Annotated in this window: 94 protein-coding genes; 53 read left to right on the forward strand and 41 right to left on the reverse strand. The window is 62.6% G+C overall.

Annotated elements, in window-relative coordinates; all coding sequences use genetic code 11:
• Positions 1 to 112 precede the first annotated feature (112 nt).
• Positions 113 to 793 carry a RadC family protein gene (gene radC / locus KY379_RS19135; protein WP_133325445.1) on the reverse strand — a complete coding sequence of 227 codons (681 nt, stop codon included), beginning with the start codon at positions 791 to 793 and terminating at the stop codon, positions 113 to 115.
• Between the two features lie 128 nt (positions 794 to 921).
• Between radC and coaBC the strand changes: the two genes are divergently transcribed.
• From coaBC to KY379_RS19170, 7 genes are all read left to right on the forward strand, one after another.
• Positions 922 to 2,133: a bifunctional phosphopantothenoylcysteine decarboxylase/phosphopantothenate--cysteine ligase CoaBC gene (coaBC, locus tag KY379_RS19140; RefSeq protein ID WP_133325447.1), complete on the forward strand. Its 1,212-nt coding sequence runs from the start codon at positions 922 to 924 to the stop codon at positions 2,131 to 2,133.
• A gap of 4 nt (positions 2,134 to 2,137) precedes the next feature.
• Entirely contained in the window at positions 2,138 to 2,593 is a 456-nt protein-coding gene (gene dut, locus KY379_RS19145) for a dUTP diphosphatase (protein WP_133325449.1), read from the forward strand.
• A 114-nt stretch (positions 2,594 to 2,707) separates the two neighbouring features.
• A complete protein-coding gene (locus KY379_RS19150; RefSeq protein WP_133325451.1) occupies positions 2,708 to 4,105 on the forward strand; it encodes a phosphomannomutase/phosphoglucomutase in 1,398 nt (465 codons plus the stop codon).
• Positions 4,106 to 4,136: 31 nt separating this feature from the next.
• On the forward strand, positions 4,137 to 5,042 hold the full coding sequence (gene argB / locus KY379_RS19155; protein ID WP_133325453.1) for an acetylglutamate kinase: 906 nt from the start codon (positions 4,137 to 4,139) through the stop codon (positions 5,040 to 5,042).
• A 139-nt stretch (positions 5,043 to 5,181) separates the two neighbouring features.
• Entirely contained in the window at positions 5,182 to 5,862 is a 681-nt protein-coding gene (locus KY379_RS19160; protein WP_133325455.1) for a CsgG/HfaB family protein, read from the forward strand.
• Positions 5,863 to 5,887: 25 nt separating this feature from the next.
• Positions 5,888 to 6,256, forward strand: a complete 369-nt coding sequence (locus KY379_RS19165; protein WP_133325457.1) for a DUF4810 domain-containing protein — start codon at positions 5,888 to 5,890, stop codon at positions 6,254 to 6,256.
• Complete coding sequence (locus tag KY379_RS19170; protein WP_133325459.1) at positions 6,253 to 6,912, forward strand: DUF799 domain-containing protein; 660 nt, start codon at positions 6,253 to 6,255, stop codon at positions 6,910 to 6,912. Before KY379_RS19165 ends, KY379_RS19170 begins: the two co-directional genes overlap by 4 nt.
• 142 nt (positions 6,913 to 7,054) lie before the next feature.
• Here KY379_RS19170 and pyrE read toward each other — a convergent pair whose 3' ends face one another.
• On the reverse strand, positions 7,055 to 7,696 hold the full coding sequence (gene pyrE / locus KY379_RS19175) for an orotate phosphoribosyltransferase (protein ID WP_011536401.1): 642 nt from the start codon (positions 7,694 to 7,696) through the stop codon (positions 7,055 to 7,057).
• Positions 7,697 to 7,776: 80 nt separating this feature from the next.
• Between pyrE and KY379_RS19180 the strand changes: the two genes are divergently transcribed.
• Positions 7,777 to 8,556, forward strand: coding sequence for an exodeoxyribonuclease III (locus tag KY379_RS19180; RefSeq protein WP_008091582.1), 780 nt, complete (start codon positions 7,777 to 7,779; stop codon positions 8,554 to 8,556).
• Positions 8,557 to 8,686: 130 nt separating this feature from the next.
• On the opposite strand, the gene KY379_RS19185 is transcribed toward KY379_RS19180, so the two are convergent.
• Positions 8,687 to 9,055, reverse strand: coding sequence for a DUF4870 domain-containing protein (locus tag KY379_RS19185; protein ID WP_133325463.1), 369 nt, complete (start codon positions 9,053 to 9,055; stop codon positions 8,687 to 8,689).
• Positions 9,056 to 9,077: 22 nt separating this feature from the next.
• Positions 9,078 to 9,800 (reverse strand): ribonuclease PH, encoded by a 723-nt coding sequence (rph, locus tag KY379_RS19190; protein ID WP_261239290.1) that lies wholly within the window; start codon positions 9,798 to 9,800, stop codon positions 9,078 to 9,080.
• A 229-nt stretch (positions 9,801 to 10,029) separates the two neighbouring features.
• Between rph and KY379_RS19195 the strand changes: the two genes are divergently transcribed.
• Both KY379_RS19195 and gmk read left to right on the forward strand, forming a co-directional pair.
• Complete coding sequence (locus KY379_RS19195; protein WP_133325896.1) at positions 10,030 to 10,893, forward strand: YicC/YloC family endoribonuclease; 864 nt, start codon at positions 10,030 to 10,032, stop codon at positions 10,891 to 10,893.
• 13 nt (positions 10,894 to 10,906) lie between these two features.
• On the forward strand, positions 10,907 to 11,527 hold the full coding sequence (gene gmk / locus KY379_RS19200) for a guanylate kinase (protein ID WP_133325467.1): 621 nt from the start codon (positions 10,907 to 10,909) through the stop codon (positions 11,525 to 11,527).
• A 135-nt stretch (positions 11,528 to 11,662) separates the two neighbouring features.
• Here the strand turns inward: gmk and KY379_RS19205 are convergent, their stop codons facing one another.
• Genes KY379_RS19205 through KY379_RS19215 form a run of 3 tightly spaced genes read right to left on the reverse strand, consistent with a single transcriptional unit; the run spans position 11,663 to position 15,422 of the window.
• On the reverse strand, positions 11,663 to 13,201 hold the full coding sequence (locus KY379_RS19205) for an APC family permease (protein WP_261239295.1): 1,539 nt from the start codon (positions 13,199 to 13,201) through the stop codon (positions 11,663 to 11,665).
• A gap of 60 nt (positions 13,202 to 13,261) precedes the next feature.
• Positions 13,262 to 14,035 carry a gamma-glutamyl-gamma-aminobutyrate hydrolase family protein gene (locus KY379_RS19210; protein WP_261239296.1) on the reverse strand — a complete coding sequence of 258 codons (774 nt, stop codon included), beginning with the start codon at positions 14,033 to 14,035 and terminating at the stop codon, positions 13,262 to 13,264.
• Between the two features lie 4 nt (positions 14,036 to 14,039).
• Complete coding sequence (locus KY379_RS19215) at positions 14,040 to 15,422, reverse strand: glutamine synthetase family protein (RefSeq protein WP_133325473.1); 1,383 nt, start codon at positions 15,420 to 15,422, stop codon at positions 14,040 to 14,042.
• 207 nt (positions 15,423 to 15,629) lie between these two features.
• Here KY379_RS19215 and KY379_RS19220 point away from each other — a divergent pair, with 207 nt between their 5' ends.
• The 5 genes from KY379_RS19220 to KY379_RS19240 all read left to right on the forward strand — a co-directional run bounded on the left by KY379_RS19220 (position 15,630) and on the right by KY379_RS19240 (position 20,344).
• Complete coding sequence (locus tag KY379_RS19220) at positions 15,630 to 16,502, forward strand: LysR family transcriptional regulator (RefSeq protein WP_133325476.1); 873 nt, start codon at positions 15,630 to 15,632, stop codon at positions 16,500 to 16,502.
• A 220-nt stretch (positions 16,503 to 16,722) separates the two neighbouring features.
• Positions 16,723 to 16,986 carry a DNA-directed RNA polymerase subunit omega gene (gene rpoZ / locus KY379_RS19225; protein ID WP_016394025.1) on the forward strand — a complete coding sequence of 88 codons (264 nt, stop codon included), beginning with the start codon at positions 16,723 to 16,725 and terminating at the stop codon, positions 16,984 to 16,986.
• Between the two features lie 59 nt (positions 16,987 to 17,045).
• Positions 17,046 to 19,154 (forward strand): bifunctional GTP diphosphokinase/guanosine-3',5'-bis pyrophosphate 3'-pyrophosphohydrolase, encoded by a 2,109-nt coding sequence (gene spoT, locus KY379_RS19230; protein WP_133325478.1) that lies wholly within the window; start codon positions 17,046 to 17,048, stop codon positions 19,152 to 19,154.
• A 23-nt stretch (positions 19,155 to 19,177) separates the two neighbouring features.
• Entirely contained in the window at positions 19,178 to 19,558 is a 381-nt protein-coding gene (locus KY379_RS19235) for a RidA family protein (RefSeq protein ID WP_133325480.1), read from the forward strand.
• Positions 19,559 to 19,612: 54 nt separating this feature from the next.
• Positions 19,613 to 20,344, forward strand: a complete 732-nt coding sequence (locus KY379_RS19240) for a hypothetical protein (RefSeq protein ID WP_133325482.1) — start codon at positions 19,613 to 19,615, stop codon at positions 20,342 to 20,344.
• Positions 20,345 to 20,377: 33 nt separating this feature from the next.
• On the opposite strand, the gene KY379_RS19245 is transcribed toward KY379_RS19240, so the two are convergent.
• Positions 20,378 to 21,238 (reverse strand): SDR family oxidoreductase, encoded by an 861-nt coding sequence (locus KY379_RS19245; RefSeq protein ID WP_196171404.1) that lies wholly within the window; start codon positions 21,236 to 21,238, stop codon positions 20,378 to 20,380.
• A gap of 194 nt (positions 21,239 to 21,432) precedes the next feature.
• Between KY379_RS19245 and exbB the strand changes: the two genes are divergently transcribed.
• From exbB to KY379_RS19275, 6 genes are all read left to right on the forward strand, one after another.
• Positions 21,433 to 22,419 carry a tonB-system energizer ExbB gene (gene exbB / locus KY379_RS19250; protein ID WP_196171405.1) on the forward strand — a complete coding sequence of 329 codons (987 nt, stop codon included), beginning with the start codon at positions 21,433 to 21,435 and terminating at the stop codon, positions 22,417 to 22,419.
• Between the two features lie 3 nt (positions 22,420 to 22,422).
• Positions 22,423 to 22,851, forward strand: a complete 429-nt coding sequence (gene exbD, locus KY379_RS19255; protein ID WP_085676491.1) for a TonB system transport protein ExbD — start codon at positions 22,423 to 22,425, stop codon at positions 22,849 to 22,851.
• On the forward strand, positions 22,848 to 23,579 hold the full coding sequence (locus KY379_RS19260) for an energy transducer TonB (protein WP_133325488.1): 732 nt from the start codon (positions 22,848 to 22,850) through the stop codon (positions 23,577 to 23,579). The genes exbD and KY379_RS19260 overlap by 4 nt, the downstream gene beginning before the upstream one ends.
• 94 nt (positions 23,580 to 23,673) lie before the next feature.
• Positions 23,674 to 24,600 (forward strand): hydrogen peroxide-inducible genes activator, encoded by a 927-nt coding sequence (locus KY379_RS19265; RefSeq protein WP_133325490.1) that lies wholly within the window; start codon positions 23,674 to 23,676, stop codon positions 24,598 to 24,600.
• Positions 24,601 to 24,603: 3 nt separating this feature from the next.
• Entirely contained in the window at positions 24,604 to 26,682 is a 2,079-nt protein-coding gene (gene recG, locus KY379_RS19270) for an ATP-dependent DNA helicase RecG (RefSeq protein ID WP_133325493.1), read from the forward strand.
• A gap of 78 nt (positions 26,683 to 26,760) precedes the next feature.
• Positions 26,761 to 28,164, forward strand: a complete 1,404-nt coding sequence (locus KY379_RS19275) for an aminoacyl-tRNA deacylase and HDOD domain-containing protein (RefSeq protein WP_133325494.1) — start codon at positions 26,761 to 26,763, stop codon at positions 28,162 to 28,164.
• Positions 28,165 to 28,197: 33 nt separating this feature from the next.
• Here the strand turns inward: KY379_RS19275 and KY379_RS19280 are convergent, their stop codons facing one another.
• The 3 genes from KY379_RS19280 to KY379_RS19290 form a co-directional block, all read right to left on the reverse strand.
• On the reverse strand, positions 28,198 to 28,572 hold the full coding sequence (locus tag KY379_RS19280; protein ID WP_133325496.1) for a helicase: 375 nt from the start codon (positions 28,570 to 28,572) through the stop codon (positions 28,198 to 28,200).
• 125 nt (positions 28,573 to 28,697) lie between these two features.
• Entirely contained in the window at positions 28,698 to 28,997 is a 300-nt protein-coding gene (locus KY379_RS19285) for an HU family DNA-binding protein (RefSeq protein WP_261239302.1), read from the reverse strand.
• Positions 28,998 to 29,213: 216 nt separating this feature from the next.
• Complete coding sequence (locus tag KY379_RS19290; protein WP_261239303.1) at positions 29,214 to 29,381, reverse strand: rubredoxin; 168 nt, start codon at positions 29,379 to 29,381, stop codon at positions 29,214 to 29,216.
• Between the two features lie 162 nt (positions 29,382 to 29,543).
• Between KY379_RS19290 and KY379_RS19295 the strand changes: the two genes are divergently transcribed.
• Both KY379_RS19295 and ubiA read left to right on the forward strand, forming a co-directional pair.
• Positions 29,544 to 30,101, forward strand: coding sequence for a chorismate--pyruvate lyase family protein (locus KY379_RS19295; RefSeq protein WP_261239304.1), 558 nt, complete (start codon positions 29,544 to 29,546; stop codon positions 30,099 to 30,101).
• Entirely contained in the window at positions 30,101 to 30,991 is an 891-nt protein-coding gene (gene ubiA, locus KY379_RS19300) for a 4-hydroxybenzoate octaprenyltransferase (protein ID WP_196171410.1), read from the forward strand. Before KY379_RS19295 ends, ubiA begins: the two co-directional genes overlap by 1 nt.
• 101 nt (positions 30,992 to 31,092) lie before the next feature.
• Here ubiA and KY379_RS19305 read toward each other — a convergent pair whose 3' ends face one another.
• Positions 31,093 to 31,464, reverse strand: a complete 372-nt coding sequence (locus KY379_RS19305) for a hypothetical protein (protein ID WP_133325504.1) — start codon at positions 31,462 to 31,464, stop codon at positions 31,093 to 31,095.
• A 174-nt stretch (positions 31,465 to 31,638) separates the two neighbouring features.
• On the opposite strand from KY379_RS19305, the gene phoB reads away from it, so the two are divergent.
• The 3 genes from phoB to KY379_RS19320 all read left to right on the forward strand — a co-directional run bounded on the left by phoB (position 31,639) and on the right by KY379_RS19320 (position 35,254).
• On the forward strand, positions 31,639 to 32,328 hold the full coding sequence (gene phoB, locus KY379_RS19310) for a phosphate regulon transcriptional regulator PhoB (protein ID WP_133325506.1): 690 nt from the start codon (positions 31,639 to 31,641) through the stop codon (positions 32,326 to 32,328).
• A gap of 137 nt (positions 32,329 to 32,465) precedes the next feature.
• Positions 32,466 to 33,773 (forward strand): phosphate regulon sensor histidine kinase PhoR, encoded by a 1,308-nt coding sequence (gene phoR, locus KY379_RS19315; protein ID WP_261239305.1) that lies wholly within the window; start codon positions 32,466 to 32,468, stop codon positions 33,771 to 33,773.
• 140 nt (positions 33,774 to 33,913) lie between these two features.
• The gene (locus KY379_RS19320) at positions 33,914 to 35,254 is read left to right on the forward strand and encodes a hemolysin family protein (RefSeq protein WP_133325510.1); all 1,341 of its coding nucleotides are present in this window, start codon (positions 33,914 to 33,916) and stop codon (positions 35,252 to 35,254) included.
• Between the two features lie 6 nt (positions 35,255 to 35,260).
• Here KY379_RS19320 and KY379_RS19325 read toward each other — a convergent pair whose 3' ends face one another.
• From KY379_RS19325 to KY379_RS19360, 8 genes are all read right to left on the reverse strand, one after another.
• The gene (locus KY379_RS19325) at positions 35,261 to 35,896 is read right to left on the reverse strand and encodes a M23 family metallopeptidase (protein WP_196171412.1); all 636 of its coding nucleotides are present in this window, start codon (positions 35,894 to 35,896) and stop codon (positions 35,261 to 35,263) included.
• Positions 35,897 to 35,987: 91 nt separating this feature from the next.
• On the reverse strand, positions 35,988 to 36,884 hold the full coding sequence (locus KY379_RS19330) for a response regulator (RefSeq protein WP_133325514.1): 897 nt from the start codon (positions 36,882 to 36,884) through the stop codon (positions 35,988 to 35,990).
• Positions 36,885 to 37,047: 163 nt separating this feature from the next.
• Positions 37,048 to 37,818, reverse strand: coding sequence for a phosphate signaling complex protein PhoU (gene phoU / locus KY379_RS19335; RefSeq protein ID WP_133325516.1), 771 nt, complete (start codon positions 37,816 to 37,818; stop codon positions 37,048 to 37,050).
• 116 nt (positions 37,819 to 37,934) lie between these two features.
• A complete protein-coding gene (pstB, locus tag KY379_RS19340; protein WP_133325518.1) occupies positions 37,935 to 38,768 on the reverse strand; it encodes a phosphate ABC transporter ATP-binding protein PstB in 834 nt (277 codons plus the stop codon).
• A gap of 102 nt (positions 38,769 to 38,870) precedes the next feature.
• Entirely contained in the window at positions 38,871 to 40,541 is a 1,671-nt protein-coding gene (gene pstA, locus KY379_RS19345; RefSeq protein ID WP_196171413.1) for a phosphate ABC transporter permease PstA, read from the reverse strand.
• A 17-nt stretch (positions 40,542 to 40,558) separates the two neighbouring features.
• On the reverse strand, positions 40,559 to 42,847 hold the full coding sequence (locus KY379_RS19350) for an ABC transporter permease subunit (protein WP_261239306.1): 2,289 nt from the start codon (positions 42,845 to 42,847) through the stop codon (positions 40,559 to 40,561).
• A 137-nt stretch (positions 42,848 to 42,984) separates the two neighbouring features.
• Entirely contained in the window at positions 42,985 to 43,983 is a 999-nt protein-coding gene (locus tag KY379_RS19355) for a phosphate ABC transporter substrate-binding protein PstS (protein WP_133325524.1), read from the reverse strand.
• Between the two features lie 181 nt (positions 43,984 to 44,164).
• Entirely contained in the window at positions 44,165 to 45,454 is a 1,290-nt protein-coding gene (locus tag KY379_RS19360) for an MFS transporter (protein ID WP_261239326.1), read from the reverse strand.
• Positions 45,455 to 45,733: 279 nt separating this feature from the next.
• Between KY379_RS19360 and KY379_RS19365 the strand changes: the two genes are divergently transcribed.
• Positions 45,734 to 46,132, forward strand: a complete 399-nt coding sequence (locus KY379_RS19365) for an acyl-CoA thioesterase (protein WP_133325526.1) — start codon at positions 45,734 to 45,736, stop codon at positions 46,130 to 46,132.
• A 70-nt stretch (positions 46,133 to 46,202) separates the two neighbouring features.
• Positions 46,203 to 47,099, forward strand: a complete 897-nt coding sequence (locus KY379_RS19370; protein ID WP_133325528.1) for a D-hexose-6-phosphate mutarotase — start codon at positions 46,203 to 46,205, stop codon at positions 47,097 to 47,099.
• Between the two features lie 49 nt (positions 47,100 to 47,148).
• Here KY379_RS19370 and KY379_RS19375 read toward each other — a convergent pair whose 3' ends face one another.
• The 5 genes from KY379_RS19375 to KY379_RS19395 form a co-directional block, all read right to left on the reverse strand.
• On the reverse strand, positions 47,149 to 47,682 hold the full coding sequence (locus KY379_RS19375; RefSeq protein WP_261239308.1) for a DUF3299 domain-containing protein: 534 nt from the start codon (positions 47,680 to 47,682) through the stop codon (positions 47,149 to 47,151).
• Between the two features lie 49 nt (positions 47,683 to 47,731).
• The gene (locus tag KY379_RS19380; protein ID WP_003260079.1) at positions 47,732 to 47,977 is read right to left on the reverse strand and encodes a GlsB/YeaQ/YmgE family stress response membrane protein; all 246 of its coding nucleotides are present in this window, start codon (positions 47,975 to 47,977) and stop codon (positions 47,732 to 47,734) included.
• Between the two features lie 98 nt (positions 47,978 to 48,075).
• The gene (locus KY379_RS19385; RefSeq protein ID WP_261239309.1) at positions 48,076 to 49,158 is read right to left on the reverse strand and encodes a 5-(carboxyamino)imidazole ribonucleotide synthase; all 1,083 of its coding nucleotides are present in this window, start codon (positions 49,156 to 49,158) and stop codon (positions 48,076 to 48,078) included.
• An 11-nt stretch (positions 49,159 to 49,169) separates the two neighbouring features.
• Complete coding sequence (gene purE / locus KY379_RS19390; protein WP_038411454.1) at positions 49,170 to 49,661, reverse strand: 5-(carboxyamino)imidazole ribonucleotide mutase; 492 nt, start codon at positions 49,659 to 49,661, stop codon at positions 49,170 to 49,172.
• A 171-nt stretch (positions 49,662 to 49,832) separates the two neighbouring features.
• Complete coding sequence (locus KY379_RS19395; protein WP_261239310.1) at positions 49,833 to 50,765, reverse strand: LysR substrate-binding domain-containing protein; 933 nt, start codon at positions 50,763 to 50,765, stop codon at positions 49,833 to 49,835.
• Positions 50,766 to 50,947: 182 nt separating this feature from the next.
• On the opposite strand from KY379_RS19395, the gene aspA reads away from it, so the two are divergent.
• The 4 genes from aspA (at position 50,948) to KY379_RS19415 (ending at position 55,833) form a co-directional block, all read left to right on the forward strand.
• Positions 50,948 to 52,372 (forward strand): aspartate ammonia-lyase, encoded by a 1,425-nt coding sequence (aspA, locus tag KY379_RS19400; RefSeq protein WP_133325536.1) that lies wholly within the window; start codon positions 50,948 to 50,950, stop codon positions 52,370 to 52,372.
• A gap of 178 nt (positions 52,373 to 52,550) precedes the next feature.
• Positions 52,551 to 53,543, forward strand: coding sequence for an AraC family transcriptional regulator (locus KY379_RS19405; protein WP_133325538.1), 993 nt, complete (start codon positions 52,551 to 52,553; stop codon positions 53,541 to 53,543).
• A 143-nt stretch (positions 53,544 to 53,686) separates the two neighbouring features.
• The gene (locus tag KY379_RS19410) at positions 53,687 to 54,730 is read left to right on the forward strand and encodes a histone deacetylase family protein (RefSeq protein ID WP_133325540.1); all 1,044 of its coding nucleotides are present in this window, start codon (positions 53,687 to 53,689) and stop codon (positions 54,728 to 54,730) included.
• Complete coding sequence (locus tag KY379_RS19415) at positions 54,730 to 55,833, forward strand: polyamine ABC transporter substrate-binding protein (RefSeq protein WP_196171418.1); 1,104 nt, start codon at positions 54,730 to 54,732, stop codon at positions 55,831 to 55,833. The genes KY379_RS19410 and KY379_RS19415 overlap by 1 nt, the downstream gene beginning before the upstream one ends.
• Positions 55,834 to 56,020: 187 nt before the next feature.
• Here KY379_RS19415 and KY379_RS19420 read toward each other — a convergent pair whose 3' ends face one another.
• Complete coding sequence (locus KY379_RS19420) at positions 56,021 to 57,541, reverse strand: PLP-dependent aminotransferase family protein (RefSeq protein ID WP_261239311.1); 1,521 nt, start codon at positions 57,539 to 57,541, stop codon at positions 56,021 to 56,023.
• A gap of 89 nt (positions 57,542 to 57,630) precedes the next feature.
• Here KY379_RS19420 and KY379_RS19425 point away from each other — a divergent pair, with 89 nt between their 5' ends.
• Genes KY379_RS19425 through KY379_RS19435 form a run of 3 tightly spaced genes read left to right on the forward strand, consistent with a single transcriptional unit; the run spans position 57,631 to position 59,397 of the window.
• Entirely contained in the window at positions 57,631 to 58,260 is a 630-nt protein-coding gene (locus KY379_RS19425; protein WP_261239327.1) for an FMN-binding negative transcriptional regulator, read from the forward strand.
• Positions 58,261 to 58,271: 11 nt separating this feature from the next.
• Positions 58,272 to 58,718: a GNAT family N-acetyltransferase gene (locus tag KY379_RS19430; protein ID WP_196171421.1), complete on the forward strand. Its 447-nt coding sequence runs from the start codon at positions 58,272 to 58,274 to the stop codon at positions 58,716 to 58,718.
• 7 nt (positions 58,719 to 58,725) lie between these two features.
• The gene (locus tag KY379_RS19435) at positions 58,726 to 59,397 is read left to right on the forward strand and encodes a GNAT family N-acetyltransferase (protein ID WP_133325550.1); all 672 of its coding nucleotides are present in this window, start codon (positions 58,726 to 58,728) and stop codon (positions 59,395 to 59,397) included.
• 77 nt (positions 59,398 to 59,474) lie between these two features.
• On the opposite strand, the gene oadA is transcribed toward KY379_RS19435, so the two are convergent.
• Entirely contained in the window at positions 59,475 to 61,283 is a 1,809-nt protein-coding gene (gene oadA / locus KY379_RS19440) for a sodium-extruding oxaloacetate decarboxylase subunit alpha (protein WP_133325552.1), read from the reverse strand.
• An 11-nt stretch (positions 61,284 to 61,294) separates the two neighbouring features.
• Positions 61,295 to 62,710, reverse strand: coding sequence for an acetyl-CoA carboxylase biotin carboxylase subunit (locus KY379_RS19445; protein ID WP_133325554.1), 1,416 nt, complete (start codon positions 62,708 to 62,710; stop codon positions 61,295 to 61,297).
• 189 nt (positions 62,711 to 62,899) lie between these two features.
• On the opposite strand from KY379_RS19445, the gene KY379_RS19450 reads away from it, so the two are divergent.
• Positions 62,900 to 63,862 carry a LysR family transcriptional regulator gene (locus KY379_RS19450; RefSeq protein WP_133325556.1) on the forward strand — a complete coding sequence of 321 codons (963 nt, stop codon included), beginning with the start codon at positions 62,900 to 62,902 and terminating at the stop codon, positions 63,860 to 63,862.
• On the opposite strand, the gene KY379_RS19455 is transcribed toward KY379_RS19450, so the two are convergent.
• Both KY379_RS19455 and hexR read right to left on the reverse strand, forming a co-directional pair.
• A complete protein-coding gene (locus KY379_RS19455; protein WP_133325558.1) occupies positions 63,804 to 64,022 on the reverse strand; it encodes a PA3496 family putative envelope integrity protein in 219 nt (72 codons plus the stop codon). The two genes, KY379_RS19450 and KY379_RS19455, sit on opposite strands and share 59 nt — an antisense overlap.
• Positions 64,023 to 64,140: 118 nt before the next feature.
• Positions 64,141 to 65,007 (reverse strand): transcriptional regulator HexR, encoded by an 867-nt coding sequence (gene hexR, locus KY379_RS19460; protein ID WP_003253273.1) that lies wholly within the window; start codon positions 65,005 to 65,007, stop codon positions 64,141 to 64,143.
• A gap of 103 nt (positions 65,008 to 65,110) precedes the next feature.
• On the opposite strand from hexR, the gene zwf reads away from it, so the two are divergent.
• The 4 genes from zwf (at position 65,111) to KY379_RS19480 (ending at position 70,324) form a co-directional block, all read left to right on the forward strand.
• Positions 65,111 to 66,553 carry a glucose-6-phosphate dehydrogenase gene (gene zwf, locus KY379_RS19465; protein ID WP_133325560.1) on the forward strand — a complete coding sequence of 481 codons (1,443 nt, stop codon included), beginning with the start codon at positions 65,111 to 65,113 and terminating at the stop codon, positions 66,551 to 66,553.
• A gap of 97 nt (positions 66,554 to 66,650) precedes the next feature.
• On the forward strand, positions 66,651 to 68,837 hold the full coding sequence (gene uvrD, locus KY379_RS19470) for a DNA helicase II (protein ID WP_261239312.1): 2,187 nt from the start codon (positions 66,651 to 66,653) through the stop codon (positions 68,835 to 68,837).
• Between the two features lie 110 nt (positions 68,838 to 68,947).
• A complete protein-coding gene (locus KY379_RS19475) occupies positions 68,948 to 69,802 on the forward strand; it encodes a Tim44 domain-containing protein (protein ID WP_261239313.1) in 855 nt (284 codons plus the stop codon).
• A gap of 114 nt (positions 69,803 to 69,916) precedes the next feature.
• Positions 69,917 to 70,324: an SMI1/KNR4 family protein gene (locus tag KY379_RS19480; protein WP_133325566.1), complete on the forward strand. Its 408-nt coding sequence runs from the start codon at positions 69,917 to 69,919 to the stop codon at positions 70,322 to 70,324.
• Between the two features lie 46 nt (positions 70,325 to 70,370).
• Here the strand turns inward: KY379_RS19480 and KY379_RS19485 are convergent, their stop codons facing one another.
• Positions 70,371 to 72,131 carry a cation:proton antiporter gene (locus tag KY379_RS19485; RefSeq protein ID WP_133325568.1) on the reverse strand — a complete coding sequence of 587 codons (1,761 nt, stop codon included), beginning with the start codon at positions 72,129 to 72,131 and terminating at the stop codon, positions 70,371 to 70,373.
• Between the two features lie 339 nt (positions 72,132 to 72,470).
• Between KY379_RS19485 and KY379_RS19490 the strand changes: the two genes are divergently transcribed.
• Positions 72,471 to 72,956: an acyl-CoA thioesterase gene (locus tag KY379_RS19490; RefSeq protein ID WP_133325572.1), complete on the forward strand. Its 486-nt coding sequence runs from the start codon at positions 72,471 to 72,473 to the stop codon at positions 72,954 to 72,956.
• On the opposite strand, the gene pdxY is transcribed toward KY379_RS19490, so the two are convergent.
• A complete protein-coding gene (gene pdxY, locus KY379_RS19495) occupies positions 72,953 to 73,825 on the reverse strand; it encodes a pyridoxal kinase PdxY (RefSeq protein ID WP_133325574.1) in 873 nt (290 codons plus the stop codon). The genes KY379_RS19490 and pdxY overlap by 4 nt on opposite strands.
• Positions 73,826 to 73,945: 120 nt before the next feature.
• On the opposite strand from pdxY, the gene KY379_RS19500 reads away from it, so the two are divergent.
• The gene (locus KY379_RS19500; RefSeq protein ID WP_133325576.1) at positions 73,946 to 74,338 is read left to right on the forward strand and encodes a DUF3301 domain-containing protein; all 393 of its coding nucleotides are present in this window, start codon (positions 73,946 to 73,948) and stop codon (positions 74,336 to 74,338) included.
• A 13-nt stretch (positions 74,339 to 74,351) separates the two neighbouring features.
• Here the strand turns inward: KY379_RS19500 and KY379_RS19505 are convergent, their stop codons facing one another.
• The 3 genes from KY379_RS19505 to zigA are packed head-to-tail and all read right to left on the reverse strand — an operon-like array spanning position 74,352 to position 77,194.
• On the reverse strand, positions 74,352 to 75,323 hold the full coding sequence (locus tag KY379_RS19505; RefSeq protein WP_261239314.1) for a CobW family GTP-binding protein: 972 nt from the start codon (positions 75,321 to 75,323) through the stop codon (positions 74,352 to 74,354).
• A 39-nt stretch (positions 75,324 to 75,362) separates the two neighbouring features.
• Entirely contained in the window at positions 75,363 to 75,989 is a 627-nt protein-coding gene (locus KY379_RS19510; protein WP_261239315.1) for a DUF1826 domain-containing protein, read from the reverse strand.
• The gene (gene zigA, locus KY379_RS19515) at positions 75,986 to 77,194 is read right to left on the reverse strand and encodes a zinc metallochaperone GTPase ZigA (RefSeq protein ID WP_133325582.1); all 1,209 of its coding nucleotides are present in this window, start codon (positions 77,192 to 77,194) and stop codon (positions 75,986 to 75,988) included. Before zigA ends, KY379_RS19510 begins: the two co-directional genes overlap by 4 nt.
• Before the next feature lie 107 nt (positions 77,195 to 77,301).
• On the opposite strand from zigA, the gene KY379_RS19520 reads away from it, so the two are divergent.
• Positions 77,302 to 77,688, forward strand: a complete 387-nt coding sequence (locus KY379_RS19520; RefSeq protein ID WP_261239316.1) for a glutamine synthetase — start codon at positions 77,302 to 77,304, stop codon at positions 77,686 to 77,688.
• A gap of 22 nt (positions 77,689 to 77,710) precedes the next feature.
• Positions 77,711 to 78,598 (forward strand): GTP cyclohydrolase FolE2, encoded by an 888-nt coding sequence (gene folE2 / locus KY379_RS19525; protein ID WP_133325586.1) that lies wholly within the window; start codon positions 77,711 to 77,713, stop codon positions 78,596 to 78,598.
• A 6-nt stretch (positions 78,599 to 78,604) separates the two neighbouring features.
• On the opposite strand, the gene KY379_RS19530 is transcribed toward folE2, so the two are convergent.
• Positions 78,605 to 79,144, reverse strand: a complete 540-nt coding sequence (locus KY379_RS19530) for a DUF3617 domain-containing protein (protein WP_133325588.1) — start codon at positions 79,142 to 79,144, stop codon at positions 78,605 to 78,607.
• Positions 79,145 to 79,276: 132 nt separating this feature from the next.
• On the opposite strand from KY379_RS19530, the gene cls reads away from it, so the two are divergent.
• Positions 79,277 to 80,716, forward strand: coding sequence for a cardiolipin synthase (gene cls, locus KY379_RS19535; protein ID WP_196171426.1), 1,440 nt, complete (start codon positions 79,277 to 79,279; stop codon positions 80,714 to 80,716).
• Between the two features lie 32 nt (positions 80,717 to 80,748).
• Here cls and cfaB read toward each other — a convergent pair whose 3' ends face one another.
• Positions 80,749 to 81,933: a C17 cyclopropane fatty acid synthase CfaB gene (cfaB, locus tag KY379_RS19540; protein WP_133325592.1), complete on the reverse strand. Its 1,185-nt coding sequence runs from the start codon at positions 81,931 to 81,933 to the stop codon at positions 80,749 to 80,751.
• A 207-nt stretch (positions 81,934 to 82,140) separates the two neighbouring features.
• Between cfaB and KY379_RS19545 the strand changes: the two genes are divergently transcribed.
• Complete coding sequence (locus KY379_RS19545) at positions 82,141 to 83,049, forward strand: LysR family transcriptional regulator (protein WP_133325594.1); 909 nt, start codon at positions 82,141 to 82,143, stop codon at positions 83,047 to 83,049.
• Here KY379_RS19545 and KY379_RS19550 read toward each other — a convergent pair.
• The 4 genes from KY379_RS19550 to KY379_RS19565 form a co-directional block, all read right to left on the reverse strand.
• Positions 83,035 to 83,793, reverse strand: coding sequence for a substrate-binding domain-containing protein (locus KY379_RS19550; protein ID WP_261239318.1), 759 nt, complete (start codon positions 83,791 to 83,793; stop codon positions 83,035 to 83,037). The genes KY379_RS19545 and KY379_RS19550 overlap by 15 nt on opposite strands.
• Positions 83,794 to 83,801: 8 nt before the next feature.
• Complete coding sequence (locus tag KY379_RS19555) at positions 83,802 to 85,100, reverse strand: MFS transporter (protein ID WP_133325598.1); 1,299 nt, start codon at positions 85,098 to 85,100, stop codon at positions 83,802 to 83,804.
• A 223-nt stretch (positions 85,101 to 85,323) separates the two neighbouring features.
• Positions 85,324 to 86,655 carry an OprD family porin gene (locus tag KY379_RS19560; protein WP_133325600.1) on the reverse strand — a complete coding sequence of 444 codons (1,332 nt, stop codon included), beginning with the start codon at positions 86,653 to 86,655 and terminating at the stop codon, positions 85,324 to 85,326.
• A 288-nt stretch (positions 86,656 to 86,943) separates the two neighbouring features.
• The gene (locus tag KY379_RS19565) at positions 86,944 to 87,867 is read right to left on the reverse strand and encodes a LysR substrate-binding domain-containing protein (protein WP_133325602.1); all 924 of its coding nucleotides are present in this window, start codon (positions 87,865 to 87,867) and stop codon (positions 86,944 to 86,946) included.
• Positions 87,868 to 88,102: 235 nt separating this feature from the next.
• Here KY379_RS19565 and KY379_RS19570 point away from each other — a divergent pair, with 235 nt between their 5' ends.
• The 7 genes from KY379_RS19570 to KY379_RS19600 all read left to right on the forward strand — a co-directional run bounded on the left by KY379_RS19570 (position 88,103) and on the right by KY379_RS19600 (position 94,235).
• Positions 88,103 to 88,948 carry a transporter substrate-binding domain-containing protein gene (locus KY379_RS19570; protein ID WP_261239319.1) on the forward strand — a complete coding sequence of 282 codons (846 nt, stop codon included), beginning with the start codon at positions 88,103 to 88,105 and terminating at the stop codon, positions 88,946 to 88,948.
• 12 nt (positions 88,949 to 88,960) lie between these two features.
• The gene (locus tag KY379_RS19575) at positions 88,961 to 89,623 is read left to right on the forward strand and encodes an amino acid ABC transporter permease (protein ID WP_261239320.1); all 663 of its coding nucleotides are present in this window, start codon (positions 88,961 to 88,963) and stop codon (positions 89,621 to 89,623) included.
• A 7-nt stretch (positions 89,624 to 89,630) separates the two neighbouring features.
• Entirely contained in the window at positions 89,631 to 90,350 is a 720-nt protein-coding gene (locus KY379_RS19580; protein ID WP_133325608.1) for an amino acid ABC transporter permease, read from the forward strand.
• Complete coding sequence (gene argH, locus KY379_RS19585; protein WP_261239321.1) at positions 90,320 to 91,822, forward strand: argininosuccinate lyase; 1,503 nt, start codon at positions 90,320 to 90,322, stop codon at positions 91,820 to 91,822. The genes KY379_RS19580 and argH overlap by 31 nt, the downstream gene beginning before the upstream one ends.
• Positions 91,819 to 92,559 carry an amino acid ABC transporter ATP-binding protein gene (locus KY379_RS19590; RefSeq protein ID WP_133325612.1) on the forward strand — a complete coding sequence of 247 codons (741 nt, stop codon included), beginning with the start codon at positions 91,819 to 91,821 and terminating at the stop codon, positions 92,557 to 92,559. Before argH ends, KY379_RS19590 begins: the two co-directional genes overlap by 4 nt.
• Before the next feature lie 87 nt (positions 92,560 to 92,646).
• Positions 92,647 to 93,420 (forward strand): amino acid ABC transporter ATP-binding protein, encoded by a 774-nt coding sequence (locus KY379_RS19595; protein ID WP_133325614.1) that lies wholly within the window; start codon positions 92,647 to 92,649, stop codon positions 93,418 to 93,420.
• Between the two features lie 548 nt (positions 93,421 to 93,968).
• The gene (locus KY379_RS19600; RefSeq protein WP_261239322.1) at positions 93,969 to 94,235 is read left to right on the forward strand and encodes a hypothetical protein; all 267 of its coding nucleotides are present in this window, start codon (positions 93,969 to 93,971) and stop codon (positions 94,233 to 94,235) included.
• The last annotated feature ends 29 nt before the right edge of the window (positions 94,236 to 94,264 follow it).

Genomic DNA, 94,264 nt, shown 5'->3' on the forward strand with positions numbered 1-94,264 from the left:
GGTCTCCGGCGCGCTTCGGGGGCCCGCGCGCCCCCACGGTCAGCTACCGCGCTTGGGTGTCCGGGTGGGGGGGGCTTGCCCGCGAAGAGGCCGGCTCAGATCGCGTAAGATCCTAGGCCACCACCCACCCTTGCTCGACCATCGACAACGGCTCCCCATCCCCAATGATGATGTGATCGAGCACCCGCACATCGATCAACCCCAACCCCCGTTTCAACGACAGTGTCAGTTGCACGTCATCCTGGCTCGGCTCGCTATTGCCCGAGGGATGGTTGTGACACAGGATCAGTGCCGCCGCGTTATGCAGCAGCGCACGCCGCACCACCTCCCGTGGATAGACGCTGGCCCGGTCTATGGTGCCTCTGAACAGGATTTCGAACGTCAGCGGCCTGTGCTTGGTGTCGAGAAACAGGCAGCCGAATACCTCGCTGGCCTCGTGTCGCAACATCGCCTTCAGATACCGCCGCACGGCCTCGGGGCTGTCCATGACCGACTCGCGCTCGATGGTGGTCGCAAGGTGCCTGCGCCCGATCTCAAGCAATGCCTGCAATTGGCCGTACCTCACCGGCCCCAGGCCAAGCTCGCCGAGAAAGGCTTGCCGATCGGCCTCGAGCAGCTGGCGCAGGCCACCGAACTTCACCAGCAGCCCTCGCGCCAGCTCCACCACATTGCGACCGCGCACTCCTGAGCCAAGAAACACCGCCAACAACTCCGCGTCCGAAAGACTCGCCACCCCACGCTGCAACAACTTCTCCCTCGGCCGCTCTTCAACCGGCCATTCTCTGATATTCATCCCCTGCTCCCTGGTCCTGCTGCGGCACGTTTGAGCCCTGTGTTAATCTATTTCGCCTCGTACATGCGACGTTCTGCCGCAGGCAGTTCTTTCGTCGCCGCCCGCTCTCACTGGAAAAAGGCAAGCCTATGCAGCGGCTGTATCGCAAGCGCATCGTTCTCGGCGTAGGGGGTGGCATTGCCGCCTACAAGAGCGCCGAGCTGATCCGCCGACTCCTGGAGCACGGCGCGCAGGTGCGCGTCGTCATGACCCGCGGTGGTGCCGAGTTCATCACCCCGCTGACCCTGCAGGCGTTGTCCGGTCACCCGGTGCACATGGACCTGCTCGACCCTGCCGCCGAGGCGGCCATGGGTCACATCGAACTGGCCAAGTGGGCCGACCTGGTGCTCATCGCCCCCGCCACCGCCGACCTCATGGCGCGCCTTGCCCAAGGCATGGCCGATGACCTGCTGACCACCCTGGTGCTGGCGACCGACGCCACCGTGGCCATAGCCCCGGCGATGAACCAGGCGATGTGGCGCGACCCGGCCACCCAGGCCAACCTCGATCTGCTGAAAAGCCGTGGTATTGAGGTGTTCGGCCCGGCGTCCGGCAGCCAAGCCTGTGGCGACGTCGGCCTGGGGCGTATGCTCGAAGCCACCGACCTGGCCTGGTGCGCTGCGGAAAGCTTCAAGCGCCAGGCACTCACCGGCAAGCACGTGCTGATCACTGCCGGGCCGACCCAGGAAAACATCGACCCGGTGCGCTACATCACCAATCATAGCTCCGGAAAGATGGGCTTCGCCCTGGCCGAGGCGGCCGCCGAGGCCGGTGCTCGGGTGACCCTGGTCACCGGCCCGGTGCACCTGCCGACACCCGATCGGGTCAACCGTATCGACGTGGTCAGCGCGCGGGACATGCTCGCGGCCTGCGAAGCCGCCATGCCGTGCGACCTGTTCATCGCTTCGGCGGCGGTCGCGGACTACCGACCCGAGGTAGTCGCCCCGCAAAAGCTCAAGAAAGACCCTACGACCGGTGACGGCATGTTGCTGCAGATGGTGCGCAATCCCGATATCCTTGCCACCATTGCCGGCCGTGCCGATCGCCCGTTCAGCGTCGGCTTCGCCGCCGAGACCGAACACTTGCTCGATTACGCTACGCGCAAGCTCAAGGACAAGAACCTCGACCTGATCGTCGCCAACGATGTGGCCAACCCCAGCATCGGCTTCAACAGCGAGGAAAACGCCCTGACCGTGATCGACCGCGAGCAACACCAGACCCTCTTTGCGCAGACCAGCAAGGGCAAGATCGCCCGCCAGCTGGTTGCCTTCATCGCCGAACGGCTCAACCAGGTTCAATAGTTACATGCACGCTCTTCAAGCCAAGATCCTCGACCCGCGCCTGGGTACCGAATTCCCCCTGCCGCAGTACGCCACGCCAGGCTCGGCAGGCCTCGACCTGCGCGCCCTGCTCAAGGAAGACACCGTTCTCGAGCCAGGCCAGACCCTGCTGATCCCCACCGGCCTGTCGATCTACATCGGCGACCCGGGCCTGGCCGCCATGATCCTGCCGCGCTCGGGACTGGGCCACAAGCACGGCATCGTGCTCGGCAACCTGGTCGGCCTGATCGACTCGGACTACCAGGGCGAACTGATGGTGTCGTGCTGGAACCGTGGGACCACGCCGTTCACCATCGCCGTCGGCGAGCGCATCGCCCAACTGGTGCTGGTACCGGTGGTACAAGCGCACTTCGACATCGTCGAGCAGTTCGACGAGAGCCAACGCGGCACCGGCGGCTTCGGTCACTCCGGCAGCCACTGAGCCGATCGAGCGACCGTTCGGGTCATGGATGGCGAACTCTCTGGCGAAACCATCGTCCAAGCGTGCAGTTTGCGCCTGCCCAGACAGCCCTTGACTAATGGAGCTCCCCAAGAGATGAACGACATGGCCCAGCTGGTACCCGCACTGCCTGACAGCATTTTCCGCGCATATGACATCCGCGGCGTGGTCGGCAAGACGCTGCATGGCGAAACCGCCTACTGGATCGGCCGCGCCATCGGCGCGCAAAGCCTGGCCCAGGGTGAGCCTCAGGTGTCTGTAGGCCGAGACGGCCGCCTGTCCGGCCCGATGCTGGTCGAACAACTGATCAAGGGCCTGGCCGATGCCGGTTGCCAGGTCAGCGATGTCGGCCTGGTACCGACTCCCGCGCTGTACTACGCAGCCAACGTGCTGGCCGGCAAGTCCGGGGTGATGCTCACCGGTAGTCACAACCCGTCGGACTACAACGGCTTCAAGATCGTCATCGCCGGCGACACCCTGGCCAACGAGCAGATCCAGGCACTGCTGACCCGGCTCAAGACCAACGACGTGCCGCGTGGCGAAGGCCGCGTGGAAAAGGTCGAGATCCTCGACCGCTACTTCCAGCAGATCGTCGGTGACGTCAAGCTGGCCAGGAAGCTCAAGGTCGTGGTCGACTGCGGCAACGGCGCCGCTGGCGTCATCGCCCCGCAGCTGATCGAGGCCCTGGGTTGCGAAGTCATCCCGCTGTTCTGCGAGGTGGACGGCAACTTCCCCAACCACCACCCGGACCCGGGCAAGCCGGAAAACCTCGAAGACCTGATCGCCAAGGTCAAGGAAACCAGCGCCGATATCGGCCTGGCCTTCGATGGCGACGGTGACCGCGTCGGCGTCGTGACCAACACCGGCAGCATCGTCTACCCCGATCGCCTGCTGATGCTGTTCGCCCAGGACGTGCTGGCTCGCAACCCAGGCGCGGAAATCATCTTCGACGTCAAATGCACCCGTCGCCTCACGCCGCTGATCGAGCAGCATGGCGGCCGCGCGCTGATGTGGAAGACAGGTCACTCGCTGATCAAGAAGAAGATGAAGCAGACCGGCTCGCTGCTGGCCGGCGAGATGAGCGGCCATATCTTCATCAAGGAACGCTGGTACGGTTTCGACGACGGCATCTACAGCGCCGCACGCCTGCTGGAGATCCTCAGCAAGGCCAGCCAGGACGCCGAAAGCCTGTTCGCCGCGTTCCCGAACGACATTTCCACGCCGGAAATCAACATTGATGTGACCGACGAGGGTAAATTCAGCATCATTGATGCACTGCAACGCGACGCCGACTGGGGCGATGCCAACCTGACCACCATCGACGGTGTGCGGGTCGACTATGCCCATGGCTGGGGTCTGGTACGCGCCTCCAACACCACGCCGGTGCTGGTGCTGCGCTTCGAGGCCGACAGCGACGCCGAATTGCAACGTATCCAGGATGTTTTCCGCGCACAGCTGCTGCGGGTCGCCCCTGATCTGCAACTGCCGTTCTGACCGACTATCTGTTCCTTACAGGAGCCCCTGCATGACCCTCGATCGCGATGCCGCCTCCCATGTAGCCGAGGTATTGTCCGAAGCACTGCCTTACATTCGCCGCTTTGTCGGCAAGACCTTGGTGATCAAGTATGGCGGCAACGCGATGGAGAGCGAGGAGCTCAAGACCGGCTTCGCCCGCGACATCGTGCTGATGAAGGCCGTGGGCATCAACCCGGTGGTGGTGCATGGCGGCGGCCCACAGATCGGTGACCTGCTCAACCGTCTGTCGATCGAGAGCCACTTCATCGATGGCATGCGCGTCACCGACGCCGCGACCATGGACGTGGTGGAGATGGTCCTCGGCGGCCAGGTCAACAAGGACATCGTCAACCTGATCAATCGCCACGGCGGCAGCGCCATCGGCCTGACCGGCAAGGACGCCGAGCTGATCCGTGCGCGCAAGCTCACCGTCAGCCGTCAGACCCCGGAGATGACCCAACCGGAAATCATCGATATCGGTCACGTCGGCGAGGTCGTCAGCGTCAACACCGACCTGATCAACATGCTGGTCAAGGGCGACTTCATCCCGGTGATCGCGCCGATTGGCGTGGGTGCCGACGGCGAGTCGTACAACATCAACGCCGACCTGGTAGCGGGCAAGGTGGCCGAGGCACTGAAGGCCGAAAAACTGATGCTGCTGACCAACATCGCCGGCCTGATGGACAAGCAGGGCCAGGTCCTGACCGGCCTGACCACCGAGCAGGTCAACGAGTTGATCGCCGACGGCACCATCTACGGCGGCATGCTGCCGAAGATCAAGTGCGCACTGGAAGCCGTCCAGGGCGGCGTGAACAGCTCGCACATCATCGACGGTCGCGTCCCCAACGCGGTGCTGCTGGAGATCTTCACCGACAGCGGCGTGGGCACTCTGATCACCAACCGCAAGCCGCGCTGACCCCTCGAGCTGACACCATTCCCAATCGCCGGCAAGACGACTCCTACAAACCGGAGTTGGCTTGTCGGCGTTTTTTTTGCTCCAAACATGGCAAAATGCCTGCCCGCAACACCCAGATCTACCTAATTGGAGATATCGCGTGAAATACGCTTCACAAGGACTCGTGCTGGCAGCTGCCGTTGCGTTCGGGTCGATCGCCGGCTGTGCTACCGAAACCTCCACTGCCGTCGCGGTGCAACAGGTCGAAAGCGTCAACCGCCCTTACAGCGGCGTGCGTGCCCCCATCGCCGTGGGCAAGTTCGACAACCGTTCCAGCTACATGCGTGGGATCTTCTCCGATGGCGTCGACCGCCTCGGCGGCCAGGCCAAGACCATCCTGATCACCCACCTGCAGCAGACCAACCGCTTCAACGTGCTCGACCGCGACAACATGAGCGAGATCCAGCAGGAAGCCGCCATCAAAGGTCAGGCTCAACGCCTCAAAGGCGCCGACTTCGTGGTCACCGGCGATGTCACCGAATTCGGTCGCAAGGAAGTCGGCGACCATCAGCTGTTCGGTATCCTCGGCCGCGGCAAGACCCAGATCGCCTATGCCAAGGTGGCACTGAACATCGTCAACATCAGCACCTCCGAGGTCGTCTATTCGAGTCAGGGTGCTGGCGAGTATGCCCTCTCCAACCGCGAGATCATCGGCTTCGGCGGTACCGCCAGCTATGACTCGACCCTCAATGGCAAGGTCCTCGACCTGGCCATGCGCGAGGCGGTGAACAAGCTGGTCGGCGCCGTGGAAAGCGGCCAATGGAAACCGCAACTGCACTAAGTCACCTGTTCAAGGAAGACATCCCATGAGCATTACCCTCCCGGCCAAGCGCGCCTGCGCCGGCCTCCTGCTGGGCAGCCTGCTGCTGGCCGGCTGCAACGCGCCCAAACCCCTGTACCAGTGGGAAAGCTATCAGCCGCAGGTCTATGGCTACCTCAAGGGCGAGTCGAAAGAGGAACAGGTCACAGCGCTGGAGCGCGATCTGGAGAAGATCAAGGCCAAGAATGGCGCCGTACCGCCGGGCTACCACGCACAACTGGGCCTGCTGTATTCCAGCTTGGGCAAGGATGACCAGATGATGCAGCAGTTTCGCACCGAAAAAGCCCTGTTCCCGGAATCGGCGGCGTACATGGACTTTCTGATGAGCAACGCCAGCAAAGGGGCCAAGCAATGATCAAACGCCTCACCCAATTGCTGGTCGGCGCCTGCGTGCTGGCTCTGTTCGCGGGCTGCGCCGAGCGCAAGACCATCGATTATTCGGCCTACAAGCAGGCCCGCCCCAAATCGATCCTGATCCTGCCACCGCTCAACGAGTCGCCGGACGTCAAGGCGACCTACAGCATGCTGTCGCAGGTCACCTACCCACTGGCCGAAGCGGGCTATTACGTGATGCCCGTGGCGCTGGTGGATGAAACCTTCCGCCAGAACGGCATGACCACCCCGGCTGACATCCACCAGCTGCCAACGGCCAAGCTGCGCGAGATCTTCGGTGCCGACGCCGGGCTGTACGTGACGGTATCGGACTATGGCACGCGCTACATGGTGCTGAGCAGCGCCACGATCGTTACTGCCAACGCCAAGCTGATCGACCTCAAGACCGGCACCACCCTGTGGACCGGCAGTGCCACGGCCTCCAGCCAGGAGAACCAGCAGAACCAGGGCGGCATCATCGGCATGCTGATCACTGCGGCGGTGAACCAGATCATCAGCAGCGTGCAGGATGACGCGGGCTACCCGATCGCGGGCGTGACCAGCGCCCGACTGCTGACGCCCCATGCCAACGGCGGGCTGCTGTATGGCCCACGATCGCCGAAGTACGGCACCGACTGAGCAAGACCTCTTCCACAGAGACATCGCCGCACTCAAGGGCAGGGATGACCCTGTGGGAGCGGGCTTGCCCGCGAAGAGGCCAGGACAGACGATACGAAAAAGGCGACCTGCAGAGGTCGCCTTTTTCATTACCGGGCCAGGATCAGATCCCGTACTGCGCCCGATAGGCCTCAACGGCCGGCAGGTGCTGCTTGAGCTGTGGATCGTCGGCGAGGAACTCCAACACCTGGGTCAGCGAGACGATGCTGACCACCGGAATGCCGAAGTCGCGCTCCACTTCCTGGATCGCCGACAGCTCGCCGTTACCGCGTTCCTCGCGGTTCAGCGCGATCAGCACGCCAGCAGCCTTGGCCTGCTGGGCATTGATGATCTGCATGACCTCACGGATGGCGGTGCCAGCGGTGATCACGTCGTCGATGATCAACACGTCACCGGCCAGCGGAGCGCCGACCAGGCTGCCGCCTTCGCCGTGATCCTTGGCTTCCTTGCGGTTGAAGCACCATGGCACGTCGAGCTGATGCTGCTCGGCCAGCGCCACCGCTGTCGCCGCCGCCAGGGGAATGCCCTTGTAGGCGGGGCCGAACAGCACGTCGAACGGGATCTTGCTGTCGACGATGGCTGCCGCGTAGCAACGCCCCAGCTGGGCCAGGGCGGAACCGGTGTTGAACAGGCCGGCATTGAAGAAATACGGGCTGGTACGCCCCGATTTCAGGGTGAATTCACCGAAACGCAGGACCCCGCGATCGATGGCAAAACGGATAAAGTCGCGCTGATACGGCTGCATGGAAAGTCCCGGACACCACGGATTTAGCTAAATGGGTTGAGCTCGGGTATCATACACGCACGAGATTTATGGGGCCATTTATGCGGATCATCAGTGTGAACGTAAATGGCATTCAGGCTGCGGCCGAGCGTGGTTTGCTCAGCTGGTTGCAAGCCCAGAATGCCGACGTCATCTGTCTTCAGGACACCCGCGCCTCGGCCTTTGAACTCGACGACCCAGCTTTCCAGCTCGATGGCTATTTCCTTTATGCCTGCGACGCGGAGGTTCCCGCCCAAGGTGGCGTGGCCCTCTATTCGCGCATGCAGCCCAAGGCAGTCATCACCGGCCTGGGTTTCGAGACAGCCGATCGCTACGGGCGTTATCTGCAAGCAGATTTCGACAAAGTCAGTATTGCCAGCCTGCTGCTGCCTTCGGGCATGAACGGCGACGAAGACTTGAATCAGAAATTCAAGTTGATGGACGACTTCGCCAAGTACCTGGACAAACAGCGTCGCAAGCGTCGCGAATACATCTACTGCGGCTCGTTCTACGTGGCGCAGCAGAAACTCGACATCAAGAACTGGCGTGACAGCCAGCAGTCCCCGGGCTTCCTGCCTCCAGAGCGTGCCTGGATGGATGCGATCACCGGCGACATGGGCTACGTGGATGCCTTGCGCGAAGTCAGCCGCGAGGGCGACCAGTACAGCTGGTGGCCGGACAACGAGCAGGCTGAGATGCTCAACCTGGGCTATCGCTTCGACTACCAGATCCTCACCCCGGGCCTGCGTCGCTTCGTGCGCAACGCCCGTCTGCCGCGTCAGCCGCGCTTCTCGCAGCATGCGCCGCTGATTGTCGACTATGACTGGACGTTGACCATCTAAAACATTGGGGCGCTGCGCAGCCCATTCGCGGGACAAGCCCGCTCCCACAAGATTTGTGCACCTTTCCAGCCATGCATACATCTTGTGGGAGCGGGCTTGTCCCGCGAATGGGCACCCAGCGGCCCCAATGCTATTTGATCGGCCGCCAGATCAGCGGATACCGATATGGCTTGCCTTCATTGACACGCACCGCTGCGATGATGATCAGGACCAGCACCGCCACCATCAGCATGGCGAATAGCACCAGCCCGATGAACACGAACATCAGCAGAAAGCAGACGAACCCGGCGAGGGTCACGCTGATCTGAAAGTTCAGCGCCTCCTTGCCCTGGACATCGATGAAGGGATCTTGCTCACGCTTGAGGTGCCACAGCACCAGCGGGCCCAGCAGGTGCCCGAGGGGTACTACCAGGCCGAGCAGCGCGGCAAGGTGACAGAACATCGCCCATTGCCGCACGTCGGCGTTGGGCGGGGTGATCGACAGGTTCGAATCGCTCATGCCCCGCACCTCCTTGATTGGGTCAGTCGGCGAGTGCCGCCTGTTGCAGCTCGAAGATTTCGTTCATGCCTTTTTGCGCCAAGGCCAGCATGGCGTTGAAGTCTTCCGGCTGGAAAGGCGCACCTTCGGCAGTGCCCTGCACTTCGATGAAACCGCCAGCGCTGGTCATGACCACGTTGAGGTCGGTCTCTGCCGCGGAGTCTTCCAGGTAGTCGAGGTCGAGCACCGCCTCGGCCTGGTATATGCCCACCGACACAGCGGCGATCATGTGCTTGAGCGGGTTGCCGCCCTTCAGGCCGCCGCGCTTCTTGATCACCGCCAGGGCATCGCACAGGGCGACCATGGCGCCGGTGATCGAGGCAGTGCGGGTGCCGCCATCGGCCTGGATCACGTCGCAGTCGACGTACAGGGTGATGTCGCCGAGCTTGCTCATGTCCAACGCGGCGCGCAACGAACGGCCGATCAGACGTTGGATTTCGAGGGTGCGCCCCCCTTGCTTGCCACGGCTGGCTTCACGCTGGTTACGCTCGCCAGTGGAGCGCGGCAGCATGCCGTATTCGGCGGTCAACCAGCCTTGACCCTGACCCTTGAGGAAGCGCGGGACGCCGTTTTCCACACTGACCGTGCAGATGACCTTGGTGTCACCGAACTCGACCAGTACCGACCCTTCGGCGTGCTTGGTGTAGTTGCGGGTGATGCGGATCGAGCGGAGCTGATCGGCGGCGCGACCACTTGGACGTTTCATCTGGGATACCTGTACCGGGATTTCGAATCTGCCGAGCATTATAAAGCCCGTGGCTTCATGAAGACATGCCTATCGTCGTAGCCGGCCACGCCTGTCGACTTTTCCCTACACCTTCGGACGTATCTGTAACATGGGCGGATTGGGCGTGACGCAACCACTGCGCTACAATCCTGCGCCTCGCAGCCTTGCGGCTGCCCCCGTTCACATCATCCAACGCGAGGTACTCCCCATGGTGCACAGCATGACCGCTTTTGCTCGAGTCGAGCGCGCCGGCAGCCAAGGCACCCTGGTCTGGGAGCTGCGTTCGGTCAACCATCGCTACCTCGAACCGCACCTGCGCCTGCACGATGCCCTGCGCGACCTCGAAGGGCCGGTGCGCGAAGGGCTGCGCCAGGGCCTGTCGCGCGGCAAGGTGGAATGCACCCTGCGCCTGCACGAGGACAGCAACGGCAAGCCGCTCAAGGTCGACCGCGAGCGCGCCGCGCAATTGGTGGCCGCTGCCGAGGAAGTCGCTGGCCTGATCAAGCAGCCGGCGCCGCTGAACCCGCTGGAGGTGCTGTCCTGGCCCGGCGTGCTGGTGGCCGACGCCAGCGACCCGCAGGCCCTCAATGCCGAAGCCATGGCGCTGTTCGACGAGGCTCTGGCCGAGCTCAAGGCTGGCCGTCTGCGCGAAGGTCAGGAGCTGGCTCGACTGATCAACGAACGCCTCGACGCCATGGCCACCGAGGTCACCACCCTGCGCGCCCTGGTGCCGCAGATGCTCGCCGCCCATCGGCAGAAGATCCTCGACCGCTTCGGCGACATGCAGGCCGAGCTCGACCCGCAACGCCTGGAGCAGGAGATGGTCCTACTGGCGCAGAAGAGCGATGTGGCCGAGGAACTCGACCGCCTGAGCACCCATGTCACCGAGGTCCGCCGGGTGCTCAAGTCCGGTGGCGCCGCCGGCCGGCGCCTGGACTTCCTGATGCAGGAACTCAACCGCGAAGCCAACACCCTGGGCTCCAAGGCATTCGACCCGCGCAGCACGCAAGCGGCGGTCAACCTCAAGGTGTTGATCGAACAGATGCGTGAACAAGTACAGAACATCGAGTAAGGCCACCCCTACCATGAACCACAGCAGCGGCACCCTCTACATCGTTTCGGCCCCCTCTGGCGCCGGCAAGACCAGCCTGGTGACGGCACTGACCAAGGCCGACCCGCAGATCCGCGTGTCGGTCTCGCACACCACGCGCGCCATGCGCCCAGGCGAACAGCACGGGGTGAATTACCACTTCGTCGTGCACGAGGAATTCAAGAGCCTGATCCAGCAAGGCGATTTCCTCGAGCATGCCGAGGTCTTCGGCAATTTCTACGGCACCTCGCGCAGCGCGATGCAGCAGACCCTCGACCAGGGCTATGACCTGATCCTGGAAATCGACTGGCAAGGCGCCCAGCAGGTGCGCGAGCTGATGCCCGAGGCACTGTCGGTGTTCATCCTGCCGCCGAGCCAGCAGGCCCTGCGCGAGCGCCTGGACAACCGCGGCCAGGACAGTGACGAGATCATTGCCGGGCGCATGAAGGAAGCGGTCAGCGAGATGGTGCACTACGACGAATATGACTACGTCATCGTCAACGACGACTTCGGCACAGCGCTTGAGGAGTTGAAGGCGGTTTTCGTGGCCAATCGGTTGCTGCTGAAGAAGCAGCAGCAGCGCCATGGGGCGCTGCTCAAGGAACTGCTTTCCTGAGGCATCGTATGAGGCCGCGTTGCGGCCCTTCGCGGGACAAGCCCGCTCCCACAGGTACAGCGCTGAATCCGAAACCGGCGCTGTACCTGTGGGAGCGGGCTTGTCCCGCGAAGGGCGGCAACGCAGCCCCAAGCTTCACTCCTGCAACTGCAAGGTCGCCTGCTGGCGCAAGGTAGCCCCGAGGAAATACGCCGGCGCCCGCATCCGCGAAAGCATCATCAGCACGATCCCCAGCGCCGAGATGATCGCCGCGATCACGAACACCAGCCCCACGCCCGCCACGTGCGAACCGCTGCCGAACTCCGGCGAGGCGCTGTCGATCGCCGTACGCACGAAGATCACCGACAGGATCACCCCACCCAGCAGCGGACACAATCCGCGCATGAAGAAATGGCGCACGCTGTCGAAGAGGCTGTGACGGAAATACCAGACGCAGGCGAACGCCGTCAGCGAATAGTAGAAGCAGATCATCATGCCCAATGCGGTGATGGTGTCAGCCAGCACGTTTTCGCTGAGGGTACGCATGGTCACGTAGAACAGGCCTGCTGCCACACCGGCGCAGATCGTCGCGTAGCGTGGCGTCTGCGAGCGCGGGCAAACCTCGGCGAAACGCTGAGGCACGGCGCCGTAGTAACCCATCGCCAGCAGGGTACGGGCCGGCGAGACGAAGGTCGACTGCAGCGAGGCTGCGGTGCTGGCCAGCACCGCGATGGACATCAGGATCGCCAACGGCCCCATGACCGGGCCGGCCAGATGGGCAAAGACGTTTTCCTGGATACGTGGGTTGTTCAAGCCCAGGCCGTCCTCGCTGATACCTGCGAATTGCAAGGTGGCAATAGCGGTCACCAGGTACAGGCCGAGGATCAGCAGCACCGTCCAGGTGGCTGCCTTGCCTGGTACCTCGTCGCTACCGATCGACTCTTCGCTGACCGTCAGGCACACATCCCAACCCCAGAAAATGAAGATCGACAAGGACAGTCCAGCAGCGAAGGCCGAGAACGACTCGACGCCAAATGGGTTGAACCAGGCCAGGTCGAAGGCCAACGGCGGCGGCGCGGTGGTTTCGCTGAAAGCGGCAAAGGAGAAGCCGATCAGCACCAGCAACTGCAAGGCGACCAGACCATATTGCACGGTCATGGTGGTGGCCATGCCGCGGCAACAGATCCACACCGCCATGGCGATGAACACGCAACAGGTGATGATGTTGATCAACAGGTTATCGGCCAGCGCCGCCAGTTCGTGTTGCCCCGTGATCTGGGCAATGAAGAGGTAGAAGAAGTCGACGGCGACGCCCGCCAAATTGGATAGCACGATGGTGGTGGCGACCACCAAACCCCAGCCGCCGATCCAGCCGATCATTGGGCCAAAGGCCCGCGCCGACCACGTGAAGGAGGTGCCGCTGTCAGGCTCCGCCGCGTTCAGCTCGCGGTAGCCGAGGGCGACCAACAGCATGGGCAGGAAGCCGACGATGAATACCGCCGGCAGGTGCGCTCCGACCTCGCGCACGGTGGGGCCAAGGGCGCCGGTCAGGGTATAGGCCGGGGCAATCGTGGAAATGCCCAGCACCACGCTGGCCAGCAGGCCGAGACGTCCTTTGGCCAGGCCTTTGCTGCGCGAGACAGTGCCCGAGTCGGCCGCATCGGGTGGGCGGCCGGCTTCTGTGTAATCGCTCATGAGTAAACCGTAACTATTAGAATTGTTTTCACGGACCTCGACGAGGAGACCCGTTTCCACTCATTGATGGCTCGCTGCCCGGTCGACCCGCGCAGCATGGGCAATGCAGGCCTCGCGAAACGCCTGGAACAGGCGCAACGAGACCGGGTTGTCGGCAAAACGCCATTCCGGGTGCCACTGCACGCCGAGCACCAGGCCCGGCGCATCCGGCATCGACACCGCTTCGATCAGGCCATCCGGGGCCCTCGCCTCGACGCGCAGGCCTGGGGCCAAACGGTCGATGCCCTGGCTGTGCAGCGAGTTGACCTCGAACCGCTCAGACAGGCCAAGGCTCTCGAACAGGCCGCCAGCTTCGACGCTGACGGCATGACGAGGGCCATATTGCACCTCCAGGGGTGCATCCTCAGGTTCGCGATGGTCCAAGAAGTCCGGTAGCGCCTGCACGCGTTGGTGCAAACTGCCGCCAAGGGCCACATTGAGTTCCTGGAAACCACGGCAGATACACATCACCGGCACGCCGGCGGCAATGGCGGCACGCAGCAGCGGCAGGGTCAGCAGGTCACGCGCCTGATCGTGCCGGGTGCCGTGCGCGCTAGGGGCGCCATTGTAGTGATGCGGTTCGACATTGGAAGGCGAACCGGTGAAAAGAATGCCATCGAGCCGCGCCAGCAACGCCTGGGTATCGCTGCCGCCATCGCGGGCCGGCAGGATCACCGGCAATCCGGCGAACGCCGCCGCTTCCACATACTTGTCGCCCACCGTGTGCGACGGGTTCTTGCCCACCTGCTGACGGCAGGCGCTGACACCGATCAAGGGGACCGCAATTGCGCTCATGGGCTTACACCGTGTGCAGGTACCAGTTGTACTCGAGGTCGGAGATAGACACTTCGAACTCGGCCAGCTCACTCTCCTTGCAGGCCACGAAGATGTCGATGTAGTCCGGGCTGATGTATTGGTTGAGCACTTCGCTGTCGTCCAATGCACGCAGGGCGTCGCGCAGGTTGTTCGGCAGGCTCTGCTCCAATTGCTCGTAGGAATTGCCTTCGATCGGCGCACCCGGTTCGATCTTGCTGGTAAGACCGTGATGGATACCGGCGAGGATCGAGGCGAGCATCAGGTACGGGTTGGCGTCGGCACCGGCCACGCGGTGCTCGATGCGCACGTTGTCGCTGCTGTCGGTCGGCACACGTACGGCCACGGTGCGGTTGTCCAGGCCCCAGCTCGGCGCATTGGGGACATAGAACTGCGCGCCAAAACGGCGGTAAGAATTGATGTTCGGGCAGAGGAACGCCATCGACGCCGGCATGGTTTCCAGCACGCCGCCGATAGCGTGGCGCAGTGCATCGCTCTGCAGCGGGTCGGCACTGGCGAAGATGTTCTTGCCGGTTTTCTTGTCGAGCAGCGAGATGTGCACGTGCAGGCCGTTGCCAGCTTGGCCCGGATAGGGTTTGGCCATGAAGGTGGTGTCCATCTCATGGTCGTAGGCGACGTTCTTGATCAGCCGCTTGAGCAGGATCGCGTAGTCGCAGGCCTTCAGCGGGTCGGCCACGTGATGAAGGTTCACTTCGAACTGCGCCGGGGCGCTTTCCTTGACGATGGCGTCGGCTGGCAGGCCTTGCTCCTTGGCCGCTTCGAGCATGTCCTGAAGGCAGTCGGCATATTCGTCGAGATCGTCGATCAGGTAGACCTGGGTCGACTGCGGGCGCTTGCCGGAAATCGGCGAGCGCGGCGGCTGCGGACGCCCGTTGAGGTTGTCCTGGTCGATCAGATAGAACTCCAGCTCGAACGCCGCGCAGATGTCCAGGCCCAGGTCGTCGAACTTGCTCACCACCTGGCGCAGCACTTCGCGCGGATCGGCGAAGAACGGTGCGCCGTCCAGTTCGTGCATGGTCATCAGCAACTGGGCGGTGGGGCGCTTCTGCCAGGGTTCGTCCGACAACGTGCCAGGGATCGGGAAGCAGATGCGATCGGCATCGCCGATGTCCAGGCCCAGGCCAGTGCTTTCCACGGTCGAGCCGTTGATATCCAGGGCGAACAACGACGCCGGCAGGTTGATGCCTTTCTCGAACACCTTGTGCAGACTGGCCCGCTCGATGCGCTTGCCACGTACCACGCCGTTCATGTCGGAGATCAGCAGATCGACATACTGGGTATCCGGATGGGCCTGGAGGAAGTCATTCATCTCGCTGGAAGAACTGGCGCACGGGGTGACCGACGTCATGATGTACATCCTTTGATGTGCTGCGGCGATGTGGGGGGATACGGCTGGCGCCTCACGGGCGACGATGGTTGCAGCTGTTGTTGTTTTCACTTTCCCATCGTGGGGATTGATCGCCCGACCGAGCGCATTGATTCCCGGGGGCCGTTCCACTATAAAATGGCCCTAACGCAACAGACATTGGCAATTCGGCAAGCAGAGCGTGCACCAATGCAATATCAGATCACCCATGCCGACCTCTCCCTGGTCCTGGCCCTGGAGCGCGGTCGGTCACTGGCCAAGGCCGCCGAACTGCTCAAGGTCGACGTCTCGACGGTGTTCCGCTCGATCCGCCGCCTCGAATCGGCGCTCGGCACCGCGTTGTTCGTCAAGAGCCGCAAAGGCTACCTGCCGACCGACACCGCCCAGGCCCTGGCCGAGCAGGCCGAGCGCGCCGAACAGGCGCTGGAAGCCGCGCGCATCGCCATGAGCAGCGGCGAGCAGGTGGTCAGCGGCACGGTGCGCCTGACCTGTACCGAAGCGGTAATGCATAGTCTGCTGCTGCCGGCGCTGGCGGACTTCATGCCCAACTATCCGGCGCTGTCGCTGGAAATGGGTACCTCCAACACCTTCGCCAACCTCAGCCGCCGCGATGCCGACATCGCGCTGCGCCTGACCAACACCCCTCCCGAGCATTTGGTGGGCCGTTGCCTGGGCTCAACGTCCTATGTGATCTGCGGCCAACCCCAGTGGCGAGAGCGCCTGGCCGAAAGCGCCGCCAATGTGCCGTGGATCGCGCCGGACGACTCGATGCAGGACCACCCCACGGTAGTCTGGCGTAACCAACAGTACCCAGGGCTCAGCCCGCGCTACCAGTGCAGCGGCATGTCGACCATCGCCCAACTGGTCAGTACCGGCCTGGGGGTGGCGGCCTTGCCCGACTACATGGTCGACGCCCTGCCCGGGGTGGATGCGCTCAGCGGCCCGTTGCCCGGCTGCGACACCCAGCTGTGGCTACTGACCCGCCCCGATTGCCGGGCGTTGCGTTCGGTGCAGACGCTGTTCGAGGAGCTGACCCCACGGTTGCGTGGCGCGATGCTCTGAGGGTGTTGTGTTTCAGGGGCTGCTGGCGTTATCGTCGGAACCAGGCGTTCAGGGTGTCTGCTACGGCCCTTTCGCGGGTGAACCCGCTCCCACAGCAGGGCATCGTGTCTGATCACTCGACAAAACAGCGCTTCCCTATTGGCTGGTGATTTTTTAAACTATCGAGTCCGCCTGCCCATATTGGGTTGCACGCCTACCGCATTTGCTACTGAGGAAGACCATGGCCCGCGTAACTGTTGAAGACTGCCTGGAACACGTGGATAACCGCTTTGAGCTGGTCATGCTCTCGACCAAGCGCGCCCGCCAGCTGGCTACCGGCGGCAAGGAGCCACGCGTAGCGTGGGAAAACGACAAGCCGACCGTCGTCGCCCTGCGCGAGATCGCCGAAGGCATCGTTACCCCTGAGTTCATCGCCGCCGAAGAGATCGTCACCGAGGATCCGGTCTTCGCCGCGTTCGAGGATGAGTCCAACGAGGCAGTCTGATTGATGCCTGGTCGACGTCGCGCGGCACAAGGCCCTCTTCCTCGGCAAGAGGTGAAATCATGCCGGGCATAGAAGCCTTAGCCGAACGGCTGTCGACCTACCTGGGCCCCGAACAGGTCAACCTGGTTCGCCGGGCCTATTTCTACGCCGAACAGGCGCACGATGGGCAACGCCGCCGCAGTGGCGAGCCCTACGTGACCCATCCGCTGGCCGTGGCCAGCATCCTCGCCGACATGCACATGGACCATCAGAGCCTGATGGCCGCCATGCTGCACGACGTGATCGAAGACACCGGCATCGCCAAAGAAGCCCTCTGCCAGCAATTCGGCGAGACCGTGGCCGAACTGGTCGATGGGGTCAGCAAGCTGACCCAGATGAACTTCGAAACCAAGGCCGAGGCCCAGGCCGAGAACTTCCAGAAGATGGCCATGGCCATGGCGCGCGATATCCGCGTGATCCTGGTCAAGCTCGCCGACCGTCTGCACAACATGCGCACCCTGGAAGTGCTGTCCGGCGAGAAACGCCGGCGCATCGCCAAGGAAACCCTCGAGATTTACGCCCCCATCGCCAACCGCCTGGGCATGCACACCGTGCGTGTGGAGTTCGAGGACCTCGGCTTCAAGGCCATGCACCCGATGCGCTCGGCGCTGATCCATCGTGCGGTGAAGAGCGCACGCGGCAACCGCAAGGAAATCGTCGCCAAGATCGAGCAGTCGCTGGCCAACTGCCTGGCCGCCGACGGTATCGAGGGCGAGGTCAGCGGCCGGCAGAAACACCTCTATGGCATCTACAAGAAGATGCGCGGCAAGCGTCGTGCCTTCAACGAGATCATGGACGTGTACGCCTTCCGCATCATCGTCGACAAGGTCGACACCTGCTACCGCGTGCTCGGCGCCGTGCACAACCTGTACAAGCCGCTACCCGGTCGCTTCAAGGACTACATCGCGATTCCCAAGGCCAACGGCTACCAGTCGTTGCACACCACGCTGTTCGGCATGCATGGCGTGCCCATCGAGATCCAGATCCGCACCCGCGAAATGGAAGAGATGGCCAACAACGGCATCGCCGCGCACTGGCTGTACAAGTCCAACGATGACGAACAACCCAAGGGCAACCATGCCCGTGCTCGCCAGTGGGTCAAAGGCATCCTCGAGCTGCAGCAGCGCGCCGGCAACTCGCTGGAATTCATCGAGAGCGTGAAGATCGACCTGTTCCCGGACGAGGTCTACGTATTCACGCCCAAAGGCCGGATCATGGAGCTGCCCAAAGGCTCCACCGCCGTCGACTTCGCCTATGCGGTCCACACCGATGTCGGGAACAGCTGCATCGCCTGCCGCATCAACCGCCGCCTGGCGCCCCTGTCCGAACCGCTGCAAAGCGGTTCCACGGTGGAAATCGTCAGCGCCCCGGGGGCAAGGCCAAACCCGGCGTGGCTCAACTTCGTGGTCACTGGCAAGGCGCGCACGCACATTCGCCATGCCCTCAAGCAGCAGCGCCGTTCCGAATCGATCAGCCTCGGCGAACGCCTGCTGAACAAGGTACTCACCGGCTTCGACAGCAGCCTGGAGAAAATCCCGCAGGAGCGCATCCAGGCCGTACTCGCCGAATACCGCGTCGAGCTGATCGAAGACCTGCTCGAGGACATCGGCCTGGGTAACCGCATGGCCTACGTGGTGGCGCGGCGCCTGCTGTCGGCCGAGGGCGAGCAACTGCCGGCCCCGGAAGGCCCACTGGCCATCCGCGGCACCGAAGGTCTGGTACTGAGCTACGCCAAGTGCTGCACGCCGATCCCGGGCGACCCGATCGTCGGCCATCTGTCGGCAGGCAAAGGCATGGTCGTGCACCTGGAAAACTGCCGCAACATCAGTGAAATCCGCCATAACCCGGAGAAGTGCGTGCAGCTGTCCTGGGCCAAGGACATCACCGGCGAGTTCAACGTCGAACTGCGCGTCGAACTCGAACACCAGCGCGGCCTGATCGCCCTGCTCGCCAGCAGCGTGAACGCCGCCGACGGCAACATCGAGAAGATCAGCATGGACGAACGCGACGGCCGTATCAGCGTGGTCCAGCTGGTGGTCAGCGTGCATGACCGCGTGCACCTGGCTCGTGTGATCAAGAAACTGCGCACGCTGACCGGCGTGGTCCGTATCACCCGGATGCGTGCGTAGTCCGCCAACCGCAAGGAGTCATCATGAGCAAGACCGTCATCAACAGCGACAAGGCCCCTGCCGCCATCGGTACCTACTCCCAGGCGATCAAGGCCGGCAACACCGTGTACATGTCCGGACAGATTCCACTGGATCCGAAAACCATGGAACTGGTCGAAGGCTTCGAAGCCCAGACCGTGCAGGTGTTCGAGAACCTCAAGGCCGTCGCCGAGGCCGCCGGCGGCTCGTTCAAGGACATCGTCAAGCTGAACATCTTCCTCACTGACCTGAGCCACTTCGCCAAGGTCAACGAAATCATGGGCCGTTACTTCGAACAGCCCTACCCTGCTCGCGCCGCCATTGGCGTTGCCGCACTGCCCAAGGGCGCCCAGGTCGAAATGGACGCCATCCTGGTCATCGAATGATGCCCCTGGTGACGGGCGCTCTGCCCGTCACCTCCTCAGCAAGGTTATCCCGTCATGCGTCAAGCACTGCCCCTCGCGCTGGCAGCCCTGTTCCTGAGCGGTTGCGCCAGCCACAAACCCGAAGACTACAACGGCACCTGGATCAACCAGGACGCCATCACTGCAGCCGTCAAAGGTGAAAGCCTGCGCCAGGCGTTGGACGAAAACGGCCCGGTGTTCGAATGGCAACTCAACGTGGCCGACCAACGCGCCAGCTACAGCAACGGCTTCGAAGCCGCCGACGGCCAACTGACCGCGAACCAGAAGCAATGGCAAGCCAGCTTCGATGGCGGTCAGACCGAGCAGTTGGCACTCGATGGCGATGAACTGATCGCGACCGATCCTGCCGGAGCCAAACGGACCTTCGTCCGCGTCAAGCAACAGCCCGCGGCCAATGCCCCGCTGGGCAGCAGCTTCGAGAAAGCGCTGTACCAGGCGTACCTGGGCGGTGATTGGAAGATCGTCGAAGGCCAAGGCAAAGGGGGCGTGGTGCGTTTCGCCGACAATGGCGGCGTGACCGGCCTGCCGGGTCCGGACCGTTATGCCCTGTGCCTGGCAGGCGACTGCGCCAGCATGGGCGGCAGCAACGACAGCCTTTGGCTGGAGCGCAACCAACGCGGCGCACCCTTCATCTTCAAGCGCGATGGCGACACGCTGGAGATCTACCGGGCCGTCAATACCGCGCAGGCCAACGACATTCCGCAGCTGGTCGCGGGTGCCAAGCAGTGGGTGCTGGAGCGGGATTGATCGGCTGAGCGGTGGTTCTGCGGCGAGCGCATGTCAGCTCTGAGCGCCCGCCAGAATCGCCGCATACCCTTCTTTGTAACTCGGATACACCGGCGCCCAACCCAACTTGCGCGCCCGGGCATTGCTGCAGCGCTTGCTGCCGGTGCGCCGCACGCGTTGCTCATCGGACCACTGGCTGACGCCCATGTAGCCTCGCAGCCAGGCGACCACGTCGGCCAGCGGCGCCGGGTCGTCATCCACTCCGATGTAGCAGTCCTCCAGCGCCACCCCATCGACATCGGCCTGCAGCAGGAAGGCCAACAGGCTCGCCGCATCCTCGGCGTGGATTCGGTTGCCATATAAAGGCGGCTCTTCGGCCACTCGGTAGCCTTGGCGCACCTGGCTCAACAGCCACTCGCGCCCCGGCCCGTAGATACCGGTCAGACGCACCACGCTGGCAGGGATACCGCTGGCCAGCGCCAGCTTTTCAGCTTCGAGCATCACCCGGCCGGAGTAACCCTCCGGCTCGGTAGCCGCCGTTTCGTCGATCCACTCGCCGTTCTTTTGCGCGAACACGCTACTGCTGGACACGAACAGCAAGCGACGCGGGCGCTGACCACGCTCGGCCAACCAACTCAGCACATGCCGCAGGCCCTCGACGTAGGCCGCCTGATAACCAGCCTCGTCGTGCTGGCTGGCCGCCACGCAATACACCAGATAGTCCGGCGCACGCTGCGGCCAGGCCGCGGGAATCTGCGCCTGGCCCAAGTCGGCCGCCACCGGGTCGACGCCTTCGGGCAGATGCGAGACGGAGCGTCGCAGGCCACTCACCTGCCAGCCCCGCGCCAGTAATTGCTGAGCCAGACGGCCACCCACATCACCACAACCTACGATCATTGCCGAAAGGTCTGACATCACAAAACTCCCTAGACCAAAGGTTCAGGCTAGCCGGATTAGACGATGGGCGGCTAGGACCAGATTGAAAAAAGCAACATCATTACTTTTGTTAACAAGAATTACTTGCAATAATGGCACCCCTATCTGTTCTCGGCCTGAATCGAGGCCTTGAAGAACGCCACTTTCTTACTTCTTCATCAGGTCCGGCCAGCATGACACGTACTCAACCTTCCGCTTCGCCAACCACGTCGCGCGCCTGGCGCGCCATTGCCGCGCTGACGCTCAGCCTGGTACTGGCCCCGGTCGCCCTGGCGGATGAACCAAACGCCAATACCGCCACCCCGTCCGCTGCCACCGCCCCAGCAGCACCTGCCGATGCGACCGCACCAGGCGCCGGTGCACCGGCAGCGGGCAACGATGCTCAGGCCACTGCCGAGGGTCCAGCGCCAGCCGCCGCCGACGACACCCAGGCTCTGGTCGAGGATACCTCCCTGGGCATGGCCCACGATCTGTCCCCTTGGGGCATGTACAAGAACGCCGACGTGGTAGTGAAGGCAGTGATGATCGGCCTGGCGATTGCCTCGATCATCACCTGGACCATCTGGATCGCCAAGGGCTTCGAGCTGATGGGCGCCAAGCGCCGCCTGCGCAGTGAAATCGCGCTCCTCAAGAAGTCCGCCACCCTCAAGGACGCCAGCGACGCGTCCAACAAGGAAGGCACCCTGGCCCACACCCTGGTCCATGACGCCTTGGAAGAAATGCGCCTGTCGGCCAATGCCCGTGAGAAAGAAGGCATCAAGGAGCGTGTCAGCTTCCGTCTGGAGCGCCTGGTGGCTGCCAGCGGCCGCACCATGAGCAGCGGTACCGGCGTCCTGGCCACCATCGGTTCCACCGCGCCGTTCGTCGGCCTGTTCGGGACCGTGTGGGGCATCATGAACAGCTTCATCGGCATCGCCAAGACCCAGACCACCAACCTCGCAGTGGTTGCGCCGGGCATCGCCGAGGCCCTGCTGGCCACTGCCCTGGGCCTGGTCGCGGCAATCCCGGCCGTGGTCATCTACAACGTCTTCGCCCGCTCCATCGCCGGCTACAAGGCTCAGGTCTCCGACGCTTCGGCGCAGGTACTGCTGCTGGTCAGCCGTGACCTCGACCACCAGGGCAGCGAGCGCGCCGCCCCGCACATGGTGAAAGTGGGGTAAACCATGGGCCTGCATCTCAACGAAGGTGGCGACGACCTCGCCGAGAACCACGAAATCAACGTCACGCCGTTCATCGACGTGATGCTCGTGCTGCTGATCATCTTCATGGTCGCCGCGCCACTGGCCACGGTCGACATCAAGGTCGACCTGCCGGCATCGACCGCCAAGCCGGCGCCGAGGCCCGAGAAACCGGTGTTCGTCAGCGTCAAGGCCGACCAGAAGCTGTACGTCGGCGACGATCAGGTAGCGACTCCCGAACAGCTTGGCCCGATGCTCGACGCCAAGACCAAGGGCGACAAGGAAACCACCATCTTCTTCCAGGCCGACAAGGGCGTGGATTACGGTGACCTGATGGAAGTGATGAACAACATGCGCGCGGCCGGCTACCTCAAAGTCGGTCTGGTAGGTCTCGAGACGGCAGCCAAGAAATGACGAAGACGCGGCACAATCTGGCGCGTTACAGCGGCAGCCTGGCACTCGTGCTGGGTGTCCATGCCGTCGCTGTGCTGCTGACGCTCAACTGGTCGGTGCCCCAGGCCATCGAGCTGCCTCCGGCAGCCATGATGGTCGAGCTGGCACCACTGCCGGAGCCGGCGCCACCGCCCCCCCCGAAAGCAGCCCCCAAGCCACCGGCCCCGGTCGAGGAGCCTCCGCTGCCCAAAGTGGCGGAGGCACCGAAACCCAAGATCGCCATCCCCAAGCCGCCCAAGCCGAAGGCCAAGCCCCAGCCGCCCAAGCCTGAGAAAAAGCCTGAGCCGCCCAAGGAAGCGCCGCCGACCGAACAGGTTGTGGACACACCGCCGAGTAACGAACCACCGCAGAAATCGGCAGCGCCGGCACCCAGCATCGCAGCCAATAGCAAGGCCCTTCCGACCTGGCAGAGCGACCTGCTGCGCCACCTCGGGAAGTACAAGCGCTACCCGGAAGACGCCCGCCGCCGTGGCCTGCAAGGCATCAACCGGTTGCGTTTCGTGGTCGATGCCGAGGGGAAGGTCTTGTCTTACTCGATGGCTGGCGGGTCCGGCAGCGCCTCGCTGGATCGCGCCACCATGGAGATGATTCGCCGAGCGGGCAAGGTGCCCAAGCCGCCGCCCGAGCTGTTGACCAATGGCACGATCGAGGTGGTCGCGCCGTTCGTCTACTCACTGGACCGCCGCTGAGGCTTTTGCTTCTGTAACACAACGGCAAGTCTGATAACGTGCGTCTATCGATTGCAGCCGCTATGCTGGGGCCGCAACTTCATGGACGCACGTTATGACCCTCACAGAATTACGCTACATCGTCACACTCGCCCAGGAGCAGCATTTCGGCCACGCCGCCGAGCGTTGCCATGTCAGCCAGCCCACCTTGTCGGTCGGTGTGAAGAAGCTCGAGGACGAGCTTGGCGTGCTGATCTTCGAGCGCAGCAAGAGCGCCGTGCGCCTGACCCCTGTCGGTGAAAGCATCGTCGCCCAGGCCCAGAAGGTCCTGGAGCAGGCGCAGGGCATTCGCGAACTGGCCCAGGCTGGCAAGAACCAGCTCACCGCACCGCTCAAGGTCGGTGCCATCTACACCGTCGGCCCCTATCTGTTCCCGCACCTGATCCCGCAGCTGCACCGGGTGGCGCCACAGATGCCGCTGTACATCGAAGAGAACTTCACCCACGTGCTGCGCGAAAAACTGCGCAACGGCGAACTGGATGCGGTGATCATCGCCCTGCCGTTCAACGAGGCCGACGTACTCACCCTGCCGCTGTACGATGAGCCCTTCTGCGCGCTGATGCCCGCCGACCACCCATGGACCGCGAAGAAGACCATCGACACCGCCATGCTCAACGACAAGAGCCTGCTGTTGCTGGGCGAGGGTCACTGCTTCCGCGACCAGGTGCTCGAGGCCTGCCCGACGCTGAACAAGGGCGGCGAAGGCGCCAAGCACACCACGGTGGAGTCCAGCTCGCTGGAAACCATCCGCCACATGGTCGCCTCCGGCCTGGGCGTATCGATCCTGCCACTGTCGGCGGTGCACAGCCATCACTATGCTCCCGGGGTGATCGAAGTGCGTCCGCTCACCGCGCCCGCGCCCTTCCGCACCGTGGCCATCGCCTGGCGCGCCAGCTTCCCGCGGCCGAAGGCCATCGAGATCCTCGCCGACTCGATCCGCCTCTGCTCGGTGGCCAAAACGCCCGTGGAACAATCGGCCTGACCCATGAGTGAGCTGTCGAAGGTCTCGGTAACGGCCCTCAAGGGTGTTGGCGACGCCATGGCCGAGAAACTCGCCAAGGTCGGCCTGGAAAACCTGCAGGACATGTTGTTCCACCTGCCGCTACGCTACCAGGACCGCACCCGCGTGGTGCCGATCGGCGCGCTGCGTCCCGGGCAGGATGCTGTGATCGAAGGCGTGGTCAGCGGCGCCGACGTGACCATGGGCAAGCGCCGTAGCCTGGTGGTGCGCCTGGGTGATGGCACCGGCACGCTGAGCCTGCGCTTCTACCACTTCAGCAATGCGCAGAAGGAAGGCCTCAAGCGCGGCACCCACCTGCGCTGCTATGGCGAGGCACGCCCGGGTGCCTCGGGCCTGGAAATCTACCACCCTGAATACCGTGCTCTGAATGGCGACGAACCCGCGCCACCGGTCGAGCAGACCCTGACGCCGATCTACCCGACCACCGAAGGGCTCACTCAGCAGCGTCTGCGCATGTTGTGCCAGCAGAGCCTGAGCATGCTCGGCCCGCGCAGCCTGCCGGATTGGCTGCCCGACCAATTGGCCCGCGACTATCAGCTGGCGCCGCTGGACGATGCCATTCGTTACCTACACAACCCACCGGCCGACGCCGACCTCGACGAACTCGCCGAAGGCCATCATTGGGCCCAGCATCGCCTGGCCTTCGAAGAGTTGCTGACCCACCAGCTGTCGCAGCAACGTTTGCGTGAAAGCCTGCGCAGCCTGCGTGCCCCCGTGCTGCCCAAGGGCAACCGCCTGCAGGCGCAGTACCTGGCCAATCTGGGCTTCAAGCCCACCGGCGCGCAGCAGCGGGTAGCCAGCGAGATCGCCTACGACCTGAGCCAGGCCGAGCCGATGATGCGCCTGGTGCAGGGCGATGTCGGCGCCGGCAAGACCGTGGTCGCCGCCCTTGCCGCATTGCAGGCACTGGAAGCCGGCTATCAGGTGGCGCTGATGGCCCCCACCGAGATCCTCGCCGAACAGCACTACATCACCTTCAAGCGCTGGCTGGAGCCGCTGGGCCTGGAAGTCGCCTGGCTGGCCGGCAAGCTCAAGGGCAAGGCCCGCGCCAGCGCCCTGGAACAGATCGCCGGCGGCGCACCGATGGTGGTGGGTACCCACGCCTTGTTCCAGGAAGAGGTGCAGTTCAAGCACCTGGCGCTGGCGATCATCGACGAACAGCACCGATTCGGCGTCCAGCAACGCCTGGCATTGCGCAAGAAAGGCGTAGCCGGCCAGCTGTGCCCGCACCAGCTGATCATGACCGCCACACCGATTCCACGGACCCTGGCCATGAGCGCCTACGCCGACCTCGACACCTCGGTGCTCGATGAACTGCCGCCCGGGCGCACACCGGTCAACACCGTGCTGGTCGCCGACAGCCGCCGCTTCGAAGTGGTCGAGCGGGTGCGCGCCGCCTGCGCCGAAGGACGCCAAGCCTATTGGGTGTGCACCCTGATCGAGGAATCCGAAGAACTCACCTGCCAGGCCGCCGAAAGCACCTATGAGGAGCTGGGCAGCGCCTTGGGCGAACTGCGGGTGGGCCTGATACACGGGCGTATGAAGCCGGCAGAAAAGGCTGCGGTCATGGCCGAATTCAAGCAAGGTGACCTGCAACTGCTGGTCGCCACCACGGTAATCGAAGTCGGCGTGGACGTGCCCAACGCCAGCTTGATGATCATCGAGAACCCCGAGCGCCTGGGCCTGGCTCAGTTGCACCAGCTGCGCGGTCGGGTAGGACGGGGCAGCGCGGTCAGCCACTGCGTGCTGCTCTATCATCCTCCGCTGTCACAGATCGGCCGCGAGCGCCTGGGAATCATGCGGGAAACCAACGACGGTTTCGTCATTGCCGAGAAAGACCTCGAACTGCGCGGTCCGGGCGAGATGCTCGGTACCCGCCAGACCGGTCTGCTGCAATTCAAGGTCGCCGACCTGATGCGCGATGCCGACTTGCTGCCCGCCGTGCGCGATGCCGCCCAGGCGTTGCTGGCCCACTGGCCCGACCACGTCAGCCCGTTGCTCGACCGCTGGCTGCGCCACGGACAGCAATATGGCCAAGTGTGAGGATGGTCGCATATTGGATCCAGCTTGCCGGACGGGCTGGTTATACTTCGCGTTTGAAAAGATCAATGGATACAGACCATGACTGAAGTTGCCCTGGAAACCGCAACCCCACACGCCCCGTCTGTCATCCGCTTGTTGCTCGACAAGCTCAAGGTCGCCTATCGCGAGGTACCTGAGCAGCCGGGCTTGCCGGCGGCGTCGCGGGTCCAGGCCGTCCTGCTCGACGACGAGGTCGGCGCCCTGTTGGTGCTGTTCCCGCGCAGCAAGCTGCTCGACCTGCAGCGACTGGAGGAACTGACCGGGCGCAAACTCACGGCGGTGCCGCTGGCGCGTCTGAAGCAGATGCTGGACAAACACCACCTCAAAGCCCTGCCGGCCATTCCAGCACTGACCAGTTCCCCATGCCTGTACGAAGCCCGGCTGCTCGACGAAGAGACGCTATTGATCGACTCGGGCGAAACCGGCCTGTTGCTCGAGATCGAACGTGGCGCCTTCCAGCGGATGCTCAGCAAGGCCAGCGCCGGCAGCTTCGGCCAATCGATCCGCGATATCCGCCCCAACCTCGACCGCCCCAACGACGACCCACGCGAGATCACCCAGGCCGTGCAGGCATTCACCGCCCGACGCATACAGAAGCGCCTGGAAGAAACCATCGAGATCCCGCCGCTGGCCGATACTGCGCAAAAGATCATCAAGCTGCGCGTCGACCCCAATGCCAGCATCGACGACATCACCGGTGTGGTCGAGACAGACCCGGCGCTGGCTGCCCAGGTAGTCAGCTGGGCAGCCTCGCCCTACTACGCCTCGCCCGGCAAGATCCGTTCGGTGGAGGACGCCATCGTACGTGTGCTGGGTTTCGACCTGGTGATCAACCTGGCGCTCGGCCTGGCCCTGGACAAGACCCTGGCGCTGCCCAAGGATCACCCGCAACAGACGACGCCGTACTGGCAACAGTCGATCTACACCGCCGCGGTGATCGAAGGCCTGACCCGTGCCATGCCACGTGCTGAGCGCCCGGAAGCCGGCCTGACCTACCTTGCCGGGTTGCTGCACAACTTCGGCTATTTGCTGTTGGCTCACGTGTTTCCGCCGCACTTTTCGCTGATCTGCCGCCATCTGGAGGTCAATCCGCACCTGTGCCACACATTCGTCGAGCAACATCTGCTAGGCATCAGCCGCGAACAGATCGGCGCCTGGCTGATGAACCTCTGGGACATGCCCGAGGAGCTCGGCAAGGCGCTGCGCTTTCAGCATGATCCGAGCTACGACGGCGAATATGCGGCGTTCCCCAACCTGGTGTGCCTGGCCACCCGATTGCTGCGCGCCCGGGGCATCGGTTCCGGCCCGCAGGCGACGATTCCGGACGAGCTGCTCGATCGCCTGGGAATCACCCGGGACAAAGCCGAGGAAGTGGTGAGCAAGGTCCTGGAAGCCGAAGCGCTGCTGCGCGAACTGGCATCGCAGTTCAACACGCCTCAGTGAAGCCATGGGGGCCGCCACGCGGCCCCAGCGATCTCAACGGTTCTTTTTCGGTTTCAGGTACTTCATCAGGCCTTGGAACCACATCACCAGCGCCGGATTGCCCTTGATCTGGATGTGCTTGTCCTGAATGCCCTGCATGAATGCCAGCTGCTTGTTGCTGGCCTGCATCGTGGCGAAACCGTAGGCAGCGTCCTTGAAGGCAATGGCGAAAGCTGGCTGCGGGTGAGAGCCACCCTTGCTGCTGATGCGCTCGCCACTGACGATGAAATGCCGTGCGACCTTGCCGTCCAGCGTCTGCATCTGGAACACCAGATCCTTGTCCTTGAGCTGCTGCTGGAATGCAGGGTTGTTACGACTGGCCCTGGCCATCAACAGCCCCATGGCCCAGAGCAGAAAACGAAACTTCATCAACACGCCTCGGTTGAAAAATGACTGAATCGCGCAGTTTAGCCTTTTTTCGAACGAACTAGCTGCAATAAGCTGCAACAGGCGCCAGGAGGCGCCCGTCCGCTTGAGGATGGCCGGCTAGGCGATCACTTGCCTTTCTTGGTCGGCTTGACGGGGGCGTTGACGCTGTCGCGCAGGTTCTTGCCCGGTTTGAAGGCGACGGTGTTGCTGGCCTTGATCTTCACCGGCTGGCCCGTTTGCGGATTCTTGCCAGTGCGGGCACCACGATGACGTTTTTCGAAGGTGCCGAAGCCGACCAGGGTCACGGTGTCCTTGTCCAGCGCACCGGTGATGCTGTCGAGAATCGCGTTCAGGACCTGGTTGGCCTTCTCCTTGGTCAGATCGGCCTTTTCGGCGATGACGGCGGCGAGTTCTGGTTTACGCATAGTGAAGCCTCTTTGACGGAAATTCTTGTTGTTATTGCCGTGCTACCCCAGGGGCAGCGTTCAAGGCGCCGCAGGCTCTAAACTGCGGCAGACGCGAGTGAGAATGGCACGCCATCGGGGGTCGCGCCAGTATCTGGGCGGCCATTGTGCAGGCAATATCAGGACATTTCCGACAGAAAGCCCGCTGTTTAGGCCATCAGGGGCGCATTCCCTCTATCAGCCGATGGCGATCATTTCGAAGTCGATCTTGCCTACGCCGCAATCGGGGCATAGCCAGTCTTCAGGGACATCTTCCCAGCGGGTGCCAGGGGCGATGCCGTCGTCAGGCCAGCCTTCTGCTTCGTCGTAGACCAGGCCGCATACGATGCACTGCCATTTTTTCATGGGGTTATCCTCGGAACCGGCTTTGTGTCGTCGCTTATAGCCCTGCAACGAGGGCACCGCGCAATCTGTGTGGGCTTTGTAACGGCCCCACGTCCAGTATGCAAGCGAACGGGGCAATCATGCTAAGCTCGGCGCCTCTCTGGCTGTCACAAGCATACCGACGTGTCGTACGAAACCCCGCAAGCAGCCGCTGTCGCGTGGCTGGCGTATTCACAGCTGGCGGCCGAACTGGACCCGCCCACCCTGGACTGGCTGTTCGACGAGGGCTCGCTGACACGGCGCCTCACCCGCCTCTCCCATGATCACTTCAGCGTCACGCCCCTGTCCGAAGGCTGGCAGCCCTTGCGCGAGGACGAATGCCAGGCCCTGGGCATCAGTCCGGGAGCCGAAGGCTGGATGCGCGAGGTATTCTTGCGTGGCCATGGTCAGCCCTGGGTTTTCGCCCGCAGCGTGGCCAGTCGCCAGGCCTTGGAACGCGGCGGTCTCGATCTGGAAACGCTGGGCAACCGCTCGCTCGGCGAGTTGCTGTTTTGCGACCAGGCTTTCGTTCGCCATCCCATCGAAGTATGCAGTTATCCACAGGCCTGGCTCCCTGCCGAAACCGCCTATGCTGACCTTTGGGCACGGCGCTCGCGCTTCGAACGTGCAGGTCTGGAACTGCTGGTGGCCGAAGTGTTCCTGCCCACGATGTGGCAAGCGGCCAAGGAGGAGTCCCGCTGATGTACATGCAATTGCTCAAGTCGTTCAACCGCTTGCATCCACGCGCCTGGGACTTCATCCAACTCAGCCGCATGGATCGACCGATCGGCATCTACCTGCTGCTCTGGCCGACCCTGACGGCGGTCTGGATCGCCGGGCAGGGCTCGCCGACCCTGGCCAATGTGCTGATCTTCGGACTTGGCGTGGTGCTGATGCGGGCCGCCGGCTGCTGCATCAACGATTTTGCCGACCGCAAGGTCGATGGCCACGTCAAACGCACCGCCGACCGCCCCCTGGCCAGCGGCCGGGTGCGACCACGCGAGGCCTTGGCGCTGTTCGCGCTTCTGGTTGGCGTGAGCTTCCTGCTGGTGCTCTGCACCAACAGCCGTACCGTGTGGCTTTCCTTCGGCGCGGTGGCTCTGGCGGCCTGCTACCCGTTCATGAAGCGTTACACCTATTACCCACAGGTGGTATTGGGCGCGGCGTACTCGTGGGGCATCCCCATGGCCTTCACCGCCGCCGGCGGCGAGCTGCCCGCCAGCGCCTGGTTGTTGTACATCGCCAACCTGCTGTGGACAGTGGGTTATGACACCTACTACGCCATGGTCGACCGTGATGACGACCTCAAGATCGGCGTGAAGTCCACCGCGATTCTGTTCGGCGAGGCCGACCGGGTGATCATCCTGACCCTGCAGATGCTGTCGTTGGGTTGCCTGCTGCTGGCCGGGAGCCGCTTCGAGCTGGGTGGCTGGTTCCACCTCGGGGTGCTGGGGGCAGCGCTGTGCTTTGCCTGGGAGTTCTGGTCGACACGCAAGCTGGACCGCGAGTCGTGCTTCAAGGCGTTCCTGCATAACCACTGGGCAGGTCTGCTGGTGTTCATCGGGGTGGTGCTGGATTACGCCCTGCGCTGAATTTTGCTTCGTCCATGTAGGATCGGGTTTACCCGCGAAGCGGTGGTGAACATACCGACGCTTTCGCGGGTGAACCCGCTCCAGGAGTCATAGGGTGTGCTTCAGGGCTTGGCGACGTGCCAGACATCCTTCACGCCGTCACCGGTGGTATCGCCGGGTTTCTTGTCCTTGACGAAGGTATATAGCGGTTTACCGTCATACGCCCATTGCTTGGAGCCATCGTCGCGCATCACCGTCGTCCACTTGTCCTTCGGCGCTTCGTCGTCGGCCTTGACCATCAGCGGCGGCCAGTTCTTGGCACAATCGCCGTTACACATCGACTTGCCCCCTGAGTCCTTGTCGAAGGTATAAAGCGTCATGCCCATGTGATCGACCCACATGCCGTCCTTTTCCATGGCATGGTGGGCCGAAGCCACCCCCGGTAGCGCGAATGCAGCGAGAAGGGCCATCCAGCTCAGCGTGTGTCGTGTCATTGGAATCACCGTGAAGTCGGGGGTATTAGGGTTCTGCTCACCACGATGGTGGCTTTTGGAAGCCTAGTTCAGTCACGGAATGTCGCCAAATTGGCCAAGACCCTGTCACACAGCTGCAATAATTCCGTTATCTAATGCGGGCCAAGACACGATATCCCAGGAGAGGTTTTGAGCATGGTTGGCAGAAACATTCTGATCGTCGACGACGAAGCGCCTATTCGCGAGATGATCGCCGTTGCGTTGGAAATGGCCGGCTATGACTGCCTGGAGGCCGAGAATTCACAGCAGGCCCATGCGATCATCGTAGACCGCAAGCCCGACCTGATCCTGCTCGACTGGATGCTCCCGGGCACCTCGGGCATCGAATTGGCCCGTCGCCTCAAGCGCGACGAACTGACCGGCGATATCCCGATCATCATGCTCACCGCCAAGGGCGAAGAGGACAACAAGATCCAGGGCCTGGAGGTCGGTGCCGACGACTACATCACCAAGCCATTCTCGCCACGCGAGTTGGTGGCGCGCCTGAAGGCCGTGCTGCGCCGCACCGGCCCGAACGACAGCGAAGCGCCGATCGAGGTCGGCGGCCTGCTGCTCGACCCGATCAGCCACCGCGTGACCATCGACGGCAAGCCCGCCGAGATGGGCCCTACCGAATATCGCCTCTTGCAGTTCTTCATGACTCACCAGGAGCGCGCCTACACCCGCGGCCAACTGCTCGACCAGGTGTGGGGAGGTAACGTGTACGTCGAGGAGCGCACGGTCGATGTGCACATCCGTCGCCTGCGCAAGGCGTTGGGAGAGGTCTACGAAAATCTGGTACAAACCGTCCGGGGCACCGGCTACCGCTTCTCGACCAAGAGCTAGCTGCAAGCGACAAGCTTCAAGCTGCAAGTAAAAGCGGGCAGCGTGAAGGCTAGTAAAGGACTATCAGCATCACCGATCCACTTCTTCTTGCAGCTTGAAGCTTGCAACTTGCAGCTGGATCCGAAGGATCCCGTCAATTGAACCAGAACTGGCACGCGACATTGATTCGCCACCTGCTGCTGCTGATCACCGTCTGCCTGATCGGCGGCCTGGTCAGTGGCTATTACGGCTGGAGCCTGGCCATCGGCCTGGCGCTTTACCTGGGCTGGACCCTAAAGCAGTTGCTGCGCCTTCACCACTGGCTGCGCAACCATCAACCCGACGAAGCGCCTCCGGATGGTTACGGCCTGTGGGGCGAGGTGTTCGACAGCATCTACCACTTGCAACGCCGGGACCAGCGCGTGCGCGGTCGCCTGCAGGCGGTGATCGACCGCGTACAGGAGTCCACCGCGGCGCTGCGTGACGCGGTGATCATGCTCGACAGCGACGGCAACCTGGAGTGGTGGAACCGCGCGGCGGAAACCCTGCTCGGCTTCAAGACCCCACAGGACGGCGGCCAGCCGGTCACCAACCTGGTACGCCACCCACGCTTCAAGGAATACTTCGAGGCCGGGAACTATGCCGAGCCGTTGGAAATCCCCTCGCCGATCAACGACCGCCTGCGCGTACAGCTGCACATCACCCGCTACGGCAACAGCGAGCACCTGATGCTGGTGCGCGATGTCACCCGCATCCACCAGCTCGAACAGATGCGCAAGGACTTCGTCGCCAACGTGCCCCATGAGCTGCGTACGCCACTGACGGTGATCACCGGCTACCTGGAAACCCTGCTGGACAACGTCGAGGAAGTGAACCCGCGCTGGGTCCGTGCCTTGCAGCAGATGAGCCAGCAAGGCTCGCGCATGCAGACACTGCTCAACGACTTGCTGTTGCTGGCCAAGCTGGAGGCTACCGACTACCCCTCGGACAACCAGCCCGTAGCGGTCGATGCCCTGTTGCAGTCGATCAGGGGCGATGCCCAGGCGCTGTCCGGTGCACGCAACCAGCGCATCACCCTGGAAGTCGCGCCGGGCGTGCGCCTCAAAGGAAGCGAAGCAGAGCTGCGCAGCGCGTTTTCCAACCTGGTGTTCAACGCCGTCAAGTACACCCCTGACGAAGGCAGTATCCGTATCCGCTGGTGGCAGGACGCACAGGGTGCGCACCTGAGCGTGCAGGATTCGGGAATCGGCATCGATGCCAAGCACCTGCCGCGTCTCACCGAGCGCTTCTACCGGGTCGACTCCAGCCGTGCGTCGAATACTGGCGGCACCGGGCTGGGCTTGGCGATCGTCAAGCATGTGCTACTGCGCCACCGGGGAAGCCTGGAGATCAGCAGCGTGCCAGGCCAGGGCAGCACCTTCACCTGCCACTTCGCAGCGGCTCAGGTTGTGAGCGGCCAGGTCTGAACCGAGGCCTTGCGCTGAGGGATCATGCGCGCTGCTCTTTGCATTTGCGATCCCAGCCGCTACATTGAGTCCCCTGTGCCAGCAAAAGCTGGCACTTTTTTTCTCCCTTTATCGAAGACGGACGCCGTAAAAACTCCATCATGGACCCTTCCCCTGGTATTAGCCTCACCTCTCTGTTCGCCGATTTCGGCATGATCCTGTTTGCCTTGTTCCTGGTGCTGCTCAACGGCTTCTTCGTTGCCGCCGAGTTCGCCATGGTCAAGCTGCGCGCCACCCGCGTCGAGTCCATCGCCGAACTGCATGGCTGGCGTGGCAGCATCCTGCGCAAGGTGCACAACCAGCTCGACGCCTACCTCTCCGCCTGCCAGCTCGGCATCACCCTGGCTTCCCTGGGCCTGGGCTGGGTGGGCGAGCCAGCCTTCGCCCACCTGCTCGAGCCGCTGCTGGCCTACCTGGGCGTGGACACGCCCGAGCTGATCAAGGCGGTGTCGTTCTTCGTCGCCTTCTTCGTCATCTCCTACCTGCACATCGTGGTCGGCGAGCTGGCGCCCAAGTCGTGGGCGATCCGCAAACCCGAGTTGCTGTCGCTGTGGACGGCGGTGCCGCTGTACCTGTTCTACTGGCTGATGTACCCGGCCATCTACCTGCTCAACGCCAGCGCCAATGCCATCCTGCGCATCGCCGGCCAGGGTGAGCCCGGCCCGCACCATGAGCACCACTACAGCCGCGAAGAGCTCAAGCTGATCCTGCACTCCAGCCGTGGCCAAGACCCGAGCGATCAGGGTATGCGCGTGCTGGCTTCGGCGGTGGAGATGGGCGAGCTCGAGGTGGTCGACTGGGCCAACTCCCGCGAAGACATGGTCACCCTCGACGCCCATGCCCCGCTCAAGGAAATCCTTGCCCTGGTACGCCGCCACAAATTCAGCCGCTACCCGGTCTATGACGCCGAACGCGAGGAGTTCACCGGTCTGCTGCACATCAAGGACCTGCTGCTGGAGCTGGCCGAACTCGAACACCTGCCCGAAACCATCGACCTCGAAGACCTGGCCCGCCCCATGGAACGCGTGTCCCGACACATGCCACTGGCGCAGCTGCTGGAGCAGTTCCGCAAGGGTGGTGCGCACTTCGTGCTGGTCGAGGAAGCTGACGGCAAGGTCATTGGCTACCTGACCATGGAAGACGTGCTGGAAGTCCTGGTCGGCGATATCCAGGACGAACACCGCAAGACCGAACGCGGCATCCTCGCCTATCAGCCCGGCAAACTGCTGGTACGAGGCGATACGCCGCTGTTCAAGGTCGAGCGCCTGCTGGGCATCGACCTCGATCACATCGAGGCGGAGACACTGGCCGGGCTGGTCTATGAGACCCTCAAGCGAGTCCCCGAGGAAGAGGAAGTGCTGGAGGTCGAAGGCTTGCGCATCATCATCAAGAAGATGAAAGGGCCGAAGATCGTCCTGGCCAAGGTGCTCAAGCTCGATTGAGCGACATCACGGATTGCCGGCAGTGAAGTCCGGCAAGCCTCCCAGCGGCCGGTCGAACTGATAGGGGATGGACACATAGTCCTCCCCCGCGCTGCGCTGAACCACGAAATGCAGATGCGGCCCGCTGCTGTTGCCGGTATTGCCCGATCTCGCCAGCGGCTGGCCACGCGCCACGCGCTGGCCTTTGCGTACCAGTACCGAGCCTCGCTGCAGGTGCATGTAACCGCCAAAGGTGCCGTCCGGGTGGCGTATGCGCACGAAATTGCCTGCCGGGCCGCCCCGCCTGCCCCACTGCCGGTTTTCCACATCCACCACCACACCCTCGCGCGCCGCGACGATCGGCGTGCCTTCGGGCATGGCGATGTCCATCGCATAGCGGCCCTTGGGCCCGGTGTGACTGAAGCGACCGTTAGGACCCTGGGTCAGGCGAAACGGCCCACCGCGCCAGGGGAACGGGTAACGGTAGGCCTGGTTGAACGGCGCGAGTTCCGGATCCGCCAACACCGCAGCCCTGGCGCCGGGGCTGGGCCGGTAGGAATAGGACATCACGCCGAAGGTGTCGGTCGTGGTGTACACGGTCATGCCCAGGCTCGACGCCGAGGCCATGAGCAAGGCACAGAACAGCAACGGGCGTACGGGCATGATAGTGGCTTTTTGACAGTTATTATCTGTCGAAGCCTAGCAGCGGGTGTCTGGCGTAGCCCGTACCATCCATCGCGTCGCGGGTCGGCCTTCAGGCGCCGGGGGTGAAATGCTTCTGCGAAGTGCCCCGGGCGATCAGGCGCGACAAGTAGTCGAGCTTCTGCGCGTCCTGGTCGACGAACTTGAACGTCAGCTGCAACCAGTCGCTTTCCGGCTTTGGCTCGAGGGCGGCGATCGCATGCAAATAGCCGTTCAAGCGCGCCACTTCAGCATTCTCGCCTTGCTCCAGGTCCAGCACCGCGCTTTCAAGCACTTGCGGCAACGCTGCGCTACGGCGCACTACCAGCAAGGCTTCCTTGAGGCTCAGGGCCTTGATCACGCACGGCTGCGTGCCACTGGCCAGACGCAATTGACCCTGGCCACGGCCGGCCTGGGCCTGGGCCGCAGCGGTCTTGGGTGTCGGTGCGTTGATCAACGGCTTGGCGGCGGCGACGGGTGCGGCGACCTTGGCCGCTTCCGGTTTGCCGCCCGTCAGGGCGCTCAGCGAATCATTGGCGAAAGCCGAGTTGACCCGTGCCGGGGCACCGGCAATCAGGCCCTCCAGCTTGCCGATCTTGGTCAGGGCCTTCTTCACCTTGGTCAGCAGCTGCTCGTTGGTGAAGGGCTTGCCGACGAAGTCGGAGACGCCGGCCTGAATGGCCTGAATCACGTTTTCCTTGTCGCCGCGGCTGGTCACCATGATGAACTGCATGGTCTTCATTTCTTCCTGCTGGCGGCACCAGCTGAGCAGCTCGAGGCCGGACATCTCCGGCATCTCCCAGTCGCACAGGACCAGGTCGAAGCGCTCCTTGTTCAGCAGCGTCATGGCCTTGCGGCCATTGACCGCATCTTCGATCACGATGCCTGGGAAGGCATTGCGCAGGCACTTGCGGACCAAGTCGCGGATGAACGGGGCATCATCCACAACCAGTACATTCACTTTACTCATCGATACTCCTCTTGATCCCGACTAGCATACCGCCGACTGATGGCCATTTGCCAAACCCCTGGTCAGGCCGGGACCTCTTTGATCGTTCGCGGGTGCCTGCTCAGTGCTCGACCGCAAACGAAAACGCCCGGCCAAAGCCGGGCGTTGATGCTCGGGAGCAACCTTATTTATCGTCAGCTTGGCCCGGAACATTAGCGCTTTCGCCTGCCTGGCCAGTAGTGCCTTCGACCTCGGCCTTCATGCGCTTGAGGCCCATGTGGCGAACGTCGGTGCCCCGCACCAGATAGATCACCAGCTCCGAGATGTTGCGCGCGTGGTCGCCGATGCGCTCCAGCGAACGCAGCACCCAGATCACGCTGAGCACCCGCGATATCGAGCGTGGGTCCTCCATCATGTAGGTCACCAGCTCGCGCAGGGCGGTCTTGTATTCGCGGTCGATGGTCTTGTCGTACTGGGCCACCGAAAGCGCCAGGTCGGCGTCGAAGCGGGCGAAGGCATCCAGTGCGTCACGCACCATGTTGCGTACCTGATCACCGATGTGGCGCACCTCGACGTAACCGCGTGGCGACTCGCCTTCCTCGCACAGTTGGATGGCGCGGCGAGCGATCTTGGTCGACTCGTCGCCGATGCGCTCGAGGTCGATGACCGACTTGGAAATGCTGATGATCAGGCGCAGGTCGGAAGCGGCCGGCTGGCGACGCGCCAGAATGCGCAGGCATTCCTCGTCGATGTTGCGTTCCATCTGGTTGATCTGCTCGTCGACCTCGCGCACCTGCTGAGCCAGACCCGAGTCGGCTTCGATCAGTGCGGTGACCGCATCGTTGACCTGCTTCTCGACCAGGCCGCCCATGGCCAGGAGGTGACTGCGCACTTCCTCGAGCTCGGCGTTGAACTGCTGGGAAATGTGGTGCGTAAGGCTTTCTTTGTTGATCATGCTGTCGCTCCGCGAAGTTGCTAGCTTCAAGCTGCAAGCTTCAAGTGGTTCGTGTCGTTCCCTGGCTCCGCGCTAACCGCTTTATCTTGCAGCTTGCAGCTGCGCCAAAGGCGCTCTTAGCCGTAACGACCGGTGATGTAGTCTTCGGTCTGCTTCTTCGCCGGGTTGGTGAACAGAGTGTCGGTGTCACCGAATTCGACCAGTTTGCCCATGTACATGAACGCGGTGTAGTCCGATACGCGGGCCGCCTGTTGCATGTTGTGGGTGACGATGACGATGGTGAACTTGGATTTCAGTTCGTAGATCAGCTCCTCGACCTTCAGCGTCGAAATCGGGTCCAGGGCCGAGCAGGGTTCATCGAGCAACAACACTTCGGGCTCGACGGCAATGGTACGGGCGATCACCAGGCGCTGCTGCTGGCCGCCGGACAGACCCAGGGCCGACTCGTGCAGGCGATCCTTGACCTCATCCCACAGGGCCGCGCCCTTGAGCGCCCACTCCACCGCCTCATCCAGCACTCGCTTCTTGTTGATGCCCTGGATGCGCAAGCCGTACACCACGTTCTCGTAGATGGTCTTGGGGAACGGGTTGGGCTTCTGGAACACCATGCCGACCCGACGGCGCAGCTCGGCCACGTCCTCGCCCTTGCGGTAGATGTTGTTGCCATACAGGTTGATGGCGCCTTCCACGCGGCAACCATCGACCAGGTCGTTCATGCGGTTGAAGGTACGCAGCAGGGTCGACTTGCCACATCCCGACGGGCCGATGAACGCGGTCACACGTTGCTTGGGGATGTTCATCTGCACGTCGAACAACGCTTGCTTGTCGCCGTAGTACAAGGACAGGCCAGGTACTTCGATGGCCACGGCTTCCTCGGCCAGACGCAGGCCCTGCTTGTCGCGACCCAGGGCAGACATGTCGATGCCGCGGGTGTGGGAATCTTGCTGCATGGTCTTACTCCGTTTGTAGCTGCGAGCTTGAAGCTGCAAGCTGCAAGTTAGGGCAAAGCGGCAATCTGCTTGAAGCTTGCCGCTTGTGGCTTGAAGCTTCAATCAGCTGTCGAGGGCCTTGTACTTCTCGCGCAGGTGGTTACGGATCCACACCGCCGAGAGGTTGAGGGTAGCGATCACCAGCACCAGCAACAGCGCGGTGGCGTAGACCAATGGACGCGCGGCCTCGACGTTGGGGCTCTGGAAGCCGACATCGTAGATGTGGAAGCCCAGGTGCATGATCTTCTGGTCCAGGTGCAGGTACGGGTAGTTGCCATCGAGCGGCAACGACGGCGCCAGCTTCACCACGCCCACCAGCATCAGCGGCGCCACTTCACCCGCGGCGCGGGCCACGGCGAGGATCATGCCGGTCATCATCGCCGGACTGGCCATCGGCAGGACGACTTTCCACAAGGTCTCGGCCTTGGTTGCGCCCAGTGCCAGGGAGCCTTCCCGGAGCGTGCGCGGGATACGCGCCAGGCCTTCCTCGGTGGCCACGATCACCACCGGCACGGCCAGCAGCGCCAGGGTCAGCGATGCCCACAGCAGGCCCGGGGTGCCCAGGGTCGGCGCCGGGAGCGCCTCAGGGAAGAACAGCCGGTCGATCGAGCCGCCCAGTACGTAGACGAAAAAGCCCAGGCCGAACACGCCATAGACGATCGCCGGAACGCCCGCCAGGTTGTTCACCGCAATACGGATCAGGCGGGTCACCGTACCTTGCCTTGCGTACTCGCGCAGGTAGACCGCCGCCAGCACACCGAACGGCGTGACGATCACGGCCATGATCAGGGTCATCATCACGGTGCCGAAAATGGCCGGGAAGATCCCACCCTCGGTGTTGGCTTCACGGGGGTCGTCGCTGAGGAATTCCCAGACCTTGGCGAAGTAGGTACCCAACTTGGCGAACACCGTCATGCCGTTGGGCTGAATGGCGTGCACCACTTTGCTCAGATTGATCTCCACTTCGCGGCCATTGGCGTCACGGGCTACCAGGCTGTCGCGGGCGAAATCCTTATGCAGGCCGAGAAGGCGGTCTTCCACAGCCTGGTAGCGGCTGTTCAGCTCAGCGCGATCGGCGTCCATGTCGGCCTGGGCGGCAGCGTCCAGCTTGCCGTCCAGCTCCAGCTTGCGGGCATGCAGGCGCAAGCGCTCGAGGCCATGGTTGATGGCGCCGATGTCCTTTTTCTCCAGCCGCTGCAGTTGATCGTTGAGCTGGCTGGCACGCTTGAGACGGGCTTGCAGTTCAGTCCAGGCCGCGGCGCCTTCGGCGACCACCTTGCCGTTTTCCTTGACGCTGACCAGGTAGCCATAGAAATTGCCCCACTCGCGGCGCTCCAGGGCCATCAGCTCGACCGGGTGCTGCTCATCGACCAGCCAGTCGCCGACCACCCAGGTAAAGTCGCTGCCGTTGAGGTCGCGGTTGCCGACCTTGATCAGCTCGCGGGTCATGAACTCCGGGCCTTCGTCAGGCACAGGCAGCCCCGCGCCCTTGAGGCGGGCACGCGGGACTTCTTCCTTCTGCACCACTTCACCGATGATCACGTGGTCGCTCTGGCCCGGCACCTTGTAGGTGGCCTGGACCAGATCTGCAGGCCAGAAGTGCGCCAGGCCACGTACGGCGATCACGGCAAGCAGGCCCACGGTCATGATGACCGCCATGGCCACCGCGCCACCGCTGACCCAGACGCCTGGGGCGCCGCTCTTGAACCAGCCTCTGAGGGAAACCTTTTTCACGGATCGCTACCTTTCTATCAAAGCGACGAGTATTTCTTGCGCAGACGCTGGCGAATCAGCTCGGCCAAGGTGTTCATGACGAAGGTGAACATCAGCAGCACGAGGGCGGCGAGGAACAGCACGCGGTAGTGGCTGCCGCCGACTTCAGACTCGGGCATTTCCACCGCCACGTTGGCGGCCAGGGTGCGCATGCCCTCGAACAGGTTCATTTCCATCACCGGGGTGTTGCCGGTGGCCATCAGCACGATCATGGTCTCGCCCACGGCGCGACCCATACCGATCATCAATGCCGAGAAGATACCTGGGCTGGCAGTGAGGATGACCACGCGGGTCAGCGTCTGCCAGGGTGTGGCACCCAGGGCCAGGGATCCCAAGGTCAGACTGCGTGGCACGCTGAACACGGCGTCTTCGGCGATGGAGTAGATGTTCGGGATGACCGCGAAGCCCATGGCGATACCGACCACCAGGGCGTTGCGCTGGTCGTAGGTGATGCCCAGGTCGTTGGTGATCCACAGGCGCATGTCGCCGCCGAAGAACCAGTTTTCCATGTGCGGGCTGAGGGTCAGCGCCAACCAACCCGTGAACAGGATCACCGGAATGAGGATCGCGGCCTCCCAGCCGTCCGGTACGCGCAGGCGGATCGACTCCGGCAGACGGCTCCAGACAAAGCCGGCCAGGAGGATGCCCAGCGGCAGCAGCACGAACAGGCTGAATACACCCGGCAGATGGCCTTCGAGGTACGGCGCCAGGAACAGGCCGGCGAAGAAGCCGAGGATCACCGTCGGCATCGCCTCCATCAGTTCGATCACCGGCTTGACCTTGCGGCGCATGCCCGGAGCCATGAAATAAGCGGTGTAGATAGCTGCAGCGATGGCCAGCGGGGCCGCCAGGATCATCGCGTAGAACGCTGCCTTGAGGGTACCGAAGGTCAGCGGCGACAGGCTCAGCTTGGGTTCGAAGTCGGTGTTCGAAGCGGTCGACTGCCAGACGTACTTGGGCTCGTCATAGTTCTCGTACCAGACCTTGCCCCACAGCGCGCTGAAGGAGATCTCCGGGTGCGGATTGCGCAGGCTCAGCGGCAGCAGCTTGCCGCCCTGCTCGATGACGATGCGGTTGGCGCGTGGCGACAACGCCAGCACGCCGGCGCCTTCGGCGACCGGCTCGACCAGTAGGGTACGATGCGCGGTGCTGTGGAACACGCCCAGCTCGCCAGCGCTGTCGAGTGCGACGAAGCCCTTGCGACGCTCTTCAGCGTCGATCTGCACGATCGGCGCCTTGCCCAACTGGAAGGTGCGGATCTGCTTGAAGCGCGATTCGCCATCCGGGTCGCGGGCCATGAACCACTGGGCCAATCCACCCTTGGAGTCACCCATGATCAACGAGATTCCGCCTACCAGCTGGCCAGTGGCAGTGATCTCGGTATCGGCGCTGTCGGCAAGCTTGTAACGGCCATTGAGGCTCTTGTCGCGCAAGCTGAACACGTCGGCAGTGGCGCGCCCGTTGATCACATACAACCAATGCTGGCGTGGATCGATGAAGATGTTCTTCACCGTCTCGGTCATCTGCGGCAGTTCGATGCGGTTCTGCTCGGTGCTGACCTCGCCGGTCAGCATGTTCTCGCTGCTCGTCAGTTCCAGGACCTGCAACTGGGCACCGGTGGAACCAGCGAGCACCAGCGTCTCGCCATTGAGGTTGACGCTGACATGGTCGAGCGCCCGGCCCTGTGCGTCGAGGGCGAATGGTTGCTGGCCATACGGGTAGTCGATGTCCGGCGTGATGGTCTTCTTGTTGTCCGGGTAGGTGATCTTGTAGCTGTGGTGGAATACCAGCGCCTGGCCATTGCTCAGGCCCAGGACCACCAGCGAACTGCCCGGCTGGTCGGTGCCGATCGAATTGACCTGCGCCCCTGCTGGCAGCGGCAGATCGACGCGCTTGAGTTCGGCACCGCTCTTGGTATCGAAGAACAACGCCTGGCCCTTGTCCGAGATCCGCATGCCGACCAGATTCTGCTCTTCGAGCGAGATCAGCAGCGGCTTGCCTGCCTCCTGCTTAAGCCAGGTCGGCTCGAGGGCCGCCTTGCGGGTCAGCTCAGCGCCCTGGAACAGCGGCAATACCACATAGGCCAGGTAGAAGAAGATCAGGGTGATCGCAGCCAGCACGGCCAGCCCGCCCACCAGGACATACCAGCGGGTCAGGCGATCCTTGAGGGCACGCATGCGGCGCTTGCGTTGCAGCTCTGGGGTGTTGAAATCGATCCGCTCGGGCGGTGAACTTTGGGTCATTGTTGAATTGGCCAGATCATTCATGCGCACACCCTAGCGGTCCCGTATGACAGAAACATGACAATGCAGTGACGCGACAAAGCCCGACGCGCAGGAAGCCTGGCCTCGGGCCGGAAAATACCGGGAGAAGGCTGGCAGTGCCGGCCTTCTCCTTCAATTACTTACTTCTTTGCAACGTTACCAGCGTGGGACAGGCCCAGGTCAGCCAGGGTCTTGTCGACCACCTTGGCCGGCAGCGGGATGTAGCCATCCTTCACCACCACCTGCTGACCAGCCTGGGACAGCACCAGCTTGACGAACTCGGCTTCCAGCGGGGCCAGAGGCTTGTTCGGCGCCTTGTTGACATAGACGTACAGGAAGCGCGACAGCGGGTAGGTCCCGTTCAGGGCGTTGGTTTCGTTGTCTTCGACGAACTCGCCGCCCTCTTTCTTGGCCAGGGCCACGGTCTTGACGCTGGCGGTCTTGTAGCCGATGCCTGAGTAGCCGATGCCGTTCAGCGAGGAGCTGATCGACTGCACCACCGATGCCGAGCCAGGCTGCTCGTTGACGTTGGCCTTGAAGTCGCCTTTGCACAAGGCTTCTTCCTTGAAGTAGCCGTAGGTGCCCGATACCGAGTTACGACCGAACAACTGCACCGGCTTGTTGGCCAGGTCACCGGTCACGCCCAGGTCGCCCCAGGTCTTGACTTCGGCCTTGGCGCCGCACAGACGGGTCGAGGAGAAGATGGCATCGACCTGGGCCATGGTCAGCCCCTTGATCGGGTTGTCCTTGTGCACGAACACGGCCAGGGCGTCGACAGCGACCGGAATGGCGGTCGGCTTGTAGCCGTACTTCTGCTCGAAGGCCTGCAGCTCGACGTCCTTCATCTTGCGGCTCATCGGGCCGAGGTTAGCGGTGCCTTCGGTCAGCGCGGGTGGCGCGGTGGAAGAGCCGGCCGCCTGGATCTGGATGTTTACGTTCGGATATTCCTTCTTGTAGGCCTCGGCCCACAAGGTCATCAGGTTCGCGAGCGTGTCGGAACCGACGCTGGAGAGGTTGCCCGATACACCGGTGGTCTTGGTGTAGGTCGGGATCGCAGGGTCGACGGCGGCTACCGCGTTGGCGGTCGCAACGCCCACGGCGGCAAAGGTGAGGGCCGCCATCAAACGCTTCAGTTTCATGCCTTGCTCCTAGCAGGAATATTGGGGTTGGATGGAACGGGGCCCAGTATCTGCAGGCCGCATGAATACGATATGTCGGCAATGTGACAATTGGATGAAAGGCCATCATCGGGAGACGAAGATGGCCTTGCAGGGCGGCGATCGCGTTCAGCGCGGCGTCCTCTGCGCTGAAACCGACCGATCAGCGCTTGTTGGCCAGCAGGTACAGCCCCACGAACAGACCAAGCACGCACAACCCAGCGACGTAGTACGCAGGCGCCATCGGGCTGAACTTGAGCAGCGCGGTCACCACCATCGGCGTCAGACCGCCGAAGATCGCGTAGGCCACGTTGTAGGAGAACGACAGTCCGCTGAAGCGCACCACCGGCGGGAACGCCTTGACCATCACATAGGGCACCGCGCCGATCACACCCACGCACAGGCCGGTCACCGCGTACAGCGGGAACAACAGTTGGGGGTGGCTCGCCAGGCTGTGGTAGAACGCCCAGGATGTGGCCAGCAACGCCAGGCTACCGATGATGAACACCCGGCCGGCGCCGAACCGGTCGGCCAGACGGCCCGAGACGATGCAACCCACGCTGAGCAGTACGATCGCCAGGCTGTTGGCCTTGAGCGAGTCGGTCGGGCTGATGTGATAAACGCTCTGCAGCAGCGCCGGGGTCATGAGGATGACCACCACGATACCCGCCGACAGCATCCAGGTCAGCAGCATCGACAGGATGATCGCACCGCGGTGGTCACGCAGCACCGCACGCAGCGGCAGCTCTTCGGCCAGGGCCTTGCGCTGCTGCATCTCGGCGAACACCGGGGTCTCGTGCAGCCAGCGCCGCAGGTACACCGAGAACAGACCGAACACCCCGCCCAGCAGGAACGGGATTCGCCAGGCGTAGTCAGCGACCTCGTCGGCGCTATAGACGCTGTTGATCAGCGTGGCCACCAACGAACCGAGCAGGATGCCGGCGGTCAGCCCCGAGGTCAGCGTGCCACAGGCATAGCCAGTGTTGCGCGCCGGTACGTGCTCGGAAACGAACACCCAGGCCCCCGGCACCTCGCCACCGATCGCCGCCCCCTGGATGACGCGCATCAGCAACAGCAACAGCGGCGCCCACAAGCCAATCTGCGCGTAGGTCGGCAGCAGGCCCATGATCAGCGTCGGCAGCGCCATCATGAAGATGCTCAGGGTGAACATCTTCTTGCGCCCGAGCAGGTCGCCGAAATGCGCCATGATGATGCCGCCCAGCGGCCGCGCCAGGTAGCCGGCGGCGAAGATGCCGAAGGTCTGCATCAGGCGCAGCCATTCGGGCATGTCGGCGGGGAAGAACAATTTGCCGACCACCGTGGCGAAGAACACGAAGATGATGAAGTCGTAGAATTCCAGTGCACCGCCCAAGGCAGACAAAGAAAGGGTCTTGTAGTCACTGCGGGTCAGTGGCCGCGACGGCTGGTCGATACTGCTGGGCACGGAAGACATGCTGTTGTTCTCTTTGTAGGTCATGCAGGCCGCTTGGCGTGCGGCTTCTGAATTGCGGAGAGCGGCGAAGATAGCAAATAGCCGATATCTGACGATAGCGGTACAAAATCCCTACAGATATTCATTAATGTACGGTCGTCGCTGGCGGTTGGCCTCTATATACTGCCCAATCGTAGGAAAAGGTTGCTCTAGATATGGGATGTTGTGCGAAAACGCCGGTCTCTATCGTCAGGCGGTTTCGCAGAGTTTCCCCACGTCACGGGTCAGAGGCCCCATCGCATGATTGAGCTCGAACAAGAAGATCCTATCCCGCAGGGTGACCTGGCCTTGCAGATCACCGCGCTGCCCCGTGAAACCAACGGGTTCGGCGATATCTTTGGCGGCTGGCTGGTGGCCCAGATGGACCTCGCCGGCACCGCCATGGCCAGCCGTGTCGCCGGTGGCCGGGTGGCCACGGTCGCCATCGACCGCATGACCTTCCTGGTGCCGGTCGCCGTGGGCGCGCAGTTGTCGTTCTATACCCAGACCCTGGATGTCGGCCGTAGCTCGATCAAGATGATGGTCGAGGTATGGAGCGACGATCCGCTATCCAGCGAATGGCGCAAGGTCACCGAGGCGGTCTTCGTGTTCGTCGCCATCGATGGCAGTGGCCGTACCCGTTCGGTGCCTCGCCGCTGAGCCTGCCCGGCGGTAAACTCATTGACGGTGAGCGGGTCCAAGGCCCACAGCAATCAATGAGACCACTGCAATGGCTACCTTTCAGGTCATAACCGAGCAACACGGCGAACTCAACTGCTGGCGTATCAGCAGCGAATGCGTCGACCTCCTGATCGCCCAACAGGGTGCCCAGATCCTCAGCTACCAGCGCATCGGCGAACCGCCGTTGCTGTGGCTGAGCGATCAGGCCATCTTCCGCCAGGGCAAGTCGGTGCGTGCGGGTGTGCCGGTGTGCTGGCCGTGGTTCGGCAATCTGCAGCGCAATCCGGCAAGCGTCCAAGCCATGTACCAGGGCGAACAGGCGCCAGCCCATGGTCTGGCGCGCACCCGCGACTGGCAGTTGCTGAGCATCGAGGAAGCGGGTGCCACGCTGCGCATCGAGTTCGAGCTGCCCGACGCTCAAGGCGCACTGCCGGGATGGCCTAACAGTGTCGAATTGAAGCTGCTGATGGTAGTAGGCGACGACCTCGAACTGACCCTGACCAGCCGCAACCTGGGTGATGCCCCGGTCACCATCAGCCAGGCGCTGCACAGCTATTTTGCGGTGAGCGATGTTCGCCAGGCACATGTCGAAGGTGTCGAGGGGCTTGGCTATATCGAGACCCTGGCCGAATGGGAGTTGCGCCGACAGCAGGGCCCGCTGGAGTTCGCTGGAGAGACCGACCGCATCTATCTGGCCACGCCTGCGACGTTGAGCATCGTCGACCCGCAATGGGGCCGGCGTATCAACCTGACTGCTTCGGGTTCGCGCTCGGCGGTGATCTGGAACCCGTGGACCGAGCGGGCCCGGGAGCTGGCGGACATGGCCGACGATGGCTGGCAGCGGATGCTGTGCATCGAGACGGCCAATGTCTGGGACGATGTGGTGACGATCGCGCCGGGAGCGAGCAGTGCCCTGGCGGTCAGGGTTGCGAGCGAAAGGATCTGAATCTTGTGCTGGTTTACCCGCGAAGAGGCCAGTGATGACAACAGAATCTTCAGAGATCAGCCTCTTCCACCACCCTCACCTGCCCGGCATCCAGCGCATAGGCTGCGTCGGCCAGGTCATTGCTGACCTTCTCCACCTTCAAGGTGCCACTGACCCACAGCGGTGTGTAGATGTCGTCGATCTTCAGGCCCTTCGGATAGCGCACCAGCACCAACTGGTTCGGTGGTGGCGGCGGCACGTGGATGCAGGCGCCCGGATATGGCACCAGGAAGAACAGGGTGCTATTGCCCTTGGCGTCGCTTTCCAGCGGTACCGGATAACCGCCGAGGCGAATGTCCTTGCCGTTCATGGCCGCAACGGTCTTGGTCGAATACATCACCGCCGGCAGACCCTTGCTCTGTTTCAAGCCACCCTTGGCCGTGAAGGTGCCCTGTGCCTCGGGGGAGTTGTGGTCGATTTCGGGCATTTGCTCCAAGGCTTTCTGGTCCGACTTGGGCATCAATTCCAACCAGTCGGTTTCGGGCAGCTCGGCATGGGCCAGGGCACTGGCAAGGAGCAGGGGAAAAATGAAAAACGCACGCATGGCAATGCTCGGCAACTCGGAATGAATTGCCGGGCATTCTAACCAGTAATCAGCGTTTCTTGATGAATCCGTAGATCACCAGCAGGATCACCGCACCCACCAGAGCCCCCAGGAACCCAGCAGCCTGACCAGCCTGGTAGATACCCAGAGCCTGGCCGCCGTAGGTGGCGAGCAGGGAGCCGGCGATGCCCAGCAGAATGGTCATGATCCAGCCCATGCTGTCGTCGCCCGGTTTGATGAAGCGGGCCAGCAGGCCGACGATGAGGCCGATGAAGATGGTTCCGATGATACCCATGTGCAGTCCCTCTGCAGTGGAAGATGGAACAAGCCAAAGCCTAGTCAGCGCTTTGGCTTGTTGCCATTTCAGAGGGCAAACGGCGGGTAGAAGTTCGATCAGTTGGCGATCAGGGCTTCAACTTCGGCGATCTTGCTGCGGAGCGTAGGCATATCCTTGCACCGCAGGGTGGCATGGCCGACCTTGCGGCCAGTCTTGAACGCCTTGCCGTAGTGGTGCAGGTGGCAATCGTCGATGGCCACGACCTTGTCCACGGCCGGGACTTCGCCGATGAAGTTGAGCATGGCACTCTCGCCGACCTTGGCGGTCGAGCCCAGCGGCAGACCTGCCACCGCACGCAGGTGGTTCTCGAACTGGCTGCACTCGGCGCCCTCGATGGTCCAGTGCCCGGAGTTATGCACGCGCGGTGCGATCTCGTTGGCCTTCAGGCCGCCATCGACTTCGAAGAACTCGAACGCCATCACGCCAACATAGTCCAGCTGCTTGAGCACACGGCCGACGTAGTCTTCGGCCAGGGCCTGCAGCGGGTGCGCGTCGCTGGCTACCGACAGGCGCAGGATGCCGCTTTCGTGGGTGTTGTGCACCAGTGGGTAGAAGCGTGTCTCGCCATCACGAGCGCGCACCGCCACCAGCGATACTTCACCGGTGAACGGTACGAAACCTTCCAGCAGGCAGGGCACGCTGCCCAGCTCGGCGAAGGTGTCGACCACGTCCTCGGGGGTGCGCAGGACCTTCTGGCCCTTGCCGTCGTAGCCCAGGGTACGGGTCTTGAGCACCGCCGGCAGACCGATGCTGGCCACTGCCGCTTCCAGGTCCGCCTGGGACAGGATGTCGGCGAAGGCCGGGGTCGGAATCCCCAGGTCGCGGAACATGCTCTTTTCGAAGAGGCGATCGCGGGCGATGCGCAGGGCCTCCGCGCTGGGATACACCGGCACGAACTGCGAGAGGAAGGCAACGGTCTCGGCCGGGACGCTTTCGAACTCGAAGGTCACCAGGTCGACTTCGTCGGCCAACTGGCGCAGGTGGTCCTGGTCGCCGTAGTCGGCCCGCAGGTGCTCGCCCAGAGGCGCGGCGCAGGCGTCCGGCGCCGGATCGAGGAAGGCGAAGTTCATGCCCAGCGGGGTGCCCGCCAGAGCCAGCATGCGGCCCAGTTGGCCGCCACCGATTACACCGATCTTCATGGTCGTCAGCCTCAGGCCTGGCGTGGATCAGGATTGTCCAGCACGGTGTCGGTCTGCTCCGTGCGGAACTGCTTGAGCGCGGCGTGGAACTGCGGGTGCTTGGCGCCCAGGATGCTGGCCGACAGCAGTGCGGCGTTGACCGCGCCGGCACGGCCGATGGCCAAGGTCGCAACCGGCACGCCGGCGGGCATCTGCACGATCGACAGCAGCGAATCGACGCCCGACAGCATCGACGACTGCACCGGCACGCCCAGCACCGGCAGATGGGTCTTGGCGGCGCACATGCCCGGCAGGTGGGCTGCGCCACCGGCACCGGCGATGATCACCTCGATGCCACGACCCTCGGCCTCCTCGGCATACTGGAACAGCAGATCCGGGGTACGGTGGGCGGAAACCACCTTCACCTCGTAGGGAATGCCGAGTTTTTCCAGCATATCGGCGGTGTGGCTAAGGGTGGACCAATCGGACTTGGAGCCCATGATCACGCCAACCAGTGCACTCATCGTCGAGCCTCTTCGCTTGTGCGCCCGCGGGCGCGTCAAAAAACAACAAGCCACGCGGGACGACCGGCGTGGCTTGTTTGCTGATCAGGACCGGACGCATCCGGTCGAAAGGCCGCGCAGTATACCGTAAGGCGGTGCGTTTAAGGCACCCCGGCGACCAACTGTCGCCCCTTATTTTTCGGGGCTTTGACTGACTTTTGGGTCAACCGTCGTCGCGCCCTCGAGCTTGCGCCACAACAGCCGTACGTTGGCCTTGCGTACCAGGGCGCAGCGGTACAGGCGGATTTCCAGCGGCACGTGCCATTGGCTGCCGCCACAGATCACCAACTCGCCGCGCTCCAGCTCGCCGCGCATGGACAAGCGCGGCACCCAAGCGATGCCCATGCCCTCCAGTGCCATGCTCTTGAGACTGTCGGCCATGGCGGTTTCGTACACCGTGGTGTAGCGCAGGTTGCGCTGACGCAGCAGCAGGCTCACCGATCGACCGAGGAAGGCCCCGGCACTGTAGGCCAGCAACGGCACGCTGGCCTCGCTCTCAAGGTCGAACATCGGCTTGCCATCGCTGTCCACGGCGCATACCGGGAGCATCTCGGTGGTGCCCATGTGCAACGACGGAAAGATCTCGGCGTCCATCTGCAGAGCCGCGTCGGGATCGTAGAACGCCAGCATCAAGTCACAGCCCCCCTCGCGCAATGCGTGCACGGCATCCCCTACGTTAGTCGCAACCAGGCGGGTGGCGATGTTCAAGCCATCGTTGCGCAACTGGGCCACCCAACGCGGGAAAAACCCCGAAGCCAGGGAGTGCGCGGCGGCCACCTGGATCACCTCGCCCTGCCCGCCCTCAAGGTGATGCAAATGGCGGAGAACTTCGCTCAACTGGTCGACAACTGTACGCGCCGTCACGAGAAACAGTTGACCTGCCTCAGTCAGTTCGATCGGCGTGCGCGAGCGGTTCACCAACTGCAGGCCGAGAGCCGCCTCAAGGCTGCGAATACGCCGGCTGAAGGCGGGTTGGGTGACGAAACGGCGCTCAGCGGCCTGGGAAAAACTGCGCGTGGCGGCGAGGGCGCTGAAATCTTCGAGCCACTTGCTTTCGAGGTTCATGAAGCGGGTCTCCCGGCATGCACCAAAATGGGACACGCTCGATTATCAATTGACGTCACATCGATCATTATGCCGGTTACGCATAGGTTAGCGTGCAACAGCATTGGCCGCAAAATCCTGAAAAGGCCTAGGATTGGCGCCATTCCGGCATGTGCCGGGTCAAAATCGAGATGATATCCATCATGTCCTCCGCTGCATCGTTCCGCGTCGAAAAAGATCTCCTTGGTACCCTTGAAGTTCCTGCCGATGCCTACTACGGCATCCAGACCCTGCGCGCTGCCAACAACTTCCATCTCTCCGGTGTCCCGCTGTCGCACTACCCCAAGCTGGTCGTGGCCCTGGCCATGGTCAAGCAGGCCGCTGCCGACGCCAACCGTGAGCTGGGTCACCTGAGCGATGCCAAGCACGCCGCCATCAGCGAAGCTTGCGCTCGTCTGATCAAGGGTGACTTCCACGATCAGTTCGTGGTGGACATGATCCAGGGCGGTGCTGGTACTTCTACCAACATGAACGCCAACGAAGTCATTGCCAACGTCGCGCTGGAGGTCATGGGCCACCAGAAGGGTGAGTACCAGTACCTGCACCCGAACAACGACGTGAACATGGCGCAGTCGACCAACGATGCTTATCCGACCGCTATTCGCCTGGGCCTGCTGCTCGGCCATGACGCCCTGCTGGCCAGCCTCGACAGCCTGATCCAAGCCTTCGCCGCCAAGGGCAAGGAATTCGACCACGTCCTGAAGATGGGCCGTACCCAGCTGCAAGACGCCGTGCCGATGACCCTGGGGCAAGAATTCCGCGCCTTCGCCACCACCATGACCGAAGACCTGCAGCGCCTGCGCTCGCTGGCTCCGGAACTGCTGACCGAAATCAACCTGGGCGGCACCGCCATCGGCACCGGGATCAACGCCGACCCGGGCTATCAGGCCCTGGCCGTACAACGCCTGGCCACCATCAGCGGCCAGCCGCTGGTACCGGCCGCCGACCTGATCGAAGCCACGTCCGACATGGGTGCCTTCGTGCTGTTCTCCGGCATGCTCAAGCGCACCGCGGTCAAGCTGTCGAAGATCTGCAACGACCTGCGCCTGCTGTCCAGCGGCCCACGCACCGGCATCAACGAGATCAACCTGCCAGCACGCCAGCCGGGCAGCTCGATCATGCCAGGCAAGGTCAACCCGGTGATTCCGGAGGCCGTCAACCAGGTGGCTTTCGCCATCATGGGCAACGACCTGGCCCTGACCGTCGCTGCCGAAGGCGGCCAGCTGCAGCTGAACGTGATGGAGCCGCTGATCGCCTACAAGATCTTCGACTCGATCCGCCTGCTCCAGCGCGCCATGGACATGCTGCGCGAGCACTGCATCGTCGGCATCACCGCCAACGAACAGCGCTGCCGTGAACTGGTCGAACACTCGATCGGCCTGGTCACTGCCCTGAACCCGTACATCGGCTACGAAAACGCCACCCGTATCGCCCGCGTCGCTCTGGAAACAGGCCGTGGCGTGCTGGAACTGGTGCGCGAAGAAGGCCTGCTGGACGAAGCGATGCTCAACGACATCCTGCGTCCGGAAAACATGATCGCTCCACGTCTGGTTCCGCTGAAGGCGTAACCCAGACCGCTGCAACCGTCTCACCAGGTCGAGGGACTAGACACCTCTCAACCTTTCCAAGGCCCGCGCCGAAGCGCCGGGCCTTTTTTTTGCCTGACAGACCAGCACGAGCTGCGCCCCGCAGCTATCGGCACACAACTTGCTCCATAATGTTCCCAGCCCAACGGGACGATCGAGCATGCTGCACAGCCACCTGACCACCCTCAACGCGGTTTCATTGATTCTCAACGTATTCCGCGAGGAAGGCTGCGAGGCTTCGACGCTGCTCGCCGGCAGCGGCATAGGCCCAGCGGACCTCGACCATGCCGATGCGCGGATCACTACCCAGCAGGAACTGCAGGTCTGCGCCAACGCCGTGGCCCGGCGTGAGGACATTGGCCTGGAACTGGGCCGGCGCATGCACGTGTCCTGCTATGGCATGCTCGGTTACGCGCTGCTCTCCAGTGCCACTTTGGGTGACGCCCTGCGCCTGGCATTGCGCTACCCGGCACTGCTGGGAACAGTCTTCCGCTTGCGCCTGGTCGAAGAAGGCCAGCGGGTCTGGCTGAGCGCCAGCGACTCGCACGAAGCCCCGGCGCTGGCCGCCTTCAACGCCGAGTTCTGCCTGGTCTCGCTCAAGGTCATCTGCGACGACCTGCTGGGCCGCACCCTGCCGTTGCTCGGCGCACGCTTCGAGCACTCGCGGCCCGCTTACCACGCGCTGTACCCAGAAACCTTCCAGTGCCCGCTGCGCTTCGCCGCCGAAGACAATGCCTTCGCCTTCGAGCGACGCTGGCTGGACATGCCACTGCCGCTGGCCGACCCCATCACCCACCAGGCCATGAGCGAACGCTGCCGGCGCCTGAATCTGGAGTTCACAGGGCGGCAGGCGTGGCTGGAGCGAATTCGTCAATTGTTGCTGCAACAGCTGGATTCAGCCCCGGGTCTCGAAGGGCTGGCGCGGCAGATGAACTGCTCGTCGCGCACCTTGCGAAGGCATCTACAGGCGCTGGGCAGCAGTTATCAACAGCTGCTCGATGAACTGCGCTTCGAGCGGGCCAAGCAATTGCTGGCCGATGAACAGATGCCGATCTACCGGATCGCCGAGACGCTGGGATTCAGCGAGACGGCCAGTTTTCGGCATGCGTTTCAGCGTTGGAGTGGTGTCGCACCGAGTCATTTTCGAGGCTGATCAGTACTGGCCCGCGAAGAGGCCGGTACTGTCCGGCCACCGATCTTGGCCACATCGATCCCCTTTTGGCCGTTCGCGTCGTTCTCCGTCCCCGCCCCACCCGTGAAAATGGCCCTACGCCAGTCCCACCGGAGAACAACAAAATGCTGACGATCTATTCCGATGATCATCGCCTGCACCACGGTCGCTGTGAGCTGATCGACGGCAAGCTGATGCCCTGTTTCGAGATGCCGTCGCGCGCCGACCATGTGCTCGAGCGGGTCAAGAAGCGCGACCTTGGCCCGGTTCAAGGCCCGACCGACTTCGGTCGCGCGCCGCTGCAGCGCATCCACAGCGCTGACTACCTGGACTTCTTCGAAGGCGCCTGGGCGCGTTGGGCTGCCATGGGCCAGGAAGGCGACCTGCTGCCCTTCACCTGGCCGGCGCGCACCCTGCGCCAGGTCAAACCGACCGGCCTGCACGGCGAGCTGGGCTACTACAGCTTCGATGCCGGTGCTCCGATCACCGCCGGCACCTGGCAGGCCGCCTACAGCGCCGCGCAAGTCGCCCTCACCGCCCAGGCCGCGATCCAGCAAGGCGCCCACTCGGCCTTCGCGCTATGCCGACCACCAGGGCATCACGCCGCCGCCGAGGTCATGGGCGGTTACTGCTACCTGAACAACGCCGCCATCGCCGCCCAGGCCTTCCTCGACCAGGGTCGGGCAAAGGTCGCCATCCTCGATGTCGACTACCACCACGGCAACGGCACCCAGGATATCTTCTACCGCCGCAACGACGTGTTCTTCGCCTCCATCCACGGCGATCCCCAGGCAGAATTCCCGTTCTTCCTCGGCTACGCCGATGAAACCGGCGAAGGCGCGGGCGAAGGCTGCAACGTCAACTATCCACTGCCCGCCGGTAGCGACTGGCACGCCTGGAGCGCCGCCCTGGAGGACGCCTGCCAACGCATCGCCGACTACGATGCCGAGGTGCTGGTGATCTCGCTGGGCGTGGACACCTTCAAGGACGACCCGATTTCGCAGTTCAAGCTGGACAGCCCTGACTACCTGGAGATGGGCAAGCGCATCGGCCAGCTCGGCAAGCCGACCCTGTTCGTGATGGAAGGCGGCTACGCTGTCGAGGAAATCGGCATCAATGCAGTCAATGTGCTGGAAGGTTTCCAACTCGCCCAACCAGGAGCCCGGTAATGGTCCGACTCAAGCGCCTGCTCGCCCCGCTCATCGCCACTGCCCTGGTCGCAGGCGCCCTGCCTGCCCAGGCCGAACAGCGTACCTTGCGGGTCTATAACTGGTTCGACTACATCACCCCGCAGACCCTGACCGGCTTCCAGGCCGACAGCGGGGTGAAGCTGATCTACGACATCTTCGACACCAACGAGGCGCTCGAAGCCAAGTTGCTGACCGGCAATTCCGGCTATGACGTGGTGGTGCCGTCCAACGTCTTCCTCGCCAAGCAGATCGAGGCCGGGGTGTTCCAGCCACTGGACCGCAGCAAGCTGCCTAACTGGCAGCACCTGGATCCGGCCCTGATGAAGCTGATCGAGGCCAACGACCCCGGCAACAAGTTCGCCGTGCCCTACATGTATGGCACCGTGCTGATAGGCTTCAACCCAGACAAGGTCAAGGCGGCACTGGGTGACCAAGCGCCGGTGGACAGCTGGGATCTGATCTTCAAGGAAGAGAACATCGCCAAGCTCAAGCAATGCGGCGTGGCGCTGCTCGACTCGCCATCGGAGATCCTGCCGCTGGCCTTGCAGTACCTAGGCCTGCCGCCGAACAGCGACAAGCCGGCTGACTACAAGAAGGCCGAGCAGTTGATGCTCAAGATCCGCCCCTACATCACCTACTTCCATTCCTCGAAGTACATGGCCGACATCGCCAACGGCGACATCTGCGTGGCAGTGGGCTACAGCGGCAGCTTCTCGCAGGCCGCCAACCGCGCACGGGATGCCAAGAATGGCGTGGTGGTGGACATGCGTCTGCCCAAGGAAGGTGCACCGATCTGGTTCGACATGTTGGCGATCCCGAAGAACGCCGCCAACCCCGAGGATGCCCATGCATTCATCAACTATCTGCTGCGACCGGAGGTGATCGCGCCGATCAGCGACTTCGTCGGTTACCCCAACCCGAACAAGGACGCCACCGACAAGGTCAGCCCGGCGATTCGCAACAACCCGAACCTGTACCCGACAGCAGAGGCGATGACCAAGCTGTATACCCTCAAGCCGTTACCGCGTGACGCGGAGCGGGCACGCACGCGAGCCTGGACGCGGATCAAGTCCGGAACCTGAGTCGCGCCCTTCGCGGCGGTTCGGCGCCCCGACTTGTCCCGCGAATGGGGCGACGCGGTGGATGGCACCGGCTTCGCCGGTGTTCGCGGGACAAGCCCGCTCCCACAGATCTCCGCTAAATCAATGAGTTATGTTTTGTTCTATGAGAGCGGGTTTGTCGGGGCGCCGAACCGCCGGGAAGCGCCCCTCATCGCCGCCAAGCCTTGCGCAAGCGCATCAACGCCTCGGCGATCTCCCCTTCAGGCACCGCTGCAAACCCCAGCACCAATCCAGCACGCTTATCCACAGGCACCTCGCTGTCCGGCAACCAGTACCCACTCAATGGCGAAATCTCGACGCCCACCTCAGCTGCCCTGGCCAGCAGTTCCTGCTCTCGCGCAAGGTTATCCACATCCACCTTCACATGCAGTCCGGCCGCTACCTCCGGCATGGGTCCCAACCCTGCGACATCCTCCGGCCAACCCGCTTTGAGCACGTTGCGCCGGCTCAACGCCGCCTTGCGCATACGACGGATATGCCGCTGGAAGTGCCCCTGGGCCATGAACTCGGCCATCACGCACTGGCTGCCGACCTCCGAATGTCGCACCGCCAGTGCCCTGCCCTGGCTGAACGCCTCCACCAGCCGCGGCGGCAGCACCAGGTAGCCCAGGCGCAGTGCCGGAAAGGCGATCTTGCCGAAGGTACCGACGTACAACACCCGCCCTCCCCGGTCCAACGCCGCCAGGGGTGACAGCGGCGCACCGCTATAGCGGTACTCGCCATCGTAGTCGTCCTCGATGATCCAGCCATCGCCGCGCTCGGCCCAGGCCAGCAACTCCAGGCGCCGCGCCAGGCTCATGGTCACCCCGGTAGGGTATTGGTGCGCCGGCGTGACATAGGCCAGCCGACAGTCGGCCACCTGCGCCAGGCGGCTGCAATCCATGCCGTCGTGGTCTACCGCTACGCCCACCACCTTAGCCCCGGCCACCGCGAAGGCGTGGCCGGCGGCTCGGTAACCTGGGTTTTCCACAGCCACCGCGTCACCAGGCTGCAACAGCAACTGTGCACAAAGACTGATTGCCTGCTGCGCGCCACTGGTGATCACAATTTGTTCAGCCACGCACGACAAGCCCCGCGAACGACGCAAGTAAGCGGCGATCAGTTCACGCAATACCGCCTCACCCGCCGGATCGCCGTAACCGAGTTGCGCAGGATCGGGATTGCGCCAGAAACCCGCCTGCAGCTTGGCCCACACGTCGAACGGGAACAAATCGAACGCGGGAATTCCGACACGAAAAGCGCGTGGGGCCCCGCTTTTCGGAGGCGCCAAATGGTGTTTTTTCAGCCGCAGCAGCGGCTCGCTAGTACGCGCGCCGCTGGACAAATCACCAGTATTCTCTTGCTCAAATGTGGATAAACCTGTTGATAACCCCAGGGATAACCCTGTGGACAGTTGTGTGGATAGTTTTGTCACGTAGGTGCCATCCCCGACCCGGCTTTCAATGTAACCCTCGGCATACAACTGGTCGTAGGCGCGTACCACGCTGTTGCGCGATAACGCCAGCATGCTCGCCAGATCACGGGTGGCCGGCAGCCGCGTGCCGCTGCTCAAGCGCCCATCCAGCACCCGCGCGCGCAAAGCCTGATACAGCTGCTGGCTGAGACCGCGTCGGCGGTCGAGGACGATCCCCGCAGGGTCGAATGGCAATACGAGGGGGCGCTCGCTCATGGAATTGGACCTATCAAAACAGTCAGTAATGGCTCTTAACCTAGACCAATAGGCTGCCTACGATGACGCTATTCGACAAGGAACTGCGCATGTACAACAGCAAACCCCATCAGGAGCACGACCTCGAGCGGTTGCACCAGCACATGCAGGGCACCCGCCTGGCCATGCTGGTCAGCCACGGCGAACACGGCCTGCTGGCCACGCACTTGCCCGTGTTGGTGGACACCCACGAGGGCGAGTTCGGGACCGTCTACGCCCACCTGGCCAAGGCCAATCGCCAATGGCAGGACCTCGAGCGAGGCGCCGAAGCGCTGCTGGTGTTCCCAGGCGCCGACGCCTATGTCAGTCCCAGTTACTACCCAAGCAAGGCCGACAATCCCAAGGTAGTACCCACCTGGAACTATCTGGCGGTACACGCCTATGGCTCAGCGGAAGTTATCCACAGCCCGGAGTCGCTGCTGGAGATCGTCAGCCGCTTGACCGATCGCCATGAACGGGCTCGCCAGACGCCGTGGAAGGTTTCCGACGCGCCCCGCGACTACCTGGACGGCATGCTTCGCGCCATCGTCGGCATTCGCCTGCCGATAGCCCGCTTGCAAGGGGCGCGCAAACTCAGCCAGAACCGCTCGGCCGAGGACATCGCTGGCGTGCGCGAAGGGCTGGAGGCCAGCTCCGATCACCTGGATAACCAACTTGCGGCGCAAATGCGCCAACTCTGAAGGAAAAGCCCATGCCCAGCGTTACCCTGCGCCCCGTCTCCGCCCAAGACCACGCCGCCTGGTTCGGCCTTTGGCAGGACTACCTGCGTTTCTACGAAACCGAACTGGCCGATGAGGTCAGCGCCAGCACTTGGCAACGCCTGCTGGACCCGAACGAGCCCACCCATTCGGCCTTGGCCTGGGTGGATGGCAAGGCGGTCGGCATGGTCAACTGGATCTATCATCGTTCCAACTGGAGCATCGAGAACGCCTGCTACCTGCAGGACTTGTACGTGGACAGCAGCCAACGCGGCCTGGGCATCGGTCGCCAGCTGATCGAGCATGTCTACGCCACGGCCAAGGCAGCCGGGTGCATCAAGGTGCACTGGCTGACCCACGAAACCAACGCCACCGCCATCAGCCTGTACCAGCAGGTTGCCGAGCGCCCTGGCTTCATCCAATTCCGCAAAGGGTTGTAGGCAGATCATGACTGACGCATTGCACTGGAAGCCCGCCACGCCACCACTGGCGGAAACCCTCGAAGGCCGTTTCATACGCCTGGAAAAACTCGACCCTACAGGCCATGGCGATGACCTCTGGCAGGTACTTCAGGGCCCAGGTAGCGACCCGCGCCTGTGGGACTACCTGCCTTACGGCCCGTTTGCCGAGCGCAGTACGTTCGACCGTTGGCTGGAAGGTAACGCCGCCAGCCGCGATCCGCTGTTCTACACCGTCATCGATCGCGGCAACGGCCAGGCCCAGGGCATCCTCAGCCTGTTGTCGATCGTGCCTGAGCATGGTCGCATCGAAATCGGCCATATCGCCTTCGGCGCCATCATGCAGCGCACCCCCAAGGGCACTGAAGCCATCTACCTGCTCGGCAAGCTGGGCTTCGCACTGGGCAACCGGCGCCTGGAATGGAAGTGCAACAACGACAACGCCCGCTCCAAGCGCGCGGCCGAGCGCTTCGGCTTCGTCTACGAAGGGGTGTTTCGCAAGCACATGGTGGTCAAGGACCATAACCGCGATACGGCGTGGTACTCGATTACCGATGAGGAGTGGCCACAGGTGGCGGCGGGGTTCGAGCGGTGGTTGAGTGAGGAGAACCAGCGGCCTGGGGGGCAAGTGGAGACGCTGGAGACATGCCGCCAGGGTTGAGTGGCCAGTTAATCCACCACAAAAAAAGGGGAGCATCCGCTCCCCCGAGGTAAACCGCTTGTAGATGAGGGTTTCGATCAGCCCTCGATCTCGATCAGGATCTCACCCGGCGTCACGCGATCGCCCTTGGCCACGTGGATGGCCACGACCTTGCCGGCGATGGCCGCCTGGACTTCGGTCTCCATCTTCATGGCTTCGGTGATCAGTACAGCCTGACCGGCCTTGACCATGTCGCCTTCCTTGACCAGCACATCGACGATGTTGCCTGGCATGGTGGTGCTGACGTGGCCTGGGGCGCTGGCCTGCTTACGCTTGCTGCCGCCACCGCCGACGAACTCGTTGAGCGGCTCGAACACCACTTCTTCCGGCATGCCGTCGATCGACAGGTAGAAGTGACGCTTGCCTTCGGCTTTCACACCCACGCCGGTGATATCGACGCGGTAGGTTTCGCCGTGCACGTCGATGACGAACTCGGTCGGTACGCCTTCGCCGCCTGGGGCGGCAACAGCGCCGGCTTCCGGGATCGGCAGCAGGGCTTCGGGGGTCAGGGTGCCGGCCTCACGCTCTTCGAGGAACTTGCGCCCGATGTCCGGGAACATCGCGAAGGTCAACACGTCTTCTTCGCAACGGGCCAGGGCACCGATGTCAGCACGCAGCTTGGTCATCTCCGGCTTGAGCAGGTCGGCTGGACGCACGTCGATCACATCTTCGCTGCCGATCGCCTGACGGCGCAGTTGCTCGTTGACCACGCCTGGAGCCTTGCCGTAACCGCCTTGCAGGTACAGCTTCACCTCGTTGGTGATGGTCTTGTAGCGCTCGCCGGCCAGCACGTTGAAGAACGCCTGGGTACCGACGATCTGCGAAGTCGGGGTCACCAGCGGCGGGAAGCCGAGGTCTTCACGCACCCGCGGGATCTCCGCCAGCACTTCGTTCATGCGGTTGAGGGCACCTTGCTCCTTGAGCTGGTTGGCCAGGTTGGAAATCATCCCGCCCGGCACCTGGTTGACCTGCACGCGGGTATCCACGGCGGTGAACTCGCTCTCGAACTGGTGGTATTTCTTGCGCACGGCGTAGAAGTACAGACCGATTTCCTGCAGCAGTTCCAGGTCCAGGCCGGTGTCGAACTCGCTGCCCTTGAGCGCTGCGACCATCGACTCGGTGCCCGGATGGCTGGTGCCCCAGGCAAAGCTGGAGATCGCGGTGTCGATATGATCGGCGCCGTTTTCCACAGCCTTGAGCTGGCACATCGCGGCCAGGCCGGCGGTGTCGTGGGAGTGGATGAACACCGGCAGCGACTGCTCGGCCTTCAGCGCCTTGACCAGCTCACCGGTGGCATACGGGGTGAGCAGGCCGGCCATGTCCTTGATCGCCACCGAATCGCAACCCATGGCTTCCATCTGCTTGGCCTGGTTGACGAAGGCTTCGATGGTGTGGACCGGGCTGGTGGTGTAGGCGATGGTGCCCTGGGCGTGCTTGCCGGCGGCCTTCACCGCCTCGATGGCCACGCGCAGGTTACGCACATCGTTCATGGCATCGAAGATGCGGAACACGTCGATGCCGTTGACCGCAGCCTTGGCGACGAACGCCTTGACCACGTCGTCGCTGTAGTGGCGGTAGCCCAGCAGGTTCTGGCCGCGCAGGAGCATCTGCAGGCGGGTGTTGGGCAGTGCCGCGCGCAGCTTGCGCAGGCGCTCCCACGGGTCTTCCTTGAGGAAGCGCACACAGGCATCGAAGGTCGCGCCACCCCAGACTTCCAGCGACCAGTAGCCGACCTTGTCGAGCTTGTCGCAGATCGGCAGCATGTCTTCGGTGCGCATGCGGGTAGCCAGCAGGGACTGGTGGGCGTCGCGCAGGATCGTGTCGGTTACGTGAATTTTCTTGGACATTATAGGGTTCCTCACAGGCCTGCGTGGGCGGCGATGGCGGCGGCGATGGCCAGGGCCAGCTCTTCGGGTTTGCGCTTGATCGAGTAGTTGGTCAGTTCAGGGTGGCTTTCGACGAAGCTGGTATTGAACTGGCCGCTACGGAATTCCGGGTTGCGCAGGATTTCCTGGTAATAAGCGGCGGTGGTCTTCACCCCTTGCACGCGCATGTCGTCCAGAGCCCGCAGGCCGCGGTCCATGGCTTCTTCCCAGGTCAACGCCCAGACCACCAGTTTCAGGCACATGGAGTCGTAGAACGGCGGAATGGTGTAGCCGGTGTAGATCGCCGTGTCGGTACGCACGCCCGGGCCGCCGGGGGCGTAGTAACGGGTGATCTTGCCGAAGCTGGGCAGGAAGTTGTTCTTCGGGTCTTCGGCGTTGATACGGAACTGCAACGCATAGCCGCGGTGCTGGATGTCTTCCTGCTTGACCGAAAGCGGCAGCCCCGAAGCGATGCGGATCTGCTCGCGGACGATGTCGATGCCGGTGATTTCCTCGGTGATGGTGTGTTCCACCTGCACCCGGGTGTTCATCTCCATGAAGTACACCTCGCCATCGGCGAGCAGGAACTCCACGGTACCGGCGTTTTCGTAATTCACCGCCTTGGCCGCACGCACCGCCAGGTCGCCGATGTAGGCACGCTGTTCGGGGGTGAGCTGTGGGCTCGGGGCGATTTCGATGAGTTTCTGGTTACGGCGCTGGATCGAGCAGTCGCGTTCGAACAGGTGTACGACGTTGCCAAAGCTGTCGCCAAGGATCTGCGCCTCGATGTGCTTGGGGTTGACGATGCACTTCTCGAGGAACACTTCCGCCGAGCCGAAGGCCTTGGTAGCTTCGGAGATCACGCGAGGGAAGTTCTGTTCCAGCTCTTCACGGCTATTGCAGCGGCGAATGCCACGGCCGCCGCCACCGGAGGTGGCCTTGAGCATCACCGGGTAACCGATGCGGTCGCCTTCGCTCAGGGCTTCATGAATGTCGGCCACGTTGCCTTCGGTGCCTGGGGTCACCGGCACGCCGGCCTGGATCATGGTGCGGCGAGCTTCGGTCTTGTCGCCCATGCGGCGAATGACGTCGGCGGCCGGGCCGATGAACTTGATCCCGCGCTCGGCGCAGATTTCCGCCAGTTCGGCGTTTTCCGACAGGAAACCGTAGCCTGGGTGCAAGGCATCACAGCCGGTTTCCACAGCGAGGTTCACCAGCTTGCGCGGGTTCAGGTAGCCGGCCAGGGGCTCGGCACCGATGCTGTAGGCCTCGTCGGCACGCTTGACGTGCAAGGCGTGACGGTCGGCGTCGGAGTGGATCGCGACAGAGCGAATGCCCATCTCGGCGCAAGCACGCACGATCCGAACTGCGATTTCACCCCGGTTGGCGATCAGGATTTTTTTTATCACTGGAGTCTTCCCAAAGCCGTAGGAACAGACGAGCCGGTTCTACCGGTCGGCGCGTGACCAGACGTTGTCGGCCAGTCGCCCATTCAAGCTAGCGCCGATGGATGATAAACAAAAATCAATATTTGTTAGGGGCTGTATTAGCAAAAGCTTATAGTCTGGTTACAAGCTGTTGCCGGAGGGCGGGATAAAATGCGTAAGTCCTTGATGCGTATGACTTTACGTCAGTTGCAGATCTTCAACGAGGTGTGCGATCTGCGCTCGTACAGCCGTGCAGCGGAGGAAATGTCGCTCACGCAACCCGCCGTAAGTCTACAGATTCGCCAGCTCGAAGAGCTGATTGGTCAGCCACTGTTCGAGTACGTGGGCAAGAAGCTCTATCTGACCGAGGCCGCCGAGGCCCTGCAGAGAGCCAGCCGCGACATCTTCGGGCGCCTGGAAAGCCTGGACATGCAGTTGTCGGATATGCAGGGCTCACTGCAGGGCCAGTTGAAACTGGCGGTCGAGTCCAGTGCCAAGTACTTCGTGCCACACCTGTTCGCCGCCTTCAAGCAACGTCACCCGGAGGTCAACCTCACCTTGACGGTGGTCAACCGCGCCCAGGCCATCCGCCGCCTCTCCGACAACCGCGATGACCTCATCATCATGTCCATGGTGCCCCAGGACATGGGCCTGGAGTTCTTGCCGTTCCTCAACAACCCGATCGTCGCGGTGGCCCCGCCCGATCATCCGCTGAGCAAGCTCGAACACCTGCGCTTGCAGGACCTGGAGCCTCATACGCTACTCGTGCGCGAACAGGGCTCGGGAACCCGCAAGGCCTGCGAGGAATACTTCAAGGACAAGCGCGTGCACTTCACCCAGACCTTGGAAGTGGCCTCGGCCGATGCCCAGCGTGAATGTGTGATCGCGGGGCTGGGCATCGCCCTGCTGACGCGCCATGCGCTGAACCTTGAGCTGGCCACCGGGGTGCTCAAGGAGCTGCCGGTGGAGGAGCTGCCCCTGTATCGCAGTTGGTGCGTGGTGCAATCCAAGGCCAAGCGGCAGTCGCCGGTGGCCTTGGCGTTTCTTGCGTTCATCCGCAGCGAACGTGCGATGATCAGTGGGCTTGTTGAGCGTTTCTCTGGGAAACTGCCGACGCTGCCCGCCACGCTGTGAGCTCCTGCAGCTCTGGGTAGTCGGCGAGATCGCGAAGCAGCTGGCGCTGGTCGCAATAGCATTCGATCGCGCGGCGATATTCCATGCGACGCTGGTCTTTTTCCTGTTGCTTGCGAGCCTTGGCGCTGGGTTGGTACGAACCGTCGAAGTCACGAGCCATTGCCTGTCTCCCAGAGAGGATGCGGGGAATTTCAGGCTGGCGCCGTGGGGTTACGATTTGGCTGTGAAAGGGTGACAAATCGATGAATTTGCGCTGCTAACTCCGGCCCAGACGCAAATCAGTCGTCTGTAGCCTTGATCGACTTGGGCGACAAACGCAGGCTGCGCAAGCTGCGCTTGACGCTCTTGAGGTGGTTGACCAGGCTCGGCCCGCGGGCCATGGCCACCCCCATTGCCAGCACGTCGATCACCACCAGGTGGGCGATACGCGAGGTCAGTGGGGTATAGATCTCGGTGTCCTCGTGCACATCGATCGCCAGGTTGACGGTCGACAGCTCGGCCAGTGGGGTCTGGCTCGGGCACAGGGTGATCAGGTTGGCACCGCTTTCGCGCACCAGGTTGGCGGTGATCAGCAGGTCCTTGGAGCGCCCCGACTGAGAAATGCACACGGCCACGTCGCCAGGCTTCAGGGTGACAGCCGACATCGCCTGCATGTGCGGATCGGAATACGCCGCCGCGCTGAGCAGCAGGCGGAAGAACTTGTGCTGGGCGTCAGCGGCCACCGCGCCAGAGGCACCGAACCCATAGAACTCCACGCGCTGGGCCTGGGCCATTGCGCTGACCGCCTGCTGCAACGCCTGGGGGTCGAGATGCTCGCGCACCTCCATCAGCGTATGCAGCGTGGTGTCGAAGATCTTCAGGCTGTAGTCGGCGACCGAGTCGTCCTCGTGGATCGCGAACTGTCCAAAACTGGCACCGGCCGCCAGGCTCTGCGCCAGTTTGAGCTTGAGGTCCTGGAACCCCGAGCAACCGATCGCACGGCAGAAGCGCACGATGGTAGGTTCACTGATGCCCACGCTGTGCGCCAGATCGGCCATCGAACTGTGCATGACCGCAGCCGGGTCCAGCAGCACGTGGTCGGCGACTTTCAGTTCCGATTTGCGCAGCAGGTGGCGCGATTGAGCGATATGTTGCAACAGATTCACGGTCTGGACTCGGTTATGATCGGCTAGCCGGGATGTAGCTTTCTTGTAGTTATACTACATGGACGCCAACCCGCCCAGTTAAACGAACGTGGAGAGTGGTGGTTTGACTATTCCTTGCGACATTGTGGTCTTCGGCGGCACGGGCACCCTGGCCCTGCACAAGCTTCTGCCGGCGCTCTATCACCTGTATCGCGAGGCGCGCCTGAACACTGCCGTACGCATCATCGCTCTGGCCCGGCGCAACCTTTCGCGTGACGACTACCTCAAGCTCGCCGAACGTCATTGCCGGGCACAGATCGCCCGCAACGACTTCGAAGAAGACGTCTGGCGGCGCTTCTGTGCACGGCTCGACTACTTCCCCATGGACGCCACGCAAAGCGCGGACTTCGGTCGTCTGGCGCGCTACCTCGGCGAGCCCGGCGGGCTGACCCGCATCTACTACCTGGCCACCGCGCCCAAGCTCTTCGTGCCCATCGCCAATCACCTGCGCATCGCCGGGCTGGCCGATCACGAAGCGCGCATCGTGCTGGAGAAACCGATCGGCCATTCGCTGGAATCGGCAACCGCCATCAACGAAGCGATCGGCCTGGCGTTCGACGAACCCCAGGTGTTCCGCATCGACCATTACCTGGGCAAGGAAACCGTGCAGAACCTGATGGCCCTGCGCTTCGCCAATGCCCTGCTCGAACCGGTGTGGCGCAACGGCCAAGTCGACCACGTGCAGATCAGCGTCTGCGAAACCCTCGGCGTGGAAAACCGCGGTGGCTATTACGATCGAGCCGGTGCTACCCGTGACATGCTGCAGAACCACCTGCTGCAGTTGCTGTGCCTGGTGGCCATGGAGCCGCCCGCACAGTTCGAGGCCGAAGCGGTGCGCGATGAAAAGGTCAAGGTGCTGCGCGCGCTCAAGCCGATCAGCGGCCAGGACGTGCAGGACAAGACTGTCCGCGGTCAGTACGGTGCCGGCCACATCGGCGGCCAGGAAGTCCCGGCTTACTACTTCGAGAAGGACGTGGACAACGACAGCGACACCGAGACCTTCGTCGCGGTACACGCTCACATCGACAATTGGCGCTGGGCCGGCGTGCCGTTCTTCCTGCGCACCGGCAAGCGTATGGCGCGACGCTCGTCGCAAATCGTCATCCAGTTCAAGCCCGTGCCGCACGAGCTGTTCAGCGGCGGCCAGGTCAACCAGCTGCTCATCCAACTGCAGCCGGACGAGCGCATCAGCCTGCGTATGATGACCAAGAGCCCCGGCAAGGGTATGCGCCTGGAGCCGGTCGACCTGGACCTGAACCTGGCCCAGGTGTTCAGCCAGACGCGCCGCTGGGATGCCTACGAGCGCCTGCTGCTCGACGTGCTGGCCGGCGATTCGACGCTGTTCATGCGCCGCGACGAAGTGGAAGCGGCCTGGGCCTGGATCGATCCGATCATCCGCGGCTGGGAAGAACACTTCCAGCCACCGCGCCCCTATGCCGCCGGCAGCAACGGCCCGGAACAGGCCAATGGCCTGCTGACCCGCGACGGTCGCCACTGGCACAGCTGACCCGCGGTAGGCGTCCAGGCGACGGAAGGCAGCGATGGGGTGAACATTTATACAGTGGATGTTTGCCCCTTCACCCGCCTCGCCCTAGAATGGCGCGATGCACACAGATGACCTCTCCCTCCTGCTGAACTCCCTAAACGATGCCCAACGCCAGGCCGTCGCGGCCTCGCTCGGGCGTCAGCTGGTGCTTGCTGGCGCCGGTTCCGGTAAAACCCGCGTGCTGGTGCACCGCATCGCCTGGCTGATCCAGGTGGAGCAGGCCTCGCCGCACTCGATCCTGTCGGTGACGTTCACCAACAAGGCGGCGGCCGAAATGCGCCACCGTATCGAGCAACTGCTGGGGATCAACCCCGCAGGCATGTGGGTCGGCACCTTCCACGGCCTGGCGCACCGCCTGTTGCGGGCGCACTGGCAGGAGGCGCGGCTCAACCAGAACTTCCAGATCCTCGACAGCGACGACCAGCAGCGCCTGGTCAAGCGGGTAATCCGCGAACTCGGCCTCGACGAGCAGCGCTGGCCAGCACGCCAGGCCCAGTGGTTCATCAACGGGCAGAAGGACGAAGGCCTGCGTCCGCAGCATATCCAGGCCGGCGGCGACCTGTTCCTGGCCACCATGCGCAGCATCTACGAAGCCTACGAGCAAGCGTGCGAGCGCGCCGGGGTCATCGACTTCTCCGAACTGCTGCTGCGCGCCCTCGATCTCTGGCGCGACCACCCCGGCCTGCTCGAACACTACCAGCGGCGTTTCCGCCACCTGCTGGTCGACGAATTCCAGGATACCAACGCGGTGCAGTACGCCTGGCTGCGCCTGCTGGCCGGCCGAGATGGCGGCAGCCTGATGGCTGTGGGCGACGACGACCAGTCGATCTACGGCTGGCGCGGCGCCAAGATCGAGAATATCCATCAGTACACCGCTGACTTCCCCGATGCCGAAATGATTCGCCTGGAGCAGAACTACCGCTCCACCGGCGGTATCCTCAAGGCCGCCAACGCCCTGATCGCCAACAACAGCGGGCGCTTGGGCAAGGAACTGTGGACCGACCTGGGTGAAGGCGAGCCGTTGACCCTGTACGCGGCCTACAACGAGCACGACGAAGCACGCTACGTGGTCGAGACCATCGAGAGCCTGATCAAGAAAGGTGAATCGCGTAGCGACATCGCCATCCTTTATCGCTCCAACGCCCAGTCGCGGGTGCTCGAGGAAGCCCTGCTGCGCGAACGCATCCCCTACCGCATCTATGGCGGCCAGCGCTTCTTCGAACGCGCCGAGATCAAGAACGCCATGGCTTACCTGCGCCTGCTCGAAGGCCGTGGCAACGACGCGGCCCTGGAACGAGTGATCAACGTGCCGCCGCGCGGTATCGGCGAGAAAACCGTCGAGACCATTCGTGAACATGCACGCCACAGCCAGGTGTCGATGTGGGAGGCGATGTGCCAGCTGCTCGCTGCCAAGGCCCTCAAGGGCCGCGCTGCCAGCGCGCTAGGCGCGTTCATCGAGCTGATCGAGGGGTTGGCTGCCAAGGTCGCCGACATGCCGCTGCACACCATGACCCAGACCACCATCGAGCAGTCCGGGCTGATCATCTATCACCAGGAAGAAAAGGGTGAGAAGGGCCAGGCACGGGTAGAAAACCTCGAGGAACTGGTCAGCGCGGCACGCAACTTCGAGACCACCGAGGAAGACGCCGAGCTCTCGCCGCTTTCGGCATTCCTCGGCCACGCCTCGTTGGAAGCGGGCGATGCCCAGGCCGACGAGCACGAAGACAGCATCCAGCTCATGACGCTGCACAGCGCCAAGGGCCTGGAGTTCCCGTATGTGTTCCTGGTGGGCATGGAAGAAGGCCTGTTCCCGCACAAGATGAGCCTGGAGGAGCCCGGCCGTCTGGAAGAGGAACGCCGCCTGGCCTACGTGGGCATCACCCGCGCCATGCGCCAGCTGGTGATGACCTACGCCGAAACCCGTCGCCTGTATGGCAGCGAAACCTACAACAAAGTGTCTCGTTTCGTACGCGAGATTCCGGCTGGTCTGGTGCAGGAAGTACGTCTTTCCAACAGTGTCAGTCGACCTTTCGGCGGTGCCAAGGCCACCACGAGCAACCTGTTCGCCAACGCCAGTATTCCGCAGACCCAGTTCAACCTGGGTCAACGGGTGCAGCATGCGGTATTCGGCGAGGGCGTGATCCTCAATTTCGAGGGTTCTGGCGCCCAGGCACGGGTCCAGGTGAACTTCGCCGAAGGCAGCAAGTGGCTGATGCTCGGGTACGCCAAGCTCGAGGCCATCTGAACCCTCTGTAACATTCAGGCAAAAGCTCGAAACACTATGTCGCTGGTCATGTGCCCAAGAACCTGGGCAACATGACGCGCGTGCAATCCACAACAGGGGAAATCCCATTTATGCAACGTTTTCTTAGCATCGCACTGGCGCTCTGCGTCGGCCTGACGCTGAGCCTGGACGCCAACGCCAAGCGTTTCGGCGGCGGCAAGAGCTCGGGCTCCGCGCCTATCCACCAGACCCGCCAGGCTTCGCCAACCACGCCGGCTGCCGCGCCAACCGCGCCAGGCCGTGCCCCGGCCGCCGCCAGCGGTGCTTCGCGCTGGCTGGGCCCACTGGCCGGCCTCGCCGCCGGTGGCCTACTGGCCTCCATGTTCATGGGTGACGGCTTCCAAGGCCTGCAGATCATGGACTTCCTGATCGTCGGCCTGATCGCCTTCCTGGTGTTCCGCTTCATCGCCGCGCGCCGCCGCCAGCAACAGCCGCAAATGGCCGCTCCGGGCCACGCACCGTTCCAGCGTGAAGCGCACGGTCAGCCTGCTCAGCCGTCGATCTTCGGTGGCGCGGCCGCATCTGCCGCCAGCGCTGCCCCGGTCATCAACGCGCCGGCCTGGTTCAACGAGCAGAGCTTCCTTGCCGCTGCCCGCAGCCACTTCCAGTCGCTGCAGCAGCACTGGGATGCCAACGAGATGGATAAGATCGCCGAGTTCGTCACCCCGCAGATGCTCGAGTTCCTCAAGCGCGAGCGTGCCGACCTGGGTGACGGCTTCCAGTCCACCTACATCGACAACCTCGAAGTGCAGCTGGACGGCGTCGAAGATCGTCCGGACCGTACCGACGCCACCCTGACGTTCCGTGGCGTGTCGAAGACCTCGCGCTTCGACCAGGGTGAAGTGTTCAGCGAAAGCTGGCACATGGTTCGCGCCCAGGGCGAGAACCAGCCTTGGCTGGTCGCCGGTATCCGACAGAACGGCTAACCGTCGCACGTTGTCGAACGAACCCCGGGCTTGTCCCGGGGTTTTTGCTTTTGCCAGAGCGCGCTACTAGGGTATAACGCGCAGCGTTGTCATCAAGGTCAGAGGATGTGAACCGTGGAAGAAGTGATCGAACAACTCCGGGAAGCCAACGAACCGGTGCCGGTGCCGCTGGAGCTGCCCGACGAAGACTTGCTGGTCGAGATCGAAGAACAGCTGTTCATCAACATTCCGTTCGTATTCAAAGAGTTTCTACTGACGGTGAGTGACGTCGTGTACGGTTCGCTGGAGCCGGTAACCGTCACCGACCCGCAGTCGCATACCTATCTGCCCGAGGTCGCCGCCAATGCCTGGGATGCCGGTGTGCCCCGTGAGCTGATTCCGCTGTGTCAGGACGGCGACAACTACTACTGCGTCGAGGAAGATGGCACCGTGGTGCTGTGGGACGCCGACGACGAAATCGTCGGCGAGGACAGCTGGGAATCGGTGTGGCACTGGGCACGGGATGTGTGGCTGGAGAGCTGATGGTCTGCCTGCAGCGGCCCCCTGGCAACAGGGGGACCGCCGTGGATCAATGCGAATGATCGCGGTTGTTTTCCAGCGTCTCGAGCAAAGCGATCTGCATGCGTGAGTGCACGCGGATGAACCAGCGCCACAGCAACGCCACCACCACAGCCGCGACCACGGCGATCACCAGCAGCAGCTCGCTGGTGGGCAGGATGCTGGCCGACAGCGCCGACAACAGCAGGAAAATCACCAGCAGCGACAGCAAGGGAATCACCTCTGCGACCACCCGCCGTACCCGCTGGGTATGACGCCCCGCCATCTCCGGCTTGACGCCCATTTCCGCCAGCAGCATCGACAGCGCCTTGAGCTTGCGGTACGCGGCGATCAGGAACGGCAGCGACAGCAACAGCGCCGCCCCCCAGATCAGCGCTTTCTGCTGGCTGGTATCACTGACCCAGTCACTGAGCCAGATGCCGATACGCCCGGCGAAATACCCACCAGCGAAGAAGATGGCGATCACCAGCGCCAGATTGACCCCTACCTGCAGCAAGATTCGTCGGATCATCGCCGCCAGCATCGCGCCCTCGCCTTGCGGCTGGATGCTGCGCAACCATTCGCCGTACAGCGACAGCACTCGCGCCAGGCGACCCGGCACCACTTTGCCAAGCTTGATCGACAGCGGATCGGCGGCACGGATGAGGTATGGCGTCAACAACGTGGTGATGGCCGACACGGCCACCGCGACCGGGTAGAGGAAGTCGCTGGTCACCTGCAAGGTCATGCCCAGTGCAGCGATGATGAAGGAAAACTCGCCAATCTGTGAAAGCCCCATGCCCACGCGCAGTGAGGTTCGGCCATCGTTTCCGGCAATGAAGGCACCCATGCCGCAGGACAACATCTTGCCCAGCACCACTGCCAGGGTGATGACCAGGATCGGCCAGGCATAGTCGAGCAGCACCTGAGGGTCGATCATCAAACCGATGGCGACGAAGAAAATGGCGCTGAAGAGGTCACGCACCGGCTCGATCAGGCGTTCGATTTTCAACAGCTGACGCGACTCGGCCATGATCGCACCGATCAGGAAGGCGCCCAGGACCATGCTGTATTCGAGCTTGACCACCAGCAGGCAGAAACCGAAGCACAGGCCCAGGACGGTGATCAGCAGCATCTCGTTGCTTTCGAACTTCGCCACGTAGGCCAACAGCCGCGGGACCAGCAGGATGCCGATGACCAGCGCGACGATCATGAACAGCGAAAGCTTGCCCACGGTCGAGAACACTTCGCCGGAACTGACCGTACCGCTGACCGCGATGCCCGATAGCAGAGCGATGATGCCGATGCCGAGTATGTCCTCGACGATCAGCACACCAAAGATGAGCTGGGCGAAACGCTCGTTTTTCATCTTCAGGTCGTTGAGCGCCTTGACGATGATGGTGGTCGAGGAAATTGCCAGGATCGCACCGAGGAACAGCGAGTCCATGGTGGTCCATCCGAACCAGCGGCCTATTTCGAAGCCCAACCAGATCATCAGGACGATTTCCAGAAACGCCGCAATGAACGCGGTAGCGCCAACCCTGAAGAGCTTGCGTAAGCTGAACTCCAGACCCAGGCAGAACATCAGGAAGATCACCCCCAGTTCGGCAAGGATCTTGATGGTGTCTTCGTCATGGATGAGGCCAAACGGCGGGGTGTGCGGGCCGATGATGAAGCCTGCCACGATGTAACCAAGGACGACTGGCTGCTTGAGCCTGTGGAAAAGCACCGTCACCACCCCTGCAACCAGCATGATCACGGCCAGATCCTGAATGAAGCTGATGGCATGCATGGCGCGATACTCCTTGTGTCGAGGCCCTGGGCAGTCCGCTGCTCTGCCGAGCGATCCCGAACGAGCAGCTAGTACTTGGTGTATTGAGTGCAGCGAAGCCCATGTTGCATGGGCGTACTCAGGGTAACATCGCACCTCGCCGGCGAAAGGTGATGCAATATGTAGAAACAGATCGGCAGGAAAACGGCCAAGCGAGGCGACGTTTTTATCCTGCAGCGAAGCGTGACGATGGAGCGTCAGCCAACGTCCCGTACCAGGAAGGCAAAGATTTCGAGAGGGGAAACAGAAGTGTCCGAAGATACCCGCCCCGATTCAGCGCAACCTCACCGTGAGCACACTATGGAACCTGGAAACGCCCAGCTGACCATGACCGTCCTGATGACCCCGGACATGGCCAACTTCTCTGGAAACGTGCATGGCGGCACGTTGCTCAAGTATCTCGATGAAGTGGCCTACGCCTGTGCCAGCCGATATGCCGGCAGCTACGTAGTCACCCTCTCGGTCGACCAGGTGATCTTCCGCGAGCCCGTGCATGTCGGCGAGCTGGTGACCTTCCTGGCGTCGGTCAACTACACCGGCAACACCTCCATGGAGGTGGGCATCAAGGTGGTGACCGAAAACATCCGCGAACGCTCTGTGCGCCATTCCAACAGCTGTTTCTTCACCATGGTTGCGGTCGACGACAACCGCCGTCCGGTTGCGGTGCCGCCGCGTCAGCCACAAACCAGCGAAGAAAAGCGCCGCTTCCTGCAAGGTCAACAGCGCCGCCAGATCCGTCAGGAGCTGGAACAGCGCTACCAGAACCTCAAGACCGACGCGATCTAGACCGCCAGGCGCTGTGCTTCGAAACGCACCCGCGGATGGGCGATTCGGTCGTGAGCCCTGACCAGCTGCAATTCGTAGCTGGCGCAGGCCTGGGTCTCCAGCAGCACTTCGTGCACCGCGGCCGCCGTGAACTCGAACGCCTGCTGCCAGCTGTCGCCCAGCAGCACACGGCCAAGGAACAACCCAGAGGTCAGGTCACCCACACCGACCGGCTGGCGCGGGAACGCCAGCAACGGTCGACGCAGGTGCCAACTGGCCTCGCGGGTCACCAGCAGCATCTCGAACTGGTCCTCGCCACGCCCCGGATAGGCAAGGTGCTTGACCAGCACCACCTGCGGCCCGCGCTCGAGCAGCGAGCGGGCCATGTCCACGCAATCCTCCAGCGACTGCGGCTCACGGCCACAGAAGCTGTCCAGCTCCAGCTGGTTGGGGCAGAGGATGTCCGCCTTGGCCAGGGCCTCGTGGAGCAGGAAGTCACTGACCTCCTGTGGCACGATGCATCCCTTCTGCGCATGCCCCATGACCGGGTCGCACAGGTACAGGGCCTTGGGGTTGACCGCCTTGATGCGCTCGACACCTGCCAGGATCGCCCGTCCTTGTTCGGCGCTGCCCAGGTAGCCGGACAGCACCGCATCGCAATGACCCAGCTCGCCGATGTTGGCAATGCCTTCCACCAACGCAGGAATTTGCGCCGGAGCGAGCACTTCGCCAGCCCACTGGCCATACTGAGTGTGGTTGGAGAACTGTACGGTGTTGAGCGGCCACACGTTCACCCCGATCCGCTGCATGGGGAACACCGCGGCGCTGTTTCCGGCGTGGCCAAACACCACGTGGGACTGAATCGCGAGCAGGTGAGGGGTACGTTTCATGTGGGAAGATTCCAAAGCTGTTTCAAGAGTTGTGCGCGGTGCAGTATGAACGCGATCGCCACCTGTACGACAGGCCAGGGACGCAGTTAAGCTGGATCAACCTGTTTGGAGCATATGCAAATGTTGACCCTGGAAAACCTCTTCGTCCTGATGCTGGTGGCCACGGCGGGTGCATGGTTATGGCATAACCACGGGCTGCGCGAAAAGGCCCTGGAGCGGGTCAAGCAGCATTGCGCCAAGCTCGACCTCGAGCTGCTCGACGATGCCGTGGCCCTCAAGCGCATCGCTTTCGTGCGTGATGCCAAAGGCCGCAAGCGTCTGGCGCGCATCTATGCCTTCGAGTTCACCGTCACCGGTGAGCAGCGTCATCCAGGGACGGTGACTCAGTTCGGTGCCCATAGCGTGCAGATAGAGCTGGCGCCCTACCCGTTCGAGATCAAGACTCCGCCCCGTGCCGGCAATGTGATCGAAATGCAGCAGTGGCGGCAAGAGCACAACCGCTGGCATAACTGAGAAGTTCGCACACCTAGTCGATCACGCAGCGTTGGACCGCGTCGTGGAGGGTCTGGCGGACCTGAGGCTGGTCGAAAATCAACTCGATCCGCGAATCCCTGCGCCAGTCGCTGGGCGCCACAGGCGGCAGCGACCCGTCCAGACCATTGAAGGACAGCCACCCGGTGGGACTGTGGATAACCCCTTTGGCGCGCTTCCAAGGCAGGGCTTGCAGCACTGCCTGCAGCAGCTGTGGATCGAATTGCCGGCTCGGGTGCCAGCGCCAGCCGATACTCCAGCCTCCTTCACCGGCTTCGGCCAGGCATATCGGCATACGCGGATCTGTCCACAGGGCAGCTGCCGGTGCAGCGACACTGTCCACAGGCCACGCGGGTTCCTCGGACACTTCCAGCCTGCCTGTGGGTAAAATCGGAAGCCGAGCGAGACCTATTCGTCCCTGCTCGGTCCAGAGCGCTGGAATCTCGCCTAGCTGCTGCTTTATCAACAGCCTGGACGATTCATCCACAGCCTCGCTCTTGTTCACAACGACCAGCCCGGCCGCGGCCAGCGCCTGCGATTGGGCCTCCGGCAGCGGATCGCCACGGCTCATCGCTTTGGCATCGAGCACCACCACCAAAGGCTGCACGCTCAACACGCCCAGCCAAGGAGCCGCGCCCAGCTGCCGCAGCAACTGCAGAGGATGCCCCAGTCCGGATGGCTCGATGAACAAGCGATCCGGGCGAGCCTTACGCAGCAGGCGCCCCAACCCGACCTGAAATGGCATGCCATTGACGCAGCACAGGCAACCCCCCGCCACTTCACCGATGGCGATACCGTCCTCGTCGCGACTGAGCAGGGCCGCATCGAGTCCGACCTGGCCGAACTCATTGACCAGCACAGCCCAACGCTCGCCCTGCGGGCGCTGGGTCATCAGGTGCCGGATCAGGCTGGTCTTGCCGGCACCGAGTGGCCCAGCGATCATGTGGGTAGGAATGTTCTGCAGCATGGGGTCATTTCGCTGGGGATGGATCCCCACTATGCCCCGTCATGCCAGCCAGTCAAGGCTGAGCAGCAGGCGTCCCTGCTGACTGGCCGGCGAACGGTGGATAAGTCCCGCGCCCTCGTTACCCAGCCATTTCTCGCCCTTGAGCAGTGCCACATCACCGGTGCGCAAGCGCTGAATGTTATCCACAGGCGCGGGCGCTAGGTGCAGGCCGGACCGCTCTACCACGCCTTCTTCCAGCCAATCGCTGCCAGGGCCGACATAGGTCGTCAGCAATCGCACAGGAACGTTATCCACATGAAAGCGCGGGCACATGGCGCTGTGCAAAACTCGCAGGCGTAAGCCCACCCGCCGCGCACCCAGCAGGCAGGTGTAGGCCGACAGCAGCCAGGTCACGTCAGCGACGAACGCCTCGTATCCTTGTAAATCCGCGGCTTCGCGCAGTAAACCAACGAGTTGCGGAGTTTCGTTCTCGTTCACCTCCACCACCCGTTGATCGGCCAGAGGCTGTCCGAGGCTGATGACCAAGGCCGCGAAATCCTCCAACTGCGCGGGCAAGCGTCGCTGCCACACGGCCAAATTGACGCCATCCTGGAAGATTTCCGCCAGCACCTTAGGAGATTCGCCCTGCACTTGGCAGATATCCACAGCGCGATGGGCCAGACTCATGCTGCCTCCTCGGCCAGCCATGGACCGAAGGGGTCTTCCAGGCGCAGCCAGGCCATCGGGCCAAGCGCCATCTCTTCATCGCTCAACAGGCAGGCATCCAGCTCTGTGGATAACCGTGCGAAATCGATGTTCTGGCCGATGAACACCAGTTCCTGGCGGCAATCGCCGGTTTCGGCGCTCCAGTGCTTGAGAATCTCGGCAGTGCCTTGCTCATCCTGGGGCCAGTGTTCACGCGGTACGAAACGCCACCAGCGACCGGCCAGACCGTGACGCATCATGCCACCGGCCTGGGACCAGCTCCCGGCCTCCTGGAACTTGCTGGCCAGCCAGAAAAAACCCTTGGAGCGCAGCAGGCGACCATTGCTCCAGTCCTTGTGGATAAAATCGAAGAAGCGCTGCGGATGCAAAGGACGTCGAGCTACCCAGGTGCTCGCCGCAATCCCGTACTCTTCGGTTTCCGGTACATGCTCGCCGCGCATCTCGCGCAGCCAGCCCGGCGATTGCGCGGCTTGGTCGAAGTCGAACAGGCCAGTATCGAGGATCCGCGCCAGCGGCACCTGGCCCATCACCATCGGCACGATCTGCGCCCGGGCGTTGAGGCTGCGCAAGATGGCTATGAGCTCTTCGCGCTCATGCTGTCCGATCAGGTCGATCTTGCTCAGCAACAGCACATCGGCGAACTCTACTTGCTCGATGAGCAGGTCGCTGATCGAGCGCTCGTCGTCCTCACCCAGGGTTTCTCCTCGGCTGGCCAAAGCATCAGCAGCCTGGTAATCGCGCAGGAAGTTAAGGCCGTCGACGACGGTGACCATGGTGTCGAGGCGCGCCATGTCGGAGAGACTGCGCCCTTGTTCGTCGCGGAAGGTGAAGGTTTCGGCCACCGGCAGTGGCTCGGAGATGCCCGTGGACTCAATCAGCAGGTAATCGAACCGCCCTTCGCGCGCCAGGCGCGCCACCTCTTCGAGCAGGTCTTCTCGCAGGGTGCAGCAGATGCAACCGTTGCTCATCTCCACCAGCTTTTCTTCGGCACGGTTCAAGGTGACGTCGCGCTGCACCTCGCTGGCGTCGATGTTGATTTCACTCATGTCGTTGACGATCACGGCGACCCGCAGGTCTTCACGGTTACGCAGGACATGGTTGAGCAAGGTGCTTTTGCCGGCTCCCAGGAAGCCGGACAAGACGGTGACAGGAAGGCGATTGGACATGGACAAGACCTCGTCAGGCAGACGCATTCGAAACGATGCATTGCACAATGTTATAAAGTAACAATACAATTTCGCCAAGCCACTTTCGTCGCGAGTGTCGTTCGCCCATGAAAACCAAACTGCCCATCGCCCTGTTGGTGCTGATGCTCGGGTGCCCTTTACAGGCACTGGCAATCGCGCCTGCAAACGGTCTGGCGCTATGCACCCGAAGCGCAACGCTGCTGGCGTGTCAGGGCGCTAATGGCAGCTATTACAGCGTGCGTACCGAAGGCAGCCACTTTTACCTGCGGGGTTTCGACAGCGAGACACGCCGGCTGTGGTCGCAGACCAACAGCCGCTACGGCACGTTCACGTTGTTCACGGGGCTAGCCAGCGATGGCGAAGCCTGGTTCGGATACAGCCGGCGTATTGGCTGGACCACGCTGAATCGGGTCTCCAGTTCCAGTGGCCAACGCTTCAATTTGCACTGCAGCCTGGTTGGCGGATGCCGCTGACCCTTCACTCCCGGTACTTCAGATGACCAGTCTCACGCTTCCCGACGTCGCCATCCAATCACGCGATCACGCCACTCCTCTGGCATGGGTCGGCATGTGCGGTATCACGTTGCCGATCCAGGTTGAAGGACGCAGCGTTCTGGCCAAAGCCGACGCTGGCGTCAGCTTGGTGGACGGCACTTCGCGAGGCATTCACATGTCGCGGCTGTACCTTGCCCTTGAATACCTGGAGCAACAGACGCTGACGCCCTTGAGCCTTCGTCAGTTGTTGGCGGAATTCGTTGCCAGTCATGACGACCTCTCCGATGCCGCCTATGTGCGCTTGACGTTCGAGTTGCCACTGAAACGACCTGCACTCATCAGCCCACTGGCAGGCTGGAAGAGCTACGCGATAGCGGTCGATGCAAGGATAGAAAATGAAATGTTCCACGTGGAACTATCGGTGGACGTCTCTTACTCATCGACGTGTCCCTGCTCCGCGGCGCTCGCCCGACAACTGATCCAGCAACAATTCCAAACCGACTTCGCAGGGGAGCAACCAGACCACGAACGGGTGATGGCTTGGCTGGGTAGCAGCCAAGGCATCGTAGCGACCCCTCATAGCCAGCGCAGTCTGGCCCGGATCCAGGTCCGGCTGCGCAACCATCAGGCCTCACTACCGCTGACCGAGTTGATCGATCAGGTCGAAGCCAGCCTGGGCACCGCCGTGCAGACCGCAGTGAAGCGCGCCGACGAGCAAGCTTTCGCCTTGGCCAACGGACAGAACTTGATGTTCTGCGAGGATGCGGCGCGACGAATACATGACACCTTGCGCCAGCAAGCCTGGGCGACCGCATTCACCGTGCGCGTGGAACACGCAGAGAGCCTGCATGCCCACGACGCAGTAGCGGTCAGCCGCTGGCAGTGGTGAGATCAATCAGGTCCGTGGCTTGACCGTGCCACAGTCGTTGCCCAACCAAACGGCCCGGGTGTTCATGCTGCCTTGTTGCTGGACGCCCGAGGCATTGAAGGTGCCGCTCACCTGAGTGGTGAACTCCTTGTCGCTGAGGAAGGTCGCTTGCCCAGTACCCTGCGCCTTGGGGCAGCTGAACTGAAACTTCCAGACATTGCCGGTGCGGTCGGTGATTTTCTGGGTGCAACCAGATTGCGGATCCTGTAGGGGAATATCGTTGGTAGCGACCTGCTCAGGGGTCAGGCAAGAGCGCACGCCTTTGCCGCCAATGCTGACCCCCTGCTTGGCCAGTGTGCCCTCCAACATTGCGCGCTGCTCGGGCGGCAGATTCTTCAACTGGCCCAGCATGAATTCCATGTCCGGTAGTGGTTTTCCGTCGACCTGCATGTTGCTGGTGGTCAGTTCCCACAAGCCAGGTTGCAGCATCTGCGCTTGCACCAATGGGCTGCCAAGGCCCAGGGCCGAGGCCAACAGTGACGCCAACAGTGGCAGACGATTCTTCATGGATGAACGCTCCTCGAAATGAACCGGCCAGCCGGCCGGGCTGAGTCTTAGACGCCAATACTGCAGGTGGGTTGCAAGCCTCGAGTGGAACGTGTTCTGTTATCCACAGTGTATTCGCCAGGCAGGATGCGTATGGATTATCACAGCCCGTATTTCTTCGGTTACGTACTCGGCCTGATTCACCTACTGGGTATCGCCGCTGCCCTGCACGCGTTATTCACCGTGCGCACCGCTCAAGGTGCCATCGCTTGGGCGATGTCATTGTTCTTCATACCGTACTTCACTCTCGTTCCCTACCTGGTCTTCGGTGCCCGTTCGTTCTATGCCTACATCCAGGCGCGACGTCAGGCCAACCAGGAGATGCACGTGGCCATGGCCAACCTCAACTGGCGGCCCTGGGTCGAAGAGGCACTGACCGCCCGCGAATCCGCCAGCTATGCCGCCCTTCGCGCAATGCCCAAACTAGGACGGATGCCGTGCCTGGCCAACAACCAGGTCAAGCTGCTGATCAACGGCGAGGCGACTTTCGACGCCATTTTCAGCGCTATCGCCGATGCCCGCGAAGTGGTGCTGGTGCAGTTCTTCATCATCCATGACGACGCCCTGGGACAATCGCTGCAGCAGTTACTGCTACGCAAGGCAGCCGAGGGCGTAAAGGTGTACGTGCTGTATGACCGGGTCGGCAGTCATGCCTTGCCGGCGCGTTACAGCCAACAGCTGCGTGAAGGTGGCGTGCGGATCCATGCGTTCGCCACCCGCCGTGGCTGGTTCAACCGCTTCCAGGTCAACTTCCGTAACCACCGCAAGATCGTCGTGGTCGATGGCATGGTCGGCTTCCTGGGAGGGCTGAACGTCGGCGACGAGTACCTGGGCGGTAATCCACGGCTGTCGCCCTGGCGCGATACCCATGTCGAGATCAGCGGCCCGGTACTGGCCTGCCTGCAGGAGTCCTTTGCCGAAGACTGGTACTGGGCGGCCCGGGAGTTGCCACCGCTGATCCTGCCCGATAGCTACCCGGATGACGGCGTGCTCTGCCAGGCGCTCGCCAGCGGGCCGGCCGACCCACAGGAGACCTGCTCGCTGTTCTTCCTCGAAGCGATCCACTCCGCCACTCAGAGGGTATGGATCACCAGCCCCTATTTCATTCCCGATGAGGCCGTTTTCGCTGCCCTGCGCCTGGCAGTGCTGCGCGGGGTCGATGTACGGGTGCTGATACCGGCCAGGCCGGACCACAAGATCGTCTATGCGGCATCCAGCCTGTTCGCCTTCGAAGCCGTGCGCGCAGGCGTGCGCATGTTCCGCTATCAGCCGGGCTTCATGCACCAGAAGGTAGTATTGGTGGATGACGAGGTGAGCGCGATCGGCAGTGCCAATCTGGACAACCGTTCATTCCGGCTCAATTTCGAGATGACTTTGCTCACCGTGGACCGAGCGTTCGCCGATCAGGTGGAGGCCATGCTGCTCGAGGATTTCGATCAGGCTCGGGAAATCACCGCCGAGGATAGCCAGGATACCCACCGCATCCAACAACTGGGCATGCGCATTGCCCGATTGATTTCACCCATCCTGTAAATAAGAAGGGGCTGCACTGCAGCCCCTTTCATTCACCGGTACAGGTCTTCGCGCGTCCAGGGCAAGTCATGGTGCCCGTCTGCAAAGGGTTTGACCGCGAGGATCTGGTGCAGGTTGATCCATCCCTTTTCGAAGGCATAAGCACAGCCGGCCAGGTACAGGCGCCAGATCCGCAAGGTCTTCTCAGGCACCAGCGCCGCAGCGCGGTGAAGTTGGTTCTCGAGGTTCTCGCTCCAGTGGTGCAGGGTCTTGGCGTAGTGCAGGCGCAGACTTTCCACGTCTACCACCTCGAGCCCGGCTTCACAGATGCTGGCGCTGATCATGGACAAATGCGGCAGCTCGCCATGGGGGAATACATAGCGGTCGATGAAGTCACCGGCGCCCCGGCCGACCGGCCGACCATCGACATGCTTGGCCGTGATGCCATGGTTCATGACCAAGCCACCTTCGCGCACGGCACCGAACAGCTTTTGACAATACAGCGCCAGGTTGGCGTGGCCAACGTGCTCGAACATGCCGACGCTGACCACCTTGTCGAAGCGGCCATCCTGCGGCAGGTCACGGTAGTCGAGGATCTGCAGATCGACCTTGTCGGCCAGCCCTTCGGCCTGCACGCGCTGGCGGCCGAGCTTGAGTTGCTCTTTGCTCAGGGTGATGCCGAACACCTTGGCGCCATACTCACGCGCTGCGAAGCGGGACAAGCCGCCCCAGCCGCAGCCGACATCCAGCAAGTAGTCACCGGCCTGCAGCCGAAGCTTGCGGCAGAGATGGTCGAATTTATCTTGCTGGGCTTGGTCCAGGGTATTGTCCGGCTCTCGGAAATAGGCGCAGGAATAGGCCATGTCCTGATCGAGCCAGAGTTGGTAGAACTCATTGGACACATCGTAATGGTACGAGATGGCTTCGGCGTCGGTGTCCTTGTCGTGGGCCATGCGCGTCGGTACAGCATCCTCCTCATCGGTCAGCAGGGCTTCGCTGAGCTCATCGCACACCCGAATGGCTTCACCTATGTCACCTTCCAGCTCGATCTTGCCTTCGACGAAGGCGGTACCGAGTTCGTCCATGCTGGGATGGGTCAGCTGGGAGATCAGCTGAGGCTCCTTGATCAGGATGGTCACCTGCGGGCTCGGCCCCAGGTCGAAATGGTTACCGTCCCACAGTTTGAGGCGCAGCGGCAGATGCAGGCTCTGCAACGCAGGTGGAAGTTGCGCAAGCATGAATGACCCTCCTTTCCATTTACGGGGCACGACGCACTACATTTCGAACACCACCGAAATAGGGTAGTTCATTCGTACGGACTTTCCTGCGGACCAGACCTTGGTCTAGAGCGGTCGACGGATGATGGGGTCTTTCACTGCTGGCTACACCGGTGTTTTACCCCTACCATTCGTGCGCGCCTTCGATCAATCCAGCGGAGCCCTTGGGTGAGCATCAATTTCGACCTGAACGACCTCAAAGCCTTCCGCGCCGTGGTCGAGCAAGGCAGCTTCCGCCGCGCTGCCGACACCATTCGCATTACCCAGTCGGCTCTGAGCCGGCGCATTGAGAAGCTCGAATCGGCATTGGGGGTCAAACTGCTGGAGCGCACCACGCGCAAGGTCTCGCTGACCAACGTCGGACGCGCCTTCCTTCCCCAGGTCGAACGCCTGCTGGATGATCTGGACCTGGCGCTGCTCAGTGTCGGTGACGGCGGCGCGCTGCGCACCGGCACCCTGACCATCGCCTGCGTCCCCTCGGCGGCCTACTACTTCATGCCCAACGCCATCCGCGCCTTTCACCGACAGTACCCGAAAGTGCGCATCAATCTGATCGATGCCTCGGCCAACGAGGTCAGTGCCGCGGTGGCTTCGGGCGAAGCGGATTTCGGCCTCAGTTTCACCGGCAACCTCGCCCCTGAAATCGAATTCAGCACCTTGCTCGAGGAGCACTACGTCATCGCCTGCCGCCAGGATCATCCGCTGGCACAACGTGAGTCGGTGAGCTGGACCGAGGCCTACCAGCATGACTACATCACGCTGGGCAAATCGTCTGGCAACCGTCTGGTGCTGGATCGCGCCCTCGCCGGGATGCAAGTGGCCCGGGAAAGCGTGTGCGAAGCCCGGCATGTGACCACTTTGCTGGGCTTGATCGAAGCGGGGGTGGGCATTGCTGCAGTCCCGTCGATCGCTCTGCCCCTATCGCCACACCCTGTGCTCGCCAGCGTTGCACTGGTCGAGCCGGAGGTTATCCGCAAAATGGGTCTGATCAAACGCCGCGGGCGTACGCTGACGCCCGCGGCACTTGAGATGGTGCGCCTGATCCGTGAACTGCCGGGTGTTCTACCGGGCGACTGAGTCCAGGCCGGTGGCACGCACGGTCGGCTGTACCGCGGGCGAGGCCAGATAGTCGAGCAGGTGTCGCGCTTGCGCCGGATGTTCGGCCGTCTTGGGAATACCCGCCGCGAAGCGGGTCACCGACTGCAGGCTCTCCGGTATTTTGCCCACATAGGTCACCCCGGCCACCGGCAACAGTTCGGCCACCTGCTGGAAGCCGATCTGGTAGGTGCCTTTGGCGACTTGCGAGGCAACCGGAATGCGCTCGACCATGGTGCTCTTGCCCGCGAGCTGGTCGGCGATACCCAGCTTCTTGAACAGCTGTTTCTCGACGTACACACCGCTGGCACTGTCCGAATAGGCCACCGACTTGGCCGCCAACAAGGTCTGCTTCAACTCGTCGGGGGTGCCGATGGCGGGCTTGGGCTGCCCTGCCCTGACCACCATGCCGATGCGCGAATCGGCCAGCTCCACACGGGAAGCCGGGTCGACCTTGCCTTGGCGGATCAGCTCGTCCAGGGCATAGCCGACCATGATCACCACATCGGCGTGCTCGCCACGCGCCAGACGGTTGGGTATCGCCTCGGGAGCCTTGCCCATCGACGGCCCATACACGCTGACCAGCGTATCGCCGCTCTGCTCGGCGTAGCGCGGACCGAGCTGCTGGTAGGCGGCAGTGAAGCCGCCGGAAGTCATCACGGTCAATTCGGCAGCGTGGGCCAAGCCACAACCGGCAACCAGGCTGGCGGCCAGCAATCCTTTCATCGCGCGGATCATGCGGCCACCACTGCGCGGTGGGCGAGTCGACGATACAGCATCCAGGTGGCGACGAACGCACAAAGCGCGGCAAACATCATCCAATAGGCTGGCGCAGCCTTGTCGCCCGTAGCGTGGATCATCCAGGTGGAAATGGCCGGGGTGAAACCGCCGAAAATCGCTGTGGCCAGGCTGTAGGCCAGCGAGAAGCCGGCAACCCGCACTTCCACTGGCATGATTTCGGTCAGCGCTGGAATCATGGCGCCGTTGTACAGCCCATACAGGAACGAGAACCATAGCAACACTTCGAGCATGTGGCCGAAGGTCGGCGCCTGGGCCAGGAACGACAGGGCCGGATAGGCACTGAGCAGGGTCAGCAGGGACATGGCGCTGAGCAGCGGCTTGCGGCCGAACCGATCGCTCAGGGCGCCGCCGATCGGCAGCCAGATGAAATTGGACACCCCCACCAGCAGGGTCACGATCAGAGCATCGCTGGTGCTCAGTTGCAGCACGGTCTTACCGAAGGTCGGCGCATACACAGTGATCATGTAGAACGCAGTGGTGGTCATGGCCACCATCAGCATGCCCAGCAACACCACGCTGGCATTGGCGAACAGGGTGGCCAGCACGGCCTTCATGCTCGGGCGGTGCTTGCGCGCGGTGAACTCTTCGGTTTCCTGCAGATTGCGACGCAGGATGAAAATCATCGGGATGATCATGCAGCCGACGCCGAACGGCACGCGCCAGCCCCATGCGCCGATTTCGCTGGTCGACAGCCACTGATTGAGGCCAAAGCCCAAGCCGGCGGCGACGACGATCGCCACTTGCTGGCTAGCCGATTGCCAACTGGCGTAGAAGCCCTTGCGTCCAGGCGTGGCCATTTCTGCCAGATACACTGAGACGCCACCGAGCTCGGCACCCGCCGAGAAGCCCTGCAGCAGGCGTCCTAGCAGCACCAGGACCGGCGCCCACAGGCCGATGCTGGCGTAGCTCGGCACCAGCACGATCAACAAGGTGCCGCTGGCCATGATTGCAAGCGTGACGATGAGCCCTTTGCGCCGGCCGACATCGTCGATGTAGGCACCCAGGATCACTGCACCGAGCGGACGCATGAGGAAGCCTGCGCCGAACACGGCAAAGGTCATCATCAAAGACGCGAATTCGTTGGACGCGGGGAAGAACGCCGCGGCGATATAGGTGGCGTAGAAGCCGAACAGGAAGAAGTCGAATTGTTCGAGGAAATTCCCGGACGTGACCCGGAACACCATCCCGGCTTTTGAGGTGCCCTTGGGCGCCGGATGTGACGGCAGACTCATGGTGGATCTCCAGCTTTTTTTAAGATTTGTAAGAGCTTGTTGCTGGAATGATCGGCGAAACTGCGGCTGAGGATAATCGCTGAATTCTCATCGATTGATGCAAGAAAGCGATCAATGAATAGCGACTAGCGGGGAGAAACGACACAGGCACTCTCCAGGGACGGGCTGGAGAGTGCCTTGTGCTCAAGGGGTTACGCCCCCACGAAAGCGGGTCGTACGGCGATCAGAAGATGCTCCAGGGATACTCGACGATCAGACGAATCTGGTCCGCAGAGGCATCCGAAGCGCCGTTACCGATCCGATGGGTGGCTTGGCGCAAGCGAACGGACAGGTCTTTGGCAGGCCCGCCTTGTACGACGTATTTGACATCGATGTCACGCTCCCAATGCTCCTCACTGCTCTGCGAGCCATAGAAGTTATAGGGGCTGTCAGCATCCATCTTGCTGCCATCGACATCGCGGCCCACGATGTAGCGAGCACCGAACGACAACCCGGGCACACCATACGTGGTCATGTCGAGGTTGTAGAACACGCCCCAGGATTTCTCATTGGGGCCGTTGAAGTCGACCAACTGCGAGGAGTTGGCCAGGTAGATGGAGTCATGGAACGTACCGGGCCCCATCCCCAGGTAGTCGAACGGCTGATCGCCGTGAATCTTCTGGTAGGTCAGCTTGAAGGTGTGCGCCCCGACCGTATACGCCGCGGCCAGAGAGTACGCCGTGGTGTTGATGTCCCCCGCCAGGGCACTGCCTTCGTCCACGGTGCGATACAGATTGGCATCGAAGTTCAGGCTCTGGGTGTCGCTCAACGGATAGGTATAGTTGACGTTCCCATAGTACTGACGCCAGATATCTTCATACTCAGCGCCATAGAGACCGAGGCTCAACTGGTCGGTCACCGAATAGGTACCGCCGACGAAATCGACCGTGCTGGAACCTACCCCGGCGTATGCGGCGTAGAAGTCGTCCGACATGTTGGTGCTGTTGAAATCCTTGGCGGCCGTCAGGTGCCCCGCTTCTGCGGCCAGCCCTTCGATCTCGCCGCTGGTCAACCAGAACCCTTGGGCCGTTCCAGGGGTCAAGCGGGCATCGGCAGGTGCGAACACCGGGTTGTATGGGCGCAGATTGTTACCGTACTTGAGCTCGGTCTCCGAAACCCGCAGCTTGACGTTGGCACCGGCCGAAGAGGCTTCGCGCGCAGTGCTATTGCCGTCCGGAACCAGAACGTTGGCTTGCCCCGAATGCCCTGCCCCGCCATCGAGCTTGATGACCGTGTAGGCACTCGCATCCACGCCGAATCCGACCGTGCCCTGGGTGAAGCCTGAGGTGTAATCGAGCCGGAAGGTCTGGCCCCATTCGCGCCGGTCACGGTCTGCAGTGCTATCGGCGTTGTTATGCCCGCTGTGGTAATCATGATTCCAGTAAAGGTTGCGGGTCATGAAGTCGAGGTGGCTGTCCTCGATGAATCCTTTACTGTCGGACTGACCTGCAATCGCCACGTTTCCCGCCATCGACGTGATGGCCAGCGCCAGCAGGCTCCTGTTTCTAAGCCGCATTGTCTTACTCCCCATGGTTTTTTTATCGAAAGGGCAGTGAAAATGGAGCGTTCCACCTGCTCTTTTTATGGGCCATGGCAAGGTGGAGGTGTGAGGTGAACCTGATCAGCACATGGCTGAAAAATGGCCAGGTGCCACCACCCTACTGACAACAGTGCCAAGGCGAAGCTCAAGATGCGACCTTCACAGACCTGAATCCGACCCTCTCATGGGGCATCCACAGACGCGACGGCCATGGCTTTGCCGTGGAACGCCCCCACTTTGTTGGCTGCGCGGCTCGTTCAGCGCTCAACCACCCACTGCGCCGCCGGGTTGCAAGGTCGTCTGAGCGGCCCCTCTAAGCATCTCCCCTGCCAGTACCCGGAACCTCTGGGTGAGCAGATTTTCGGGGCGATCGGATGAAAGCAGCAGGTAGGTATAGAAGCGCAGCTGCGGGGTAAACGGACGCATATCGATACCGGTATGCAAATACTCGCAGGCCACAAGCGGGCTGACGATGCTGACGCCAAGGCCCAGGCCGACCAACGAGCAGACGGTGGCGGCGTGGGTGGCATCCAGATTGAGCACGCGCGGGTCCTCTTCGGCGAAGAGGCGGTCGAGGCGCGTGCGCGAGCCATCGGTGTGCGACAACGAGATGAATTCCTCGCCCTTGAGGTCAGCCGGGGTCACTGTCTCGAGACTGCCAAGACGATGTCCCTTGGGGAAAATGCACACGCCGGGCACATCGCAGATGATCTCCGACTGCACGCCGGCCATGTCTTCCGCGACGTAGGACACCAGGCACACGTCGCAGAAACGCGTAGCGGCCCAGTGTGCAACGTTCGGCGAGTCATTGGTGTGTATGGAGATATGAACGTGCGGATTCTGCTGGCGGAAGCGCTGGATGATCGCCGGCAGCAAGCCATGGGTCAGCGATGGCACGGCTCCGATGCGCAACCGGCTGGTACCGCCACGCTTGAGGTTCTGGGCGGAGCTTTCCAGGCTTTGCAGCCCGATGAAGGCACGCTCCACATCGGCGAAGAACTGTGCGCCCTCATCGGTAGGCACCAATCGCCCGCCCATCCGCTCGAACAATTTGAAGCCATTGGACCGTTCGAGCTGCGCGATCAGGCGGCTGACGTTCGGCTGCGAGGTATGCAGCGCTTGCGCAGCCGCCGTCATTGAGCCGCTGAGCATCACCGCCCGGAAGGTTTCGATCTGCTTGAAGTTCATAGCCATATCATTTCTGCATGACGGGTTGATGTATTGTCATTTGATTGCATGACACGGAGATCTTATAACTAGACCCACATCGACGTCTGCACCGATGCAACGCGATGCCAATCGAGCACATGCCGGCAGAACCAGAATAAAACCGGTGCTCCCCCACACTTTTCAGCCCTGCTCTTGTACTCATCGTTTCGTCGCACGCCAGTGTGGCGATGCAGCCAGGTAATCAGGAGGCATCATGTCGTTCTCGTATAAAAAACTAAGCGCTGCGCTGGCTTTGTCGTGCATGTCGTTGGCTGCGGTATCCACCGCTCGGGCCTCTGACTTGCCGGCGGTTCCGGCAGCTATCAAAGAGGCAGGCCAACTGCGTGTTGGTGTGCGGTGCGACCAGCCGCCCTATGGCTACCAAGACGAAAAGGGGGAATTTGCCGGCGTCGAAGTGGAAATGGCGAAACAAGTGTCGTTTTGGGCCCTGGGCTCCAAGGACAAGGTCAGCTTCACCTGTGTGACCGCCGAAAACCGAGTGCCGCAACTACTTGGTCGCAAGGTGGACTTCCTCATCGCCACGCTCGGTGTCACGCCGGAGCGTCAACGCGTGATCGACTTCACCACGCCCTACCGCTGGGGCGCGAGTGACGTGGTGGTCAAGAAAGACAGCCCTGTGCAGAAGATCTCCGACCTCAAGGGCAAGACGCTCGCAACGCTCAAAGGCTCAGTGCAGGCCAAGTGGTTCGAAGATCACATGCCCGACGTGAAAACGCTGCGCATGAACAGCGCCGCCGACGCCTTGCAGGCTTTCCGCCAGGGCCGTGCCGACGCTTACACCCACGACGCCGCAACGCTGGTGGTGGTTGCCGACAATGACAAGGACGCCCGTCTGATCGGCGAACCTTTTCAGATCTCCGATGCTGCCATCGGCGTGCGCAAGAACGACGAAGAGTGGCGCGACTACCTGAGCGCAGCGGTACTGCGTATGCGTGAAGAACACCTGTTCCGTGGCTGGGTCGCGCAGTTCGTTCCCACGAACATCCAAAGCTATTACATCAGTGTCTTCGAGCAGGCCAAACCTGCCGAATCGCTCTGATCGGCCGCCATCATGAATTTCGATATCCATTACCTGATGGCGCAGTGGCCGGCGTTACTCGACGGCGTGCTGATGACGCTGAAGATAACGGCGCTCGCCATCGTCTTCTCGCTGTTGATCGGTGTGCTGGGCGGCGCGGTGAGGGTCATGAAGGTACCCGTCCTCTCGCAGGTCGTAGCGTTCTATGTGGAGTTGATCCGCAATACGCCGATCCTGGTGCAACTGTTCTTCATCTTCTACGGCTTGCCAGCCGTGGGGCTGGGACTGTCGCTGTTCTGGTCAGGGGTGTTTTGCCTGTCGCTCTGGGCAGGGGCTTACCAGATCGAGAACATCCGTGGCGGCCTGGCCACCGTGGAGCACGGTATGCGTGAGGCCAGCTTGGCGCTCAGCCTCAAGCCGGTGCAGTACTTCGCGCTGGTGGCCCTGCCGATCGCTTTTCGCACGAGCCTGCCGGCGATGCTCAATACCGCGATCTCGCTGCTTAAGAACTCCTCGTACTTGCAGGCCATCGGCTTGGCAGAGTTGACCTTCGTGGCGGTGGACCGCATTGCCACGGATTTCCGCGCCATCGAGATGTTCACTGCCATCTGCGTCATGTACCTGGTGCTGGTGGGCGTGCTCGCACTGTTGACCGGGCGGCTGTCGGCCCACCTGCATCGACCTTTCAGGCAGTGAGGCAACCATGAACTTCATTCTCGAAAACTGGAGCTTCGTTTCCAAAGGGTTGTTGATGACCCTGCGCCTGGCGCTGGTGGTGCTGCTGTTCACCACGCTGATCTCGGCAGTGCTCGGTGTGCTGGCCACGGTCAAGAACCGCGCGCTGGGGTGGACGATTCATGCCTATGTGGAGCTGTTCCGCTCGATTCCACTGATCGTCAACGTGTTCTTCATCTTCTTCGGGGCGCCGATGTTCGGTGTGGATCTGAGCCCGTTCGCCGCCGTCACCGTGGGCCTGACCCTGTGGGGCAGCGCCAACGGTATCGAGATCGTCCGAGGCGGTCTGGAGTCGGTATCCCGACATCAGTGGAAAAGCGCCTGGGCCTTGGGCCTGCGCCCTTGGCAGATCTACCTGCACGTGGTCGTGCCACAGTCGATGAAAGCCATTCTGCCGGCCTACACCGGGTTGCTGACGATCCTGGTGCAAGCCACTTCCCTGGGCGCGCTGGTAGGTGTGGGCGAATTCCTCAAGGTCGGGCAGATCATCATCGAACGCGAAACCGTCATGACCGGCGTCAGCCCGGCATTCGAGGTCTACGGCGTGGTGTTGCTCGTGTACTTCGTCATCTGCTCGGCACTGACCTGGCTCAGTCGCTATCTCGAACGTCGTCTGGGTCGCCCGGCGGTACGTACTTCTATTGGAGAGGTTCCAAAATGCAAGAATCCAAAGTCAGTCGGCGCCTGAAGGAAAGCACTGCGCCGGAAGTCAACGAGTACATCTATCGCCCACGCCTGGAAGGCTTCGCCAGTGGTTTCGCCAACCTGGGCAACGTCAACAAGGCGCACATCCTGATGCTCGCCGAACAGGGCCTGATTCGTGGCGAACACGCCAGTGCGCTGGCCAAAGGCGTGCTGGACATGGAGCATGCCGGGCCGGATGCGGTCGAGCTGGATCCGTCGCGCGAAGATGCCTACTTCAACTATGAAGCGCACCTGATCGAACAGATCGGCGCCGACATCGGCGGGCGCCTGCACACCGGTCGCAGCCGCAACGACATTCTTGCCACGCTCGATCGCCTGCGGTGTCGCGACCTGTTGATGGACCTGATCGACGAGCTGATGAACGTGCGAGCAACGGCCATTCGCTGTGCCGAGATGTTCGCTGAAGTGGTGATGCCCGGTTACACCCACCTGCAACCTGCACAACCGATCACCTATGGGTACTACCTCAGCGCGGTGGAGCAGGCACTGGAACGCGACAGCAAACGCCTGATCCAGACCCTGGATTCCATGAACCAGTGCCCACTTGGCGCAGCGGCGTTCGCCGGTACGCCGTTCGCCATCGACCGCTCGCGCACCGCCGAGTTGCTAGGCTTCGACGGTTATCTGGACAACGCGCTGGATGCCATCGGCTCGCGGGACTTCCTGCTCGAAAGCCTGTCGCACCTGAGCAACCTGGCGGTGCTCTGGAGCCGCATTGCGCAGGATTACTTCGTGTGGAGCACCAATGAGTTCAACCTCATCGACTTCCCTGACAGTGTCGCGGCGACGTCCAGCATCATGCCGCAAAAGAAGAACCCGACCGTGCTGGAGTATCTCAAGGGCCGCAGCGGACACATCGTCGGCTTGCTGATGGGGGCAAGCGTCACCATCAAAGGCACCAACTTCTCGCACACCGGCGATGGCAACCGCGAAGGAACCCGTGGTTTCTGGGAAGCCGCCGAAGAAAGCCTACGCTGCCTGAAACTGCTGGACCTGGTGCTGCGCACCGCGACCCCGAACATCGATCTGGCGGTGCGCCGTGCCGGTGAAGACTTCTCCACGGCAACGGGCCTGGCCGACCTGATGGTGCGCGAGGTGGATCTGTCGTTCCGCGAAGCCCACCACGTGGTCGGCGCCGTGGTGCGCATGGCGATGGATCAAGGCCTGTTGGCGAATCAGATCACCACCCAGATGATCGATGCCTGCGCCATCGAACAACTGGGCCACGCGCTGAACCTGTCCGAGCAAAAGGTGCGCGAATGCCTGGACCCGGTCAGCAACGTGCAAGGGCGTACCTCCGCAGGCGGCCCGTCGCTGGGTTCGCTGAAGCCCAGCCTGGCCCGTGCCAGGGAGCGACTGGCGGCTGAACGCGCCGCCAATCAACAGCGCCGCGAGCGACTGAGCGCGGCTCACCTCAACCTGCAAGCCCTGACCCGGGCACAGGCGGGCCTATGAGCACAATCCTGACGGTTCGCGACCTGCATAAAAGCTTTGGGCAACACGAGGTGGTCAAGGGGGTGGACATGGACGTTCGCCAAGGTGAAGTGGTGGTCATCATCGGTCCCAGCGGCTCGGGCAAGTCCACCTTCATTCGCTGCCTGAACAGCTTGGAGGAGCCGTCGCAGGGCACCGTGGTGATCGGCAATGGCGACTCTGCCAACGCCGGTGACCGCAAGGCGCTGGCGAAGCTTCGTGAGGAAGTGGGCATGGTGTTCCAGGACTACACGCTGTTCCCCCACATGACCGTGATGGCAAACATGATCCTCGCGCCGGTAAAGCTCAAGCGCGCGACCAAGCAGCAAGCACAGGCCCATGCCTTGGCGTTGCTGGACCGGGTCGGACTGCGCCACAAGGCCGAGCATTATCCGGCAGAGTTGTCCGGCGGCCAGCAACAACGCGTGGCGATCGTTCGCGCGTTGGCGATGAGACCCAAGTTGATGCTGTTCGACGAGCCCACCTCCGCGCTGGACCCGGAGACCGTCGGCGACGTGCTGAACGTGATGAAGGGCTTGGCTGCCGAAGGCATGACCATGATCGTGGTGACCCACGAAATGGGTTTCGCCCGTGAAGTGGCCGATCGCGTGGTGTTCTTCGACGGCGGCAAGATCATCGAAACCGGGCCGCCGTCCGAGGTGTTCAGCGTACCCAAGGAACCGCGCACCCGGCAGTTCCTGGAAAGCGTCCTGCACTGATCCAAAGGCACCTTCGCACCCTTTCCCCTATCTGGCGTGCCCGCCTCCATCGGGACGGCGCGCCTGTGCTCCGGCAAGGAGTTTCAAATGAGTGAAGCGATCCGCAATCCCCAGGCTTCAATGGCCAGGCAAGCCATGATCCAGATGGAGAACATCAACAAGTGGTACGGTACTTTCCAGGTACTGAAGAACATCAACCTGACCGTGCATCAGGGCGAGCGTATCGTGCTCTGCGGCCCGTCGGGATCGGGCAAATCGACCACTATTCGCTGCCTGAACCGCCTCGAAGAACACCAGGAAGGCCGGATTGTGGTCCAAGGCACCGAACTGACCAGCGACGTCAGGCAGATCGAGGCCATCCGCCGCGAAGTCGGCATGGTGTTCCAGCATTTCAACCTGTTCCCGCACCTGACCATTCTGCAGAACTGCACACTCGCACCGATCTGGGCAGGCAAGGTGTCACGTCGCCACGCTGAAGAAGTGGCGATGCATTATCTGGAACGCGTGCGCATTCCCGAGCAGGCCCACAAATTCCCCGGGCAGCTGTCCGGTGGCCAGCAGCAGCGGGTCGCGATCGCCCGGGCATTGTGCATGAAGCCCAAGATCATGCTGTTCGATGAACCGACCTCGGCGCTGGACCCGGAAATGGTCAAGGAAGTGCTCGACACCATGGTCAGCCTTGCCGAAGACGGCATGACCATGCTGTGCGTGACCCATGAAATGGGTTTCGCCCGTACCGTGGCGCACCGGGTGGTGTTCATGGACCAGGGTGAAATTGTCGAGCAGGCCACGCCGGAGGCGTTCTTCGACAACCCGCAAAGTGAGCGCAGTCGATTGTTCTTGAGCCAGGTATTGCACTGAGTGATGTGCACTCTGTGAGGGCCCTTTCGCGGCGGTTCGGCGCCCCGACAAGCCCGCACAGGTACCCCTTCGCATTCGCAAGCGATGATGATCCTGTGGGAGCGGGCTTGCCCGCGAAGAGGCCGGCCCAGACAACCCAAACACTCGAAGGGAGATCTCAACGGTCTGGTCACAGCGCTGTTCGGCGATAGGGTCCCGATGTGGCCCACATACTGTGAAAACCACTGCGCATTAAACAAAAAACATCAGTTCTGTTTCAGACTAATTCTATTTTTTGTAGGGCATTTCCGATTCATACTCTTGCGCCTGCCAAACCATTGCTACTGCTGGAATGGGGGCCTAGTCTCGGGAAGTCGCTGCCAAATCAGCGTCCGGCTTTGACAGGCCGATCCTTCTCTCCGAGCACGTACACGCTTTATGGCGGCAGTACGTGGGGCACCTCGTGTGCGCCGAGTCTCCGGAGTCCTCGGTCTGTCAACCCGCGTACCGCTGCCACCTTCTTGTTTGACAGCTCGTTGGTTGCAGCCCAATCGACTCCGGAGTTGTACATGCGCAAAATAGTCCCCGATCCACCCGCTTCCTCCCTCGAATCGTCCATCGCCTTGCAAGACACCCTCGTGCAGGCCTCCGAGCACATCCTCTGCGCCTTATCCGTCGCCAGCCAATCCGTGCTGCTCAACCCTGTCAGTCCAACCTCGAAGATCATGCAGGCCGTGATTCATGAGATGGCGACTGTGCAGGCCTTGTTGGAGTCGGCGGAAGAGCACGCGCAGATGCGGGCGCATCTGCCGGTCGAGCCGCGAACGCTGCATTAAGTGACGTGTTGTCTCGGCGGGCCTCTTCG

It is taken from the genome of Pseudomonas sp. HD6422, from assembly GCF_025377065.1.
GTDB classification, from domain to species: domain Bacteria; phylum Pseudomonadota; class Gammaproteobacteria; order Pseudomonadales; family Pseudomonadaceae; genus Aquipseudomonas; species Aquipseudomonas putida_U.

Excerpts from the sequence above, each read along its gene's own strand:
- radC (WP_133325445.1), bottom strand. The coding sequence starts at position 793 with ATGAATATCAGAGAATGGCCGGTTGAAGAGCGGCCGAGGGAGAAGTTG.
- coaBC (WP_133325447.1), top strand. The coding sequence starts at position 922 with ATGCAGCGGCTGTATCGCAAGCGCATCGTTCTCGGCGTAGGGGGTGGC.
- dut (WP_133325449.1), top strand. The coding sequence starts at position 2,138 with ATGCACGCTCTTCAAGCCAAGATCCTCGACCCGCGCCTGGGTACCGAA.
- KY379_RS19150 (WP_133325451.1), top strand. The coding sequence starts at position 2,708 with ATGAACGACATGGCCCAGCTGGTACCCGCACTGCCTGACAGCATTTTC.
- argB (WP_133325453.1), top strand. The coding sequence starts at position 4,137 with ATGACCCTCGATCGCGATGCCGCCTCCCATGTAGCCGAGGTATTGTCC.
- KY379_RS19165 (WP_133325457.1), top strand. The coding sequence starts at position 5,888 with ATGAGCATTACCCTCCCGGCCAAGCGCGCCTGCGCCGGCCTCCTGCTG.
- KY379_RS19170 (WP_133325459.1), top strand. The coding sequence starts at position 6,253 with ATGATCAAACGCCTCACCCAATTGCTGGTCGGCGCCTGCGTGCTGGCT.
- pyrE (WP_011536401.1), bottom strand. The coding sequence starts at position 7,696 with ATGCAGCCGTATCAGCGCGACTTTATCCGTTTTGCCATCGATCGCGGG.
- KY379_RS19180 (WP_008091582.1), top strand. The coding sequence starts at position 7,777 with ATGCGGATCATCAGTGTGAACGTAAATGGCATTCAGGCTGCGGCCGAG.
- KY379_RS19185 (WP_133325463.1), bottom strand. The coding sequence starts at position 9,055 with ATGAGCGATTCGAACCTGTCGATCACCCCGCCCAACGCCGACGTGCGG.
- rph (WP_261239290.1), bottom strand. The coding sequence starts at position 9,800 with ATGAAACGTCCAAGTGGTCGCGCCGCCGATCAGCTCCGCTCGATCCGC.
- KY379_RS19195 (WP_133325896.1), top strand. The coding sequence starts at position 10,030 with ATGGTGCACAGCATGACCGCTTTTGCTCGAGTCGAGCGCGCCGGCAGC.
- gmk (WP_133325467.1), top strand. The coding sequence starts at position 10,907 with ATGAACCACAGCAGCGGCACCCTCTACATCGTTTCGGCCCCCTCTGGC.
- KY379_RS19205 (WP_261239295.1), bottom strand. The coding sequence starts at position 13,201 with ATGAGCGATTACACAGAAGCCGGCCGCCCACCCGATGCGGCCGACTCG.
- KY379_RS19210 (WP_261239296.1), bottom strand. The coding sequence starts at position 14,035 with ATGAGCGCAATTGCGGTCCCCTTGATCGGTGTCAGCGCCTGCCGTCAG.
- KY379_RS19215 (WP_133325473.1), bottom strand. The coding sequence starts at position 15,422 with ATGACGTCGGTCACCCCGTGCGCCAGTTCTTCCAGCGAGATGAATGAC.
- KY379_RS19220 (WP_133325476.1), top strand. The coding sequence starts at position 15,630 with ATGCAATATCAGATCACCCATGCCGACCTCTCCCTGGTCCTGGCCCTG.
- rpoZ (WP_016394025.1), top strand. The coding sequence starts at position 16,723 with ATGGCCCGCGTAACTGTTGAAGACTGCCTGGAACACGTGGATAACCGC.
- spoT (WP_133325478.1), top strand. The coding sequence starts at position 17,046 with ATGCCGGGCATAGAAGCCTTAGCCGAACGGCTGTCGACCTACCTGGGC.
- KY379_RS19235 (WP_133325480.1), top strand. The coding sequence starts at position 19,178 with ATGAGCAAGACCGTCATCAACAGCGACAAGGCCCCTGCCGCCATCGGT.
- KY379_RS19240 (WP_133325482.1), top strand. The coding sequence starts at position 19,613 with ATGCGTCAAGCACTGCCCCTCGCGCTGGCAGCCCTGTTCCTGAGCGGT.
- KY379_RS19245 (WP_196171404.1), bottom strand. The coding sequence starts at position 21,238 with ATGTCAGACCTTTCGGCAATGATCGTAGGTTGTGGTGATGTGGGTGGC.
- exbB (WP_196171405.1), top strand. The coding sequence starts at position 21,433 with ATGACACGTACTCAACCTTCCGCTTCGCCAACCACGTCGCGCGCCTGG.
- exbD (WP_085676491.1), top strand. The coding sequence starts at position 22,423 with ATGGGCCTGCATCTCAACGAAGGTGGCGACGACCTCGCCGAGAACCAC.
- KY379_RS19260 (WP_133325488.1), top strand. The coding sequence starts at position 22,848 with ATGACGAAGACGCGGCACAATCTGGCGCGTTACAGCGGCAGCCTGGCA.
- KY379_RS19265 (WP_133325490.1), top strand. The coding sequence starts at position 23,674 with ATGACCCTCACAGAATTACGCTACATCGTCACACTCGCCCAGGAGCAG.
- recG (WP_133325493.1), top strand. The coding sequence starts at position 24,604 with ATGAGTGAGCTGTCGAAGGTCTCGGTAACGGCCCTCAAGGGTGTTGGC.
- KY379_RS19275 (WP_133325494.1), top strand. The coding sequence starts at position 26,761 with ATGACTGAAGTTGCCCTGGAAACCGCAACCCCACACGCCCCGTCTGTC.
- KY379_RS19280 (WP_133325496.1), bottom strand. The coding sequence starts at position 28,572 with ATGAAGTTTCGTTTTCTGCTCTGGGCCATGGGGCTGTTGATGGCCAGG.
- KY379_RS19285 (WP_261239302.1), bottom strand. The coding sequence starts at position 28,997 with ATGCGTAAACCAGAACTCGCCGCCGTCATCGCCGAAAAGGCCGATCTG.
- KY379_RS19290 (WP_261239303.1), bottom strand. The coding sequence starts at position 29,381 with ATGAAAAAATGGCAGTGCATCGTATGCGGCCTGGTCTACGACGAAGCA.
- ubiA (WP_196171410.1), top strand. The coding sequence starts at position 30,101 with ATGTACATGCAATTGCTCAAGTCGTTCAACCGCTTGCATCCACGCGCC.
- KY379_RS19305 (WP_133325504.1), bottom strand. The coding sequence starts at position 31,464 with ATGACACGACACACGCTGAGCTGGATGGCCCTTCTCGCTGCATTCGCG.
- phoB (WP_133325506.1), top strand. The coding sequence starts at position 31,639 with ATGGTTGGCAGAAACATTCTGATCGTCGACGACGAAGCGCCTATTCGC.
- KY379_RS19320 (WP_133325510.1), top strand. The coding sequence starts at position 33,914 with ATGGACCCTTCCCCTGGTATTAGCCTCACCTCTCTGTTCGCCGATTTC.
- KY379_RS19325 (WP_196171412.1), bottom strand. The coding sequence starts at position 35,896 with ATGCCCGTACGCCCGTTGCTGTTCTGTGCCTTGCTCATGGCCTCGGCG.
- KY379_RS19330 (WP_133325514.1), bottom strand. The coding sequence starts at position 36,884 with ATGAGTAAAGTGAATGTACTGGTTGTGGATGATGCCCCGTTCATCCGC.
- phoU (WP_133325516.1), bottom strand. The coding sequence starts at position 37,818 with ATGATCAACAAAGAAAGCCTTACGCACCACATTTCCCAGCAGTTCAAC.
- pstB (WP_133325518.1), bottom strand. The coding sequence starts at position 38,768 with ATGCAGCAAGATTCCCACACCCGCGGCATCGACATGTCTGCCCTGGGT.
- KY379_RS19350 (WP_261239306.1), bottom strand. The coding sequence starts at position 42,847 with ATGAATGATCTGGCCAATTCAACAATGACCCAAAGTTCACCGCCCGAG.
- KY379_RS19355 (WP_133325524.1), bottom strand. The coding sequence starts at position 43,983 with ATGAAACTGAAGCGTTTGATGGCGGCCCTCACCTTTGCCGCCGTGGGC.
- KY379_RS19360 (WP_261239326.1), bottom strand. The coding sequence starts at position 45,454 with ATGTCTTCCGTGCCCAGCAGTATCGACCAGCCGTCGCGGCCACTGACC.
- KY379_RS19365 (WP_133325526.1), top strand. The coding sequence starts at position 45,734 with ATGATTGAGCTCGAACAAGAAGATCCTATCCCGCAGGGTGACCTGGCC.
- KY379_RS19370 (WP_133325528.1), top strand. The coding sequence starts at position 46,203 with ATGGCTACCTTTCAGGTCATAACCGAGCAACACGGCGAACTCAACTGC.
- KY379_RS19375 (WP_261239308.1), bottom strand. The coding sequence starts at position 47,682 with ATGCGTGCGTTTTTCATTTTTCCCCTGCTCCTTGCCAGTGCCCTGGCC.
- KY379_RS19380 (WP_003260079.1), bottom strand. The coding sequence starts at position 47,977 with ATGGGTATCATCGGAACCATCTTCATCGGCCTCATCGTCGGCCTGCTG.
- KY379_RS19385 (WP_261239309.1), bottom strand. The coding sequence starts at position 49,158 with ATGAAGATCGGTGTAATCGGTGGCGGCCAACTGGGCCGCATGCTGGCT.
- purE (WP_038411454.1), bottom strand. The coding sequence starts at position 49,661 with ATGAGTGCACTGGTTGGCGTGATCATGGGCTCCAAGTCCGATTGGTCC.
- KY379_RS19395 (WP_261239310.1), bottom strand. The coding sequence starts at position 50,765 with ATGAACCTCGAAAGCAAGTGGCTCGAAGATTTCAGCGCCCTCGCCGCC.
- aspA (WP_133325536.1), top strand. The coding sequence starts at position 50,948 with ATGTCCTCCGCTGCATCGTTCCGCGTCGAAAAAGATCTCCTTGGTACC.
- KY379_RS19405 (WP_133325538.1), top strand. The coding sequence starts at position 52,551 with ATGCTGCACAGCCACCTGACCACCCTCAACGCGGTTTCATTGATTCTC.
- KY379_RS19410 (WP_133325540.1), top strand. The coding sequence starts at position 53,687 with ATGCTGACGATCTATTCCGATGATCATCGCCTGCACCACGGTCGCTGT.
- KY379_RS19415 (WP_196171418.1), top strand. The coding sequence starts at position 54,730 with ATGGTCCGACTCAAGCGCCTGCTCGCCCCGCTCATCGCCACTGCCCTG.
- KY379_RS19420 (WP_261239311.1), bottom strand. The coding sequence starts at position 57,541 with ATGAGCGAGCGCCCCCTCGTATTGCCATTCGACCCTGCGGGGATCGTC.
- KY379_RS19425 (WP_261239327.1), top strand. The coding sequence starts at position 57,631 with ATGTACAACAGCAAACCCCATCAGGAGCACGACCTCGAGCGGTTGCAC.
- KY379_RS19430 (WP_196171421.1), top strand. The coding sequence starts at position 58,272 with ATGCCCAGCGTTACCCTGCGCCCCGTCTCCGCCCAAGACCACGCCGCC.
- KY379_RS19435 (WP_133325550.1), top strand. The coding sequence starts at position 58,726 with ATGACTGACGCATTGCACTGGAAGCCCGCCACGCCACCACTGGCGGAA.
- oadA (WP_133325552.1), bottom strand. The coding sequence starts at position 61,283 with ATGTCCAAGAAAATTCACGTAACCGACACGATCCTGCGCGACGCCCAC.
- KY379_RS19450 (WP_133325556.1), top strand. The coding sequence starts at position 62,900 with ATGCGTAAGTCCTTGATGCGTATGACTTTACGTCAGTTGCAGATCTTC.
- KY379_RS19455 (WP_133325558.1), bottom strand. The coding sequence starts at position 64,022 with ATGGCTCGTGACTTCGACGGTTCGTACCAACCCAGCGCCAAGGCTCGC.
- uvrD (WP_261239312.1), top strand. The coding sequence starts at position 66,651 with ATGCACACAGATGACCTCTCCCTCCTGCTGAACTCCCTAAACGATGCC.
- KY379_RS19475 (WP_261239313.1), top strand. The coding sequence starts at position 68,948 with ATGCAACGTTTTCTTAGCATCGCACTGGCGCTCTGCGTCGGCCTGACG.
- KY379_RS19485 (WP_133325568.1), bottom strand. The coding sequence starts at position 72,131 with ATGCATGCCATCAGCTTCATTCAGGATCTGGCCGTGATCATGCTGGTT.
- KY379_RS19490 (WP_133325572.1), top strand. The coding sequence starts at position 72,471 with ATGGAACCTGGAAACGCCCAGCTGACCATGACCGTCCTGATGACCCCG.
- pdxY (WP_133325574.1), bottom strand. The coding sequence starts at position 73,825 with ATGAAACGTACCCCTCACCTGCTCGCGATTCAGTCCCACGTGGTGTTT.
- KY379_RS19500 (WP_133325576.1), top strand. The coding sequence starts at position 73,946 with ATGTTGACCCTGGAAAACCTCTTCGTCCTGATGCTGGTGGCCACGGCG.
- KY379_RS19505 (WP_261239314.1), bottom strand. The coding sequence starts at position 75,323 with ATGCTGCAGAACATTCCTACCCACATGATCGCTGGGCCACTCGGTGCC.
- KY379_RS19510 (WP_261239315.1), bottom strand. The coding sequence starts at position 75,989 with ATGAGTCTGGCCCATCGCGCTGTGGATATCTGCCAAGTGCAGGGCGAA.
- zigA (WP_133325582.1), bottom strand. The coding sequence starts at position 77,194 with ATGTCCAATCGCCTTCCTGTCACCGTCTTGTCCGGCTTCCTGGGAGCC.
- KY379_RS19520 (WP_261239316.1), top strand. The coding sequence starts at position 77,302 with ATGAAAACCAAACTGCCCATCGCCCTGTTGGTGCTGATGCTCGGGTGC.
- folE2 (WP_133325586.1), top strand. The coding sequence starts at position 77,711 with ATGACCAGTCTCACGCTTCCCGACGTCGCCATCCAATCACGCGATCAC.
- KY379_RS19530 (WP_133325588.1), bottom strand. The coding sequence starts at position 79,144 with ATGAAGAATCGTCTGCCACTGTTGGCGTCACTGTTGGCCTCGGCCCTG.
- cls (WP_196171426.1), top strand. The coding sequence starts at position 79,277 with ATGGATTATCACAGCCCGTATTTCTTCGGTTACGTACTCGGCCTGATT.
- cfaB (WP_133325592.1), bottom strand. The coding sequence starts at position 81,933 with ATGCTTGCGCAACTTCCACCTGCGTTGCAGAGCCTGCATCTGCCGCTG.
- KY379_RS19550 (WP_261239318.1), bottom strand. The coding sequence starts at position 83,793 with ATGAAAGGATTGCTGGCCGCCAGCCTGGTTGCCGGTTGTGGCTTGGCC.
- KY379_RS19555 (WP_133325598.1), bottom strand. The coding sequence starts at position 85,100 with ATGAGTCTGCCGTCACATCCGGCGCCCAAGGGCACCTCAAAAGCCGGG.
- KY379_RS19560 (WP_133325600.1), bottom strand. The coding sequence starts at position 86,655 with ATGCGGCTTAGAAACAGGAGCCTGCTGGCGCTGGCCATCACGTCGATG.
- KY379_RS19565 (WP_133325602.1), bottom strand. The coding sequence starts at position 87,867 with ATGAACTTCAAGCAGATCGAAACCTTCCGGGCGGTGATGCTCAGCGGC.
- KY379_RS19570 (WP_261239319.1), top strand. The coding sequence starts at position 88,103 with ATGTCGTTCTCGTATAAAAAACTAAGCGCTGCGCTGGCTTTGTCGTGC.
- KY379_RS19575 (WP_261239320.1), top strand. The coding sequence starts at position 88,961 with ATGAATTTCGATATCCATTACCTGATGGCGCAGTGGCCGGCGTTACTC.
- KY379_RS19580 (WP_133325608.1), top strand. The coding sequence starts at position 89,631 with ATGAACTTCATTCTCGAAAACTGGAGCTTCGTTTCCAAAGGGTTGTTG.
- argH (WP_261239321.1), top strand. The coding sequence starts at position 90,320 with ATGCAAGAATCCAAAGTCAGTCGGCGCCTGAAGGAAAGCACTGCGCCG.
- KY379_RS19590 (WP_133325612.1), top strand. The coding sequence starts at position 91,819 with ATGAGCACAATCCTGACGGTTCGCGACCTGCATAAAAGCTTTGGGCAA.
- KY379_RS19595 (WP_133325614.1), top strand. The coding sequence starts at position 92,647 with ATGAGTGAAGCGATCCGCAATCCCCAGGCTTCAATGGCCAGGCAAGCC.
- KY379_RS19600 (WP_261239322.1), top strand. The coding sequence starts at position 93,969 with ATGCGCAAAATAGTCCCCGATCCACCCGCTTCCTCCCTCGAATCGTCC.